At 72.8% G+C, this 113104-nt stretch carries 94 protein-coding genes, 1 other RNA gene and 5 pseudogenes (1 of these 100 only partly in view); 51 read left to right on the forward strand and 49 right to left on the reverse strand.

Annotation, left to right across the window (positions count from 1 at the left end; all coding sequences use genetic code 11):
- Nucleotides 1–112: 112 nt before the first annotated feature.
- Nucleotides 113–427, reverse strand: a complete 315-nt coding sequence (locus ACFV9M_RS00060) for a hypothetical protein (protein WP_385061947.1) — start codon at nucleotides 425–427, stop codon at nucleotides 113–115.
- A gap of 185 nt (nucleotides 428–612) precedes the next feature.
- On the opposite strand from ACFV9M_RS00060, the gene ACFV9M_RS00065 reads away from it, so the two are divergent.
- The 3 genes from ACFV9M_RS00065 to ACFV9M_RS00075 all read left to right on the forward strand — a co-directional run bounded on the left by ACFV9M_RS00065 (nucleotide 613) and on the right by ACFV9M_RS00075 (nucleotide 2790).
- Nucleotides 613–972, forward strand: a complete 360-nt coding sequence (locus tag ACFV9M_RS00065; RefSeq protein WP_385061949.1) for an arsenate reductase family protein — start codon at nucleotides 613–615, stop codon at nucleotides 970–972.
- A 66-nt stretch (nucleotides 973–1038) separates the two neighbouring features.
- A complete protein-coding gene (locus ACFV9M_RS00070; protein ID WP_385061951.1) occupies nucleotides 1039–1959 on the forward strand; it encodes a hypothetical protein in 921 nt (306 codons plus the stop codon).
- 129 nt (nucleotides 1960–2088) lie between these two features.
- On the forward strand, nucleotides 2089–2790 hold the full coding sequence (locus ACFV9M_RS00075; protein WP_385061952.1) for a hypothetical protein: 702 nt from the start codon (nucleotides 2089–2091) through the stop codon (nucleotides 2788–2790).
- A 36-nt stretch (nucleotides 2791–2826) separates the two neighbouring features.
- Here the strand turns inward: ACFV9M_RS00075 and ACFV9M_RS00080 are convergent.
- A pseudogene (locus ACFV9M_RS00080) lies at nucleotides 2827–2985 on the reverse strand (alpha/beta hydrolase); the annotation flags it as partial.
- A gap of 321 nt (nucleotides 2986–3306) precedes the next feature.
- Between ACFV9M_RS00080 and glnII the strand changes: the two are divergent.
- The 4 genes from glnII to ACFV9M_RS00100 all read left to right on the forward strand — a co-directional run bounded on the left by glnII (nucleotide 3307) and on the right by ACFV9M_RS00100 (nucleotide 8243).
- The gene (gene glnII / locus ACFV9M_RS00085) at nucleotides 3307–4338 is read left to right on the forward strand and encodes a glutamine synthetase (protein ID WP_385061954.1); all 1032 of its coding nucleotides are present in this window, start codon (nucleotides 3307–3309) and stop codon (nucleotides 4336–4338) included.
- A 431-nt stretch (nucleotides 4339–4769) separates the two neighbouring features.
- Complete coding sequence (locus ACFV9M_RS00090) at nucleotides 4770–5354, forward strand: winged helix-turn-helix domain-containing protein (RefSeq protein ID WP_385061956.1); 585 nt, start codon at nucleotides 4770–4772, stop codon at nucleotides 5352–5354.
- Between the two features lie 126 nt (nucleotides 5355–5480).
- A complete protein-coding gene (locus ACFV9M_RS00095; protein ID WP_385061958.1) occupies nucleotides 5481–6488 on the forward strand; it encodes an NAD-dependent epimerase/dehydratase family protein in 1008 nt (335 codons plus the stop codon).
- Nucleotides 6489–6683: 195 nt separating this feature from the next.
- Nucleotides 6684–8243, forward strand: a complete 1560-nt coding sequence (locus ACFV9M_RS00100; protein ID WP_385061959.1) for a DUF1996 domain-containing protein — start codon at nucleotides 6684–6686, stop codon at nucleotides 8241–8243.
- A gap of 113 nt (nucleotides 8244–8356) precedes the next feature.
- On the opposite strand, the gene ACFV9M_RS00105 is transcribed toward ACFV9M_RS00100, so the two are convergent.
- Nucleotides 8357–8794: a hypothetical protein gene (locus tag ACFV9M_RS00105; RefSeq protein WP_385061961.1), complete on the reverse strand. Its 438-nt coding sequence runs from the start codon at nucleotides 8792–8794 to the stop codon at nucleotides 8357–8359.
- Nucleotides 8795–8893: 99 nt separating this feature from the next.
- On the opposite strand from ACFV9M_RS00105, the gene ACFV9M_RS00110 reads away from it, so the two are divergent.
- Genes ACFV9M_RS00110 through ACFV9M_RS00120 form a run of 3 tightly spaced genes read left to right on the forward strand, consistent with a single transcriptional unit; the run spans nucleotide 8894 to nucleotide 12142 of the window.
- On the forward strand, nucleotides 8894–9394 hold the full coding sequence (locus tag ACFV9M_RS00110) for a tetratricopeptide repeat protein (RefSeq protein WP_385061962.1): 501 nt from the start codon (nucleotides 8894–8896) through the stop codon (nucleotides 9392–9394).
- A 49-nt stretch (nucleotides 9395–9443) separates the two neighbouring features.
- On the forward strand, nucleotides 9444–11366 hold the full coding sequence (locus tag ACFV9M_RS00115; RefSeq protein ID WP_385061964.1) for a hypothetical protein: 1923 nt from the start codon (nucleotides 9444–9446) through the stop codon (nucleotides 11364–11366).
- A 59-nt stretch (nucleotides 11367–11425) separates the two neighbouring features.
- The gene (locus ACFV9M_RS00120) at nucleotides 11426–12142 is read left to right on the forward strand and encodes a TetR/AcrR family transcriptional regulator (RefSeq protein ID WP_385061966.1); all 717 of its coding nucleotides are present in this window, start codon (nucleotides 11426–11428) and stop codon (nucleotides 12140–12142) included.
- 10 nt (nucleotides 12143–12152) lie between these two features.
- On the opposite strand, the gene ACFV9M_RS00125 is transcribed toward ACFV9M_RS00120, so the two are convergent.
- The 6 genes from ACFV9M_RS00125 to ACFV9M_RS00150 form a co-directional block, all read right to left on the reverse strand.
- Nucleotides 12153–12506, reverse strand: coding sequence for a 5-carboxymethyl-2-hydroxymuconate Delta-isomerase (locus ACFV9M_RS00125; RefSeq protein WP_385061968.1), 354 nt, complete (start codon nucleotides 12504–12506; stop codon nucleotides 12153–12155).
- A gap of 129 nt (nucleotides 12507–12635) precedes the next feature.
- Nucleotides 12636–18041, reverse strand: a complete 5406-nt coding sequence (gene pulA / locus ACFV9M_RS00130) for a pullulanase-type alpha-1,6-glucosidase (RefSeq protein ID WP_385061970.1) — start codon at nucleotides 18039–18041, stop codon at nucleotides 12636–12638.
- Nucleotides 18042–18266: 225 nt separating this feature from the next.
- Nucleotides 18267–19961 carry a glycoside hydrolase family 13 protein gene (locus ACFV9M_RS00135; RefSeq protein ID WP_385061972.1) on the reverse strand — a complete coding sequence of 565 codons (1695 nt, stop codon included), beginning with the start codon at nucleotides 19959–19961 and terminating at the stop codon, nucleotides 18267–18269.
- 148 nt (nucleotides 19962–20109) lie between these two features.
- Nucleotides 20110–21018, reverse strand: a complete 909-nt coding sequence (locus tag ACFV9M_RS00140; protein ID WP_385061973.1) for a sugar ABC transporter permease — start codon at nucleotides 21016–21018, stop codon at nucleotides 20110–20112.
- Between the two features lie 13 nt (nucleotides 21019–21031).
- The gene (locus ACFV9M_RS00145; RefSeq protein WP_385061975.1) at nucleotides 21032–22033 is read right to left on the reverse strand and encodes a carbohydrate ABC transporter permease; all 1002 of its coding nucleotides are present in this window, start codon (nucleotides 22031–22033) and stop codon (nucleotides 21032–21034) included.
- A gap of 114 nt (nucleotides 22034–22147) precedes the next feature.
- The gene (locus tag ACFV9M_RS00150; RefSeq protein ID WP_385061976.1) at nucleotides 22148–23419 is read right to left on the reverse strand and encodes an extracellular solute-binding protein; all 1272 of its coding nucleotides are present in this window, start codon (nucleotides 23417–23419) and stop codon (nucleotides 22148–22150) included.
- A gap of 395 nt (nucleotides 23420–23814) precedes the next feature.
- Here ACFV9M_RS00150 and ACFV9M_RS00155 point away from each other — a divergent pair, with 395 nt between their 5' ends.
- Complete coding sequence (locus tag ACFV9M_RS00155; RefSeq protein WP_385061978.1) at nucleotides 23815–24849, forward strand: LacI family DNA-binding transcriptional regulator; 1035 nt, start codon at nucleotides 23815–23817, stop codon at nucleotides 24847–24849.
- Between the two features lie 339 nt (nucleotides 24850–25188).
- A complete protein-coding gene (locus ACFV9M_RS00160) occupies nucleotides 25189–26127 on the forward strand; it encodes a phosphatase PAP2 family protein (RefSeq protein ID WP_385061979.1) in 939 nt (312 codons plus the stop codon).
- On the opposite strand, the gene ACFV9M_RS00165 is transcribed toward ACFV9M_RS00160, so the two are convergent.
- Nucleotides 26115–29111, reverse strand: a complete 2997-nt coding sequence (locus ACFV9M_RS00165) for a bifunctional [glutamine synthetase] adenylyltransferase/[glutamine synthetase]-adenylyl-L-tyrosine phosphorylase (RefSeq protein ID WP_385061981.1) — start codon at nucleotides 29109–29111, stop codon at nucleotides 26115–26117. The two genes, ACFV9M_RS00160 and ACFV9M_RS00165, sit on opposite strands and share 13 nt — an antisense overlap.
- A gap of 287 nt (nucleotides 29112–29398) precedes the next feature.
- Between ACFV9M_RS00165 and ACFV9M_RS00170 the strand changes: the two genes are divergently transcribed.
- Together ACFV9M_RS00170 and ACFV9M_RS00175 are read left to right on the forward strand one after the other, a co-directional pair.
- Entirely contained in the window at nucleotides 29399–29845 is a 447-nt protein-coding gene (locus ACFV9M_RS00170; protein ID WP_385061983.1) for a VOC family protein, read from the forward strand.
- 209 nt (nucleotides 29846–30054) lie between these two features.
- Nucleotides 30055–31272, forward strand: coding sequence for a hypothetical protein (locus ACFV9M_RS00175; RefSeq protein ID WP_385061985.1), 1218 nt, complete (start codon nucleotides 30055–30057; stop codon nucleotides 31270–31272).
- On the opposite strand, the gene ACFV9M_RS00180 is transcribed toward ACFV9M_RS00175, so the two are convergent.
- From ACFV9M_RS00180 to glnA, 3 genes are all read right to left on the reverse strand, one after another.
- The gene (locus ACFV9M_RS00180; RefSeq protein WP_385061987.1) at nucleotides 31256–33016 is read right to left on the reverse strand and encodes an asparagine synthase-related protein; all 1761 of its coding nucleotides are present in this window, start codon (nucleotides 33014–33016) and stop codon (nucleotides 31256–31258) included. The genes ACFV9M_RS00175 and ACFV9M_RS00180 overlap by 17 nt on opposite strands.
- 61 nt (nucleotides 33017–33077) lie before the next feature.
- Complete coding sequence (locus ACFV9M_RS00185) at nucleotides 33078–33701, reverse strand: lasso peptide biosynthesis B2 protein (RefSeq protein ID WP_385061989.1); 624 nt, start codon at nucleotides 33699–33701, stop codon at nucleotides 33078–33080.
- Between the two features lie 386 nt (nucleotides 33702–34087).
- Nucleotides 34088–35449 (reverse strand): type I glutamate--ammonia ligase, encoded by a 1362-nt coding sequence (gene glnA / locus ACFV9M_RS00190; RefSeq protein ID WP_385062255.1) that lies wholly within the window; start codon nucleotides 35447–35449, stop codon nucleotides 34088–34090.
- 320 nt (nucleotides 35450–35769) lie between these two features.
- Between glnA and ACFV9M_RS00195 the strand changes: the two genes are divergently transcribed.
- Together ACFV9M_RS00195 and ACFV9M_RS00200 are read left to right on the forward strand one after the other, a co-directional pair.
- Entirely contained in the window at nucleotides 35770–36957 is a 1188-nt protein-coding gene (locus ACFV9M_RS00195) for a globin domain-containing protein (RefSeq protein WP_385061991.1), read from the forward strand.
- A gap of 277 nt (nucleotides 36958–37234) precedes the next feature.
- A complete protein-coding gene (locus ACFV9M_RS00200) occupies nucleotides 37235–39805 on the forward strand; it encodes a DUF6185 family protein (RefSeq protein WP_385061993.1) in 2571 nt (856 codons plus the stop codon).
- Between the two features lie 114 nt (nucleotides 39806–39919).
- Here the strand turns inward: ACFV9M_RS00200 and ACFV9M_RS00205 are convergent, their stop codons facing one another.
- Complete coding sequence (locus tag ACFV9M_RS00205) at nucleotides 39920–40357, reverse strand: RrF2 family transcriptional regulator (RefSeq protein WP_385061994.1); 438 nt, start codon at nucleotides 40355–40357, stop codon at nucleotides 39920–39922.
- A gap of 158 nt (nucleotides 40358–40515) precedes the next feature.
- Between ACFV9M_RS00205 and ACFV9M_RS00210 the strand changes: the two genes are divergently transcribed.
- The 3 genes from ACFV9M_RS00210 to ACFV9M_RS00220 all read left to right on the forward strand — a co-directional run bounded on the left by ACFV9M_RS00210 (nucleotide 40516) and on the right by ACFV9M_RS00220 (nucleotide 43655).
- Nucleotides 40516–41190, forward strand: coding sequence for a DUF3105 domain-containing protein (locus tag ACFV9M_RS00210; RefSeq protein ID WP_385061996.1), 675 nt, complete (start codon nucleotides 40516–40518; stop codon nucleotides 41188–41190).
- The gene (locus ACFV9M_RS00215; protein ID WP_385061997.1) at nucleotides 41187–41807 is read left to right on the forward strand and encodes a DUF305 domain-containing protein; all 621 of its coding nucleotides are present in this window, start codon (nucleotides 41187–41189) and stop codon (nucleotides 41805–41807) included. Before ACFV9M_RS00210 ends, ACFV9M_RS00215 begins: the two co-directional genes overlap by 4 nt.
- 93 nt (nucleotides 41808–41900) lie before the next feature.
- Nucleotides 41901–43655 carry an NAD+ synthase gene (locus ACFV9M_RS00220; protein ID WP_385061999.1) on the forward strand — a complete coding sequence of 585 codons (1755 nt, stop codon included), beginning with the start codon at nucleotides 41901–41903 and terminating at the stop codon, nucleotides 43653–43655.
- 400 nt (nucleotides 43656–44055) lie between these two features.
- Here the strand turns inward: ACFV9M_RS00220 and ACFV9M_RS00225 are convergent, their stop codons facing one another.
- The 4 genes from ACFV9M_RS00225 to ACFV9M_RS00240 form a co-directional block, all read right to left on the reverse strand.
- Complete coding sequence (locus tag ACFV9M_RS00225) at nucleotides 44056–45276, reverse strand: MFS transporter (RefSeq protein ID WP_385062000.1); 1221 nt, start codon at nucleotides 45274–45276, stop codon at nucleotides 44056–44058.
- Between the two features lie 107 nt (nucleotides 45277–45383).
- Complete coding sequence (locus ACFV9M_RS00230; protein WP_385062001.1) at nucleotides 45384–46430, reverse strand: endonuclease/exonuclease/phosphatase family protein; 1047 nt, start codon at nucleotides 46428–46430, stop codon at nucleotides 45384–45386.
- A gap of 174 nt (nucleotides 46431–46604) precedes the next feature.
- Nucleotides 46605–47240 carry a TetR/AcrR family transcriptional regulator gene (locus ACFV9M_RS00235; protein ID WP_385062003.1) on the reverse strand — a complete coding sequence of 212 codons (636 nt, stop codon included), beginning with the start codon at nucleotides 47238–47240 and terminating at the stop codon, nucleotides 46605–46607.
- 62 nt (nucleotides 47241–47302) lie between these two features.
- On the reverse strand, nucleotides 47303–48895 hold the full coding sequence (locus ACFV9M_RS00240; protein ID WP_385062005.1) for an MFS transporter: 1593 nt from the start codon (nucleotides 48893–48895) through the stop codon (nucleotides 47303–47305).
- 169 nt (nucleotides 48896–49064) lie between these two features.
- On the opposite strand from ACFV9M_RS00240, the gene panB reads away from it, so the two are divergent.
- The 3 genes from panB (at nucleotide 49065) to ACFV9M_RS00255 (ending at nucleotide 51967) form a co-directional block, all read left to right on the forward strand.
- A complete protein-coding gene (gene panB / locus ACFV9M_RS00245; protein ID WP_385062006.1) occupies nucleotides 49065–49931 on the forward strand; it encodes a 3-methyl-2-oxobutanoate hydroxymethyltransferase in 867 nt (288 codons plus the stop codon).
- A gap of 183 nt (nucleotides 49932–50114) precedes the next feature.
- On the forward strand, nucleotides 50115–51140 hold the full coding sequence (locus ACFV9M_RS00250; protein WP_385062008.1) for an ATP-binding cassette domain-containing protein: 1026 nt from the start codon (nucleotides 50115–50117) through the stop codon (nucleotides 51138–51140).
- A complete protein-coding gene (locus ACFV9M_RS00255) occupies nucleotides 51137–51967 on the forward strand; it encodes an ABC transporter permease (RefSeq protein WP_385062010.1) in 831 nt (276 codons plus the stop codon). The genes ACFV9M_RS00250 and ACFV9M_RS00255 overlap by 4 nt, the downstream gene beginning before the upstream one ends.
- A 20-nt stretch (nucleotides 51968–51987) precedes the next feature.
- Here ACFV9M_RS00255 and ACFV9M_RS00260 read toward each other — a convergent pair whose 3' ends face one another.
- The gene (locus ACFV9M_RS00260; RefSeq protein WP_385062012.1) at nucleotides 51988–55743 is read right to left on the reverse strand and encodes a BTAD domain-containing putative transcriptional regulator; all 3756 of its coding nucleotides are present in this window, start codon (nucleotides 55741–55743) and stop codon (nucleotides 51988–51990) included.
- A gap of 175 nt (nucleotides 55744–55918) precedes the next feature.
- On the opposite strand from ACFV9M_RS00260, the gene ACFV9M_RS00265 reads away from it, so the two are divergent.
- The gene (locus tag ACFV9M_RS00265; RefSeq protein WP_385062013.1) at nucleotides 55919–56719 is read left to right on the forward strand and encodes a site-2 protease family protein; all 801 of its coding nucleotides are present in this window, start codon (nucleotides 55919–55921) and stop codon (nucleotides 56717–56719) included.
- Here the strand turns inward: ACFV9M_RS00265 and ACFV9M_RS00270 are convergent.
- Nucleotides 56709–56963, reverse strand: a complete 255-nt coding sequence (locus tag ACFV9M_RS00270) for a hypothetical protein (RefSeq protein WP_385062015.1) — start codon at nucleotides 56961–56963, stop codon at nucleotides 56709–56711. The two genes, ACFV9M_RS00265 and ACFV9M_RS00270, sit on opposite strands and share 11 nt — an antisense overlap.
- Before the next feature lie 13 nt (nucleotides 56964–56976).
- Nucleotides 56977–57693 carry an NADPH-dependent F420 reductase gene (gene npdG / locus ACFV9M_RS00275; RefSeq protein ID WP_385062017.1) on the reverse strand — a complete coding sequence of 239 codons (717 nt, stop codon included), beginning with the start codon at nucleotides 57691–57693 and terminating at the stop codon, nucleotides 56977–56979.
- Nucleotides 57694–57869: 176 nt separating this feature from the next.
- Here npdG and ACFV9M_RS00280 point away from each other — a divergent pair, with 176 nt between their 5' ends.
- Nucleotides 57870–58469: a hypothetical protein gene (locus tag ACFV9M_RS00280; protein ID WP_385062018.1), complete on the forward strand. Its 600-nt coding sequence runs from the start codon at nucleotides 57870–57872 to the stop codon at nucleotides 58467–58469.
- 74 nt (nucleotides 58470–58543) lie between these two features.
- Here the strand turns inward: ACFV9M_RS00280 and ACFV9M_RS00285 are convergent, their stop codons facing one another.
- Complete coding sequence (locus ACFV9M_RS00285) at nucleotides 58544–58777, reverse strand: hypothetical protein (protein WP_385062019.1); 234 nt, start codon at nucleotides 58775–58777, stop codon at nucleotides 58544–58546.
- A gap of 58 nt (nucleotides 58778–58835) precedes the next feature.
- On the opposite strand from ACFV9M_RS00285, the gene map reads away from it, so the two are divergent.
- The gene (map, locus tag ACFV9M_RS00290; RefSeq protein ID WP_385062020.1) at nucleotides 58836–59693 is read left to right on the forward strand and encodes a type I methionyl aminopeptidase; all 858 of its coding nucleotides are present in this window, start codon (nucleotides 58836–58838) and stop codon (nucleotides 59691–59693) included.
- A 163-nt stretch (nucleotides 59694–59856) separates the two neighbouring features.
- Nucleotides 59857–60504, forward strand: a complete 648-nt coding sequence (locus tag ACFV9M_RS00295) for a heme oxygenase (biliverdin-producing) (protein WP_385062021.1) — start codon at nucleotides 59857–59859, stop codon at nucleotides 60502–60504.
- A 62-nt stretch (nucleotides 60505–60566) separates the two neighbouring features.
- Here ACFV9M_RS00295 and ACFV9M_RS00300 read toward each other — a convergent pair whose 3' ends face one another.
- From ACFV9M_RS00300 to ACFV9M_RS00310, 3 genes are all read right to left on the reverse strand, one after another.
- Nucleotides 60567–60944, reverse strand: a complete 378-nt coding sequence (locus ACFV9M_RS00300; RefSeq protein WP_385062023.1) for a hypothetical protein — start codon at nucleotides 60942–60944, stop codon at nucleotides 60567–60569.
- Between the two features lie 302 nt (nucleotides 60945–61246).
- The gene (locus tag ACFV9M_RS00305) at nucleotides 61247–61942 is read right to left on the reverse strand and encodes a PhzF family phenazine biosynthesis protein (protein ID WP_385062024.1); all 696 of its coding nucleotides are present in this window, start codon (nucleotides 61940–61942) and stop codon (nucleotides 61247–61249) included.
- 52 nt (nucleotides 61943–61994) lie between these two features.
- Nucleotides 61995–62366 carry a hypothetical protein gene (locus ACFV9M_RS00310; protein WP_385062025.1) on the reverse strand — a complete coding sequence of 124 codons (372 nt, stop codon included), beginning with the start codon at nucleotides 62364–62366 and terminating at the stop codon, nucleotides 61995–61997.
- 177 nt (nucleotides 62367–62543) lie between these two features.
- Here ACFV9M_RS00310 and ACFV9M_RS00315 point away from each other — a divergent pair, with 177 nt between their 5' ends.
- The 3 genes from ACFV9M_RS00315 to ACFV9M_RS00325 all read left to right on the forward strand — a co-directional run bounded on the left by ACFV9M_RS00315 (nucleotide 62544) and on the right by ACFV9M_RS00325 (nucleotide 65850).
- Nucleotides 62544–63701, forward strand: coding sequence for a FecCD family ABC transporter permease (locus ACFV9M_RS00315; protein ID WP_385062027.1), 1158 nt, complete (start codon nucleotides 62544–62546; stop codon nucleotides 63699–63701).
- Nucleotides 63702–63846: 145 nt separating this feature from the next.
- Entirely contained in the window at nucleotides 63847–64665 is an 819-nt protein-coding gene (locus tag ACFV9M_RS00320; protein WP_385062029.1) for a heme ABC transporter ATP-binding protein, read from the forward strand.
- A gap of 159 nt (nucleotides 64666–64824) precedes the next feature.
- On the forward strand, nucleotides 64825–65850 hold the full coding sequence (locus ACFV9M_RS00325) for a hypothetical protein (protein ID WP_385062031.1): 1026 nt from the start codon (nucleotides 64825–64827) through the stop codon (nucleotides 65848–65850).
- Between the two features lie 98 nt (nucleotides 65851–65948).
- Here ACFV9M_RS00325 and ACFV9M_RS00330 read toward each other — a convergent pair whose 3' ends face one another.
- From ACFV9M_RS00330 to ACFV9M_RS00340, 3 genes are all read right to left on the reverse strand, one after another.
- Nucleotides 65949–66686, reverse strand: a complete 738-nt coding sequence (locus tag ACFV9M_RS00330) for a bifunctional DNA primase/polymerase (protein WP_385062033.1) — start codon at nucleotides 66684–66686, stop codon at nucleotides 65949–65951.
- Between the two features lie 143 nt (nucleotides 66687–66829).
- A complete protein-coding gene (locus tag ACFV9M_RS00335; RefSeq protein WP_385062034.1) occupies nucleotides 66830–67453 on the reverse strand; it encodes a TetR/AcrR family transcriptional regulator in 624 nt (207 codons plus the stop codon).
- 98 nt (nucleotides 67454–67551) lie between these two features.
- Complete coding sequence (locus tag ACFV9M_RS00340; protein ID WP_385062035.1) at nucleotides 67552–68553, reverse strand: Gfo/Idh/MocA family protein; 1002 nt, start codon at nucleotides 68551–68553, stop codon at nucleotides 67552–67554.
- Nucleotides 68554–68637: 84 nt separating this feature from the next.
- Between ACFV9M_RS00340 and ACFV9M_RS00345 the strand changes: the two genes are divergently transcribed.
- The 3 genes from ACFV9M_RS00345 (at nucleotide 68638) to ACFV9M_RS00355 (ending at nucleotide 72452) form a co-directional block, all read left to right on the forward strand.
- Entirely contained in the window at nucleotides 68638–70098 is a 1461-nt protein-coding gene (locus ACFV9M_RS00345) for a multidrug effflux MFS transporter (RefSeq protein WP_385062037.1), read from the forward strand.
- A 56-nt stretch (nucleotides 70099–70154) separates the two neighbouring features.
- A complete protein-coding gene (locus tag ACFV9M_RS00350) occupies nucleotides 70155–71219 on the forward strand; it encodes a serine hydrolase domain-containing protein (protein ID WP_385062039.1) in 1065 nt (354 codons plus the stop codon).
- 270 nt (nucleotides 71220–71489) lie between these two features.
- Nucleotides 71490–72452 (forward strand): small ribosomal subunit Rsm22 family protein, encoded by a 963-nt coding sequence (locus ACFV9M_RS00355; protein WP_385062257.1) that lies wholly within the window; start codon nucleotides 71490–71492, stop codon nucleotides 72450–72452.
- Nucleotides 72453–72467: 15 nt separating this feature from the next.
- Here the strand turns inward: ACFV9M_RS00355 and ACFV9M_RS00360 are convergent, their stop codons facing one another.
- Nucleotides 72468–74108 (reverse strand): alkaline phosphatase D family protein, encoded by a 1641-nt coding sequence (locus ACFV9M_RS00360; RefSeq protein ID WP_385062041.1) that lies wholly within the window; start codon nucleotides 74106–74108, stop codon nucleotides 72468–72470.
- 146 nt (nucleotides 74109–74254) lie between these two features.
- Here ACFV9M_RS00360 and ACFV9M_RS00365 point away from each other — a divergent pair, with 146 nt between their 5' ends.
- The 3 genes from ACFV9M_RS00365 to ACFV9M_RS00375 all read left to right on the forward strand — a co-directional run bounded on the left by ACFV9M_RS00365 (nucleotide 74255) and on the right by ACFV9M_RS00375 (nucleotide 77817).
- Entirely contained in the window at nucleotides 74255–75058 is an 804-nt protein-coding gene (locus tag ACFV9M_RS00365; protein WP_385062042.1) for an SDR family oxidoreductase, read from the forward strand.
- Nucleotides 75059–75604: 546 nt separating this feature from the next.
- On the forward strand, nucleotides 75605–77086 hold the full coding sequence (locus tag ACFV9M_RS00370) for an ABC transporter permease (protein WP_385062044.1): 1482 nt from the start codon (nucleotides 75605–75607) through the stop codon (nucleotides 77084–77086).
- Nucleotides 77087–77130: 44 nt separating this feature from the next.
- The gene (locus tag ACFV9M_RS00375) at nucleotides 77131–77817 is read left to right on the forward strand and encodes an ABC transporter ATP-binding protein (protein ID WP_385062046.1); all 687 of its coding nucleotides are present in this window, start codon (nucleotides 77131–77133) and stop codon (nucleotides 77815–77817) included.
- Nucleotides 77818–77986: 169 nt separating this feature from the next.
- On the opposite strand, the gene ACFV9M_RS00380 is transcribed toward ACFV9M_RS00375, so the two are convergent.
- A complete protein-coding gene (locus tag ACFV9M_RS00380; RefSeq protein ID WP_385062048.1) occupies nucleotides 77987–78313 on the reverse strand; it encodes a nuclear transport factor 2 family protein in 327 nt (108 codons plus the stop codon).
- A gap of 134 nt (nucleotides 78314–78447) precedes the next feature.
- Here ACFV9M_RS00380 and ACFV9M_RS00385 point away from each other — a divergent pair, with 134 nt between their 5' ends.
- Nucleotides 78448–78993 carry a DoxX family protein gene (locus tag ACFV9M_RS00385; protein ID WP_385062050.1) on the forward strand — a complete coding sequence of 182 codons (546 nt, stop codon included), beginning with the start codon at nucleotides 78448–78450 and terminating at the stop codon, nucleotides 78991–78993.
- A 22-nt stretch (nucleotides 78994–79015) separates the two neighbouring features.
- Complete coding sequence (locus ACFV9M_RS00390) at nucleotides 79016–79498, forward strand: MazG-like family protein (protein ID WP_385062052.1); 483 nt, start codon at nucleotides 79016–79018, stop codon at nucleotides 79496–79498.
- Here ACFV9M_RS00390 and ACFV9M_RS00395 read toward each other — a convergent pair.
- Nucleotides 79394–79606 (reverse strand): annotated as a pseudogene (locus ACFV9M_RS00395) (DUF397 domain-containing protein); the annotation flags it as partial. The gene ACFV9M_RS00390 and the pseudogene ACFV9M_RS00395 sit on opposite strands and share 105 nt — an antisense overlap.
- Nucleotides 79599–80393, reverse strand: a complete 795-nt coding sequence (locus tag ACFV9M_RS00400; RefSeq protein WP_385062053.1) for a helix-turn-helix domain-containing protein — start codon at nucleotides 80391–80393, stop codon at nucleotides 79599–79601. The pseudogene ACFV9M_RS00395 and the gene ACFV9M_RS00400, both read right to left, overlap by 8 nt.
- A gap of 126 nt (nucleotides 80394–80519) precedes the next feature.
- Between ACFV9M_RS00400 and ACFV9M_RS00405 the strand changes: the two genes are divergently transcribed.
- Complete coding sequence (locus ACFV9M_RS00405) at nucleotides 80520–80999, forward strand: ATP-binding protein (protein ID WP_385062055.1); 480 nt, start codon at nucleotides 80520–80522, stop codon at nucleotides 80997–80999.
- Nucleotides 81000–81460: 461 nt separating this feature from the next.
- Nucleotides 81461–82147: an SDR family oxidoreductase gene (locus ACFV9M_RS00410; RefSeq protein WP_385062057.1), complete on the forward strand. Its 687-nt coding sequence runs from the start codon at nucleotides 81461–81463 to the stop codon at nucleotides 82145–82147.
- A gap of 131 nt (nucleotides 82148–82278) precedes the next feature.
- Here the strand turns inward: ACFV9M_RS00410 and ACFV9M_RS00415 are convergent.
- Both ACFV9M_RS00415 and ACFV9M_RS00420 read right to left on the reverse strand, forming a co-directional pair.
- Nucleotides 82279–82513: pseudogene (locus ACFV9M_RS00415) on the reverse strand (BBE domain-containing protein); the annotation flags it as partial.
- A 129-nt stretch (nucleotides 82514–82642) separates the two neighbouring features.
- Nucleotides 82643–83476: a helix-turn-helix transcriptional regulator gene (locus tag ACFV9M_RS00420; protein ID WP_385062059.1), complete on the reverse strand. Its 834-nt coding sequence runs from the start codon at nucleotides 83474–83476 to the stop codon at nucleotides 82643–82645.
- Between the two features lie 522 nt (nucleotides 83477–83998).
- On the opposite strand from ACFV9M_RS00420, the gene ACFV9M_RS00425 reads away from it, so the two are divergent.
- Both ACFV9M_RS00425 and ACFV9M_RS00430 read left to right on the forward strand, forming a co-directional pair.
- Nucleotides 83999–85189: a S8 family serine peptidase gene (locus ACFV9M_RS00425; RefSeq protein WP_385062061.1), complete on the forward strand. Its 1191-nt coding sequence runs from the start codon at nucleotides 83999–84001 to the stop codon at nucleotides 85187–85189.
- Between the two features lie 231 nt (nucleotides 85190–85420).
- Nucleotides 85421–85867, forward strand: a pseudogene (locus tag ACFV9M_RS00430) (LLM class flavin-dependent oxidoreductase); the annotation flags it as partial.
- Between the two features lie 232 nt (nucleotides 85868–86099).
- Here the strand turns inward: ACFV9M_RS00430 and rnpB are convergent.
- Both rnpB and ACFV9M_RS00440 read right to left on the reverse strand, forming a co-directional pair.
- An RNA gene (rnpB, locus tag ACFV9M_RS00435) (RNase P RNA component class A) lies at nucleotides 86100–86501 on the reverse strand.
- Nucleotides 86502–86570: 69 nt separating this feature from the next.
- Nucleotides 86571–86708: pseudogene (locus ACFV9M_RS00440) on the reverse strand (Uma2 family endonuclease); the annotation flags it as partial.
- A gap of 181 nt (nucleotides 86709–86889) precedes the next feature.
- Here ACFV9M_RS00440 and yaaA point away from each other — a divergent pair.
- Together yaaA and eda are read left to right on the forward strand one after the other, a co-directional pair.
- The gene (gene yaaA / locus ACFV9M_RS00445; protein WP_385062062.1) at nucleotides 86890–87672 is read left to right on the forward strand and encodes a peroxide stress protein YaaA; all 783 of its coding nucleotides are present in this window, start codon (nucleotides 86890–86892) and stop codon (nucleotides 87670–87672) included.
- 81 nt (nucleotides 87673–87753) lie between these two features.
- Nucleotides 87754–88416, forward strand: coding sequence for a bifunctional 4-hydroxy-2-oxoglutarate aldolase/2-dehydro-3-deoxy-phosphogluconate aldolase (eda, locus tag ACFV9M_RS00450; RefSeq protein ID WP_385062064.1), 663 nt, complete (start codon nucleotides 87754–87756; stop codon nucleotides 88414–88416).
- On the opposite strand, the gene ACFV9M_RS00455 is transcribed toward eda, so the two are convergent.
- From ACFV9M_RS00455 to ACFV9M_RS00465, 3 genes are read right to left on the reverse strand one after another with little or no spacing between them, the layout of a single operon-like run.
- Nucleotides 88388–89836 carry a bifunctional RNase H/acid phosphatase gene (locus ACFV9M_RS00455; protein WP_385062065.1) on the reverse strand — a complete coding sequence of 483 codons (1449 nt, stop codon included), beginning with the start codon at nucleotides 89834–89836 and terminating at the stop codon, nucleotides 88388–88390. The two genes, eda and ACFV9M_RS00455, sit on opposite strands and share 29 nt — an antisense overlap.
- A gap of 12 nt (nucleotides 89837–89848) precedes the next feature.
- Complete coding sequence (locus tag ACFV9M_RS00460; RefSeq protein WP_385062258.1) at nucleotides 89849–90592, reverse strand: zinc ribbon domain-containing protein; 744 nt, start codon at nucleotides 90590–90592, stop codon at nucleotides 89849–89851.
- Complete coding sequence (locus tag ACFV9M_RS00465) at nucleotides 90589–91437, reverse strand: Nif3-like dinuclear metal center hexameric protein (protein ID WP_385062067.1); 849 nt, start codon at nucleotides 91435–91437, stop codon at nucleotides 90589–90591. Before ACFV9M_RS00465 ends, ACFV9M_RS00460 begins: the two co-directional genes overlap by 4 nt.
- 198 nt (nucleotides 91438–91635) lie before the next feature.
- On the opposite strand from ACFV9M_RS00465, the gene ACFV9M_RS00470 reads away from it, so the two are divergent.
- Both ACFV9M_RS00470 and ACFV9M_RS00475 read left to right on the forward strand, forming a co-directional pair.
- Nucleotides 91636–92931, forward strand: a complete 1296-nt coding sequence (locus ACFV9M_RS00470; RefSeq protein ID WP_385062070.1) for a hypothetical protein — start codon at nucleotides 91636–91638, stop codon at nucleotides 92929–92931.
- 96 nt (nucleotides 92932–93027) lie between these two features.
- Entirely contained in the window at nucleotides 93028–93183 is a 156-nt protein-coding gene (locus ACFV9M_RS00475; protein WP_385062071.1) for a hypothetical protein, read from the forward strand.
- A 93-nt stretch (nucleotides 93184–93276) separates the two neighbouring features.
- On the opposite strand, the gene ACFV9M_RS00480 is transcribed toward ACFV9M_RS00475, so the two are convergent.
- From ACFV9M_RS00480 to ACFV9M_RS00490, 3 genes are all read right to left on the reverse strand, one after another.
- On the reverse strand, nucleotides 93277–94134 hold the full coding sequence (locus tag ACFV9M_RS00480) for a MaoC/PaaZ C-terminal domain-containing protein (RefSeq protein ID WP_385062073.1): 858 nt from the start codon (nucleotides 94132–94134) through the stop codon (nucleotides 93277–93279).
- A gap of 194 nt (nucleotides 94135–94328) precedes the next feature.
- Nucleotides 94329–94982 (reverse strand): class I SAM-dependent methyltransferase, encoded by a 654-nt coding sequence (locus ACFV9M_RS00485; RefSeq protein ID WP_385062075.1) that lies wholly within the window; start codon nucleotides 94980–94982, stop codon nucleotides 94329–94331.
- A gap of 90 nt (nucleotides 94983–95072) precedes the next feature.
- The gene (locus ACFV9M_RS00490) at nucleotides 95073–96812 is read right to left on the reverse strand and encodes an MFS transporter (RefSeq protein ID WP_385062077.1); all 1740 of its coding nucleotides are present in this window, start codon (nucleotides 96810–96812) and stop codon (nucleotides 95073–95075) included.
- Between the two features lie 279 nt (nucleotides 96813–97091).
- Between ACFV9M_RS00490 and ACFV9M_RS00495 the strand changes: the two genes are divergently transcribed.
- From ACFV9M_RS00495 to ACFV9M_RS00505, 3 genes are all read left to right on the forward strand, one after another.
- Nucleotides 97092–98591, forward strand: a complete 1500-nt coding sequence (locus ACFV9M_RS00495) for an MFS transporter (protein ID WP_385062078.1) — start codon at nucleotides 97092–97094, stop codon at nucleotides 98589–98591.
- A 264-nt stretch (nucleotides 98592–98855) separates the two neighbouring features.
- On the forward strand, nucleotides 98856–99797 hold the full coding sequence (locus tag ACFV9M_RS00500; RefSeq protein ID WP_385062080.1) for an N-acetylmuramoyl-L-alanine amidase: 942 nt from the start codon (nucleotides 98856–98858) through the stop codon (nucleotides 99795–99797).
- Nucleotides 99798–99967: 170 nt separating this feature from the next.
- Nucleotides 99968–100768, forward strand: a complete 801-nt coding sequence (locus ACFV9M_RS00505) for a hypothetical protein (protein WP_385062082.1) — start codon at nucleotides 99968–99970, stop codon at nucleotides 100766–100768.
- A gap of 150 nt (nucleotides 100769–100918) precedes the next feature.
- On the opposite strand, the gene ACFV9M_RS00510 is transcribed toward ACFV9M_RS00505, so the two are convergent.
- The 3 genes from ACFV9M_RS00510 to ACFV9M_RS00520 are packed head-to-tail and all read right to left on the reverse strand — an operon-like array spanning nucleotide 100919 to nucleotide 104596.
- Nucleotides 100919–101701: a hypothetical protein gene (locus ACFV9M_RS00510; protein ID WP_385062084.1), complete on the reverse strand. Its 783-nt coding sequence runs from the start codon at nucleotides 101699–101701 to the stop codon at nucleotides 100919–100921.
- Complete coding sequence (locus ACFV9M_RS00515) at nucleotides 101688–103274, reverse strand: substrate-binding domain-containing protein (RefSeq protein ID WP_385062085.1); 1587 nt, start codon at nucleotides 103272–103274, stop codon at nucleotides 101688–101690. Before ACFV9M_RS00515 ends, ACFV9M_RS00510 begins: the two co-directional genes overlap by 14 nt.
- Nucleotides 103271–104596: a hypothetical protein gene (locus tag ACFV9M_RS00520; protein ID WP_385062086.1), complete on the reverse strand. Its 1326-nt coding sequence runs from the start codon at nucleotides 104594–104596 to the stop codon at nucleotides 103271–103273. The genes ACFV9M_RS00515 and ACFV9M_RS00520 overlap by 4 nt, the downstream gene beginning before the upstream one ends.
- A gap of 151 nt (nucleotides 104597–104747) precedes the next feature.
- Between ACFV9M_RS00520 and ACFV9M_RS00525 the strand changes: the two genes are divergently transcribed.
- Nucleotides 104748–105041, forward strand: a complete 294-nt coding sequence (locus tag ACFV9M_RS00525; protein ID WP_385062088.1) for a hypothetical protein — start codon at nucleotides 104748–104750, stop codon at nucleotides 105039–105041.
- Nucleotides 105042–105055: 14 nt separating this feature from the next.
- Here the strand turns inward: ACFV9M_RS00525 and ACFV9M_RS00530 are convergent, their stop codons facing one another.
- From ACFV9M_RS00530 to ACFV9M_RS00540, 3 genes are read right to left on the reverse strand one after another with little or no spacing between them, the layout of a single operon-like run.
- Entirely contained in the window at nucleotides 105056–106126 is a 1071-nt protein-coding gene (locus ACFV9M_RS00530; protein WP_385062089.1) for a prenyltransferase/squalene oxidase repeat-containing protein, read from the reverse strand.
- Nucleotides 106123–106905, reverse strand: a complete 783-nt coding sequence (locus ACFV9M_RS00535; RefSeq protein ID WP_385062091.1) for a methyltransferase domain-containing protein — start codon at nucleotides 106903–106905, stop codon at nucleotides 106123–106125. The genes ACFV9M_RS00530 and ACFV9M_RS00535 overlap by 4 nt, the downstream gene beginning before the upstream one ends.
- Nucleotides 106899–108467 carry a glycosyltransferase family 4 protein gene (locus ACFV9M_RS00540; protein WP_385062092.1) on the reverse strand — a complete coding sequence of 523 codons (1569 nt, stop codon included), beginning with the start codon at nucleotides 108465–108467 and terminating at the stop codon, nucleotides 106899–106901. The genes ACFV9M_RS00535 and ACFV9M_RS00540 overlap by 7 nt, the downstream gene beginning before the upstream one ends.
- Nucleotides 108468–108675: 208 nt before the next feature.
- Between ACFV9M_RS00540 and ACFV9M_RS00545 the strand changes: the two genes are divergently transcribed.
- Complete coding sequence (locus tag ACFV9M_RS00545; protein ID WP_385062094.1) at nucleotides 108676–109365, forward strand: TetR family transcriptional regulator; 690 nt, start codon at nucleotides 108676–108678, stop codon at nucleotides 109363–109365.
- Between the two features lie 167 nt (nucleotides 109366–109532).
- On the opposite strand, the gene ACFV9M_RS00550 is transcribed toward ACFV9M_RS00545, so the two are convergent.
- Entirely contained in the window at nucleotides 109533–109703 is a 171-nt protein-coding gene (locus ACFV9M_RS00550; RefSeq protein ID WP_385062095.1) for a hypothetical protein, read from the reverse strand.
- Nucleotides 109704–109867: 164 nt separating this feature from the next.
- Between ACFV9M_RS00550 and ACFV9M_RS00555 the strand changes: the two genes are divergently transcribed.
- Nucleotides 109868–113104, forward strand: the 5' portion of a protein-coding gene (locus ACFV9M_RS00555; protein ID WP_385062097.1) for a helix-turn-helix domain-containing protein. The gene runs 405 nt beyond the window's last position; 3237 of the gene's 3642 nt are visible here — the first part of the coding sequence; its start codon is at nucleotides 109868–109870; the stop codon falls past the right edge of the window.

Genomic DNA, 113104 nt, shown 5'->3' on the forward strand with positions numbered 1-113104 from the left:
GGGTGGGGGGGGTTTTGGGGGGTGTCGGCGGGGGGGGGGGGGGCCGGGGGGGGGCGGGGGGGGGGGGGCGGGGGGGGGGGGGGGGGGGGGCCCCGGCCCCCGGCCGCCCCGCTCACTTCGACTGCCGCATCAGCGCGCGCACCATGTGGCACGTCGTGTCCGACGGCGGGTGGACGCCGATCAGCCGGGCCGTGCTGCGGATCTTCTCGTTACGGGCCTGGCGGGGCAGGTAGACGCCCGAGTCGAGGAGGGCGATGGCCAGGCGCAGGGCCTTGAGGCGGCGGTTGTGCGTGACGTACCACTCACGCGGGCGGCCGGCCGGCAGCGGCCGCTTCTCCACGGGCACGTACGGCAGGTCGAGCTGGACGGGACGCTTCGCGGTGGACTGGGTCGGCAGCGGCTTCGGCCGGAGTGCGGCAGCGGGCACAGGCATCCTCCTGTCGCGGTCGGGGCCCCGGCCCGGAACCTCCGGCGGAACCCTCGAACACTGCTTCAATTCTACTGCCCACCACTGACAAAAGCCCCTGGCCACAAAGGATTTCGGGGGTGCGGTGACGCACGGGGAGAACGGGTTCACGGGCACCGCGGAGCCGGCCGGATACCGTGAGCCGCATGGAGATCTGGATCAACCCCGCCTGTTCCAAGTGCCGCAGCGCGATCGGTCTGCTCGACGCCGAGGGTGCCGACTACACCGTCCGCCGCTACCTGGAGGACGTACCGAGCGAGGACGAGATCAGGGACGTGCTCGACCGGCTGGGCCTGGAGCCGTGGGACATCACGCGCACCCAGGAGGCCGCGGCCAAGGAGCTGGGCCTGAAGGAGTGGCCGCGGGACGCCGGCGCCCGCGGACGCTGGATCACGGCCCTCGCCGAGCATCCGGGACTCATCCAGCGGCCGATCATCACGGCCGACGACGGTACGGCGGTCGTGGCCCGCACGGAGGAGGCCGTACGGGACGCTCTGTCCCGCTAGGCCCTGCCTTCCCGATCACCCCGGGCAGGGTCCCGGCAGCGCTTCCGCCTGTTACTCTCCGCCGCCATGACCTTCGGTGATCAAGGGGTTGCGGACGGACAGCCGGATCCGTGCGTCCGGTCGGCGGCCGAGCGGGAGCGGATACGCCGACGGCGGCGCGGACGGCGCGCGGCCCGCGCCGGGGCCTGCGTCGTGTTCGTGGCCACCGTGGCCGCCGGTGCCGTGGTCACGGCGGGCGGGGACGACGGCGGCGACCCCGCGTCCGCCGCGCCGGCCGCCCCGGCGACGTCCGGCCCGGCCGTGCCCTCCGTGGACGCCGGCCTCCCCTCCGCCGCGCCGAGCGCCCTGGCCTCGCTGCTCGCCCGGCCGGTGATCCGGCCCGAGCAGGCGTTCCCGCGGACGATCGTCCGGCTGGAGGACGGCTCGCGGTACACGCGGGTCGACCTCGCCACCACCACCGACTGCTCGCAGGGCACGTCCGTGGGGCCGGCGGAGCTCGTCGGACAGGGCGAGGAGTGCTCCCGGCTGACGGCGGCGCTGTTCACGGACACCGCCGAGCGGCGGACGCAGATCACGGTGACCGTGCTGAGCTTCGCGCGGGTCGAGGACGCCTCGCGGGTGTTCGCGAGGGCGTCGGCGGACCCGGCCACGTACCGGGTGGTCCCGCTGGACCCGCCGCCGGAGGCCGGTCTGCCGACCGCACCGCCCGGCTCCTCGGCCGGGGTCGTCCGGCGGCTGACGACCGTCCGCTCGGTGGTGTTCGCGAACGGCCGGTGGACCGCCGGCGCCGAGACCGGCGAGGCCGAAACCGGCGAGGCCGGGACCGATGAGGCCGAGACCGATGAGGCCGAGACCGATGAGGCCGAGACCGATGAGGACGGGACCGGCGAGGCCGACACCGGCGAGGCCGAACTCGTCGCCAGAACCGAGGCGTTGCTCCGGCACGTCCACGGCACGGTGGCGGCTTACGAGCGCGAGAAGGGCTGACCCGGAGCCGAGCGGGGCCGACCGCCGTGTGACGCGCGCCACTTCCATCGACTGCTGTGACGGTTGAGCGACCTCGTTCGGCATCTCGTACATAGCGGCGTACGCACCCCTACCTCCCAGGAGGCGCGCGTGTCGCGCAGGAGAACCCTCGGTCCGAAGAAGAAGCTCGCCCTGCTGGTGAGCGCCGCGACGGTGGCGGGCGGCGGCGCCTTCGTCATGGCGGCCACCTCGAACGCCGCCCAGTCCCCGCGGACGGCCGCCGAGTCGTCCGTCTGCCAGGGCCTGGCCACCGCCCTCGGCGACAACCAGCGGTTCATCGACGGCCAGCGGGCCGCCCCGGACGCGCAGTCCGCGGCACGGATCGCCAACCGTGAGGCGGTCATCGCGCAGATCGAGGTGCAGCAGGAGGCGTCCGGGTGCGTCGTAGGGGAGTCGGCTCAGGACTCCCGGACGACGGCCCCCCGGACGACGGCCCCACAGACGACGTCCCCCCAGCCGGAGCAGCCCTCGCAGCCGGCCGGGAGCACGCCCGCCGGAGAGGCCGGAGAGGCCGGAGAGGCCGGGGACGCCGGCGCGGTCTCCGGTCAGCAGGTCTGCACCGGCTCCACGGTCACCCTGTCCGGCGAGGCGGGCGCCCCGGCCGCGTCCAGCGACCGGTTCCCGGCCGGGACCCGGCTGAAGGTCACCAACCTGGACAACGGCAAGTCCACGACGGTCGAGGTGACGTCGGTCTCCGGCAGCTGCGTGCTGCTGAACGACGCCGCCTTCGAGCAGGTCCGTGAGCCCGGCAAGTTCCTGATCCGCCGGGCCGTGATCGAGAAGGTGGGGTGAGGCTCGGGACAGGAACTCCGTGAGGTGGCAGTACCTCGGGCGCGGACGCGGGCCGGTCACCGGCTTCGCGGCCGGGAAGCCCGCGGCGGCCTCCTGGAGGCGCAGCCGGTCGGGGCCGAGCGCCGCTCTCCCGGTCTCCCACTCCAAGAACGTCCGCACCCGGCGCGGGGTGGGCCGCAGCAGCATCGGCAGGGCGCGGCAGGGCCTGGCACAGGTACGCGGCCCTGACCGGCGACTTCTGCCCCGGCGCGTCCTCGCCATTCCCATCGCATACGAGCCGCCGTCCGCGCGCGTACCCCCGCGCGTGCGCGACCGCGAACGGCGACTCCGGACCGGGCGGACGCCCTCACAGCGTGAGACGCGCCACAGCACCACCAGGTAACACGGGGTTCACATTCGAGCAATGACCGGGAAATCGCTGGTTGACAGGCTGCCGAGCAGACAACAGCGGCGCCTCAGTGCCGCAGCGCCGCAGCACCCGCAGTGCGTCAGACACACCCCCGAAGGAAGTGGCCCGTGACCTTCAAGGCTGAGTACATCTGGATCGACGGCACCCAGCCGACGGCGAAGCTCCGTTCCAAGACGAAGATCATCGCAGGCGAGCCCGCCGGGCTCGACGCGCTGCCGATCTGGGGCTTCGACGGGTCCTCCACGAACCAGGCCGAGGGCCACTCCTCGGACCGTGTCCTCAAGCCGGTCTTCACCTGCCCCGACCCGATCCGCGGCGGCAACGACATCCTCGTCCTGTGCGAGGTGCTGAACATCGACATGACGCCGCACGAGTCCAACACCCGTGCCGCGCTGGCCGAGGTCGCCGAGAAGTTCGCCGCCCAGGAGCCGATCTTCGGCATCGAGCAGGAGTACACCTTCTTCCAGGACGGTTACCCGCTCGGCTTCCCCAAGGGCGGCTTCCCCGCCCCGCAGGGCGGCTACTACTGCGGTGTCGGCGCCGACGAGATCTTCGGCCGTGACGTCGTCGAGGCGCACCTGGAGAACTGCCTGGAGGCGGGTCTCGCCATCTCCGGCATCAACGCCGAGGTCATGCCGGGCCAGTGGGAGTTCCAGGTCGGCCCGGTCTCCCCGCTGGAGGTCTCCGACCACCTGTGGGTGGCCCGCTGGCTGCTCTACCGCACCGCCGAGGACTTCGGCATCTCCGCCACCCTGGACCCCAAGCCGGTCAAGGGCGACTGGAACGGCGCCGGCGCGCACACCAACTTCTCCACCAAGGCGATGCGCGAGAACTACGACGCGATCATCACCGCGGCCGAGTCGCTCGGTGAGGGCTCCAAGCCGCTCGACCACGTCAAGAACTACGGCGCCGGCATCGACGACCGCCTGACCGGTCTGCACGAGACCGCCCCGTGGAACGAGTACTCCTACGGCGTCTCCAACCGCGGCGCCTCGGTCCGTATCCCGTGGCAGGTCGAGAAGGACGGCAAGGGCTACATCGAGGACCGCCGTCCGAACGCCAACGTCGACCCGTACGTGGTGACCCGCCTGCTGGTGGACACCTGCTGCTCCGCGCTGGAGAAGGCCGGCCAGGTCTGATCCCCGAGGGTCCCGTGAAGGGGCGCCCGCCGACTCGGCGGGCGCCCCTTCCGTGTTTCAGGGGGGGGTGTCCCTGACGCCTCGTCGGAGCGGCTCCCACCCCTGCTCCGGGGCGTCCCCGACCCCTCGGAAACGTCCAAGCAGTGAGAGAACTCTCCTGTCCCGAGCGGCTGTCTGCTTCAATGGGACCATGGCCAGCTTCCGGAAGTACCTCGCGACGGGTCGCCATGACCTCGAGCCCTTCTGGCCTTCCCGTCAGCACCACGACTTCGACCGTGTGTGTTGCCGCGCGATGAACGCGCCGGCCCTCTAAAGCCCCACCCCGGCCTTCGGCCGGCGCGAACGACGTACGTCCCTCGACGAGCCCGCCCACCCCTCGCGGCCGTCGTGTCCCGTCCGACGAACTCCTCGCGCGAAAGAGCTGACCTTCCATGGCGACCACTCGTTCCCTCTCCACCGCCCCCCGCACCGCCCCTTCCACCCCGGCCCGCCACCGTCTGCGGGCCGTGGACCGCGACGAGGTGGTGGACGTCGCGGACTTCCTGCCGCCGGGCGCCACCTGGCTGCCCGCTCCCCCGCACACCCTGCCCACCCTTCCGGGACAGCCGCCCATGATCGGCTACCTGGTGCTGGTCCCGGCCGACCAGCAGCCGCCGTTCCCGCCGGTGGCGGTGGTCGACCGGCCCGACGACGAGGTCGCCGACGACCCGGACCACGCCGGCGAACCGCTCGTACGGATCGACACCGTGCAGCGCACCGCCTGGGTCGGCGAGCGTGAACTCGACCTGACGTACCTGGAGTTCGAGCTGCTCGCGCACCTGGTGGGACACCCGCACCGGGTGCACACCCGCGACCAGCTCGTCACCACCGTCTGGGGCTACGGCCACGTGGGCGACGGCCGCACGGTCGACGTCCACATCGCCCGGCTGCGCCGCAAGCTGGGCGCGGGCCACCGCCAGAGCATCCAGACGGTGCGCCGGGTCGGCTACAAGTACATCCCGCCGACCGCCCGCTGAACCCCGACCGCCCACTGAACTCCCGGCCGTTTGCTGAACCCCCGGCCGGCAGCCGGGGGGAAGCGTCCTCTGCCATCGGCAGAGGACGCTTCCCCCTCCCGACCCCGACCGGGCACAGTCACCGGCATGAGACTTCTGGTGCTGGGCGGTACGGAGTTCGTGGGGCGGGCCGTCGTCGAGGCGGCCCTCGGACGCGGCTGGGAGGTGACGGTCCTCAACCGGGGGCGGCACGCGGCCGTCCCCGGGGCGCGGGCGCTGGTCGGCGACCGCACCGCCCCGGACGGGCTCGCCGCCCTCGCCGGGGGCGAGTGGGACGCCGTCGTCGACACCTGGTCGTCGGCCCCGCGCGCGGTGCACGAGGCGGCGCGGCTGCTGCGGGGCCGCGCCGGCAGATACGTGTACGTGTCGAGCTGCTCGGTCTACTCCTGGGCGCCGCCCGCCGGGTACACCGAGGACGCGCCCGTGGTCGAGGGCGCCGAGGCCGACGGCGGGCCGACCGACTACGCGCGCGACAAGCGGGGCGGCGAGCTGGCCGCGGTCGGCGCCTTCGGCGCGGACGGCTCCCTCCTCGTCCGTGCCGGGCTGATCCTCGGCCCGTACGAGAACGTCGGCCGGCTGCCCTGGTGGCTCAACCGGATCGCCCGCGGCGGCCCCGTCCTGGCGCCCGGACCGCGTGACCTCCCCCTCCAGTACGTCGACGTGCGCGACCTCGCCGAGTGGATCCTCGGGGCGGTGGAGCGCGGGTCGAGCGGACCGTACAACCTGATGAGCCCTCAGGGGCACGCCACTATCGGCGGGTTGCTGGACGCGTGTGTACGGGCCACCGGCTCGGCGGCCGAGCTGCGCTGGGCCGCGCCGCGGGTGATCCTCGACGCGGGCATCGAGCCGTGGACGCAACTGCCCGTCTGGGTGCCGCCGGGCAGCGATCTGCACGACGCGCTGCACTCCGCGGACGTCTCCCGGGCGGTGGCGGCCGGGCTGTCCTGCCGGCCCGTCGAGGACACCGTCGCCGACACCTGGCGGTGGCTCCGGGACCTCGGGGGCACGGCGCCCCAACGGCCCGACCGGATCGGGAAGGGACTGGCCCCGGAGGTCGAGGCCGAGGTGCTCGCGCGACTGGACCCCGTCCGGTGATCCATTCAACTCCCTTTGCGCGTACGGCTGTTGCCGCTGTCACGTGTGCGGGCGTTGGGGCCGAATTGTGCCATGGAACCGTCATCGATTCCCGGGACGGCTGAACACCTCGGGGGCGGCGTGCGTATGGGAGGGAGCCGCTTCACTCCTGTCGGGCGCCTCGATGCTGCCCCGCAAGGAAGTCAGAGGAGTTCCATGGGACGCAACACACGTAAACGCCGTTCGTCGATGGCCACCAAGGCCATAGCCGCATCGGCGGCCCTAGCGCTCGGTGGGGGCGGGCTGATCTGGGCGAACTTCTACGCTTCGGCGCACGAGTCGAAGAACTCGGCGCAGAACCGGACCAAGGCCGCCGCCACACAGGTGGCGACCATCTCGTGCCCGGACGTCGGGCAGCAGCTGACCGACGTGCCCGACCGGGCGCGCTCGGGTGTCGACAAGGAGCTGGCGAACCTCGACAAGCAGATCACCGAGGCCTACGCCCGGCTTGCCTCGACGCGTCAGGCACAGGCGCAGGACACGAACTTCGTGCAGAACGCGATCCTCGGCCCGCTCACGGAGAAGCGGTCCGCCACGATCGACCGCATCCGCATCAGCATCCAGCGCGTCGGCGGCCAGGCGCGGAACCTGAGCCAACTCGCCACCTGCACACCCCAGACCGCCGACCCGCAGACCAACGCCGGCAACGGCAACGGCGGCCGGAACAACGGCGGTCAGAACAACGGTGGCCAGAACGGCGGCCAGAACGACGACGACCAGCAGAACGACGACGGCCAGACGGGCGACGACGGCCAGGAGCAGGGCAACGGCGGCCAGGGCGGCAACGGCCCGGTGGCCGCGGACTTCGTGGACATCACCACGGTCCAGTCCAACGCCCAGCTGGGCGTCGGCGCGAACGGTCTCGCCGCGAACGGCCGGTCGGGCTCGCGGGGCACCTTCACCACGAGCTGCGGCACCAACGGCAACGACAACCACAACACGGACAACGTGATCGTCGCCCCCGGTGTCACCAACGGCGCCCACCACCTGCACGACTACGTCGGCAACCAGAACAACGACGCCTTCGCCAGCGACGAGGAGCTGGCGGCCGCCGAGACCAGCTGCCGCAACCAGGGCGACAGGTCGTCGTACTTCTGGCCGGTGCTGCGTCTCCAGGACGGCACGCAGGACTTCGACCAGAACAACGCCGGCGGCGGCACCGAGGGCAACGTCGGCCGGATCCTCCAGCCCGCCCAGGCGCAGCTGACGTTCGTCGGCAACAAGGCGGGCCCGGTCGTCGCGATGCCGACCGCCCTGCGCATCATCACCGGTGACGCCAAGGCCTTCGTCAACGGCACCGCGAACGCCAACGTGAACTGGAGCTGCACCGGCTTCGAGAACAAGGTGCAGCTCAAGGAGCAGTACCCGATCTGCCCCGAGGGCAGCAAGGTGGTCCGCACGGCCAACTTCCAGAGCTGCTGGGACGGCCAGAACATCGACAGCGCCAACCACCGCACCCACGTGGCGTTCGTCCAGGCCGACGGCACCTGCGCCAACGGCTTCAAGGCGATCCCCCAGCTCCAGGTCCGTCTCGTCTACGACGTCCCCGCGCCGACGATCGAGAACGGCCAGGTGGTGAACCCGTACGCGGTGGACACCTTCCCCGAGCAGCTGCACAAGCCGATCACCGACCACAACGACTTCATCAACTTCTTCTCGACGAACCTGATGAACAAGATGGTCAACTGCATCAACACCGGCAAGCGCTGCAAGTGACGGTCTGACGGGGCGGACCCGGCCCGGCCCGCCCCGACGACCGAAGGCCGGCGGTGAGGACCCCTCGGGGATCCCTCACCGCCGGCCTTCGTGCCGCCCGGGTGCGGCGGGCCTCAGTGACCGGAGTGCGCGGTGCCGTCCGACGACTCGTGCGCGGTGTGCGCCGAGTGGTCCGTGCCCTCCTCGATGTCGCCGCCGAGCGTGCGCTGGAGCGCGGTCACCGTGCCGGTCTCGCCGACGGCCACCCACTTGCGGCCGACGAGGTAGTGGCCGCCGTAGTCCTTCGCCCCGTTGATCCACTCGCGCTGGCCGCGGTCGGTGGCGAACGTGGCGAGGATGAACTTGCCGTCGGTGTCCTTGCAGACGGCCTGGCGGATCTCGTCGGCGTCGATCTGCATGTTCGGGGTGCACTCCACCTCGGCGGCGAGGTGCTCCAGGCTGCCGGTGGCCGTCTCCGGGACGGCCCGCGCGCCCCCGTCGGAGCCGCAGCCGGTCAGCACGAGCACCGCGGCGGCGCCGGCCACCGCGAGCATGGGTCGGGTCACCTTCATCTGTCCTCCCTGCGAGAGCCTCGCCCTGGATACGGCTCCCGAGCCCGGTCCGCTCAAAAAGGCGGTGTCCTCCGGAAACAGACGTGCGAAGGTGGGTCGGTGGACCACGACTGGGAAGACCGCGTCACCGCCGCCTGGGCCCGCTTCGACGACCATCCCGAGCAGGACGCGGCCCGCTTCCGGGCCGTCATCGACGCGCTCGTCGCCGAACTGCCCGAGGGCAGCCCGCTCCGCCCGTTCGAGCAGGCCTGCGCCTGGGACTCCACGGGGCACTCCGACAAGGCGGTCCCGCTGTACCGGGAGGCGCTGGCTCGCGGTCTCGACGGCTACCGGGGCAGGCGCGCCCGGATCCAGCTCTCCAGCTCGCTGCGGAACATCGGGCGGCCGGAGGAGGGCATCGCGCTGCTGATGCCCGAACTCGACGCCCCTGCTGACGAGTTGGACGACGCCGTACGGGCTACGCTCGCTCTGTGCCTGTCCGGCCTGGGCCGCGACCGCGAGGGCCTCGCCCTGGTCCTGGAAGCACTCGCCGGGCACCTCCCACGGTACCGGCGGTCCATGACGAACTATGCGCGGACGCTGACCGCCGCGGAGGACTGACCCGCCCCTGCGGCGGTGACCATCGACCGGCCGGCTCGTTTGGCTGGACGTGCAGTCACAGGATGTCGCCCCGCGCCCCGCACCCGGTTCCCCCGCCGACCGGGCCGTCGACGTCGAGCAGGCCGAGGCCGCGCTCGTCGAGCACTATCCGCGTCTGGTCCGGCTCGCCTACCTGGTGCTGCCGTCCGGCCTCGGCCGGGACCGCCGTGTGCTGACCGCCCACGCCCTCGTCCAGCGCGCCCTGCCCCGCGGCCGGTCCTCGGCACCCGTCATCCCGGCCCAGTCCACCGCCCGCGACGGCGGCCCCGGCTACGCCTACGTCCGTCTCCAGGTGGTGCGGGGGGCGCTGGAGGCGGGCCTGCCGCTGCGGCGCCGCGCGTGGCCGAAGCGCGCCCAGCTGCCGCCGCTGCTGCCCCAGGTGTGGGGGCTGCGCCTGTTCCCCCGCTCCGGCGGCGCCGACGAGCTCGCCCTGGACCAGGAGCTCGCCGTCCTGTCCGGCCCGGCCCGGGCCGCCTGTGCCCTGCGCGGCCTGGAGAAGCTCCCCGACGGCGACGTGCGCGAGGTGCTCGGCGGCGCCGGGGTCGACGACGTGGAGGCGGCGCTGCGGGAGGCGGACCCCCTCGGCGCGCGGTACGCGCTGTTCGACTCCCCCGAGTTCGACCCCTGCGCGCTCCAGGCCCGCCCCACCGATCTGATGCGCCGCCGCAGGCACGGCAGGGCCGCGCTCGCCGCCGCGGCCGCGCTCGCCGTGTGCGGCGCCCTGGTCGCCCTGCCGGGCGACGGCTGGGGTCCCGACGGCGCGGCCGCCCCGGTGTACGCGCGGAACCCGGCGGCCGAGGCGGCCCTCGATCCGGGCCGGCTGGTCAGGGTCTCCCCCGCCGCCTGGAAGACCTCCGCCCGCACCGACTTCTCCGTCTGGCCGGCGCGCGGCGGCCTCACCCGCGACAGCGCGCTGCTGCGCCGCGCCCTCGCCGTCTGGGCCCGGCCCGGCGCGGCCGTGCGCGTCTCGGTCACTCCCGGCACGCCGTCCGGCGGGCCGTCCGGCCCGCCCCAGCTGCTGTTCGCGGGGGACGCAGGCACCGCGCGCGTGGTGATCCTCTACGACGGTCTGCGCATCGCCCGCTACGCCGAGCCGAAGGAGGGCACCGCCGGGGCCGCCCTGGACTTCGCGCGCACGGACGGCGCGACCGGCGCCGAGGCGGCCGCGGTGGTCCTGGACCGGGCCGACGGCAACGTCCGCTACCTGACCGCCCCCTGGGTGACGAAGGCGGCGGAGCGGGACCTGTCGAAGCCGGGTGCCGGGCTGATGGACCTGACGCTGACCGACGGCATCACCTCACCGCTGGCCAGCCCCGCCACCCGGCCCGGCGCCTGCACCACGTGGAACGTGCTGGAGCTGACCGACGCCTCCGGCTCGTACCTGGTGAGCGACCTCGGCGAGCTGGTCCCCGCCCGCCTCACCGCGGGCCGGCCGACCAGGCCGAAGGAGGCGACGGGCGCGGAGGCGCTGCGCACCTGGGCGCCGTTCGCCTGCTCGCTGGGCGACGTGCGCGGCCAGGGCGTCCGGACGGTCAACGCGTGGGCGTACGCGCGGCAGCCGCTGCCGGACGACAGCGGGTCGGCGTCGTGGGTGTGCACGCGGGCCGAGACCTGGCGGGGCGACGGGACGCGGGTGCTGGCGCAGTTCCGGGTGCCGGGCGGGCTGTTCGGGGCGGCGGTGGCGAAGGCCGGGGACGTCCCGGCGTGCGGTCCGCGCGATCCGCATGTGCTGGCCGGGGTGCTGTGGAGGTCGAAGGGGGGCTCCTGGTACCTGCTCGCCGCCGGGGACAAGGACACCGGGTCCGTGCGGGCGACGGGCGGGGTGAACGGCTCGGCCGAGGACAATCTGCTGGCCGTGCGCACCGAGCAGGGGGCCCGGGCGGAGCTGAGGGGCACCCTGGAGGACGGCCGGTCCGTCGAAGGGCTCCGCTGAGCGAACCCCTCGGCCGATCCGGTCCGTTCACGTCCGGATTCGATCGGTAAGGTGTTCGTATGACTACCGGGGTTCGCCGCAGGATGGGAGTCGAGGAGCGGCGGCAGCAGCTGATCGGCGTCGCCCTCGACCTGTTCGCCCGCCGCTCGCCCGACGAGGTCTCCATCGACGAGATAGCGGCCGCCGCCGGCATCTCGCGGCCGCTCGTCTACCACTACTTCCCCGGCAAGCTCAGCCTGTACGAAGCCGCCCTGAAGCGGGCGTCGGAGGATCTGGCGGGCCGGTTCACCGAGCCGCACGAGGGGCCGCTGGGGGCGCGGCTGCTGCGGGTCATGCACCGGTACTTCGACTTCGTCGACGAGCACGGCCCCGGCTTCTCGGCCCTCATGCGCGGCGGCCCGGCGGTGCCCGCGGACCAAGTCCGCTCGATGGGCCACGTGTCGACCACCAACGCGCTCGTCGACTCCGTGCGCCAGGCCGCCTACGAGCAGATCCTGGCGCACCTGGAGGTCGCCGACCCGCCGGCCCGGCTGGAGCTGGTGATCCGCTCCTGGATCTCCCTCGCCGAGTCGACGGCGCTGCTCTGGCTGGACGGGCGGCGCATTCCGCGCGCGGAGCTGGAGGTGCAGCTCGTCCACGACTTCGCCGCGCTGACGGCCGTGAGCGCGGCGCACGACGAGGAGTTGCGGGCGCTGCTGAGGCCCGTGCTCGCCGCCCAACCGGGCGACGGCCCGTTCGGCGACCTGGCGGCCCGGCTGCTCGCCCTCGTCTCCTGAGGAGCGGCTCTCAGCTCTCGAACTTGCGGTACGACGGGTCGAGGTCCCGCACCTCGGCGGAGGCGTGCAGGGCGAACCCGCCGTCCTCGACATGGGTGCGCAGCAGTTCCAGGACGGCCTCGGTCAGCTTCGCCTTCGTCTCCTCGGTGCGTCCGGCGAGCAGGCCGAGGGTGACGTGGACGATCGCGTGGCCCTCCTCCTCGTAGGCGAACGCGGTGAGGTCCGCCGGGCGGAACAGGGTCTTGCAGGCCTCCGGCTTGGCGGCGGCGATCTCCACCACGGCGGTGTGCAGGGCACGGGCGAAGCCGGCCCGGTCGAAGGCGGTCGCCATGGTGGCCGAGTAGTCGACCGTGATCTGCGGCATGGGTACTCCTGTTCTACGGCGGGGACGGGTTCACCTTAGTCGCCGCGGGGGGTGGCGTCGCCGGTGGCGCCGGACACGCCGGTGGAGCAGACCCGGGCGTGGGTCTGCTCCACCGGGGTGCCGTGCGGGTCAGGCGGTGCGGGTGAACACCGCGACGGTCCGTGCCGGAACGGCGAAGGTGCCGGACTCCGTGGCGTAGGTCGCCTTCCTGACGGTGGCGTCGGCGCCGGCTGCCTGGACCGGGTGCAGGCGGTAGCCCGTCCCGGCGAGCGCGGCGACCCGCTGCTCCTGCGCGTCGGGCGTCGCGTTGAACACGACGACCAGGTCACCGAGTTCCATGGTGATCACGCCGGGCGTCTCGTCCTTGCCGGACAGCGGGAAGGAGAGCGCCGACTGCACCTGCGCCGCCGTGTCGAGGGAGAACGCCTTCTCCGTCGTACGGATCTTCAGCAGGTCCTGGTAGGCGGCCGAGGCGCCCTGGATCTGCGGGCAGCCCACCGCCTTGATCCCGGTCAGCAGCGGTTGGGCGTACGGCCACTTGGCGGCGTTGTCGGCGGCCGGCGGCAGTCCGCGCCCGAAGCCGTTGCCGTCGGCGCAGTTCCAGTGGATCGCGTTGAACCAGTCGCCGCTCTCGAAGGAGTTGCGGTCCAGGGACTTGGAGCGCAGCAGGTCGGTGCCGGCCTGGGAGAGGGCCGGGCCCTGGGAGAGGGTGGCCGTGGCCATGGCGAGGACCTGCATGCGGGCCCGGTCGGCGGCGCTCGTCGACGACGGCAGCTTGTAGGCGAGGGCGTCGAAGAGCGACTCGTTGTCGTGCGCGTCGGCGTAGGCGACGGCGTCGCCGGGTGCGTCCGCGTAACCGGCGGGGCTGCCGTTGTAGTCGACCTCGGCGCCGGTGACCTGCACGCCGCCGGTGTCGGTGAAGGTGTACGCCTTGAGGTTGCCGGAGAGACCGACCTTGATCAGGTCCTGGTAGTGCAGCAGGCGGGCCTTCTGCTCGGCCTCGGTGCCGTTGCTCTGCGAGCCGTTGGGGTCGGTGTACAGCCCGGACGCGAAGCCCTGGACGCCGGGGTCCTCGTCGAAGGGGCCGCCGCCGCGCACCGCGTCGCGGGCCCGGTCGGAGAAGGTGGCGATGCCGGTGCCGGCCATGTTCTTCTGCGTGGCCTGCACGAACCGGGCGTCGTCGGCGACCTCGCCGAAGTTCCAGCCCTCGCCGTAGAGGATGATCTTCTTGCCGTCGACGCCGTCCTTCGCGAGGGTCAGGGCGTCGAGCGCCTTGCGCACGGCGAGGATGTTGGCCTTCGGGTGGTGGCCCATGAGGTCGAAGCGGAAGCCGTCGACCTTGTACTCCTTGGCCCAGGTGACGACCGAGTCGACGACGAGCTTGCCCATCATGGCGTTCTCGGTGGCGGTGTTGGCGCAGCAGGTGCTGTTGGCGACCGAGCCGTCGGCGAGGAGCCGGTGGTAGTAGCCGGGCACGACCTTGTCGAGGACGCTGGTGTCCGCCTGTCCGCTGGTGGTGGTGTGGTTGTAGACGACGTCCATGACGACCCTGAGGCCGTCCTCGTTCAGCGCCTTGACCATCTCGCGGAACTCGACCGTGCGGGCGGTGCCGTCCGGGTCGGTGGCGTAGGAGCCCTCGGGGACCGTGTAGTGGTACGGGTCGTAGCCCCAGTTGTAGGCGTCCTTCGCGGCCGTCTTCGCCACGCACGCCTGCTGCTGGTCGGAGTCGGCCGGGTAGGAGGCGAGGTCGCAGTCGACGGTCGCCTGGTCGGCCTTCTTCTCGGGGATGGTGGCGATGTCGAAGACGGGCAGCAGGTGCACGTAGGACGTGCCCGACGCGGCCAGCTCGCGCAGGTGCTTCGAGCCGTCGCTGTCCTGGTCGGTGAAGGCCAGGTAGGTGCCCGGGTGGTCCGCCGTGCCGTCCGCCACGGAGAAGTCCCGGACGTGCAGCTCCTGGATCTGGGCGTCCTTCAGCGGTACGGCCGCGGGCTTCTCCAGTGACGTCCAGCCGCTCGGGGCGAGGGAGGCGTCGGCCAGGTCGACGACCAGGCTGTGCTCGGAGTCGGCGGTGAGGGCGACCGAGTACGGGTCGGTGACCTCGTTGGTGACGATCTTCCGGACGCTGGGCGCCCACACCTTCACCACGTACCGGTAGGGCTTGCCCTTCCAGGACTTCGGGCCGGTGACGGACCAGACGCCGGTGGTGTCGTCGCGCTTCATCCGGACGGTGGTGCCGTCCAGGTCCAGGGAGACGCTCTGCGCGGTCGGTGCCCAGACCGCCAGGGTCGGGCGGCCGTCGCGGAAGGTCGGGCCGAGGTCGGCCTTCGTGGCGCCGGCGTACAGGTCGTCCAGGACGCCGGCGGTCTGCACGCCCGTCGCCGTGAGGACGGCGCCGTTCGCGGCCCGCTGGGAGGCGACGACCTGGCCGCGCAGTGCCTCGCGCACCCGGTCGCGGTCGCGCGGGTCGACGGACCAGGCGGTGTAGTCCACCAGGTGCGGGAACTTCGCCTTCTGGGCGTCGGTGAGGGTGGTCTTCGTCAGCCGCAGCCACCGCTCGTCGTCGCTCGTGAGCGTGCCGTCCCGCACCTCGATCGAGCCGTCGCGGGAGGACAGCAGCTGGGTGGAGACGGCCGCCTCGGAGCCGTTCCAGGCGACCGTGTCGCGGTCGATCCAGACGGCCTTGGAGGTGGTGAGGTCCAGGGCCGCCGCGGAGCCCGCGGGCTGCGGCAGCAGGTGCTGCGCCTCCCCGCTCACCAGCCACACCTCATGGCCGTCGGCCGTGAGGTCGAGCGACCGGTCGGTGGACAGGTCCTTCTCGTCGCCCCGGTGGACGATGTAGCTGAGACTGGTGGCACCCTCGGTGAGCGGTACCTCGAAGACCGCGCCATACGTGTCAGTCTTCACCGGCTTCAGGGGGTTCGACCAGTCGGTGGGGTTCGCGGCGCCGGTCCACACGTGCAGACCCCAGCCGTCGTAGTCCCCGTCGGCGCGGTGGAAGTGCACGACCGCCTTGGTGGTGTCCTGTGCCGGGTACTCGGGCCGTTCGGTGAGGACCTCCGCCTCGCCCTGCTCGATCCAGACCTCGCCGGTCCGGGTGACGTCGATCGTGCGGTCGGCGGAGACGTCCTTGTCGCCGTCCTTGTCGATCACCAGGAAGTTCACGCTCGACGCGCCGGGCTTCAGCTTGACGTAGGCGAAGGCGCCGTAGGCGTCGCGGCCGGTGAAGGGGTGGCTGTCGGGCCAGGTGGTCGACTCGCCGTCGGCGAGGTCGCCCCAGGCGTACAGGCCCCAGTCGTCGTAGTCGCCGTCGGCGCGCCGGTAGTGGACGATCGCGTAGTCGCGGGAGGTGGCGGTGGGCACCTCCTCGGCGGGCGGGGTGCCGGTGGTGCTCGCGGCCGTCGCGCTCGCGGTCCGCCCGGCCGAGTCGATCACGACGGCCTTGTAGCGCAGGGCGGTGCCGGCCGGTACGTCCTCGCCGAGGGTGTGGGTGACCTTGTAGGGGGCGTGGTCGGCGGAGCCGAGCGTCCGCCACGCGCCGTCGCCGGTCTGGGCGGCGAAGACGACCCGGTTGAGCTGTCCGCCGTCGACGTCGGCGGTCAGTTCGACGGTGCCGGTGGCGCCGGCGGCGGGGGCGGTCAGGGTGAGGGACGGCTTCGCGGTGGGCGCGGGGAGCCGGCCGGCCGCCTTGAGGACGATCGCCGAACCGGCCGGCACGGTGACGGTGATCTTCCGGTCGGCGTCGCTCCTCACCGAGGCGCCGGTCCCGTAGATGCCGCGGAAGGCCATGTTCGCCGAGCCGGTCGCGAAGGTCGCGGTCTTCGCCTCGCCGGCGTTGTTGAAGGCGACGACGTACTCGGTCTTCGCCGTCGCGTCCGTGCGGGAGAAGGCGTAGACGCCGGCGCCGTCGGCCGCGTACCGCTCGGTCAGGACGCCGTCGGTGAGGGCCGGGTTGGCCTTGCGGAGCTTGGCGAGGGCGCTGATCTGCCGGTAGAGCGGCGCGCTGGTGTCGTAGGCGTCGCTCGCGTGGGTCGCGTCGGTGCCGATCCGGTCGTCGTCGAGGTAGTCGGCGGCGCGGGAGGCGAACAGCGGCGCGCGGGCGTCCTTGTCGCCGCCGGAGCCGGTGAAGCCCTGCTCGTCGCCGGAGTAGACGACCGGGTTGCCGCGGCTGAGGAACATCAGCTCGTTGGCGAGCTCGTCCTTGGCGAGGAGCTCGGCGTCGGTGGCGTCCGGGTTGTCCTGGTTCAGGAAGTACCCGAAGCGGCCCATGTCGTGGTTGCCGAGGAAGGTGACCTGCTCGTAGGCGTTGGCCCGGTCGGTCGTGTACGCGTAGTCGTCGCCGAAGACCGACGCCAGCTTCTGGGCGCTGCCTCCTTGCGAGGCGTAGGCGCGGGCGGCGTCCTGGAAGGGGAAGTCGAGGGTGGCGTCCAGGCGGCCCTCGGTGACGTACGAGGAGGTGACGGCGGTGTCGGCGGAGTAGACCTCGCCGAACATGAAGAAGTCGTCGCGGCCCTGCCGGGCGGCGTAGGCGTCCAGGGCCGTCGCCCACTGGGTCCAGAACTCCATGTCGACGTGCTTCACGGTGTCGATCCGGAAGCCGTCGATGTCGAAGTCCCTCACCCACCGCTGGTAGATCTTCTCCATGCCCTCGACGACCTCGGGACGCTCGGTCCACAGGTCGTCGAGGCCGGTGAAGTCGCCGTACGTGGTCGACTCGCCGGCCCAGGTGGAGTCGCCGCGGTTGTGGTACATCGTCGGGTCGTTGAGCCAGGACGGGACCTTGGCGTTCTTCTTGTCCGCGGCGACGGTCGGGGTGCGCGGGAAGGAGTCGGCGTCGGTGGCGGGGAAGTCCTCGGCGGCGGCGTAGTCGGCGTCGTCGAAGGGCTCGCCGTCCTCGGTCAGGTACGGGAAGGCGCCCTTGGACAGGTAGTCGTAGGACTTCTCCTCGTAGTCGACGACGTCGGCGGTGTGGTTGGTGATGACGTCGAAGTAGACCTTCATGCCCTTGGCGTGCGCCTTGGAGATGAGGGTCTCCAGGTCCTCGTTGGTGCCGAAGTGCGGGTCGACCTGGGTGAAATCGGTGATCCAGTAGCCGTGGTAGCCGGCCGAGGCGTTGGTTCCGGTGCCCTGGACCGCCTGGTTCTTGAAGATCGGCGCCATCCACAGCGCGGTGGTGCCGAGCCCCTTGATGTAGTCCAGGCGCTCGGTCAGGCCCTTGAGGTCGCCGCCCTGGTAGAAGCCCTTGTCGGTGGGGTCGTAACCGGTCGTCAGGCGGGTGCCGGTCAGCCCTCCCCGGTCGTTGGAGGTGTCGCCGTTGGCGAAGCGGTCCGGGAGGACGAAGTAGAACTGCTCCCGGGTGGCGTCGTGCCGGGCGGGCTCGGCGGCGAGCTCGGCGTCCGACGGGGGCTCGGGCGGGCTGTCCGCCCGGGCGGCGAGCGGTTGTACGAGGGCGGCGGCGAGGGCGGCGACGGTGACGGCCGCGACCCTTCCGGCGTGGGCGGTACGGCGCGTGCGCGGCGCCGGCCATCTCGGTATCACAGGCGGGAACTCCTTGCGATTACGGCTCAGGTGGGTCCGACCCCTGCGCCGCGGCACTGCCTGGTCGGCTTCGTCGCCGGGCGCCCGCGCGACCGTATCGCCGACGAAACGCTTACAGCAAGAGTCCTGCAAGTAACGGAAAGGATTTTCAGCAGCCCTTCCGGACACGGCAGACGGCCCGCCCCCGAAGCGGGAGCGGGCCGTGCCGGGCCGGGTGAGGGGCCGTCAGGCGGCGGCGAACCACACGGTGGTGTCCGCCGGGACCTTCGCCTCGCCGTCCGCCTCCGCCGGCTCACCGCTGGCGAGCAGGACGCGGCCGTACGCCGGGACCGTCACCGACTCGCCGGTGGTGTTCGCCACGCACACGAACTCCCCGCGCCGGAAGGCCAGGACGCCCTCGGGGGCGCGCAGCCACTCCACCGCGTCGCCGGCGCCGAGGTCCGGCCGCTCCCGGCGGATCGCCAGCGCCGAGCGGTACAGCTCCAGCGTGGAGCCCGGCACGCCGTCCTGCGCCTCGACGCTGAGCCCGCCCCAGTTCTCCGGCTGCGGCAGCCAGCTGCCCCCGTCGCCGAAACCGTACGAGGAGCCCGTGCGCGTCCACGGGATCGGCACCCGGCAGCCGTCGCGGAAGCCGTCCTGGCCCTCGCCGCGGAAGTACGCCGGGTCCTGGCGCACCTCGTCCGGGAGGTCGACGACGTCCGGGAGCCCCAGTTCCTCGCCCTGGTAGACGTAGGCCGAACCGGGCAGCGCCAGCATCAGCAGGGTGGCCGCCCGGGCCCGGCGCAGGCCCAGCGCGCGGTCGCCGGCGGTGCGGATCTGCGTGCCGAGGCCGGGCGGGTTGGCGAAGCGGGTGGCGTGCCGGGTGACGTCGTGGTTGGACAGCACCCAGGTGGCGGGGGCGCCGACGGGGCGCATCGCCTCCAGCGTGCGGTCGATGACCTCACGCAGTTCCTCGGCGTTCCACGCGGAGCCCAGGTACTGGAAGTTGAAGGCCTGGTGCAGCTCGTCGGGGCGCACGTAGTGGGCGGTGCGCTCCACGGTCGGGGTCCACGCCTCGGCGACGAAGATGCGCTCACCGGCGTACTCGTCGAGGACCCGGCGCCACTGCCGGTAGACCTCGTGGACGCCGTCCTGGTCGAAGAACGGCATGACATCGTTGCCCAGCAGCTTCAGCTGCTCGTGGGAGCCGAGGTCCGGCAGGCCCTCCGCCTTCACCAGGCCGTGCGCCACGTCGATGCGGAAGCCGTCGACGCCCATGTCGAGCCAGAACCGCAGGATGGAGCGGAACTCGTCGCCGACGGCCGGGTGCTCCCAGTTGAAGTCGGGCTGCTCGGGGGCGAAGAGGTGCAGGTACCACTCGCCCGGGGTGCCGTCGGGCTCGGTGACCCGGGTCCAGGCGGGGCCGCCGAAGATGGACTCCCAGTCGTTGGGCGGCAGTTCGCCGTCCTCGCCCTTGCCGGGGCGGAAGTGGTACCGCTCCCGCAGGGGCGAGCCGGGGCCCTCCGCGAGGGCCCGCTTGAACCACTCGTGCTGGTCGGAGGAGTGGTTGGGCACCAGGTCGACGATGATCCGCAGACCCAGCCCGTGCGCGTCGCGGATGAGCGCGTCGGCGTCGAGGAGGTTACCGAACATGGGGTCGACGGCCCGGTAGTCGGCCACGTCGTAGCCGGCGTCGGCCTGCGGGGAGGCGTAGAAGGGGCTGAGCCACACGGCGTCCACGCCGAGGTCGCGCAGGTACGGGAGGCGGGAGCGTACGCCTTCCAGGTCGCCCATGCCGTCGCCGTTGCTGTCGGCGAAGCTGCGCGGGTACACCTGGTAGATCACCGCGTCCCGCCACCAGTCGCGGCGCTGGGCGACGGTGGCGAGGGCCGTGTCGGGCCGGGAGGCGGGGGCCGGGGCGGCGGAGTGCTGCTGACTCATGGCGTCCTTGTACGTATGGGAGGTGCGGTCATGGGGTCATGGGTACGGCGGCGCGGGTGACTCGGCGGCCGCGGTGCCGGCGGGGTCGGATGGACACCGCGGCCGCCACCCGCGCGTGCGCGCGGGGGTCGGGTGCGCCTCGGGGCGCTCAGCCCTTGGTGCCGCCCGCGGTCAGGCCGGTCACCAGGTTCTTCTGCACGAGGTAGAAGAACGCGGAGACGGGTATCGCGATCAGCACCGCGGTGGCGGCCATGAGGTTGCGCTGGGCGTCGTGCTCGCTGACGAAGCTCTGCAGGCCGACGGCGAGCGTGTACTTCTGGTCGTCCAGCAGGAACGTCGTGGCGAAGGCGACCTCACCGAAGGCGGTGATGAAGCTGTAGAACGCGGCGACCGCGAGGCCCGGCTTGGCGAGCGGCAGGATCAGCCGCGCGAAGGTGCCGAAGGGGGTCAGGCCGTCGACGCGTCCGGCCTCGTCGATCTCGAACGGGATGGTGTCGAAGTAGCCCTTGAGCAGCCAGGCGCAGTAGGGCACCGCGGTCGAGCAGTAGACGAGGATCAGGCCGAGGTAGGTGTCGATGAGCTGGAGCTCGGACAGGATCTGGTACATCGGCACGATCAGTACGGCGATCGGGAACATCTGGGTGACCAGCAGCACCCACATGAACTTCCGGTAGCCGGGAAAGCGCATGCGGGACACGGCGTATCCGGTCGTGGCGGCGATCAGCACGCCGATCACCGTGGTGCCCAGCGAGACGATCAGCGAACTCTTGAGCCAGTCGAAGAAGTTCGTGTGCTGGAGGACGAACGCGTAGTTGTCGAAGGTCATCTTCGACCAGATGCGTCCGGGGTGGAGGTAGTCGTCCTTGTCCGGGCCGAGGGAGAGGAAGACGAGCCAGGCGATCGGGAAGAGCGCGACGAGGCTCGCGACGGTCAGGACGCCGTGGGACGCGAGGGCGGCGAGGGGCCGGCGCCTTCCGCGTCCGGGGGCGGTGCGGGGGGCGTCCGCGGAACCGTGCTCGGTCACGTCGGCGGAGGTCTCGACGGTGGTGGTGCTCATGGGGACTCCTGCCTCAGATCGCGAGCTGCTGCTCGTTGCGGTTCAGCCAGCGGCGGTAGAACGAGGTGAAGACGATCAGGATGGCCAGCAGCAGGATGCCGTAGGCGGCCGACTGAGCGAAGTCACGCGGCTGCTGTCCGAAGCCGAGGTAGTACGCCCAGGTGACGAGGATCTGGGCCTCGGGGGCGGTGCCGCCGAACAGCAGGAAGATCACGGCGAACTGGTTGAAGGTCCAGATGATGCCGAGCAGGACGACGGTGGAGCTGACGGACCTCAGGCCCGGCAGGGTCACGTAGCGGAACCGCTGCCAGGCGTTCGCGCCGTCCATCTCCGCGGCCTCGTAGAGGGAGGCGTCGATGGACTGCAGGCCGCCGAGCAGGGAGACCATCATGAACGGCACACCGCACCAGGTGTTCACCATGATCGCGGCGAACCGCTGCCAGAAGGTGTCCTCCAGCCACAGCGGCGTCGGCAGGTGCAGCGCGTCCAGGGCGGCGTTGATGATGCCGCCGTCGGCGAGCATGAACCGCCAGCCGAAGACGGTGACGAAGGTGGGCACGGCCCAGGGCAGGACCAGGACCAGCCGGTAGAAGGTGCGGCCGCGCAGCTTCTGGTTGAGCAGCAGCGCGAGGCCCAGGCCGAGGCCGTAGTGCAGGCCGACACAGGCCGCCGTCCACACGATGGTCCAGATGAAGTGCGACCAGAAGCGGTCGTAGGCGGTCTCGCCCCACAGGATGTCGGCGTAGTTGTCGAGGCCGATGAACTTGTAGGTGGCCGCGATCTCGTTGACGCCGATGGTGCGGGCCGTGTTGAGGCTGTTGGCGTCGGTGAGGGTGAGGTAGAGGCCGTATCCCAGGGGGTACAGCACGAGGACGCCGAGGACGACGGCCACGGGGGTGATCATCGCGTAGGCGTACCAGTGCTTGCGGTAGGAGTGCTTCAGGCGCTGGCCCAGCCCGGGCCGCGGCGCGTCACCGCGGCGCTTGCCGGTCGCGCGGTCGATGGCGACTGTCATGGTTCGACACCTTCTGGAGGAACTGAGGATCGGAGGGCGGGGCCGGGCGGGCACAGGCCGGTGGCCGCCGGATCACTCCCCCGTGGACAGGGTGATCCGGCGGCCACGCGGGGCTCACTTGCTGAAGTCCGGAACCAGCTTGGCGATGGCGGTCTCGGCGTTGCTCAGGCCCTCGTCCAGGGACTCCTTGCCACCGGCGATCTCGGGCAGCTCGTCGTCCAGCGGGCTCCACAGGGAGCTGTACTCGGGCAGCGCCGGGCGCGGCTGGGCGGCGGACAGCACGGTCTGGTAGCCCGCGATGCCCGGGTCGGCCTTCACCGCGTCGGTGTAGGCGTCGTCACGCGTCGGCAGGGTGGAGTTCTTCTGCGCGATGGTCGCCTGGGTCGTCGCGGAGGTCATGAAGTTGACGAACTTCAGCGCGGCCTTCTGGTGCGCCGCGTCGGAGCCGGCGTAGACCGACAGGTTGTGGCCGCCGGTCGGGGCGCCCGCCTTGCCGGTGGAACCGGCCGGGACGGTGGCGATCCCGAGGTTGTTCTTGTCCGTGAAGGCCGAACCCTTGTAGAAGTTCGTGATCTCCCAGGGACCCTGGATGATCGCGGCGACCTTGCCGTTGACGAAGGCGTCCTGGATGTGGGCGTACGCGTCGGCGGTGGTGTCCGCCTTGTGCAGGCCCTTGCCGTCGAACAGGCTGAGCCAGGTGCCGTACGCCTTCTTCGCCGCCGCCGAGTTGACGGTGATCTTCTTGGCGTCCGCGTCGACGGTGTCGGTGCCCTCGCCGTGCAGGAAGGACTGGGCGTAGTAGGCCTGGGTGGAGCCCCAGTAGCCGTCGACGCCGGTCTTGGCCTTGATGGTGGCGGCGGCCGTCTTCAGGTCGTCCCAGGTCTTCGGCGCCTCGGTGATGCCGGCCTTGGCGAACAGCGCCTTGTTGTAGACGAGCGCGAGGGTGTCGGTGACGAACGGCACGCCGTACGTCTTGCCCTCGTACTGGGCCTGCTCGATCAGGTTGGACTTGAACTTGTCCTGGTCCGCGAGGGCCTCGGTGCCGTCCAGCGGCAGGAAGTAGCCCTTCTTGGCGAAGGCGGGGGTCCAGCCGACCTCGGAGCGCAGCACGTCCGGCGCGCCCTTGGACCCGGCGGCGGTGTCGAACTTGTTCTGCGCCTGGTCGAAGGTGACGTTGACGTACTTGACCTTGATGTCCTTGTTGGCGGCCTCGAACTCCTTGACCAGGGCCTGGTACGTCGGCGCCTCGTTGGTGGCGTTGGAGGTGTCCCACCAGGTGATGGTGACCGGGCCGTCGGCCGAGTCGCCGCTGTCGCTTCCGCCGCAGGCCGTCGCCGCGAGGGCGAGGGACGCCACCAGCGCGGTGGCCGCTATGCCACGCCGCATGAGTTCTCCTTGAGGGTGAAAGCCCGTGTAGCTACAGGGGGCGGTCCCGTCCGCTGTCCCTGTCGACTTGCCGACTGCGCCGTTGCGGCGGCTGCCGGGCGACGTGAACGTAACAGCCATGTAAGCGGCGCGAAAGACCTTGCAGAAAAAAAGTGCAAGGGATCTCCGAAGTTATCCGGGCGTGACCTGATGACAACCGCCATGAGACCGTTGTTGCCATGGTCAAGCGGCCGCGCGGCAAGGCGCGCGGCGCTTGTGCAAGACTCTGCAAGCTCTTGCCATCATTTTCACGAGGGAGTGCGATGACGCAGCAGCCCCGGGCGGGCCGCACAACAGGCCGCCCAAGGCGTCCGATTGGTGTGCAAGGTGACACCTGGCCGGTACAGTCCACACCTGTGACCACACGGCTTGCTGACATCGCTGCGCAGGCGGGGGTGAGCGAAGCGACCGTCAGCCGCGTCCTCAACGGGAAGCCAGGCGTCGCCGCCACCACCCGCCAGTCCGTACTCGCCGCCCTCGACGTACTGGGCTACGAGCGCCCGGTCCGCCTGCGGCAGCGCAGCGCGGGTCTGGTCGGCCTGATCACGCCCGAGCTGGAGAACCCGATATTCCCGGCCCTGGCACAGGTCATCGGACAGGCGCTGACCCGCCAGGGCTACACCCCGGTCCTCGCCACCCAGACGCCGGGCGGCTCCACGGAGGACGAGCTGACCGAGATGCTGGTGGACCGCGGGGTCGCCGGCATCATCTACGTCTCCGGCCTGCACGCCGACACCACGGCCGACATGCAGCGCTACGAGCAGCTGCGCGCCCAGGGCGTGCCCTTCGTCCTGGTGGACGGCTTCTCCCCGAAGGTCCAGGCGCCCTTCATCTCCCCCGACGACCGGGCGGCGATGACCCTCGCGGTCACCCACCTCGCCTCCCTGGGGCACACCCGGATCGGCCTGGCCCTCGGCCCGAAGCGCTTCGTGCCGGTCCAGCGCAAGATCGAGGGCTTCGTCCGCGCGATGCAGGAGCAGCTGCGCCTGAGCCCCGAGACGATCGAGTCGGATCTCGTCCAGCACTCCCTCTACACCCTGGAGGGCGGTCAGGCGGCCGCGACGGCCCTGATCGACCGCGACTGCACGGCGGTGGTCTGCGCGAGCGACATGATGGCCCTCGGCGCGATACGGGCGGCGCGGCAGCGCGGGCTGGCGGTCCCGCAGGACATCTCGGTCGTCGGCTTCGACGACTCCCCGCTGATCGCCTTCACCGACCCGCCGTTGACCACGATCCGCAAGCCGGTCCCGGCGATGGGCCAGGCGGCGGTCCGCACGCTCCTGGAGGAGATCGGCGGCACCCCGGCCCCGCACAGCGAGTTCGTCTTCATGCCGGAACTCGTCGTCCGCGGCTCCACGGCCTCGGCACCGGGCGAGCGCTTCCGCCCGTAGGGGCGCGAGTGGGCGGTCGTCGCGCGTGGGGGCGCGGGCGGGCAGTCGTCGCGTGGGGGTGCGGGCGGGCGTGGTGCGTGGGGGTGGAGGCGGCGGGCGTGGTGCGTGGGGGTGCGGGCGGTCGTCGGTAGGGGTGCGGGCGGTCGTCTTGCGTAGGGGTGCGGAGGCCACATCGTCCCGGTACGGGCACGAAGGGCCGTCGTCCGTACGGCGGAGACGGGCCGTCACGGGCCGTGCCCGCGCGGTGTCCCGTAGGGGTTCCCCCGGCGGAGAACATGCGGGCCGGAGAGGACCAGAGGATGATCGGGGAAGAAGGCTTTTCTGGCAGACTCTGTGTCCATGGGTGAATCGACCGTGACGTCACTGGAAGGCCGGGAAGAGGCCCTTCCACACACCGTCACGGCCGCGGCTCCTCCCGGTCCGCTCCGGCGTCTGCGGGCCCCCGGCCGCCCCCGCCTCTGGTTCGAGATCCTGCTGGTCGCGGTCAGTTACTGGACGTACTCGCTGATCCGCAACGCCGTCCCGGAACAGAGACACGAGGCACTGCGCAACGCCGACTGGATCTGGAAGGCCGAGCACACCCTGGGCATCGCGGTGGAGCGATCGGTCAACCACGCCGTGAACTCGGTGACTTGGCTCGTCGTCGGCATGAACTACTACTACGCCACCCTGCACTTCGTCGTCACGCTCGGCGTCCTGGTGTGGCTCTACCGCTTCCACCCCGGCCGGTACGCGGCCACCCGCCTGGTCCTCTTCGCCACCACGGGGGTGGCGCTCGTCGGGTACTACCTCTACCCCCTGGCGCCGCCCCGCCTGATGAACGGCGGCGACTTCGTCGACACGGTCGTGGTCCACCAGACCTGGGGGTCGATGGCCTCGGGCGACCTGAAGAACATGTCGAACCAGTACGCCGCGATGCCGTCCATGCACATCGGCTGGTCCCTGTGGTGCGGGCTGACGATCTTCGCGCTGGCCACCCTCCCCTGGGTGCGGATCCTGGGCCTGCTCTACCCGGCGGCCACCCTGGTGGTCATCGTCGCCACGGCCAACCACTTCTGGCTGGACGCGGTGGGCGGCGTCCTCTGCCTCGCCTTCGGCTACACGGTGGCGGGCCTCTGGTACGGGGCGCTGCCGCACGCCCTGCCGAGGAGGGCGCCGGCGCGGGCAGGGTCCCGGGGGCCGCGGCTCCACCCGCTGCTCCTCCGCTCCCGGGACGGCGTCCTCCGCTCCCGGGACGGCGTCCGGCGCCGGGCGTCCGGCGTCCGCTACCCCCCGTAGAACAGGGTGTCGACGACCGCCCGGGCCCGCCGTGCGCTACGCCGGTAGTCGTCCAGCATGTCCCCCACGTGCCCGGGCCCGTACCCGAGGTACCGCCCGACGGCGGCCGCCTCCCGCGCGTCGGACGGGAACGTGTCGCCCGCCCGTCCCCGGACCAGCATCACCGCGTTGCGCACCCGCGTGGCCAGCACCCAGGCCTCGTCGAGGACGACGGCGTTCTCCCGCGTCAGCAGCCCGGCCTCCCGGGCCGCGGCGAGGGCGCTGCGGGTCCGGGTGGTCCGCAGTCCCGCGACCTCCGCTCCGTGCCGCAGTTGCAGCAACTGCACCGTCCACTCCACGTCGGACAGGCCCCCCGGTCCCAGCTTGGTGTGCAGCTTCGGGTCGGCGCCCCGGGGCAGCCGCTCCGACTCCATCCGCGCCTTCAGCCGCCGGATCTCCCGCACGGCGTCCGCTCCCAGCCCCGCCTCCGGGTACCGCAGGGGGTCGATCAGCCGCACGAACCGCCGGCCCAGTTCCTCGTCCCCGGCGACGGGCTCGGCCCGCAGCAGCGCCTGCGACTCCCACACCAGCGACCACCGCCGGTAGTACGCCTCGTACGACTTCAGCGTCCGCACCAGCGGCCCCGACTTCCCCTCGGGCCGCAGATCCGCGTCGACGAGGAGCGGGGGATCGGCGCTGGGCACCTGGAGCAGCCGCCGTACCTCCGCCACCACCGCGTTCGCCGCGCGGGCGGCCTCCTGTTCGTCGACGCCGTCCCGCGGCTCGTGCACGAACAGCACGTCCGCGTCGGAGCCGTAGCCCAGCTCGTGGCCGCCGAACCGGCCCATGCCGATGATGGCGAACCGGGTGGGCAGCGTGTCCCCCCACCCCTCCCGCACCACCGCCCGCAGCGTGCCGGCGAGCGTCGCGGCCGTCAGGTCCGACACGGCCCCGCCCACGAGATCGACGAGCGCGCCCTGGTCGGCCTCGGCGGGCTGCGCCTCCGTGCCGTACGACCCCACGATGTCCGCGGCGGCCGTACGGAACAGCTCCCGCCGCCGCACTCCGCGCGCGGCGGTGACCGCCTGGACCGCGCCCTCCGCACGCCCGACCGCGGCGAGGATCTCCTGCTCCAGCGGGGTCCGCCCCCGCGGCTCCAGGCCGCCCCCGTCGCCGTCCCCGAGCAGGGCGACCGCCTCGGGCGCGCGCATCAGCAGGTCGGGAGCGAGCCGCCCGGCGGACAGGACCCGCGCGAGGTTCTCCGCCGCCGCCCCCTCGTCGCGGAGCAGCCGCAGGTACCAGGGCGTCTTCCCCAGCGCGTCGGAGACCTTGCGGAAGGTGAGCAGCCCGGCGTCCGGGTCGGCGGAGTCCGCGAACCAGCCCAGCAGCACCGGCAGCAGTGTCCGCTGGATGGCCGCCTTCCGGGTGACCCCGGAGGCGAGCGCCTCCAGGTGCCGCAGTGCCGACGCGGGATCGGCGTACCCGAGCGCCACCAGCCGCTCCCGGGCCGCCTCGCTGCTCAGCCGTGCCTCGCCCGACGGGAGCTGGGCGACCGCGTCGAGCAGCGGGCGGTAGAACAGCTTCTCGTGCAGCCGCCGCACCACGGCGGCGTGCCGCTTCCACTCCCGGTTCAGCTCACCCACGGGATCGGCCCGCAGTCCCAGCGACCGCCCGAGCCGCCGCTGGTCCGCCTCGCCCTCGGGGACGAGGTGGGTCCGCCGCAGCCGGTACAGCTGGATGCGGTGCTCCATCGACCGCAGGAACCGGTAGGCGGCGTCGAGCTGCACGGCGTCGGCCCGCCCCACGTACCCTCCGGCGGCCAGTGCCCGCAGCGCGTCCAGCGTGGTCCCGCTGCGCAGGGAGGCGTCGGCCCGCCCGTGCACCAGTTGCAGCAGCTGTACGGCGAACTCGACGTCCCGCAGCCCGCCGGGCCCGAGCTTCAGCTCGCGCTCCACCTCGGCTGCGGGGATGTTCTCGACGACCCGGCGGCGCATCTTCTGCACGTCGGTGACGAAGTTCTCCCGCTCGGCGGCCTGCCAGACGAGCGGTTCGACGGCGGCGACGTACTCCTCCCCCAGCGCGAGGTCGCCGGCGACCGGCCGGGCCTTCAGCAGGGCCTGGAACTCCCAGGTCTTGGCCCACCGCTGGTAGTAGGCCAGATGGCTGCTCAGGGTCCGCACCAGCGGCCCGTTGCGCCCCTCGGGCCGCAGGTTGGCGTCGACGGGCCAGATGGAACCCTCGACGGTGGTCTCCGAGCAGATCCGCATCATGTGCGAGGCCAGCTTGGTGGCGGCCCGCAGGGCCTTGCCCTCGTCGGCGCCCTCGACGGGCTCCGCGACGAAGATGACGTCGACGTCGGAGACGTAGTTGAGCTCGTGCCCCCCGCACTTGCCCATCGCGACGACGGCGAGCCGGCACAGCGCGGCGTCCGCGGGCGCCGCGGCGGCCGCGAGCCCCACCGCGGCCCGCAGCGTGGCGGTGGCGAGGTCCGCGAGTTCGGCCGCGGCCTCGGCGACGTCGGTGGTGCCGCAGACGTCGCGCGCCGCGATGGCCAGCAGGCACCGCCGGTAGGCCACCCGCAGCGACACCGGGTCGTCGGCCTCGGCGAGCCCCCGTTCGAAGTCCTCCACCCCGGGATGCAGATCGCTCGGCTCGTACATGACGAGCGCCTCCCAGTCCCGCGGGTGCCGGGCCAGGTGGTCGGCGAGCGCGGCGGACGCCCCGAGCACCCCGAGCAGCCGGTCCCGCAGCGGCTTCGCCGCTATGACCGTGTCGAGGAGTCCGCGGCGCGCGGTGGCGCCCGGCTGCGCCTCCAGCAGCCGCACCAGCCCCAGCAGGGCGAGATCGGGATCGGCGGTCCGGCCCAGGGCCTCCAGCAGCACGGGGTCGCTGCGGACCGGGGCGAGCTCGGCGCTGTCCAGGAGCCGCTCGGCGGCGGCGGCATCGGTGAATCCGTGCCGCAGCAGCCGTGTGAAGGTACTGCTCCTGCGCCCCGGCCCCGTCATCCCGGCCTCCTCGACTCCGATCAAGGTCGTACGGACCCGAGCGTAACCGGAGCGCGTGGGGGAAGCGCCGGGGCGGGGGCCGTGGGATGCCGCCGGGGGGCGACGGGTTCCCGCCGCCGTGCGGCCGGTCTGCCCCGGGGAAGGGCGACGTCAGGGGGCATGCGCTGACCCACCTCCCCACCCCGGAGCCGCCTCGACGCCCCGGCCGTTCGGCCGGACGCGGTGGCGGTTCGGCCGAGATGTGCCAGGGTCGGTAGGACCCCGCCACCGGCGACCGGGAGGACCCGATGCAGTACACGCTCGAAGTGATCCCGCTGCCCGTCAGCGACATCGACCGGGCCCGCGACTTCTACCGCGACAAGGCCGGCTTCCACGTGGACATCGACCAGGAGGTCATGCCCGGCCTGCGGATCGTCCAGCTGACGCCGCCGGGCTCGGGCTGCTCCATCGCCCTCGGCGACAGCATCTGGGAGTTGTCCCGGGGCCCCCGCCCGGCTCCCGGCTCCTACCAGGGCCTGCAACTGTGCGTGGCCGACATCGAGGCCGCCCGCGCGGAGCTCCTGGAGCGCGGTCTGGACGTCTCCGAGCCGGTCCGCCACACCCCTGACGACGGCGCCACCTTCATGTACTTCACCGACCCGGACGGCAACGGCTGGTCGGTCCAGGAGTACCGCCGGCGGGCGACGGAACCGCTCCACCGGGTGCTGGCGGGGCAGGCGGATCCGGCGCCTTGAGGGACGTCCCTTAGGCCGTCGGGAGGCATCCGGATGGTCATCCGCCGGGTCGCACCGGACGATGGTGCGCAGTGCCTCAGTGACGGTCGAAGGAGATCCCCGTGTGTCCTGACGGTGGTGATCAGGTGCGGTCTTCCGCAAAGTCCGACGGGGGCCGACGCCTGCGGCTTCCACGCGTCCCGAAGAGCCCCCGAGGGTCCTTCGCGGTGATGGTGGGGATTCTGCTGGTCCTCGTCCTGTCGGCGTTGCTGCTGGGCTGGTTCGGCATCGGGAACATAAGGTCCGCGCTGACCTACCCGGGGCGCGTCACCGGTGCCTTCCTCGTCGGGTCCGCGCTCATCGCGTTGTTCGGCGCATGGGCGGTGGTGGACCACTGGTACCGGAACAGCTTCGAGCGCTCGGGACTGGCCGCGCTGGCCGGCACGGTCGCGGCCCTCCTCGCCAACCTGATGCTTCTGTACGAGACGCTCAACGGTGATTCCCTCGGCTACCGGGTGCTGTGGTCCCTGCTCACGGCGGGTTCCCTGTGGGCCGTCATCGCGGTGTGGCGGACATCGGTCGTCATCCCCGCTCCCAAGCAGGTGGCCGCGGTGGCGCTCATCACGACGCTCATCGCCGTGGGCAATTGGAGCTATCAGCACCTCTATCAGCCCAACCAGCGCGGGGCCAAGCCTCTCATCAAGGTGACCATCGGGAAGCCTCTGCTGGGTCAGAACCGCAAGGCGTTCTCCGTGCCGGTCGACATCAAGCTCGAAAACCCCAGCGATGTGGGCTTCTACGTGCTCGGCGCCGAGTTCCACGCCATGGGGGAGAGTGTGCCGCTGAGCCCCAGGGACCGGCTCCGCAAGCAGTGGCGCGCTGATGCCGAGCAGTGGAGCAAAGCCCAGTACCAGGAGACACACCCGCTCTCCCGCAGGGAGATCCACCAGCCCGGCGAGCTGGTGGCGGCCCAGCCGTGGATACCGGCTGGAATCTATGTCGAGGCGCGTGACGAGTTCTCCACCCGAACGGTCGTGCAGCTCCCCACCGACACCCGGTACGACCAGTTGGCGTTCTACGCCAGCGTGAGCCTGGCGCGCAAGGACCGGCTCGGTCTGGAGCAGGTTGCCCCCCAGGGGAACTCCTGGTCCCCCGGCAGCAAGGTACCCAAGTGGATACAGAAGGACCTCGACTCCGTCATCTTCCGCGGAAGGGTGTACGAGAACAACGTGATCGACGCCCACACGATGGACCCGCGCTACGTCACCGTCTTCTGGCGGTTCGGCCAGCACGGGGCAGACGTCCTGGGCTTCATCAGACGGGACGGCGAGGAGGACCTCGTCTTCAGCAGGGAGAAGGACCGTCGGCTGGCGGAACGGTACGGTCTCGTCAAGGTCCAGACGGGCCCGTACGAACGGACGCTGTGGGACGTCAAGGACCAGCGATGACCGGCCCGGCCGTGCTCCGCGCGCACGGCCGCCGCCCCCATCTCTCCAGCCACACCACGAGGGCCAGGGAGCTGTTCACACGGTCCCAGGCGTAGGCGTCCCCGATGCCGAACTGCGCCTCCCGCACCGCCCGGCACAGCGTCTCGACGTCGAACATCTCCGCGACCAGCGGATGCCGGGCGGACCGGCAGAGGTCGATGAGTTCCTCGCCGTGGGTCCGTAAGCCGCGGGCGTAGACCTCGTTGAAGGGGATCTTGACCGACCGGTCGCGGATGCCGGGCGGGAGCAGATCCGCCATGGCCTCGCGCAGTACGGCCTTGGGGCGGCCCGGACGGAACGCGGCCTCGGCGGGGAGGCGGCGCATCGTGGCGACGACCTCCGGGTCGAGGAAGGGGTGCGAGAGGAAGAACCCGTACCGCGGTGCCTGGTGCCAGGACATCGGGTCGGGAGCGGCGAGGTAGTTGGCCGCGTCGTAGAGGGACTGCTCGGGATCGTGCCCGAACACGAAGCCGCTCTCCGCGACGCCGGCCTCGCGGTAGCCGTGTGCCCGCGCGAACCCGGGGCGCAGCCATGGGGGGCGGGCGAAGCTTCCCAGACCGCCGAGCACCGTTCCGCGACGGCGGACGAGCGCCGTGATCCGTTCGGCCGCCAGGGGAAGGGCCGGCTGCACGACGTAGGCGGAGACGACGTCCCGCACGCCGCGCTCGCCGCTCGCCGCCCACGCACGTGCCTGCCTGGTCATCTGCCGCAGCCGTCCGGTGCGGGCCAGCCCGTGCAGGTGGAAGGGGTTGGCGTCCACGACCGGATCGGCTCCGCATCCGGTCAGGAGCGTGTCACACCCCAGTTCCGCCGCGGCGGCGTGCAGCCTGCTCCAGAACGGGGCGCGGAAGGCGTGCGCACAGGGCTCGTCCGGGTCACCCGCGTGACGCTGGAAGTCGTCGAAGTCGGCCACGTCGTCGACGTCGACGACCACGGGGCGCGCCCCGGGCGCGTGCCGGCGGATCTCCTGCATCGCCTCGTCGAGGAACGGCTGCTCCCCGGACAGTTCTCCCCGGCGGAAGCGCCCGGCCAGCAGGACGAGGTCCCCGGAGTGGCCCGGTGCCGCGGCCGGGGGACGCGCCGCGAGCAACGCCACGCTGGTGGAGTCGGTGCCGCCGGAGACGTGACATGCCGTCACCTCGCCCACGCGGCGCCCGACGGCGTTCTCCAGAGCGCGGCGCAGATCCTTCGCGGCCCCGGCCGACCGGCATCCGTCGGTCGGCGGCGACGACGGGGCGTCGGTGGGCGGGACGCGTCGCTGCTCCCGGCCGCGGAGTTGCCCCGTGACCGAGAGTTCCACCACCTCGCCGCCGAGAACACGGTGCACCCCGGCGAAAGGGGTGAGGCGCGCGTGCGGTTGGGCCATGTTTCCGGTCAGGTACCGGCAGAAATAACGACGTTCGGGCTCCTCCAGGCCGCCCAGGTGGCCCGCCGAGGTACTCACCCCGCTCACGCGGCCACCGGACTCCCGGTAGAACAGGGGAATGCGTGCCTGCTCGTCGCGCATCAGCAGGACGCGGTCGCGGCAGACCAGAACCGCCGCGTAGTCGCCGGTCGGCAGTCGCGGTGCGGCTCCCGGCCGGCCGAAGTCCTCGAGGAGGCGGCGCGCGCCCGCCACGCGGTCCCGGAACGAGCCGACCCAGCCGACGACCGCCGCGGTACCGGCCCGTGAGGAGACGGTGGTCACCAGTCCCCGCCGCGCCATGTCCCCGGCCGTCCAGAGCCGCGGTGTTCCCCCGGCCCATGCGACGCCGAGTGCCTCCACGTCACTGCCCTCCGCCGTCGATCGAGAGCACCGGCGTGAACACGTGCCCGCGCGGATCGGCGTCGGGGACACACAGGCCGGCCGAGGACGTCCAGGCGTGCAGGGCGAACGGGTGCTCGCGCACACCGACGTGCAGCACGGCGCGCAGACCTCGCCGCCGCAGCAGGACGAACGCCGTCACGGCCTCGGTCTTGCAGTCGTCGTTGACGAACCAGCTTCTGCGGCCGTGCGATTGCACCGCCCGTTTCAGCCGGGCGACGTCCTGCGCGGAGGGAGGGTCCGCGCGGGCGTAGTCGGGGGCCGCCAGGGACAACAGCCGCAGGACGCGCCCGAATCCCAGGACTCCGATCAGCAGGTGCGTTCCGCGCAGCCAGAACCCGACCTCGCCGTCCGCGTACTCCTTGGGGCGGGCCGTGGCGCACCCGGCGCGGAGGAGACCCGTGAGGAGTTCCGCGCGTTCCTCGGGGCTTCCGTCGGTGAACGTCCGGATGTCCGCCGTCGCCATTCCGAGAAAACGCGTTCGCTTCCAGTCCGCGATCAGCGCTCCGCCCGACAGACGGGTGACACGGCAGTGCGGTGACAGAATCCGCGTCAGGGCCACCAGGGAATCGGTGTCGTCCGTCACCGCGCCTCCTCCGGGGCCGGGCTGCCACGACGCCGCCGCGGCAGCCCGGTTCTCCTTGTGAACGGTGTCAGGCCTGGTAGCCGTATCCGTCGTAGTAGCCGCCGCTGTAGCCCCGGATCAGACGGCCGTTGCCGAGCAGAACGAGCCCGAACGGCATACGACGGCGCAGCAGTCGGAGAAACATCGCCTACCTCCAGAATCAGGCAGCCGTCGGTCAATTCCAGGCTACTCCGCGCCGGATGCCCCGCAATCGGACCGCCGTTCCCCCTGCCCCCGATGTGACGTGTGGTCCGCCGGACCACACGTCACATCGGGAAATGCCGCGGGGCCGACGGTCGTCGACCGCCGGCCCCGCGCGCCGTCGCGCCGTCGCACCGGAAGACCCGCTACAGCACCGGCAGGTTCTTCCGCAGCTCGAACGCGGTGACCTCGGAGCGGTACTCCTCCCACTCCTGGCGCTTGTTGCGCAGGAAGAAGTCGAAGACGTGCTCGCCGAGGGTCTCGGCGACGAGGTCGCTGCGGTCCATCAGGGTCAGCGCCTCGCCGAGGTTCTGCGGCAGGGGCTCGATGCCCATCGCCCGGCGCTCGGCGTCGGACAGCGCCCAGACGTCGTCCTCGGCGCCCGGCGGGAGCTCGTAGCCCTCCTCGACGCCCTTGAGGCCGGCGGCCAGCAGCATGGCGTAGGCCAGGTACGGGTTGGCGCCGGAGTCGAGGGAGCGGACCTCGATGCGCGCGGAGCCGGTCTTGCCGGGCTTGTACATCGGCACCCGGACCAGCGCGGAGCGGTTGTTGTGGCCCCAGCAGATGTAGGAGGGGGCCTCGCCGCCGGCGCCGGCGGTGCGCTCGGTGCCGCCCCAGATCCGCTTGTAGGAGTTGACCCACTGGTTGGTGACGGCGGAGATCTCGGCGGCGTGCTTGAGCAGGCCGGCGATGAAGGACCGGCCGACCTTGGACAGCTGGTACTCGGAGCCGGACTCGTAGAACGCGTTGCGGTCGCCCTCGAAGAGGGAGAGGTGGGTGTGCATGCCGCTGCCGGGGTGCTCGGAGAACGGCTTCGGCATGAAGGTCGCCTGGACCCCCTGCTCCAGCGCCACCTGCTTCATGACCAGGCGGAACGTCATGATGTTGTCGGCGGTCGACAGCGCGTCGGCGTAGCGCAGGTCGATCTCCTGCTGGCCGGGGGCGCCCTCGTGGTGGGAGAACTCGACCGAGATGCCCATCGACTCCAGCATGGTGATCGCCTGGCGGCGGAAGTCCATGCCGATGTTCTGCGGGGTGTGGTCGAAGTAGCCGGAGTTGTCGGCGGGGGTGGGCCGCGAGCCGTCGAGGGGGCGGTCCTTCAGCAGGAAGAACTCGATCTCGGGGTGCGTGTAGAACGTGAAGCCCAGGTCGGAGGCGCGGGCGAGGGCGCGCTTGAGCACGTACCGCGGGTCCGCGAAGGACGGGGAGCCGTCCGGCATGAGGATGTCGCAGAACATGCGCGCGGTGCCGGGGGCCTCGGCACGCCAGGGCAGGACCTGGAACGTGGAGGGGTCCGGCTTGGCGATCATGTCGGACTCGTAGACGCGGGCGAATCCCTCGATCGCGGACCCGTCGAAACCGATGCCCTCGTCGAACGCCTGCTCCAGCTCGGCCGGGGCCACGGCGACGGACTTGAGGAAGCCCAGCACGTCCGTGAACCACAGGCGTACGAACCGGATGTCGCGCTCCTCCAACGTCCGGAGCACGAACTCCTGCTGCTTGTCCATCTTCAGCTTCCCCATCCTTGCTGGTCAGGCCGCCTGTCTCCGTCCCGCGGGAGGCGGTCGGGCACCTGAGCATCCCACCACAACAGCATTTCACGCGCGTTGCGGACCTTGATCGCCACGGCGACCCCGGCACGAACGCCTCGCGTACGGCAGGTGTACCGCTTCGCAGCCCATCTTGCCTGTTCGGACCGACATCCGTAATGCCCGTCCCCCTCCCTCCACCTCGATCTAAATTTGCATCTCAGATGCAAGTTTTATTACGGTGCCGAACACCGGCCGCCGCACCAGGCCGGCCCCGGCACCCGCCCAGAGGAGGGCTCATGCTGTCCGAACAGTCCGCAGCCACCGTCCGCGCCACGCTCCCCGTCGTGGGAGCGGCCATCGGCCGGATCACCGAACGCTTCTACGACGGTCTGTTCGCCGCCCGTCCCGAGCTGCTGCGCGACCTGTTCAACCGCGGCAACCAGGCCGCCGGCACCCAGCGCCAGGCCCTGGCCGGCTCCGTGGCCGCCTTCGCCACGCACCTCGTCGAGCACCCGGACACCCGCCCCGACGCGATGCTCACCCGCATCGCCCACAAACACGCGTCCCTCGGCATCGCCCCCGAGCAGTACGCCCTCGTCCACGAGCACCTCTTCGCCGCCATCGCCGAGGTCCTCGGCGAGGCGGTGACCGACGAGGTCGCGGCCGCCTGGGACGAGGTGTACTGGCTGATGGCCAACGCCCTCATCGCGATCGAGAAGCGGCTGTACGACGAGCAGGGCGGCCACTCCTGGCGGCCCTGGGAGGTCGTCGAACGCGTCCGGGAGACCGCCGACGTCGTCACCTTCCGGCTCCGCCCGCTCGACGGCGCCCCGGTCCGCGACTTCCGCCCCGGCCAGTACGTCTCCGTCCGCACCGCGCTCCCCGACGGCGCCCGCCAGATCCGGCAGTACAGCCTGTCCGGGGCACCGGGCACGTCCGAACGCCAGATCAGCGTCAAGCGCGTCCCCGGCGGCACCACCCCGGAGGGCGAGGTCTCGAACCACCTCCACGCGCGCGTGGAGGTGGGCAGCGCGCTGGAGCTGTCGGAACCGTACGGCGACCTGGTCCTGGACGAGGTCCCGGCCGGCACCCCGGTGCTCCTGGCCTCGGCCGGGATCGGCGTCACCCCGATGATCCCGATGCTGGCCCACCTCGCGGCCGCCGGACACCCCGCCCCGGTCACGGTCGTCCACGCCGACCGCTCCCCCGCCGACCACGCCCTGCGCGCCGACCACGAGACGTACGCCGCGAAGCTCCCCGCGGCGACCGTCCACCTCTGGTACGAGCAGGACGCCCCCGTCGGCGCCCACACCGGCCGCGCCGACCTCACCGGCGTCACCGTCCACCCCGGCACGCGCGCGTACCTGTGCGGACCGCTCCCCTTCATGCGCGCCGTACGCGCCCAGCTGATCGAGAAGGGCGTGTCGCCGGCGGACGTGCACTACGAGGTGTTCGGGCCGGATCTGTGGCTGGCGGGGGCCTGACGGCCGGACGCGACACCGGGCCGACGGCACGCCGCCGGGCGCGGCGGCAGGGGGGCGGCGGCAGGGCGCGGCGGCAGGGGCGCGGCGGGAGGCCGCCGGACGCGGTGCCGGGCCGGACGCGGTGCCGGGCCGGACGCGGCTCCCCGCGCCCGGCGGGCCACGGCGGTTTCCCCGGGGTTCCCCGGCACGTCGCGGATGTCCGTGGCGTACGCCATGATGGCGGCCACGGAAAGGCAGTCAGGGGGGACTGTTGGACAACCGGGGGATCGTTCGCGCGGTGTCGGTGCTGGCGGCTCTGCTGTGCCTGCTGGCCGCACCGGCGGCGGCGTGGGCGGACGAGCCGTTCGGACCGGAGCGGTGCGCACCCGAGCGGCTCTCGGACGCCCGGGTGCGCACGTCGGTGGTGCTGGAGCACGACCAGCGCTCCTACAGCAAGATCACCACAAGGCTGACCGTCGACGTGCCCGCCGCCTGGCCGCTCGCACCGGACCTGCTGCTCGGCGAGCGGAGCCGCCGCCACATCCGGGCGATGTCCTGTCTCACCAGGACGGACCAGGGAGAGCAGCGGCGCTGGACCGAGTGGCGCGTGACGAACCCCGTGGTGACATGGCGGGGCGACCACGTCCGGGTCGTCTACCGGGCGCACTCGTGGGCCAACGAGTACCGGTCGTTCATCGACGTGGGGCTGTGGCGGTTCCGGGCGGGCGCCGAGCGCTGGACCCTGCGGCTCAGGGTGCCTCCCGCGCTGAAGGGGGCCCGGTGGGAGAAGATCTCGGTCGACCCGGGCCGGCCCGGAGCCGAGTGGGCGAGACCGCGCCCCACGGCGGGCGAGGGGGCCACCGCGCTGGTGTGGCGCCCGGACGGGACGGACGGGCGCCGGGGCGGAGCACGGACCGACGCGGCGAACGACCGGACGGTGCCCGCCGTGCGGGTCGGACTCGATCCGTCGTGGCAGCGCTCCTGGAGCGCCCAGAGCAACCGTCTGAGCGCCCTCGGACTCGACAGCCTCGGACGCCTGTTCCGGGTGTGTCTGGTCTCCGCCCTGCTGCTCGCCGCGGCCCGTCTCTACCGGCTACGCCCCCAGGCCGCCTCCCCCCGGCAGCTGCGGACGCTGGACCACCTGACCCGGTGGGCCCGGTACGCCGTCCCGCTGTTCCTCGTGGTCGACGCCGAACTGCTGGTCGAGCGGGGCATCGCCCATGCCGACGCGTGGCCGGCCTTCCCCGCACAGCTCTTCATCGAGTACGGCCTCGCCCTGCCGGTGATCCTCACGCTGCTGGTGGTCGCCGGCCTGCCGCTGCGCTGGTCCTTCGCGGTCGTCACCGTGCTGAATCCCATGGCCGCGTCCGTGCTCGTCGGCGCGTCACGTGAGCTCGTGGGGGTCGGCTTCGCGCTCGGCGTCCAGACCGCACTGGCCTTCTGCTGCGTGGCCGCCACCCTGCTCGCCCTCACGGCCGTCCTGTGGCGGATCGCCGTCGACGGGCACCTGCTCCCGAAGAGCAGGCGCTTTCCCGGTCGGGACCGCATCCTGCGGCCCGCCCCGGCCGTGACGGCGGTCGTCGCGACCACCGCGGTCGTCGCCGTCTGCTACGCGCTGGCGGAGGAACGGGACTGGCTGCGGGCCTCCTGGCTCAGCGACCCGGCGAGCCCCGGATTCGGGACGGAGCGGCTGGAGGACTACCTCTGGACGGTCATGTGGTCGGTCTCCTTCCTCCAGGACCTGCTCGTCGCCGACCACGCCTGGCTGCTCACCGCGGTCGCCGTCCTGGCCGTGCTGCGCGCGTGGCGTCGTCCCGGTGCGCTGACACCCCTGGACGATCCGGCGGACCGCATCCTGTTCCTGACGTTCTTCGCGGTCACGGTCGGCCTGGGCAGCGGCAAGCACCTGGAGAACGCGCTGCCCACCGCGCTCTGGATCCCCCTGTACATGGCCGCCCTGTACGGTACGGCGGCGCTCCTGGCCCCCAGATCGGTGCTGGCCCAGCGCTTCGAGCTGTCCGGACGTCCGCTCGCCACCGCCGCCACTCCGGCGGCCCGCGCGCCCCTGCTGCGCAGGGCACGCTCCTACCGTGAGATCCACGCCGAGCTGCGCCGCCTGGACCAGGGGCTCTTCGGCGACGAGCCGCCGAAGCGGGACGACCTGGAGAAGCGGCTGGAGAAGCTGCACGACTGGCCGGCGCGGGCGCCGTCGGCCGTGTCGGACCGGCTGCCGGGCAAGGTGTCGGTGGTGGACGCGGCCCTGGCCCTGGGGCCACGGGACGACTGGTGGGCCAACGGTCGGCGCGGGGCCCTGTACGCGCTGCTCCCGGGGCTTCCGGCAGCCGTGCTCGGCGCGTGGGCGTGGCACGTTCGGGGGGAGGCGTGGCAGGACACCCTGTCGGACCTGGTCGGGTTGCCCTCTCTGCTGCTCAACGCGCTCTACTGGGCGGTCGCCTGGTCCGCGGCCGGATTCACCCTGGGCGCCCTGTGGAGGGTGCTGCCGGGGCGCCGCGGGGCCGTCAAGGCGCTCCCCGTCACCGCGGCCTTCGGCCTGCCGCTGGGACTCGACGCCCTGGTGGGCTGGTTCGCGCGGGAGAGCACCACCAACTCGGCCCTGCACCTGTCGATGATGCTGTTCGTGCTGACCGTCACGGCCATCGCGCTCGACTTCGACACCTTCGGCGGTGAACGGCGTTACTGGCAGAGCCGCATGGGGCTGCTGCTGTCCGTCTACCAGATGCGGTACTACTCCCTCCAGGTCGCCTATCTCGTCGCCCAGGTCATCGCCATGATCAGCATCTGGCAGTTCTTCGCGGAGCCGGACGTGGCACCGTCACAGGACGCGACCCCGCCGGCCCCGGGCGGCTGAGAGCGCCGCGGCCGGGTGATCGGCCGCGCCGGGGGTACTGGGGACGCTGTCAGCCGCGCCGGGGGTACCGAGGACGCTGTCAGCCGCGCCGGGGGACTGCGGATGCGGACGCTGTCAGCCGAGCCGGGGGATGCCCAGCAGCAGCGGCCCCGTCGGTTCCGCGATCATGTCGGCGATCGTCAGCGGGTCGAGGGAGGCGAAGAAGGCCTCCTGGGCCCGTCGCAGGGCTCCGCGCAGGCGGCAGCCGGAGCTGAGGGGGCAGGGGGCCGTACCGCCCTCGCAGTCCACGACGTCGCCGTCGCCCTCGAAGGCCCGGACGACCGCGCCCACCGACGCCGTACGGCCCTTACCGGTCAGGGCGAGGCCGCCGCCACGGCCGCGCCGGGCCTCCAGCAGGCCCATGTGCTGGAGTTCGGCCACCACCTTGGCCGCGTGGGTGTAGGGGACCTCCATCGCGGCGGCCACGTCACGGGTCGTCGGGGTGGTCTCACCGGCCACCGCGAGCCGCATGAGCACGCGCAGTGCCAGGTCGGTGGAGCGCAAGAGCCGCATGAGGGAAGCCTAGATAATGCGCATCCGCGCTTCAAATTATCCTCCGGCGTCTTGGCCGTGACCCGCCTACGCGATTCCCCCCTGCCCCCTTACGATCAGCTGACTCGCGTGTCACCGTCCCACCACACCCTCCGCCCCCTTCCGTGAAGGACAGACCCATGGGTTCCGCCGAGAACGGCACCAGCGCGGCGCGCAAGGCGCGCATAGAGGAGATGCGGCGAGCCGACCGGACGCGTGAGCGGCGCAACCGTGTCCTCACCGTCACGGCCGCCGCGGTCGTGGTCGCCGGGCTCGTCGCGGGCACCGTGTTCTTCGTGCAGTCGCGGGCGGACGACACCTCCTCCGCCGACGACGCGAACGCGAAGGCTTCGGGGAACGGGACATTCGTCACCAGCTCGGACGGCGTGCGGACGTGGAAGGGGACGCTCGGGCGCACCCACGTCACCAAGAACGTGACGTACCCGACCGAGCCGCCCGTCGGCGGCGACCACGCCCAGGCGTGGATGAACTGCGACGGCGACGTCTACGCCAAGGCGTTGAACAACATGAACGCCGTGCACTCCCTGGAGCACGGCGCGGTCTGGGTGACGTACAGCGGCAAGGCCCCGAAGGCGGACGTCGAGGCACTGGCGGAGCGGGTCGGGAAGACGCCCTACACGTTCATGAGCCCGTACGAGGGGCAGGCCGACCCGATCATGCTCACCGCCTGGGGGCACCAGCGGACGGTGACCGGCGTGAGCGACCCGGACGTGGACACGTTCCTCGAGACGTTCGTGCAGGGCGAGCAGACGCCGGAGCCGGGCGCCGCGTGCACGGGTGGCCTGTCGCGGTGAGGGTCGCCCGGGTCGCCGTGTCCGTGGCCGTGGCCGGAGCACTGGTCGCGGCCGGGGCCGTCGGCCGCTCCGTCGCCGGTGGCGACGGCACCGAGGTCCCCTCCGCCGGCTCGGCGGACGCCGGCTTCGCCCGGGACATGGCCGTGCACCACCAGCAGGCCGTCGAGATGTCGTACATCGTGCGCGACCGCACGACGGACGAGGACGTGCGGCGGCTCGCCTACGACATCGCGCAGACGCAGGCCAACCAGCGCGGCATGCTGCTGGGCTGGCTGGATCTGTGGGGGCTGCCGAAGGTGTCGTCGGCGGAGCCGATGGCCTGGATGGGCATGAGCGGCATGGCCTCCGGCGAGGACGGCGCGCTGATGCCGGGCATGGCCACCGACACCGAGTTGGAGAAGCTCGGCACCCTGGAGGGCGAGCAGGCCGAGGTGTTCTACCTCCAGCTCATGACGGACCACCACCGGGGCGGCATCCACATGGCGGAGGGCTGCGCCGCCCGGTGCGCCGTGGGGGCGGAGAAGCGGCTCGCGCAGGGCATGGTGGACGGGCAGCGGTCGGACATCCAGCTGATGGCGGATCTGCTGGCGGAGCGCGGGGTGCGGGCCCGGCCGTAGGGGCGGCGCGGAGGCCTGGCCCCTCGTGTGGCGTGGGGTGACCCACACCTCACGCCACCCCATCGCGTCGCTCTGACGATTACACTGGTGCCCGTGCCTCAACTTCGCCTCGCCCTGAACCAGATCGACTCGCGCGTCGGCGACCTCGCCGGCAACACCGAAACGATCCTCCGCTGGACCCGGCACTCCGCCGAGCAGGGAGCGCATCTCGTGGCGTTCCCCGAGATGGTGCTGACCGGGTATCCCGTCGAGGACCTCGCCCTGCGCTCGTCCTTCGTCGAGGCCTCCCGCGCGGCCCTGCGCACGCTCGCCGCGCGCCTCGCCGACGAGGGCTTCGGCGGGCTGCCGGTGGTCGTCGGCTACCTCGACCGCTGCGAGACCGCCCAGCCGAAGTACGGCCAGCCCGCCGGCGCCCCGCAGAACGCGGCGGCGGTCCTGTACGGCGGTGAGGTGGTCCTCGCCTTCGCCAAGCACCACCTGCCGAACTACGGCGTCTTCGACGAGTTCCGCTACTTCGTGCCCGGCGACACCATGCCGGTGCTGCGCGTGCACGGCGTCGACGTGGCCCTCGCCATCTGCGAGGACCTCTGGCAGGACGGCGGCCGGGTGCCCGCGGCGCGCTCCGCCGGGGCCGGACTGCTGCTCTCCGTCAACGCCTCCCCCTACGAGCGCGACAAGGACGACACCCGTCTGGAGCTGGTGCGCAAGCGCGCCCAGGAGGCGGGCTGCACCACCGCCTACCTCGCCATGATGGGCGGCCAGGACGAGCTGGTCTTCGACGGCGACTCGATCGTCGTGGACCGCGACGGCGAGGTGATCGCGCGGGCGCCGCAGTTCGCCGAGGGGTGCGTGGTCCTGGACCTCGACCTGCCCGCGGCGTCCGCGGACGCGCCGACGGGGGTCGTCGACGACGGCCTGCGCATCGACCGGGTGGTCCTGTCCGAGGACCCGCTGCCCGCGTACGAGCCGGAGTCGGCGGGCGGGTACGCGGAGCGGCTGGACGACGACGAGGAGGTGTACTCGGCGCTGGTGGTGGGGCTGCGGGCGTACGTCGCCAAGAACGGCTTCCGGTCCGTGCTGATCGGCCTGTCGGGCGGCATCGACTCCGCCCTGGTCGCCGCGATCGCCTGCGACGCGGTCGGCGCGGAGAACGTGTACGGCGTGTCGATGCCGTCGAAGTACTCCTCCGAGCACTCCAAGGGGGACGCGGCGGAACTGGCGCGGCGGACGGGGCTGAACTTCCGCACGGTGCCGATCGCGCCGATGTTCGACGCCTACATGGGGGCGACGGAGCTGACCGGGCTGGCGGAGGAGAACCTCCAGTCGCGTCTGCGGGGCACCCTGCTGATGGCCATCTCCAACCAGGAGGGCCACATCGTCCTGGCGCCGGGCAACAAGTCGGAGCTCGCGGTGGGCTACTCGACGCTGTACGGCGACTCGGTGGGCGCGTACGGGCCCATCAAGGACGTGTACAAGACGTCGATCTTCCGGCTCGCCGAGTGGCGCAACCGGGCGGCGGCCGAGCGGGGCCAGACCCCGCCGATCCCGGAGAACTCGATCAGCAAGCCCCCGAGCGCGGAGCTGCGGCCCGGCCAGGTCGACACGGACTCGCTGCCCGACTATCCCGTCCTCGACGCGATCCTCGAGATGTACGTCGACCGGGACCAGGGCGCCGACGCGATCGTCGCGGCGGGCTACGACCGTGAGCTGGTCGTCAGGACCCTGCGGATGGTGGACACCGCGGAGTACAAGCGGCGGCAGTACCCGCCGGGTACGAAGATCTCGCCGAAGGGCTTCGGCAAGGACCGGCGACTGCCGATCACCAACGGCTGGCGGGAGTCGGTGTAACCGCCGGCCCCCTCGCCCCCGCCCGCCCGGCGGCCCGGCTCGGCCCCGCCAGAGGCAGCCGCCGCTGGGCTCCGCCCCGGACCCCGGTGGTCGCCTCCGGCGGGGTGGGCGCGGCCTGAGGCGGCCGCCCGCGCCCCGCGCCGTACGGCGCACCGCCGGCACGCGGGCGCGGGCGCGCGGTGGCCGATCGCGCAGTTCCCCGCGCCCCCAGAAGGCCGACGGCCGCAGCCTCGGCGGCACCGCGCCCACGCCCACCCGCCATACAGCCCACCGCCGGCACGCGGGCGCGGGCGCGCGGTGGCCGATCGCGCAGTTCCCCGCGCCCCCAGAAGGCCGACGGCCGCAGCCTCGGCGGCACCGCCACCGCATCACCGCGCGCCCCGGCGGAGTTCCTGGAGCCTCAGTGGGGCAGGGGTTCCGGGCGGCGGGGGTCGTGCGTGGCGACGATCAGGGCGTGGGCCGTCCGGTCGGGGGTCCTGCGGCGGTCCACGGCGAACGCCACGCCCGCCACCGCCAGCCCGAGGGCGGCCAGTGCGGCGCCCGCCACCGCCGGTGACGTGACGCCGAGGCCGGCGGCGAGGGTGAGGCCGCCGATCCAGGCGCCGCCGGCGTTGGCCAGGTTGAAGGCGGCCTGGTTGGCGGAGGAGGCCAGGGACGGGGCGGTCGACGCCTTCTCCATCACCATCAGCTGGAGCGGGGAGCCGGTGACGAACGAGGCGACGCCGAGCAGGGTCACCGCCAGGGCCGCGCTCCACGGGGCGCTCATGAGCAGCGGGAACAGCGCGAGGACGACGGCGAGCGAGGTCAGGCCGGCGAACAGGGTGCCGCGCATCGCGTGGTCGGCGAGGCGGCCGCCCAGCAGGTTGCCGATCGTCGCGCCGACGCCGAACAGGGCCAGCAGCAGGGTGACGCTGGAGTCTGCGTAGCCGGCGGCGTCCGTCAGCATCGGGGTGATGTAGCTGTACGCGGAGAACAGCGCCCCGAAGCCGGCGACCGTCGTGCCGAGCGCCAGCCACACGGGCAGGGAGCGCAGGGCGGCCAGCTCGCCGCGCAGGCCGGTCGTGGGCGTGTGGGTGTGGTCGTGCGGGATCAGCGCGGCCAGCGCCGCTATCGCCGCGAGGCCGATCGCGGAGACGCCCAGGAAGGTGGCCCGCCAGCCGAGGTGCTGGCCCATCAGCGTGGCCGCCGGGACGCCGGCGATGTTGGCCACCGTCAGGCCGAGGAACATCAGCGACACCGAGCGGGCCTTGCGCTCGGGCGCGACCAGGGTGGTGGCCACGACGGCGCCGACGCCGAAGAAGGCGCCGTGCGGCAGGCCGCTGAGGAAGCGGGCGGCGAGCAGCCAGTGGTGGTCGGGGGCGAACGCCGACAGCGCGTTGCCCGCCACGAACAGCACCATCAGGGCGATGAGGACCGTGCGGCGGGACATGCGTGCCGTCACCGCCGCCAGCAGGGGGGCGCCGAGGACGACGCCGAGGGCGTAGGCGGAGACGAGGTGTCCGGCGGAGGGGATCGAGATGTGCAGGTCGTCGGCGACGTCGGGCAGCAGGCCCATCATCACGAACTCGGTGGTGCCGATGCCGAAGGCACCCACGGCCAGGGCGAGCAGGGCCAGGGGCATGGGGAAGCCTGTGCCTTTCCGGGAAGTAGGGAAGGGGAATCCGTCCCTCATGGGCTGGGTATGTTCAGGTACGGAACAAACCGTTCCCGGCCCGGTATTCCGGCAGGTTACGGTGTGGTGACCTTCACACGGGCGGCGACCGGCAGGTGGTCGCTGCCGGTCTCCGGCAGGGTCCACGAGGTGACCGGCTCGACGCCCGTCACCATGATCTGGTCGATGCGCGCCATCGGGAACGACGCCGGCCAGCTGAAGCCGAACCCGCTGCCCGCCGCGCCCTGCGTCGAGCGCATCTGCGAGGTGACGGCGTTGAGGGAGCGGTCGTTCATCGTGCCGTTGAGGTCACCGAGCAGGATCTTGCGGCTCAGCGGGTCGGCGGCGATCGCCTCGCCCAGCGCGTCGGCGCTCTTGTCGCGCTGCCGGGCGGTGAACCCGGCCTGGAGCTTGACGCGCACGGACGGCAGGTGGGCGACGTAGAACCCGACCGGCCCCTCGGGCGTCGTGACCGTCGCCCGCATCGCGCGGACCCAGCCCAGCTTGATGTCGACGTCCGCCACGTCGCTGATCGGGTACTTGCTCCACAGCCCGACCGTGCCCTGCACCGAGTGGTACGCGTACGTCGCCGCCAGCGCCTTCTCGTACACCGGCACCGCCGAGGAGGTCAGCTCCTCCAGGGCCAGCACGTCCGCGCCGGACGCGGCGACGGCACGGGCGGTGCCGGACGGATCGGCGTTGTCGGCGTTGACGTTGTGCGTGGCGACCGTGAGGTCGCCGCCGCTGCCGGTCTTGTCGGTGAGCAGGCCGCCGAAGAGGTTCAGCCAGACGACGGCCGGCAGCACCACCGCGATCAGCGCCGTCGCCGACCTGCGCACCAGCGCGAGCAGGAACAGCAGCGGGACGAACAGTCCCAGCCAGGGCAGGAACGTCTCCGTCAGGCTGCCGAGGTTGCCGTAGCGGTTGGGGATGTACGAGTGCGCCACCATCACGAGGGAGAGGAGCAGCGCGAGCACGGCCACGACGACGCCGCGGCGCCAGACGCGCGGGTCGCCGCGCCAGCCCGCGGTCAGGCGTTCCGCCAGGCGCCGAAGCCGGGTTTCCCGGCGCTCGGGTCCCGAGCCGCCGTTGTCCGTCTCCGTCATGTACGCCTGCTGCGCCATACCGTCGCCTCACTGCCTGCCGTGCAACCGTTCGTCCCCCGGGTACGACCCTAGGGGATGATCGGCTTCGATCCTGCCGTCCCATGACGACCGTACGGGCTCCAGGACGTACGGGCCGGTGTCACGGGTTCCGGTCGGCGGTGACGGGGACCGCTCTGTGACGAAACGTGCACATTACTGCGGGCCGGTGGGGGAACTGACGGGCCGTAGGCCGGTGAGCAGCGCGTCGACCATCTGCTCGGCGAGGCCCTCGCCGAGGTCGGCGTCGGGTTGCAGGACGGACCGGACGAGCATGGGGCCGACGAGGATGTCGTAGATCAGCTCGCGGTCGAGGTCGGTGCGCAGTTCGCCGTTCTCCTGGCCGCGGCGCAGGACGTCGAGGCCGATCCGGCGGCGGGGGGCGACGACCGCGTTGTGGTAGGCCGTCCAGATCCGGGGGCTGGTCTTCATCTGTGCGCGGACGTTGTGCAGGATCGCCGAGGACCGGTTGGCCAGTCCGCGCAGGCGCAGCGACTCCAGCAGCACGACCAGGTCGTCGCGCAGGGAGGTGCCGGGCAGTTCGAGGTCCTCCGGTTCGACGGCCCGCAGGACGTCGACGAGGAGTTCCTCCTTGCCGCTCCAGCGGCGGTAGATGGTCGCCTTGCCGACGCCGGCGGTGCGGGCGATCCGCTCGATGGACACCTCACCGAGCGGAATGCCCTCCTCCAGCAGCGTCAGCGTCCCCTCGACGATGGCCCGCTCCACCGCCTCGCTGCGCGGCCGGCCGCGCCCGGGCTGCTCCACACCGGTGCCGCTGTCCACGAGACTCACGTCCGTCCGTCCCTTCGTCGCCCTGGGGTGATTCTCCCGCAGCGGCGGGCCGCGGGCCGCTCCTACGAGGCGGTGCCCGCCAGGTCGCCGTCCTTCGCCGCCTCCTCGGCCGCCTTCGGCCTGCCGGGCAGGAAGAGCCCCACGACCACCGCGCCGACCAGCGCCACTCCGGCGCCCCACAGCGCGGTGACGTGCATGGCGTGCAGGAACGCCTCGTTGGCCGGGTCGACCAGCGCCCTGCCCCGCTCGCCGAGCCCGGCCGCCACGCCCAGGGTCGCCTCGATGGACTCCCCGGCCGTCTCGCGCAGCCCGGCGGGCAGCACACCGAGCCGGTCCTCGATGCCGTGCCGGTACGACGTCGACAGCACGGAGCCGAGGACGGCGATGCCGAGGGCGCCGCCGACCTGGCGGAAGGTGTTGCTGAGGGCGGAGGCGGAGCCGGCCTTCTCGCGGGGCAGGGCCTGCATGATGACGACGCTCGTCGGGGTCATGATGTGGGCCATTCCGGTGCCCATGAGGAAGAAGACGACCTCCAGGGCCCAGATCGGCGTGTCCTCGTCGAGCGTGGCGAACGCCACCAGCGTCGCGGTGATGACGAGCATGGCGGTCGTCGTCGTGGCCTTGATGCCGAAGCGGTCGACGACGAGCCGGGCCCGCGGCGCGAAGACCATCTGGGCGGCGGCCAGCGGCAGCATCAGCAGACCGGTCTGCAGGGGCGAGTAGCCGCGCACGCTCTGGGTGTAGAAGACGGAGAAGAAGGTGACGCCCATCAGCGCGAAGAAGACCAGGGCGATGACCGCGATCGCGGCCGAGAAGACCTTGTTGCGGAAGTGGGTGACGTCGATGGACGGGTGGTCGCTGCGCTTCTCCAGGACGACGAACGCGACGAGGACGGCGAGGCCGGCCGCGGTCGTCGCCAGCACGGTGGGGTCGGTGAAGTCGGCGAGCTCGCCGCCCTTGATGATGCCGTAGACGAGGAGCACCAGCCCGACGACGGACAGGACGACGCCGAGGGGGTCGATCCGGCCGGGGTCCGGGTCGCGGGAGTCGGGCACCAGCCACAGCATCAGCGCGACGGCGACGATCACGATCGGCACGTTGATCAGGAAGACCGAGCCCCACCAGAAGTGGTCCAGCAGGAGGCCGCCGGTGATGGGGCCGATGGCGATGGCGAGCCCGACGCCGCCGGCCCAGATGCCGATCGCCTTGGGCTGCTCCTCGCGCTCGAAGACGTTCATGAGGACGGCGAGGGTGGCGGGCATCACGAACGCGGCGCCGAGGGCCATCACCGCGCGGAAGGCGATGAGCTGGGCCGGCGATCCGGACTCGGCGGCCAGCGCGGAGCCGATGCCGAAGACGACGAGGCCGCCGAGCAGGACCTTCTTGCGGCCGACGCGGTCGCCGAGGAGGCCGGCGGAGAACAGCAGGCCCGCGAAGACGAGCGTGTACGAGTTGATCGCCCACTCCAGCTCGCTCTGGGTGGCGCCCAGGCCGGTGGGGGCGGGGGTGGAGATGGTCTTGACGGCGACGTTCAGGATCGAGTTGTCGAGGACGACGATCAGCAGGCTCAGCATCAGCACGCCGAGGATCGCCCAGCGGCGTCGGTGCACCGCTTCGGGTATGCGCGGGGCGGTGGTGACGGACGGAGTGGTCATGCCGTCGAGCCTAGAATGATTTCGATACGAGACCGTCTCGTATCGGAACTCTCTTACCGATGTTTTACCCACGGGGGGCGCTCTGGTCCTGCCTGGCACGAGGTGCCACCATGGAGGTGGTCCGGGGACGCCGTGAGGGCGCCTCGAGATGACGTGAGGAGCCGTTCCCATGACGCAGCTTTCGGCTGCCCAGAAGAGGCCCACCGACGGCAGCAACGCGCTGTACGGGGGCAAGGGCACCCGCCGCATCACCGTCCGCGACATCGCCGCCGCCAAGGAGCGCGGCGAGAAGTGGCCGATGCTCACCGCCTACGACGCGATGACCGCGTCCGTGTTCGACGAGGCCGGCATCCCGGTGATGCTCGTCGGCGACTCGGCGGGCAACTGCCACCTGGGGTACGAGACGACCGTGCCCGTCACCCTCGACGAGATGACCATGCTGTCGGCCGCGGTCGTACGCGGCACGCAGCGCGCCCTGATCGTCGGCGACCTGCCGTTCGGCTCGTATCAGGAGGGCCCGGTACAGGCGCTGCGCAGCGCGACCCGGCTGGTCAAGGAGGCCGGCGTCGGGGCCGTGAAGCTGGAGGGCGGCGAGCGCTCGCACCGGCAGATCGAGCTGCTGGTGGAGTCCGGCATCCCGGTCATGGCACACATCGGTCTGACCCCGCAGTCCGTCAACGCCATGGGCTACCGCGTCCAGGGGCGCGGCGACGAGGCGGCGGCGCAGCTGCTGCGGGACGCCAAGGCGGTGCAGGACGCGGGGGCGTTCGCGGTCGTGCTGGAGCTGGTCCCGGCGGAGCTGGCGGCCGAGGTCACCCGCACGCTGCACATCCCCACCGTGGGGATCGGGGCCGGTCCGGAGACGGACGCGCAGGTACTGGTGTGGACGGACATGCTGGGGCTGACCGGCGGCCGGGTCCCGAAGTTCGTGAAGCAGTACGCCGATCTGCGTGCGGTCATGACCGGCGCGGCGAAGGCGTTCGCGGAGGACGTCGTCGGCGGAACGTTCCCGCTGGAGGAGCACAGCGTCCACTGAGCCAACTCCGCACACGGCAGCCCGTCGATCTTCCCCCGTCGGCGGGCTGCCGTCTTTTCTCGCGGCCCGCTCCCCGGGGTTTTCGCGGCCCGTTCCCCGGGGCGGCACCCCTGTCGGCGGGCTGTGGGCGGCTGTCGGTGACTTGTCGGCCGTTTGTCGGTGGCCGTTGACACCGTCGGGGACATGACGCGAATCGACGACAACCCCAGCGGCGCGGGCAGCGCCGTCACCGTACGGGGGCTGGTCAAGCACTACGGCGAGACCAGGGCGCTGGACGGAGTCGACCTGGACGTGCGGGAGGGCACCGTGATGGGGGTCCTCGGGCCGAACGGCGCCGGGAAGACGACCCTCGTGCGGATCCTGTCCACCCTGCTGGCCCCCGACGCCGGCCGGGCGACCGTGGTGGGCTACGACGTGGTCCGCCAGCCCCGGCAGCTGCGCCGGGTGATCGGCCTCACGGGCCAGTACGCCTCCGTGGACGAGAAGCTCCCGGGCTGGGAGAACCTGTACCTCATCGGGCGGCTCCTCGACCTGTCCCGCAAGGACGCGCGGGCCCGCGCCGACGAGTTGCTGGAGCGGTTCTCCCTGACGGAGGCGGCCCGGCGGCCCGCGAGCACGTACTCCGGGGGCATGCGGCGCCGGCTCGACCTGGCCGCGTCGATGATCGGCCGGCCGGCCGTGCTGTACCTGGACGAGCCGACGACCGGCCTCGACCCGCGCACCCGCAACGAGGTGTGGGACGAGGTCAAGGCGATGGTCGGGGACGGGGTGACGGTCCTGCTGACCACGCAGTACATGGAGGAGGCCGAGCAGCTCGCCTCCGAGCTCACCGTCGTCGACCGGGGCAAGGTCATCGCCACCGGGGGCATCGACGAGCTGAAGGCGCGGGTGGGCGGCCGGACGCTGCGGGTGCGGCCCGCCGATCCGGCGCAGCTGCGGCCCCTGGCCCGTGCCCTGGACGACCTGGGCATCACCGGCCTGGCCGGCACCGTCGTGGACGCCGAGCGCGGCTCGGTGCTGGTGCCGGTGCTCAGCGACGAGCAGCTCACCGCGGTGGTCGGCGCGGTCACCGCGCGCGGTGTCACGCTCGCCTCCCTCACCACCGAACTGCCCAGCCTGGACGAGGTGTTCCTGTCCCTCACCGGCCACCGTGCCAGTGCCCCGCAGGACGCCGTGCCCGCCGACACCCGCGAGGAGGTCGCCGTATGAGCGCCGCCACCGCCACCCCGAGCCCGGCCGCCGTGAAGGCCGTCGACTCGCCCATCCCGCTCCGGGCCCATCTGCGGCACACCGGCGCGCTCGTGCGGCGCAACCTGCTGTGGATCCGGCAGGACCCGGAGTCGATGTTCGACGCCGTCCTCTTCCCGGTCGTCTTCACGCTGCTGTTCGTGTACGTCTTCGGCGGCTCCATCGGCCAGTCGCTGGGCGGCGGGCAGCAGGCGTACGTCCAGTACGTCGTGCCCGGGCTGATGGCCATGATGGGGATGAACATGGCGCAGGGCGTGGGCACCGGGTTCAACCAGGACTTCAACTCCGGTGTGATGGACCGCTTCCGGTCCCTGCCGATCGGGCGCGGCTCCGTGCTCTTCGCGAAGATCGCGGTGGAGCTGATGCGGATGCTGTTCGCGACGGTGGTGCTGCTGGTCGTCGCGCTGCTGGTGGGCTTCGACATCACGAACTGGGCCGGCCTGCTGGCCTCGATAGGGCTGTCCGCCGTGTTCGGGTCGGCCCTGATGTGGGTGTTCCTCACGCTCGGCGTGGTGATGAAGTCCGCGCAGTCGGTGCAGGCGATGGGCTTCCTGGTGCTGATGCCGTTGCAGTTCGGCTCGTCGATCTTCGCGCCGACGTCCTCGATGCCGGGCTGGCTGCGCGCCTTCACCGACTACAACCCGCTGTCCGCGCTGGCGGACGCCGCGCGCGGGCTGATGATCGGCGGCCCCGTCGCCCACGACCTGTGGGTGACGCTGGCCTGGTCGGCGGCGCTCACCGCGGTGATGGCGCCGGTCGCGGTCCACAAGTTCCGTACCAAGCACTGAGCGCTCGCGGAACGGTTCGCTCACACCAGGGCGGCGGCCTCCTCGTAGGAGAGGCCGCCGCCCTCGGCGTACGCGGCCTCGTACGCCTCCTCGCCGAGCGCGGCGCGGACCGCGGTCCCGGCCAGGTCGCGGGTGTGGCGCTCTATGCGCGGGGCGATGTGGCCGGGCGGGAGAAGACTGTCGGCGGCGCCGAGGCAGCTGGCGGCGGCCGAGACGCGGCTGCCGCCGTCGGCACCGGTGAGGACGATCGCGGCGACGGCCAGGAAGAAGGAGCGCATGTGCGGGGCGATGGCCGTGGACATCGGGTCGCCGCCCCGCTCCAACGCCTTGCGGACGGTGACCAGCGCCTCCTCGTACCGTTCGTCGGCCGCGTCCAGCCAGGCCTCGGCGCTGAGGATGAAGGCGTCGAAGACGGCGAAGTGCGCGATGGTGAACTCCTCGCGCAGCAGCCGGAGCTGTTCGCGGGCCTCGGCGAGGCGGCCGTCCAGGCCGAGCCGGCCGGCCAGGAAGAGGCGGGCGGCGGGCATGGCCTCGTTGGCCGAGCCGTCCCTGCCGTCGAGGACCTCGCGCAGCACGCGTTCGCCGCGCTCCTCCTCGCCCGCCTCCACCAGCGTGCTGCCCAGCCGGGCGCCGAGGACCGCCAGCTGGGCGCGGGCGCCGAGCCGTTCGGCGTGCGCCATGGCCTCCTCGTAGTCGGCGGCGGCCTCCCGGTAGGCGCCCAGCCGCTCGCGGGCCTCGGCGCGGGCGGAGAGGGCCTCGGCGGTGCCCCAGGCGTCGTCCAGCCGACGGTAGATCTCCAGGGACTCGTCGGCGTCCCGGCCCGCGTCGCCCGCCCAGTCGGAGCGGTTGGCGAGCAGGTTGGCCCGCATCTGGAGGCAGTTGGCGAGCTCCCACTCGAATCCGGGGGTCTCCCGGCAGGTGCGGACGTTGGCGTCGATGATGGCGCGGATGCGGTCCATGTCGCCGGTGAGCATCACGGCGTAGAACCAGAGCAGTCCGGGGGACCGGCAGGTCTGCGGGAGGCCGGGCTCGTAGGTCTGGGTGATGACGCGCAGCTTGGCCTGGGCCGCCGGGTTCTGCCAGGCGTCCAGTTCGGTGTCCATGCAGGCGAGATGGGCCAGGTGGACACCGCGCCGGGCCTCGGCGAGGACCTCGCCCGTCATCGGCGGCGGGGCGGCGGTGCAGGGCTGCCACACCGGGGCCGCGGGGCGGACGGGCTCGGTGAAGGGGTCGGGGCCCAGGGCCATGACCTCGCTGCACCAGGTGCGGGCCTCGATGCGCAGGTCGCGCATGTGCCAGTAGACGACCAGGGACAGGATGAGGCAGAGCGCCTCCTGCTCGTCGCGCGCGGCGACGGCCCGGCGCAGCGCGGTGCGCAGGTTCTCGTACTCCAGCTGGAACAGGTCGACGGCGGCGCGCTGCGTGGGGCCGCGCAGCAGCACGTCGGTGGCGCGGGCGAGTTCGCGGTAGTACGTCAGATGGGCCCGCTCGGCCGTGGGGCGGCCGCCGGACTCGTCGAGGCGTTCGCCCGCGTACTCGGCGACGGTCTCCAGGAGCCGGTAGCGCATCGCGCCGTCGGCGGCGGGGGCGGCCACCACGAGCGACTTGTCGACGAGGGAGCCGAGCGCGTCGAGGGCGGCCGGGCCGCACACGGCCTCGGCGGCGGCGAGGTCGCAGCCCCGGGCGAACACCGACAGCCGGCCGAGCACCTCGCGTTCGTCGGCGTCGAGCAGGTCCCAGGACCAGTCGACGACGGCGCGCAGGGTCTGCTGGCGGGGCAGGACGGTGCGGCTGCCGGAGGTGAGGAGGCGGAAGCGGTCGTCGAGCCGGTCCGCGATCTGGCGGGGGGTCATCATGCGCAGCCGGGCGGCGGCCAGCTCGATGGCGAGGGGCAGGCCGTCCAGCCGGTGGCAGATCTCGGCGCAGGCCTCGGGATCGTCGTCGACGCGGAAGCCGGGCCGGGCGGCCGCTCCCCGGTCGGCGAGCAGCCGCAGCGCGACCGGCTCCGGCAGCGGCTCCACCGGGCGCAGCACCTCGCCGGGAACGCCGAGCGGTTCCCGGCTGGTGGCGAGGACCGTCAGGCCGGGACAGCGGCCGAGCAGTTCCTCGGCGAGCCGGGCGGCGGCCTCGACGACGTGCTCGCAGTTGTCGAGGACGATCAGCATGCGGCGCCGGGCGCAGTGCTCGACGAGGCGTTCCACGGGGTCGTCGTGGCGTTCGCCGGCGGCCCGCATCTCCTCGGCGCCGGCGCCGTACAGCACGGTCTCGCGGGCTCCCACGGCGGTGAGGACGGCCTGCGGTACGGCGTCCGGGTCGGCGACGGGCGCCAGCTCGGCCAGCCAGACGCCGTCGCGGGTGGTGTCCCGTACGGCCTCGGCGGCCTCCTGCGACAGCCGGGTCTTGCCCGCGCCGCCGGGTCCGAGCAGCGTGACGAGACGGGCGCCGGCGAGGTCGCCCCGCAGGGCCTCGATGTCGGCCTCCCGGCCGACGAAGGAGGTCAGCCGGGCGCGGAGGTTGCCGGGGGGCGGGGCGGAGCCGTCCAGCGGTGAGACGGACGCTTCCGGCGGCGGGGCGGAGCCGTCCAGCGGTGAAACGGAAGCTCCCACCGGCGGGGCGTAGCCGTTGACCGGCGGGGCGAAGCCGTCCAACGGTGAGACGGAACCGTCCACCGGCGGGGCAAAGCCGTCCACCGGCGGGGCAGAGCCGTTGACCGGCGGGGTGCGGACCTCCGCCCCCGGGACCGGACCGCCGCCAGCCGCCCGGGCGGCGCTCGGCGGGGCGGTCGCCGGGTCGTGCGCCGGGGCAGTCGCCGGGCCATGCGCCGGGACGGTCGCCAAGCCGTGAGCCGGGACAACCGCCGGGCCGTGTGCCGGGGCGGTCGCCGGGCCGGTCGCCTGGCCGTGTGCCGGGGCGCCCGGGAGGGGCGAGGAGCCGGCCGCGGGCGCGCCGCGGACCGGGGACGCGCCGCGGACCGGGGACGCGGTGTCCCCGGGGCGGCCGGTGGAGGTGCGCGGGCCGCCCGGGCGCGCGGCAGGGCGCGGCAGCTCGGCCGGGGTCAGCAGTTCGCCGTGCAGGGTGCGCAGTTCGGGGCCCGGGTCCGAGCCCAGCCGGTCGGCCAGGAGCCGGCGGACGTCCTCGTAGGCGGCGAGCGCCTCGGCGGTGCGGCCGGTGTCGCGCAGGGCGCGAAGGCGCAGCGCCTGGAGGGGCTCGTCGAAGGGGTGCGCGTCGCACAGGGCGGTCAGCTCGGGCAGCGACTGTCCGGCGTGGCCGAGGGCGAGGGCGGCGGTGTGGCGGGCGCGCACGGCGTCGAGGCGGCGGGCCTCCCGGCGGGCCGCCTCGGCGGTGCGGTCGGGCAGGTCGGCGAGGGCCGGGCCCTGCCACAGGGCGAGGGCGTCGTCGAGGAGGACGGCCGCCTTGGCGGGGTCGTCGTCGGCGAGGGCGCGCAGTCCGTCGCCGGTCAGACGCTCGAAGCGGTGCAGGTCGACCGCGTCGGGCGGGGCGGCGAGCCGGTAGCCGCCGTCCACGGAGGCGACCGCCTCGGCGCCCAGGGCGCGGCGCAGCCGCCCGACGAGCGCCTGGAGCGCGCCCGGCGCGTCGGCGGGCGGGTCCCCGGCCCACACCTCGTCGACCAGCAGAGCGGCGGACACGGCCCGTCCGGCCCGCAGGGCCAGCACGGTCAGCAGCGCGCGCAGCCGTGCCCCGCCGACCGCGACGGGGGTGCCGTCGGGGCGGATTGCCTGGGTGGTGCCGAGAATGCGGTAGAGCACGGGGTCCATTGTCTCCGGTCGGCTCGGGGCCGGTCACGGGGATCCGGCGGCGCGGCGGACCGGGACGTCCGGCGGTTCCCCTCCGCCCACCCTCGCAGGAACCGACGACCGCCCGCGAGACGTTTTCCCCCTGCGCCCGGTACGGTCGGGCGGTTCCACCCCCGCACCGACCCCAGGGAGCACCATGACGACCGCCCTCACCCGCCGCAGCGACCGGAGGGTCAGCCCCGTCTTCGTCGGGATCGTGGCCGTCATGGCGGTCACGGGATGGGCGACCTGGACGGGGTTCGCCGAGCAGCCCGGTGTGGCCGTGTTCCTGTTCGTGACGGCGGCGTGGGTGGTGTCGCTGTGCCTGCACGAGTACGCGCACGCGCGCACCGCCCTGCACGGCGGGGACATCTCGGTGGGCGCGAAGGGGTATCTCACGCTGAACCCGCTCGCGTACACGCACGCGCTGCTCAGTGTGGTGCTGCCGGTGCTGTTCGTCATCATGGGCGGGATCGGTCTGCCGGGCGGCGCCGTGTTCATCGAGCGCGGGCGGATCCGGGGCCGCTGGCGGCACAGCCTGGTCTCGGCGGCCGGCCCGCTGACCAACGTGCTGTTCGCCGCCGTGTGCACGGCCCCCTTCTGGCTGGACGCGCTGGACGGCGTGCCCGCCGACTTCAGGTACGCGCTGGCGTTCCTGGCCCTGCTCCAGGTCACGGCCGCGATCCTGAACTTCCTGCCGGTGCCCGGCCTCGACGGCTACGGGGTGATCGAGCCCTGGCTGCCGTACGGCGTGAAGCGGCAGGTGGAGCCGTTCGCTCCGTTCGGCCTGCTGTTCGTGTTCGCGCTGCTGTGGGTGCCGGCGGTCAACGGCGCGTTCTTCGACGTGGTCGACGCGGCGCTGGGCGCTCTCGGCGTGGGCGACTTCGAGTCGTACTGCGGGCAGGCGCTCTACCGCTTCTGGGAGGGAACGCCGGACTTCTGCGCGGTCAGCGCGTGACGGACCGGCGGATCTTCTCGCGCTTGACGTAGTACCAGGTCATGTTGGACGACAGCCCCGCCAGCAGCACCCAGACGACGCCCAGCCAGCTGCCGTTCGCGAAGGAGACGACCGCGGCGGCGACGGCGAGGAGACAGACGACGAGGGTGAAGAGGGCGAGGCGGGGCATGGGGGTCGTTCTCCTGTCGGGGTCCTGTCGGAGGTCCCGTGGGGGACACTGCTGGTCCGGTCCAGTGTCCCCCATGCGCGAGCGCGGCTCACACGTCGGTGACGCGCAGTCCCGCGTGCGCCTTGTAGCGGCGGTTGACGGAGATCAGGTTGGCGACCAGCGACTCGACCTGGTGGGCGTTGCGCAGGCGGCCCGCGAAGACGCCGCGCATGCCGGGGATGCGGCCGGCGAGCGCCTGCACGATCTCGACGTCGGCGCGGACCTCGCCGAGGACCATGACGTCCGTGTCGATCTCGTCGATCTCCGGGTCCTGGAGCAGCACGGCCGACAGGTGGTGGAAGGCGGCGGTGACCCGCGAGCCGGGCAGCAGGGCGGCGGCCTGCTCGGCGGCGCTGCCCTCCTGCGGCTTCAGCGCGTAGGCGCCCTTCTTGTCGAAGCCGAGCGGGTTGACGCAGTCGACGACGAGCTTGCCCGCGAGCTCCTCGCGCAGGGCCTCCAGGGTCGCGCCGTGACCGTCCCACGGCACGGCGACGATCACGATGTCGCTGCGGCGCGCGGTCTCGGCGTTGTCGGCGCCCTCGACGCCGTGGCCGAGTTCGTCGGCGGCGGTCCGGGCGCGGTCGGCGGCCCGGGAGCCGATGATCACCTTCTGTCCGGCCTTGGCGAGGCGGTACGCGAGTCCCTTGCCCTGCGGCCCGGTCCCGCCGAGCACGCCGACGACGAGCCCGGAGACGTCGGGGAGGTCCCACGGATCCTTGGCGGGGGCCGTCGCGGGGGCGGTCTGTGCGCTGTCGGTAGAGGTCATGGGCCGACTGTACGTGCGCGGCGGCGCCCGGACGGGGCGCGGGGGCGCCGTGGGGGCGCGCCCCGGGGGTGATCCCCGCGACACGCCGGGGGTGGCGGCCGTCACGTTCCCCGGGTCGGGGGAATCGGCGGCGAACGCCGGGCCGGGACAGGCGGGTTGCGGCACCATGCGGTCGTATGGACGCCGTACGGGTCGCGCTGCTGCGCGAGGTGCTGGCCGGGACGCAGTGGCTGGGGGCCACGCGGAGGTTCGCCGCGGTGCTGCGCGGCTCCGTGGTGTCGCACGGGGGCGGGCTGCTGCTGGTGGGCAGCGCGGCGTACGAACCGTGGCACCTGGCGGCCCATCTGGTCGACGAGGCCGCCTGGTCGGGCACGCCGGAGCTGGCCCCCACCCTGGTGCGGCTCGACGCGCGGCCCACGGATCCGGCGCACCTCGCGGTCGGCCCGGGCCGGATCGACGCCGCCCGGCGCGGCGAGACCCTGCTGGTGGTGTCGCCGGAGGGGGACGCGCCGCTGCTTCAACGGGTGGCGGACGCGCGGCGGGCCGGGGTGACCGTGCTGGCCCTCGGTCCCCGCGGGGCGGAGCTGACGGCGCTGGCGCACGAGGCGCTGGCCGTGCCGGACGGCGCGGAGCTCGACCTGGACACCGTGCAGCACCTGGTGAGCGCGGCGGCGGGCGAGCACACGGTGCCCTCCCCGCGGGGGCGCCGGCGGTTCCGGGACCGCCTCTCCCGGCTGGCGGAGTCCCTGACCGCACCACCGCCCGCCTCCTGGTGATCCCGGGGCGGAGGTCCCGGGGCGAAGGTCCCGGGGCGAAGGTCCCGGGGCGGAGGTCCGGGCGGGCGGGCGCGTCAGTCGTCGTCCGTGGTGCCGCCGGCCGGGGCGTCGTGCCAGCGGGGGTCGTTCTCCCACTGGAGGTTGCGGTCGCGGGCGGTCGCCATCGCGTGCTCGGCCTCGCCGCGGGTCGCGTACGGGCCGAAGCGGTCCTTGGCCGGGCAGTCCGGCCCCTCCTCGACCTTCTTGTGTTCCAGGCAGTAGTACCACTCGCCCGGCTTGCCGACGGTCCGCTTCTTGAACAGGGGCATGACCAGCTCCTCTCGCCACCGTCATGTTCCCCCATGCCCGCTGGTTAGACTCGCTGGCATGTCTGGCCAGTCGCTGCTCGTCCCCGGGGAGCTCTCCCCCACCCGTTCCGTGCCCGGAAACATCCGCCGCCCCGAGTACGTCGGCAGGCCCGCGCCGACCCCGTACACCGGGCCGGAGGTGCAGACACCCGAGACGATCGAGGCCATGCGCGTCGCCGGGCGGATCGCCGCCCGGGCCATGGCGGAGGCGGCGAAGCTGATCGCGCCGGGCGTCACCACCGACGAACTGGACAAGGTGGCGCACGAGTACATGTGCGACCACGGCGCCTACCCCTCGACGCTCGGTTACCGCGGCTTCCCCAAGTCGCTGTGCACGAGCGTCAACGAGGTCATCTGCCACGGCATCCCCGACTCGACGGTGCTGCGCGACGGCGACATCGTCAACCTCGACGTGACCGCGTACATCGGCGGGGTGCACGGCGACAACAACGCCACGTACCTCGTCGGGGACGTCGACGAGGAGAGCCGGCTGCTGGTGGAGCGGACCCGGGAGTCCCTGGACCGCGCGATCAAGGCGGTCAAGCCGGGCCGGCAGATCAACATCATCGGCCGTGTCATCGAGTCGTACGCCAAGCGGTTCGGGTACGGGGTCGTCCGGGACTTCACCGGCCACGGCATCAACTCGTCGTTCCACTCCGGGCTGATCATCCCGCACTACGACAGCCCGCACGCCACGACGGTGATCCAGCCCGGGATGACCTTCACCATCGAACCGATGCTGACGCTGGGCACGCACGAGTACGACATGTGGGACGACGGCTGGACGGTCGTGACGAAGGACCGCAGGCGGACGGCCCAGTTCGAGCACACGCTGGTGGTGACGGAGACGGGCACGGAGATCCTCACACTGCCCTGACCGCCCCGGCACCGAAGACGAACCCGCTCTCCCCGGAGGGCGGGTTCCGCGTTTCCGGGATAGGTTCGGAGCGGAGATTTTACCGACCCGTCGTCGGTAAAGTTACCGACAGAAGGTCGGCAAGACGTTGACTTAGGTAAACCTAACCATAGAAGATTCGGGTATGGACTCCTTCTCGACAGTCATCCGCACCGCGTCCCACGAGCAGCACGTGGAGGCCGAGACCTCGACGTTCATGAGCGACCTGCTCGGCGGCCGGCTCGGCGTCGACGCCTACGCGCGCTACACCGAGCAGCTGTGGTTCGTCTACGAGGCGCTGGAGACCGGGACCGAGCGGCTGGCGTCGGACCCGGTGGCCGGGCCGTTCGTCCAGCCGGAGCTGTTCCGGCTCACGGCGCTGGAGCGGGACCTGGCGCATCTGCGGGGCCCCGGCTGGCGGGCGGGCCTGTCGGCGCTCCCGGCGACGCGGGCGTACGCGGAGCGGGTGCGCGAGTGCGCCGAGCGGTGGCCGGCCGGGTACATCGCCCACCACTACACCCGTTACCTCGGGGACCTCTCCGGTGGGCAGATCATCCGCGACAAGGCGGAGCGGACCTGGGGCTTCGAGAAGCGGGGCGACGGGGTCCGGTTCTACGTCTTCGAGGACGTCACCAACCCTGCCGCGTTCAAGCGGGGTTACCGGGAGCTGCTGGACGCGGTGCCCGCGGACGACCTGGAGAAGCAGCGGATCGTGGCCGAGTGCAAGCGGGCGTTCGCCCTGAACACGGCCGTGTTCCGGGCACTGGGCGAGGAGTTCCCGCTGTCGGCGTGAGGGCCGGCCAGGACACGACCGGGCCCGCACCTCCGCGAGGGAGGGGCGGGCCCGATGTCGTCTCAGCCGCGGTGGTGGTCGAAGCCGGAGGAACGCTCGTGAGCCGAGGGACGCTCGTGGTCCGAGGAGCTCTCATGGCCCGAAGGACGCTTGTCGTCCGCGAGGCGCTCGTCGTCGGCGGGGTGCTCGTGGTCCGAGGAGCGCTCGTGGTCGGCGGAGCGGTTGCTCCCGGAGAGGAAGCCGAGGCCGTCGTGGCAGTTGGTGCCGGCCCAGAAGAGGTCGCTGGAGACCGTGTCGATCCCGCCGATGTACGAGCTGCAGGAGGGGTGGTCGCCCTTGTCCAGGTTGCGGTGCCCGTCATGGGCGGTGGCGCTCGTGGCACCGGCGGCGGTCAGGGCGACGCCCAGGGCGGCAGCGGCCAGGGCAGATCGGATGCGCATGATGTTCCTCTCACGGAGGCTGAGTGGTCACGCCCATCGGTCCCCGCTCGCCACAGCGCGCACACGCGGGACCACCCGTACGGAGGCGCGAATGACCACGGACGCCGCGCGGCGGCCCTCCGGCCGGCACCGGCACCGCGACCCGCACCACGACCTGCACCCGGACCGACATCTCAACCGGCACCGCGACCGGCACCGCGACCGGCATCACAACCGGCGTCGGAACCGGTACCGCGACCGGCACCGCGACCGGTCCGGCGCTCCGGGCAGCGCTCGGGACAGCGCTCCGGGCAGCGCTGCGGTCAGCGCTCCGGGCAGCGTTCCAGGTAGACCCGTCCGCCGATCTCGACCCAGCCGTGCGGCTGAGGGGCCGTCAGGATCTGTGAACCGGCGCCCTGGGTGATGTTGAGGGCCCGGCCCAGCCGTTCCGTGAGGAGGAGGGCCGCCGCGCCGGTCGCCTCGTCCTCCTCGATGCCGTCGTCGCGGCCGGGGAACGCCCGCGCGCGGATCCGGCCGGCCGGCTCGTCCTCCCACGCCCAGGCGTAAATTCCCCCCCAGACTTCGTCCGGGGGCACCCCCATCTCGCTTCGCTCGCCGGGCGGCGGCACGGGCAGGTCGTCCACCTCGGCGGCGGTGGCGTACTGGCGGAGGGTGCGCGGCGGAGCCCACTCCGCGCGCGCCTCGATCCAGCTGAACTCGCCGTCCAGGCGGACGCCCACGACCCCGGCGGGGGTGACGAGTTCGGGTACGTCGAGCAGCCAGGCCGTGCCCACGCAGGGGTGGCCGGCGAACGGCAGGCGCAGGGTGGGGGTGTAGATGTCGATGATCCCGCGCTCGGGGTCGTCGACGAACACGGTCTCGCTGAAGCCGAGTTTCGCCGCGATCTCCTGCCGGTCACTCCGCTCGGGCACGCGGGAGCCGTCGCGGACGACACCCAGTTCGTTTCCGTATCCGCCGTTGGGCGCGCAGAAGACGCGGAGCACGTCGTAGTCAGTCACGGGGGAATTGAAGCATCGCGCGGGCCGCGAGGGCGTCCCGGGCAGGAGCACCTCACATGCCCGAGGGGCGCCTGCGCACCGCGAACACCACCCCGGCGCCCGCGAGGACCGTCGCCGCGGACGCCGCGCCGAGGGCGCCGACCGGAACGTCGGAGCCGGCCGGGCCCGTGCCGCCGCCGATCGCGCCGCCCGTCGCACCGGTGCCGCTTCCGCTTCCGCTTCCGCTTCCGCGCTTCACGGTGATGCGGACGTCGGCGAGCGTCCGGCGCGGGCCGTCGGTGACGGCGTAGGACGCGACCCCTTGCGGGGCGCGGGTCGCGGCGTGGGAGGCGCCGGCCGGGAGCAGGACCGCCAGCAGGGCCGCGCAGGTCACGGCGAGGGCCGTGGTCACCGCGGTGACCAGGGCACGGGGGCGCGCGGGCATGAGGGGTCCTCCGGAGGCGACAACCGGTAGCGAATGAAGGTAAGGCTAACCTAAGCTTCTCTCCTGCCTGGCTCTTTACTGCCGGGGAATCACCGGCGGAATGGAAGGAACGGACAGGACAGTGCGACGCTCACCGAGACCCGACGCCGGACAGCGGTACGCCCCGGAGGGTGCCGTATGACCGTCCTGGACCAACCCGTGGAGCCCGTGGAGCCCGTGGAGCCCGTGGAGCCCGTGGAGCCCGGCGAGCCTGTCGAGCCCGCCGCCGCGGCCCCGGCCCCGCCCTCGTCCCCGTCCCCGCGCGGCCGGCGCGGGACCGCCGGAGCGCTGACCGCCGGGCTGGTCGTGGGCCTGCTCGTCCTCGTGCCGGTCGCCGCCGGGCTCGGGGCGTATCCGGTGCCCGTCGGGGACGTGCTGTCCTCCGTGCAGCACCGGATCGGGCTCGGGGGCGCGGAGTTGGACCGGGTCGCGGAGTCGGTGCTGTGGAACGTCCGGTTCCCGCGGATCGTCCTCGCGCTGCTCGTCGGGGCCTCGCTGGGGTGCGCGGGAGCGTTGATGCAGGGCGTGTTCGGCAACCCCCTGGCCGAGCCGGGCGTCATCGGCATCTCCTCCGGCGCGGCGGTCGGCGCGGTCGCCGCGATCGCGTTCGGCGTGGACTTCCTCGGCACCTGGACGGTGTCCGCCTTCGCCTTCGCCGCCGGTCTCGGCACGGTCCTGCTGGTGTACGTGATGTCGCGGTCCGGCGGACGCACGGAGGTGGTGACGCTGATCCTCACCGGGATCGCGGTGAACGCCTTCGCGGGGGCGCTGATCGGGCTGTGCCTCTTCCTCGCGGACACCGCGGCGATCCAGCAGATCACCTTCTGGCAGCTCGGCTCGCTCTCCCAGGCGACCTGGCCGAAGGTGCTCGCGGTGCTGCCGTGCGCGGTGACCGGCCTGGCGCTCGCGCCCCTGTACTCCCGGCGCCTGGACCTGCTGGCGCTCGGCGAACGGCCGGCCAGGCACCTGGGCGTGGACGTGGAGCGGCTGCGGATCGTACTGATCCTCGTCATCGCGCTGCTGACCGCAGCCGCGGTGAGCGTGTCCGGGATCATCGGCTTCGTCGGCCTGGTCGTGCCGCACCTGCTGCGGATGGCGGCGGGGCCGGGACACCGGTTCCTGGTCCCGGGCAGCGCCCTGCTCGGCGCTCTGGTGCTGCTCGCCGCCGACCTGGTGTCCCGCACGGTCGCCGTCCCCGCGGAACTCCCCCTCGGGGTCCTCACCGCCCTCCTCGGCAGCCCCTTCTTCTTCTGGCTGCTGCGCAGGACCCGCCGCAAGCAGGGCGGGTGGGCGTGAGAGCCACCCGCCCCGCGCCGATCCCGAGCCCGGTCCCGGTCCCGAACCCGATCCCGATCCCGGTCCCGAACCTGAACCCGATGCCGATGCCGATGCCCATGCCTATACCTATGCCGATGCCGACGCCGATCTCGGGAGCCCCCGTATGAGACTCCTCCGCCCCCGGCCGACCCCGCCGTCCCCCGCCGCCCCGGGTGACGTCCTCGCCGAGACCGACGCCCTCCACGTCCGGCTGGGCGGGCGCGAGGTGCTGCGGGGTGTCGACGTACGGGTCCGTGCCGGTGAGGTCCTCGCGCTCGTCGGCCCCAACGGCGCGGGCAAGTCGACCCTGTTGGCCGCGCTCGCCGCCGACCTGCCGGCCGCGCGGGGCGCCGTACGGATCCACGGGCGCCCGGCGACGGAGTGGACGGCGCCCGAACTGGCGCTGCGGCGGGCGGTGTTGCCGCAGGCGGCGACGGTCTCCTTCCCGTTCTGCGTGGCGGACGTGGTCCGGATGGGACGGGCGCCGCACGCCTCCTCCCCCGCGGAGAACGATCTGGCGGTGGCCGGGGCGATGGCCGCCACCGAGGTGACCGCCTTCGCCGCGCGCCCCTTCTCCGCGCTCAGCGGCGGCGAGCGGGCCCGTGTCGCGCTCGCCCGCATCCTCGCCCAGCGCGCCCCGCTGCTGCTGCTCGACGAGCCGACCGCCGCCCTGGACCTGCGGCACCAGGAACTGGTGCTGCGGCTGTGCCGGGACCGGGCGGCGGCGGGCGACGCGGTGGTCGTCGTCCTGCACGACCTGGGGCTCGCCGCGGCCTACGCGCACCGGGTCGCGGTGCTGCGCGCGGGGCGGGTCGCGGCGGACGGCCCGCCCGCCGAGGTGTTCTCCGAGCCGCTGCTGACGGAGGTGTACGACCAGCCGGTCGAGGTGCTGCCGCATCCGGCGACCGGCGCCCTCCTCGTCAACCCCCGGCGGAGCCCCTGAGCCGGCCGTCCCGCCCGCCGCCCCGGGGCGGGTTCGGCGGCCGGCCGGGCCCGGTGGCCGGCCAGGTCACGGTGTGGCCGCTGTACCCGGTCCCGGCGTCCGCGCCGTTCGCCGCCCCGGTAGGGTTCGCCTCCGGGAAGGGGAAGGTGAAGACACCTGATGACCAGGGAACGCACCAGGGAACGCGGCCTGACGACCGGCCGTCGACGGCCCGTCAGACGTGACCGGAACGCACTCATAGCGGTCTCGCTCTCCGCCGTCTCGCTGACGGCGAGCGGATGCGTGGTGGTCCACGGGGAGCGTGTGGTGCTCCCCGCGGCGACCCGGGCCGAGGCGGCGAAGGCGGTCGAGCAGTTCACGACCGCGTACAACAAGGCGGACGCGGCGTACGACGCTTCCCTCGACGCCGAGCACACCACGGGGGCGCTGGGCGCCATCGACGCGGCGCGGCTGAAGGCGGGGCGGGTCAACCACCCGGACGGCAACCCGCAGCACAAGGCGCTGGTGCTGACGGACGTGCGGTACACCATCCCCAAGAAGGCGGGCTGGCCGCGCTGGTTCGTCGCCGACGCGCAGGCCAACAAGGGCGGTGACGTGCGCTGGCTGCTGGTGTTCACCCGCAACCGCCTGGCGGACCCCTGGCAGGCTGCCTACCTGACGCTGGTGGCGCCGGGGTCGCTGCCGGAGTTCAGCAAGGACAAGGACGGCTGGGCCGAGGCGGTGCCCGCCGACTCCGGGGAACTGACGCGCCCGCCGGAGGACCTGAGCAAGGACTACGCGACCTACCTGCACGACGGCGGGGAGGCCTTCGCCGACGGCGCGTACACCAGCGAGCTGCGCGCCACGCGGGAGAAGAACTCCAGCAAGCCGGGACTGGCCACGCAGTACGTCGACCAGCCCCTGACCAGCGGCGACTTCGCGCCCCTTGCGCTGCGCACCGCGGACGGCGGGGCGCTGGTGTTCTTCAGCACGCACCACTACGTGAAGCAGACGGCCGCGGCGGGGGCGGCCGTACCGACGCAGAACGACAACGTGCAGGCGCTGACCACCGGGGAGGTCAAGCAGTCCCTGACGATGGAGTTCGTCGCCAACGAGGTGGCCCTGGACCCGGCGAAGGGCTCCGGGAGCGGCAAGGTGTCGCTGCTCAGCCGGCTCGAGGGACTGACGGCGGCGAAGGGCGAGTAGCGCACCGCACTGCGGCCTTGAGTAGCCCTCGGTGAGGGCTTCTCGGTGGGCGCTTCTCGGTGGGCGCTTCTCGGTGGGCGCTTCTCGGTGGGCGCTTCTCAGTGGCGGAGAGGCCAGGCCGCGGACGGGTGCCCGGTCTCCTGCCCGACGTGGCGGGCGCAGGCGTCGGTGAGGGTTTCGAGGAGGGTGAGCGGGTCGGGCAGCGCGTGCTCCGGGCCGCGGACCCAGTGCACCGCGCGGTCGTCGTCGCCGGGGAGGCGGGCGGGCGGGACGAGGACGTAGGAGCCTCGGCAGTGCCAGCGCAGGCCGGGGTGCTCGTCCATGGTCTCGGGGTGGCAGTCCAGCTCGCAGGGCCACCACTCGTCCTCGTCCTCGGGGGTGCCGCGGGTGAGGGTGAAGAAGAGCATGCGGCCGTCGTCGCTCGCGGCGACCGGGCCGACCTCGACGCCCTCGTCGAGCAGCCGGTCCAGGGCTTCCCGGCCGGCCTCCAGCGGCACGTCGAGGACGTCGTGCACCATGCCGGTCGCGGTGATGAAGTTGGCCTGCGGCTGGTGGCGGGCCCAGCGCTCGATCTGGTCGCGGTCGGTGGTGGACTGCGTCTGCCAGGCGAAGGACACGGGGTGCCGGGCGGGGGTGGGACAGCCGACCCGGTCGCAGGAACATCGGTAGCCGGGGGCCGGGTACGCGGCGGGCGCGAGCGGCAGTCCCGCTCCGGCGGCGGCGAGCAGCAGGGCCTCACGGCCGCCGTCGTCGGCGGCCTCCTTCGGGCGGCGTCCGCGCAGCCACTGGGAGAGTTTGCCCTGCCGGCCGGTGCGGCCGCCGTACTCCGCGCTCATCTATCCCCTTGCCTCGCCGTGGTGCGGACAGCATGCCCTATGGTCCCACCATCTTGCGCCTCGGGGGTCCGGAGCACCCGATCGGGGCAGGTGGGGCGAGGGGGACGGATAGGGCCCAGCGGCCCGAGGGAGCCGCAAGGGAGTCACCGTGGCGCCAGTCCGTGGAGGGCGTAGTCGACGAGGGTGTCGGTGTACTCGTACGACAGGGGTCCGGTGCGCTGGAGCCAGCGCTGGGCGAGCGGGGAGACGAAGAGTTCCAGGGCGATGCGCGGGTCGACGTCCGCGCGGACGTCCCCGGCGGCCTGGGCGGAGCGCAGGCGGTCGACGTACAGCCGGAGGTTGGGTTCGAGGAGCTTGGCGACGAACTCGCGGCCGAGCTGCTCGTTGACGAGGCCCTCGGCGGTCAGCGCGCGGGACGGGGCCTCGTAGCGGGGGTCGAGGAGCTCGTCGACGGTGGCCCGCAGGACGGCCCTGAGGTCGGCGGCGAGGTCCCCGGTGTCCGGGATGGCGTACGGCACCTGCCCCGCCGCCTCGGCGGCCTGCTCCCCCAGGTCGAGGAACGCCTCCAGCAGCACGTCGGCCTTGGAGCCCCACCACCGGTAGATGGTCTGCTTGCCGACGCCGGCCCGGGCGGCGATCCCCTCGATCGTGGTCCTCGGGTACCCGGCCTCCCCGACGAGCGCGAGGGCGGCCTCGTAGATGGCACGCCGGGACTTCTCGCTGCGGCGGGTGGTGTCGGGGGCCGGCTTGCCGGACTGGGTGACCATGCGACGACGGTACCAAGCACATGAGACGCCCCGTCTCGCCCGGAACGGGCGCGCCCGGCCGGCGCGCCCCAGGCGGTCCTGGCCCGGGACCACGCGGGCTACGCCGGCTCTCCGGGATAGCGGACGCCGATGTCGCGGCGGATCGTGTCCAGGGTGCGCAGGACGGCGAGGGTGCCGTCGAGGGGGACGAGGGGCGACTCGGTCTCCTGGGCGCGCAGCGCGCGCATCACCTCGCGGGCCTCGTGGCGCATGGTGGTACGGGGACCGTCGGCGGGGTCGGCGGTGAACTCCTCGGGGTCCCGGCCGGCGCGGTGCAGGACGAGGCGGTCGGGGTGGAAGAAGCCGGACGGGATGTCGATGCGGCCGCGCGAGCCGGTGACGGAGGCGGAGGTGCCGGTGCCGCCGACGAGGGAGCAGTGCAGGGCGGCGAGCGCGCCGGAGTCCCAGGACAGGGCGGCGGCGGTCTGGAGGTCGACGCCCTCGGTGGAGAGGACGGCCCGCGCGGAGACGCCCGAGGGTTCGCCGAGCAGGAGCTGGGCGAAGGAGACGGGGTAGACGCCGAGGTCGAGGAGGGCGCCGCCGCCCTGGGCGGGGTCGCGCAGCCGGTGCGAGGGCGGGAAGGGGCCTTCGAGGCCGAAGTCGGCCTGCACGGTCCGCACCTCACCGATCGCGCCGTCGTCGACCAGCGTCTTCAGGCGCCGGATCAACGGGTTGCAGTACATCCACATGGCTTCCATGAGGAAGCGCCCGTTGTCGCGGGCCAGCGCGACGAGTTCCTCGGCCTCCCGCACGTTCAGCGTGAACGGTTTCTCGCACAGCACGTTCCGCCCGGCCTTGAGGCACAGGCCGGCGGCGGCCCGGTGCGCGGAGTGCGGGGTGGCGACGTAGACGACATCGATGTCCTCGTCCCAGGCCAGCGACTCCCAGTCGCCGTACGCCCGGGGTATCCCGAAGCGCTCGGCGAAGGCCCGCGCCGAGGTCTCGGTGCGCGAGGCGACCGCCACGACCTCCGCGTCGGGCAGATCGATCAGGTCCGCCGTGAAGGCGGCGGCGATCCCGCCGGTCGCCAGGATCCCCCACCGCACGCTGTCCGTCGTCATCCCGCCCACCCTCGTGCCGTCCCATCGGTCCGTTCGAGCTGAGAGCATAGGTCCCGAAGACGTCGGAGAGGGAGGGGCGGCCAGATGCCCGAGGGTGGGGCGCCGATACCGGGCGGCTCGGACACGGTCGACACGGTCGACACGGTTGACACGGTCGACACGGTTGACACGGTCGACACGAAGACAGAACAGACGGAACAGACGGCACGAACGGAGCAGGCGGACCGTGCCGGGCGGGCGGGCCGAACGGGGTCCTCGGGAGGCCGGGCGGAGCCGTCGTCCGCCGAGCGGCGGACCGGGCTGCTCGTCGTCCTCCTCCTGGGTGGTCTGACGGCCACTCCCCCGCTGGCGATGGACATGTACCTCCCGGCGCTCCCGGAGGTCACCCGCTCCCTGCACGCGCCGGCCGCGACCGTGCAGCTCACGCTGACCGCCTGCCTGGCCGGCATGGCCCTCGGGCAACTGGTGGTCGGGCCGATGAGCGACCGCTGGGGGCGCCGGCGTCCCCTGCTCGGCGGACTGGCCGTGTACGTCCTGGCCACCGCCCTGTGCGCGCTGGCGCCCACCGTCGGCCTGCTGATCGCGTTCCGGCTGGTGCAGGGTCTCGCGGGCGCGGCCGGCATCGTGATCGCGCGTGCGGTGGTGCGGGACCTGTACGACGGCGTGGCGATGGCCCGCTTCTTCTCCACCCTGATGCTGGTCTCGGGGGTGGCCCCGGTGGTGGCGCCGCTGATCGGCGGGCAGATCCTGCGGGTGACGGACTGGCGGGGCGTGTTCGTGGTCCTGACGGTGGTCGGGACGCTGCTGGCCTGCCTGGTGGCGGCGCGGCTCCCGGAGACCCTGCCGCCCGCCGAACGCCACTCGGGCGGGGTGGGCGAGGCCCTGCGCTCGATGCGCGCTCTCCTCGCCGACCTGCCCTTCACCGGCTACCTCCTCACCGGCGGCTTCGCCTTCGCCGCCCTGTTCGCCTACATCTCGGCCTCGCCGTTCGTCGTCCAGGAGATCTACGGCGCCTCGCCGCAGACGTACAGCCTGCTGTTCGGCCTGAACTCGATCGGGCTGGTGGTGGTCGGCCAGGTCAACGGCAAGGTGCTGGTGGGCCGGGTCCGGCTGGACCGGGTGCTGGTCGTCGGTCTGGTGGTCGTCGCGCTGGCGGCGACGGCGCTGCTGCTGATGGCGGCCGGCGTGTTCGGCGAGGTGGGGCTGGCCCCGGTGGCCGCCGCGCTGTTCGTCCTGATGTCCGCGATGGGCGTCGCCCTGCCCAACGCCCAGACGCTCGCCCTGATGCGGGTCCGCCACTCCGCGGGCTCGGCGTCCGCCCTGCTGGGGACGTCCTCCTTCCTCATCGGGGCGATCGCCTCGCCGCTGGTCGGGATCGCCGGCGAGGACACCGCCGTGCCGATGGCCGTCGTGCAGCTGGCGGCCACGCTGGTGGCGCTGGTCTGCTTCGCCGGCCTGTGCCGTCCCCGGAGCGGCCCGGCTGCGGCGGAGAACGGACGCGCCGCCCGCGCGGGCGGGGCCGAGCACCGGGGAGCGGACAGCTGAGCGCACCGCGGCTGCGCGTCGACACCCCGGAGCGGGCCGGGCTCGACCCCGAGGAGATGCGGCACCTCGCGTGGGACGTCGAGGGCCTCACCCGGGGCGCCCGCCCCTGGGCGGCCGGCGCGGTCGTGGTCGCCGGACGCGGCCCGGTGATCGCCGTCCAGCGGGCGGCCGGCTGGGCGGTGCGCTACGCGGCGTACGACCCCGAGGCCGGCGCGGGCGTGGAGCTGCCGCCCGCCAAGCGCGTCGCGACGACCGTGGACACGCCGTTCGACCTGGCCTCCCTCACCAAGCTGTTCACGTCGGTCGCGGCGGTCCAGCAGATCGAGCGGGGCACGCTCGGCATCGACACGCGGATCGGCGCCTACCTGCCGGACTTCCGCGCGGCCGCCGCCCACGGCGTCACCGTCCGCCAGTTGCTCACCCACACCTCCGGGCTCCGTCCCGAGCTGCCGCTGTACGACTGCGCGGACGGCACGGAGCGCCTGGAGCTGCTGCGCGCCGAGGCGCCGGTGGGCGAGCCGGGCACGTACCGGTACTCCGACCTGAACATGCTGCTGCTCCAGCAGCTCCTGGAGCGGCTGACCGGGCGCGGCCTGGACGTCCTCGTGCGCGACGGGATCACCCGGCCGCTGGGCATGACGTCGACCGGTTTCGGGCCCTGCCCCGGCGCGGCGGCCACCGAGGACCAGCGGCGCCCGTGGGCCAAGGCCGACCGGGGTCCGCTGCGGGGCGTGGTGCACGACGAGAACGCCTGGGCGCTGGGCGGGGTGGCCGGTCACGCGGGCCTGTTCTCCACGGGCCGCGACCTGGCCGTGTTCTGCCGGGCCCTGCTCGCGGGCGGCGCGTACGGGCCCGCCCGCGTCCTCGGGCCGGACTTCGCGGAACTGCTGCTGACGCCGCCGGGGCTGGGGTTCGCGGTGGACCAGCCGTGGTTCATGGGGGAGCTCGCCGGCCGGGGTGCCGCGGGCCACACGGGGTTCACGGGGACGTCGCTGGTGCTGGACCCGGCGACGGACGGTTTCCTCATCCTGCTGGCGAACACGGTGCATCCGGTGCGCCGGACGCCGGACAGCGCGCCGCGGGCCCGGGCGGGGACGCGGCTGGCGAGAGCGGTGCGGTGAGCGCGCCGGCCCGGTGACGGGCGGCCCAGCGGTGCGGTGAGCCCGCCCGCCCCGTGGCGGAGGGGCCCAGCAGTGCGGTGAGCCCGCCCGCCCCGTGGCGGAGGGGCCCAGCAGTGCGGTGAGCCCGCCCCGTGGCGGAGGGGCCCAGCAGTGCGGTGAGCCCGCCCCGTGGCGGAGGGGCGTCGGCCGCCCCGCGGGGGACGGCGGGTCGGGGCCGGGCGCGGGACCTGAGAAAATCGTGGGGTGAACGTCTCCGTATCCGCCTCCGAGATGCTCCGTGGCGCCCTCACGGATCTCCTCGACGGGCTCCCGCCCAAGCAGGCCGCGCAGGCCGTGGACCGGCTGATCGCCAACTACCGGGGCGCCACGCCCACCGACGCGCCCATCCTGCGCGACCGCGCCGATGTCGCCGCCTACGCCGCGTACCGCATGCCGGCGACCTTCGAGGCGGTCCGGTCGGCGCTGGAGGCGTTCGCGGACGCCGTGCCCGGGTGGGTGCCCGGCGGCCATGTGGACGTCGGCGGCGGCACCGGCGCGGCGACCTGGGCGGTCGAGGCGACCTGGGGCGGACAGCGCCCGGTGACCGTCCTGGACTGGGCGGAGCCGGCGCTGGCCCTGGGCCGGGAGATCGCGGGCGCGAACCCGGCACTGCGGGACGTGAGCTGGCAGCGCGCCCGCATCGGCGCGGCGCTCGCCCTCGACGCCACCGACCTGGTCACCGTCTCCTACGTCCTCAACGAGCTGTCCGCCGCCGACCGCGCCGCCCTGGTGGACGCCGCCGCGGCCGCCGCGCGGGCCGTGGTGATCGTCGAGCCGGGCACCCCGGACGGCTACGCACGCGTCATCGAGGCCCGCGGCCGGCTCGTCGCCGCCGGTTTCCGGGTCGCCGCGCCCTGTCCGCACAGCGCCGCCTGTCCGATCGCGCCGGGCACCGACTGGTGCCACTTCTCGGCACGGGTCAGCCGTTCCTCGCTGCACCGGCAGGTCAAGGGCGGCTCCCTGCCCTACGAGGACGAGAAGTTCTCCTACGTCGCCGCCGCCCGCTTCCCCGTGGCCCCGGCGCCCGCCCGGGTGGTCCGGCGACCGCAGATCCGCAAGGGCCAGGTGCTCCTCGACCTGTGCGGGGCCGAGGAGCGGCTGGAGCGGACGACGGTGACGAAACGCCACGGCGAGCTGTACCGGGCGGCACGGGACGCCGACTGGGGCGACGCCTGGCCGCCGCAGGCGCCGTAGGGCGGTCCCGGCGGGTCAGGCCGGCTTGAGTCCCTGCTCGCCCACCTCGGTGACGAAGGACGCGGCGGTGGTGACCGGCGCGCCCGTGCGGGTGATGTAGGGGACGGTCTTGAAGTCGGCGCGGGCGAGGTCGCGGCCGAGGGCGACGGTGACGTAGCCGCGCCGCCCGTTGTAGAACTTCAGGTGCGGGTTGGCGGCCGTGTAGGTGGCCCAGTTGGCGGGCTTCTCGGCGCCGTCGCGGCCGCTGGCGATCGAGGTGGCCACGATCTCCGTGCCCAGCGTCCGGGACGCCGGGTCGTCGAAGTCGTCCTTGATGTCGAAGGCGTACCCGACGTGCACGTCACCGGTGAGGACCATGAGGTTGTCGACGCCGGCGGCGAGCGCGCCGTCCAGGACGCGGCGGCGGGAGGCGCGGTAGCCGTCCCAGGCGTCCATCGAGAGCTTGGCGACCGGGTTCAGGTCCAGCTTCCGCTGCGAGAACGTGACCTGCTGCGGTACGACGTTCCACAGCGCCCGTGACGTGCGCCAGCCGTCGAGCAGCCAGCGCTCCTGCGTGGCGCCGGTCATGGTGCGGGACGGGTCGTCGATGTCGGGGCCGGGGAGCTGGGCGCCGTCGCCGTAGGCCTGGTCGGAGCGGTACTGGCGGGTGTCGAGGACGTCGAACTGGGCGAGGTCGCCCCAGTGCAGGCGGCGGTAGAGCCGCATGTCGGAGCCGTCGGGGAGCTGGGGGCGGCGCAGCGGCTGGTTCTCCCAGTAGGCGCGGTAGGCGGAGGCGCGGCGCAGCAGGAACTCCTCCGGCGGGACGGTGTTCTCGGGGGTGTCGCCGGCGTAGTTGTTCTCGGTCTCGTGGTCGTCCCAGGTGACGACGAAGGGGTGCGCGGCGTGCGCGGCCATCAGGTCGGGGTCGGACTTGTAGAGGGCGTACCGCAGGCGGTAGTCCTCCAGGGTCACCGTCTCGTGGTTGAACAGGTCGGGGAGCGTGCGGTCGGTGTAGTTGCGGTAGTTGCCGACCGAGTTGACGGCGTACTCGTAGAGGTAGTCGCCGAGGTGGAAGACGACGTCGACGTCGTCCTGGGCGAGGTGGCCGTACGCGGTGTAGTAGCCGTCGGCGTAGGCCTGGCAGGAGACGGCGGCGAGTGTGAGGTCCGCGACGCGGGAGCGGGTGGCGGGCGCGGTGCGGGTGCGGCCGGTCGGGCTGATCCAGTCGCCCACGCGGAAGCGGTAGTAGAAGACGCGGTCGGGGTCCAGGTGGCCGGCCTCGACGTGGACGGTGTGGTGGAACTCGGGGTGGGCGGTGACCGTGCCGCGTCTGACGGCGCGTCGGAAGTTCTCGTCGTGGGCCAGTTCCCAGCGGACGGTGACGCGTTCCGCGGGCAGGCCGCCGTCGGGCTGGTAGGGGACCGGGGCGAGGCGGGTCCACAGGAGCACGGAGCCGGGCAGCGGGTCACCGGAGGCCACCCCGAGGGTGAAGGGGTCGTCGGTGATCCGGGCGGGGTCGAGTTCGGCGGCGGCCGCGGCGCCGGCGGCGGGCAGGTTGACCGCGAAGGCGAGGGCGGCGGCCGCTCCGGTGACGGTGAGGAAGCGGCGGCGGCCGATGTGGCGGGCGGCGGCGCGGAGTTCGGGGGCGTGCTGGGACGGGCGTGCTGCGGGTGTCATTCCGGTCCTCCCCAGAAAATGGATGCAGGAGGCATTGGAATGGCCGGGGACGACCCCGGGACGACACCGGAGGGGCGCGCACCCGACAGTCGGGTGGCGGACGAACGCGTTCCGCATCACGTGGCCCTGCCGTACGCTGCGGGCCCATGAACGCCGAGCGAAGTGCCGGGAGTGCCGGACAGTCGAAGATCGCCGTGGTCACGGGCGCCGGTTCCGGCGTCGGCCGCGCCGTGGCCGTGGAACTGCTGCGCACGGGCTGGTCGGTGGCCCTGGCGGGCCGCCGCGCCGAGGCCCTGGAGGAGACGGCGGCACTGGCCGCCGAGACGGCGGCACTGGCCGCCCCGGAGGCCGGGTGTCTCGCCGTACGGACGGACGTCTCGCGCCCCGACGACGTGGCGGCCCTGTTCGCCGCGGTGCGCGACCGGTTCGGCCGGCTCGATCTGCTGTTCAACAACGCGGGCACGTTCGGCCCCGGCGGCGTGCCCGTCGAGGACCTCCCCTACGACGCCTGGCGGCACGTGGTGGACACCAATCTCAACGGGGCGTTCCTGTGCGCGCAGGCGGCGTACCGGCAGATGAAGGAGCAGAGCCCGCAGGGCGGCCGGATCATCAACAACGGCTCGATCTCCGCGCACACGCCCCGCCCGCACTCCGTCGCCTACACGGCGACCAAGCACGCCCTCACCGGCCTCACCAAGTCGCTGTCGCTGGACGGGCGGCCGTACCGCATCGCGGTCGGGCAGATCGACATCGGCAACGCGGCCACCGACATGACGGCCCGGATGGCGACGGGCGCGCTCCAGGCCAACGGGGAGACCGTGCCGGAACCGGTGATGGACGTCGCCGACGTGGCCCGCACCGTACGGCACATGGCGGAGCTGCCGCTGGAGGCGAACGTGCAGTTCGCGACGGTCCTGGCGACGGCGATGCCGTACGTGGGCCGGGGCTGACCGCCCGCCCCACAGGTCGCCAACCGGCCTATCTGCACAAGCGGATCTGCCCCTTCCGACCCATTGCGCCCGGTAGCGGCCTTATGCTCGGCTCACCTCCACCGAACGTTCACACTTGAGGCAAGAGCGTTCCGCCGAGCCACACCGAGGGGGAGGGGCAGCCGTTCCACGGCACCGGGTGGGGGTGGACCCCGCGCGCAGCCGCGGGGTACGCACCGGACCGTGGAACGGCTGCCGCACCACCGGAGCGGCACGCTCCCGCACACACCGCAGACGGCCGCCGCACCTGCCGCAGACGGCCGCGGCACACACCGTCAGCGGCTTCCGCACACACCGTCGGCGGCCTCCGCGTGCCCTCGCCGCGCTCCGCGCGCCGCAGGAGCACTTCGGGCATCCTCGGGGCACTTCGGACACCCTCAGGGAATTCTCATTCCACACCGCGGTATTCCCAGGCCTTGCACATCCTTTACCCATGCCGACTCAAAGGTTTCTCCCTAATTTGATGCCGCGCCCACAGCGGGCGCCAAGAACCTTACGAGGAACGGGATGTTTGGCATCTATCTCAAGCGCGAGCTGGGCCGGCGCAAGAAGGCGGCCCTGGTCATCGCACTGGGTCTGGCGCTCGGTATCGCGCTGGTCATCACCGTCAACTCGGTGTCGGCCGGCATGACACAGGCACAGGACAAGGTCCTGCAGTCGCTCTACGGCCTCGGCACCGACATGACCGTCACCAAGGCCCGTACGGCGCCCACCGGAAACAGCTCCCAGGGCCCCAGATTCGAGTTCGACGCCTCCTCCGACGAGGACGAGGAACAGAGCTCGGACCGTGTGATGACGCAGGGAGGTCAGGCCCTGGAGTCGTCGCTCGTGGCGAAGGTCGCGAAGCAGAAGGGCGTGGCGTCCGCGGTCGGCGCGCTCACCCTGAACGTCACCAAGGTCGACGGCTCCTTCACCCGGGGCGAGGCGCAGAGCTCCTCCGGCGGCCAGTCGCAGGGCCAGGGCGGCCCGGGCGGCGGCAGCAGCGGCAACAGCACCGCGGCCCCGCAGGTGCAGGGCGGCGGCGCCTCCTTCGACGTCAACTCGTACTCCGTGGCGGGCGTCGACGTCACCGACCAGGACCTCGGTCCGCTGGCCGGCACGAGCATCACCTCCGGCAAGACCTTCACGTCCGCGCAGGCCGACGCCGAGGTGGCGCTGGTCAGCGCCTCGTACGCCAAGGAGAACTCCTACAAGGTCGGCTCCACGCTGACCATCTCCGGCACCAAGTACAAGGTCATCGGCGTCGCGACGCCCGAGAGCAGCGAGTCCACCACGGACGTCTACCTGCCGCTGAAGCAGGCGCAGACCCTCGCCGACGCGGCGGACCAGGTCACCACCATCTACGTCAAGGCGACCGACTCGAAGCAGATCGACACCGTCAAGGCGGCGATCCAGAAGAACATCTCCGGTACGACGGTGACGACCTCCGCCGACCTCGCGGACACGGTCTCCGGCTCCCTCTCCACCGCCTCGGACCTGGCGGCCGGCGTCGGCAAGTGGCTGTCCATCGCCGTGCTCGTGGCCGCGTTCCTGGTCGCCGCGCTGCTGACCTCCTCCGCGGTGTCCCGCCGGGTGCGCGAGTTCGGCACGCTGAAGGCGCTGGGCTGGCCGAGCCGCCGGGTGACCCGGCAGGTGGTCGGCGAGTCCATCGTCAACGGCCTCCTCGGCGGCGTCCTCGGTATCGCGCTCGGCCTGGCCGCGGCGTACACGGTGACGGCGATCAGCCCGACGCTGACCGCGGAGCTCGGCACCACCGGTGGCGGCGGCATGGGCGGCGGCGGCATGGGCGGCGGCCCGGGCGGCGGCGGTGGCGCGGGCGGCCAGTCGGCCGGCAACACCCTGGAGATCGCGCTCTCCGCGCCCGTCTCCCTCACCACCATCGCGCTCGCGGTCGGCCTGGCGGTCGCCGGCGGTCTCATCGCCGGTGCCATGGGCGGCTGGCGCGCCTCCCGGATGCGCCCGGCGGACGCCCTGCGCAGCGTTTCCTGACCGGCCGCCATCTCCCTCACGGATTACGGATCACGGAGAAGTCCATGTACAAGCTCACCGGCGTGACCAAGCGCTACACGCGGGGCAAGGAGACGGTCGAGGCGCTGCGCGGCATCGACCTCACGATCGAGGACGGCGACCAGCTCGTCATCCAGGGACCGACCGGCGGCGGCAAGTCCACGCTGCTGCAGATGATCGGCGCTCTGGACCGCCCGTCCGAGGGCAGCGTCGAGCTCGACGGCGTCGACCTGGCCCGCCTCGGCGAGGCGAAGCTGACCCGGGTGCGCGCCGAGAACATCGGCATCATCTTCCAGGCGTTCAACCTCATCCCCACCCTGACCGCCCAGGAGAACGTCGAGACGGCCCTGGTGCCGCTCGGCGTGAAGCCGGCCGAGCGGCGCGAGCGCGCGGCGGAGGCCCTGCGGTCGGTCGGCCTGGGCGAGCGGCTGTCGCACGTCCCGTCCGAGATGTCGGGCGGCCAGCAGCAGCGTGTCGCCATCGCCCGCGCGCTGGTGAAGAAGCCGAAGGTCCTCCTCGCCGACGAGCCCACCGGCAACCTCGACGAGGGCACCCGCGACGACATCATGGCCCTGCTGGAGGGGCTGTGGCAGGAGTACGGCCTGACCTTCATCATGGTCACCCACGACTCGTCCATCGCCCGCCGCGCCCCGCGCCTGGCCACCATCAAGGCCGGGCAGCTGACGCTGAAGGAGCAGGCGGTCAGCCGCTGACCCGCCCCGGTCGGCTCCTGACGCGCCCTGCTGGGACGCGCACCCGAAGGGCCGCTCACCGCCCGAGCATCAGGTCGGCCTCGGCCGTCCGCTCGCCGGTGAGCGGCCCGCGCGCGTTCACGTGCGTTCACACGTGTCCCCGACTCCGCAGGCCGCACGGGCCCGGCGGCTATGCCTGCCCGGTCTCGAAGCGGGAGATCCGCCCGTCGTCCTCCACCTCGAACCGCCACTTGGTGCGCATCTCGCCCCAGGTGTCGTTGCTGTAGCGGGCGAGGAGGACCCGGCCGCCGTTGGACTCGTTGTCGACCTCCAGGTGGCCGTGGGAGGAGAAGATCTCCCGCTCGGTCCACTCGGCGAGGTCGCGGTCGGAACCGTCGTCCGCCATGGTCGCGTCGGCCGTGAGCAGGCTCATGAAGGCCTCCCGGTCGTGCGCGTTCACCGCGGAGACGAAGGCCCGCACGGCCGGGTCGGTGAGTCTTCCGGTCTGGATCGTCATACGGCTCACCTTCACACCGCCCTCCGCACCCCGCCACCCGAACGGCGCCCGGACGGGGCGGGACGGCCCGAGCAATGCCACGGTGGTAACCGCCCCCGTCCGTTCCCTCCATCCCCTCCTCTCCGGGAGTCACCGTGACCTGTTTCGACCGACGTGATCTGGGACTGCTGCTGCTCCGGCTGGGCACCGGCGGAGTGCTGGTGGCCCACGGCACGCAGAAGCTGTTCGGCTGGTTCGGCGGACACGGCCTGGAGGGCACCGGCCAGTACATGGAGTCCGTCGGCTACGCCCCGGGCCGGGCGAGCGCGACGGCCTCGGGCCTGGCGGAGGCCGGCGGCGGTGCGCTGCTGGCGCTGGGCCTGGCCACCCCGGCGGCGGGCGCGGCGGCGGCCGGCGCGATGGCGGGCGCGGCCGCGGTGCACGTACCGAACGGCTTCTTCGCTCAGGAGGGCGGCTACGAGCACGCGGCCACCCTCGGCCTCACCGGCGCGTCCCTGGCCGTCACCGGCCCCGGCCGCCTCTCCCTCGACCACGTCCTCGGCCACGCCGTCAACCGGGGCTGGATGGTCCCGACGGCCCTCGGCGTGACGGCGGCGGCCACAGCGGTGGTCGTGGGCCTGCGCACCCGGCGGCTGCGTCGCCGTCAGGAGGGCGAGCAGGAGGCGCTGTTCGAGGAGTGACCGCCGGGGGCAGGCTGCGCGCATGACCGACAGCACCCCGCCCCCACCGCCCCCCGCGCCCGCCCCCTCCCCCACCTCACCCACCGACCTCTGGGCGACCGTCGACGCCCTGTGGGCCTGGCTGGACGCCGATCAGCCGATCGCCGGCCGGGAGGGCCTGCTGCTGCGCATGCTGAAACTCTCCGAGGAGGTCGGCGAGGCCGCCCAGGCGGTGATCGGCGCGACCGGCCAGAACCCCCGCAAGGGCACCAGCCACACCTGGGAGGACGTCGAGGCCGAACTCTGCGACGTCGTGATCACGGCACTGGTGGCACTGCGGACGCTGACACCGGACGCCCGGGAGGTGTTCGGGCGGCATCTGCGCCGGGTGGCGGAGCGGTCACTGGCGCGCTCAGGACCGGAGGTCGCCGGCCTTGACCGCCGTGACGAACGCCGACCAGCCGGCTGTCGAGAAGACCAGGGCGGGCCCGTCGGGCGCCTTGGAGTCACGGACAGGGGTGCCTGAGGGGTGGCCGTCGAGCACCTCGACGCAACTGCCGCCTTCGCTGTTGCTGTAGGAGGACTTCCGCCAGCCTTGCAACTCGGCAGCATGCACGATGATTCGGTCAGTCATGGCGTCCGTAATCCTTCGCTGTCGCCCTCAGCAGGGTCAGAGACTCCTTCAGCGGCAGTGCGTCGCTCAGTGCGAGATCGTACCGACCATGCAACTCCTGCACCATGGACGGGGTATCGTGCAGCTTCCCCATGCGTAGGCCCTCACCGTACGCAACGGGTGGCTGGTCCTCGAAAGACATCAGCGTGAGCATGCCGTCCATCAGCGGGTGGAAGCCAAGCGCGAACGGCATCACATGCACTCGGACACGGTCGCTCTCCACCAGACCGACGATGTGCATGATCTGCTCTGCCATGACGTCGGGGCCACCGACTGCACGCCGCAGCACGGCTTCGTCGAGCAGCACCCAGACCACGGGCGTCACCGGATCGCACAGAACCTTCGCGCGCTCGAGTCGGGTGACGACAAGACTGTCACGTTCCGCTTCGCTCACAGGGGGGAACGACGTGGCCAAAACCGCACGTGCGTACCTCTCTGTCTGGAGGATCCCGGGGACGTACGACAGGGCGAACTCACGGATCACCACCGCCTGCTGTTCGAGCAACCGAGCCGCCTCGAAGTACTCCGCGACCGCCGCGCCCCTGTCCGGCAGGAAGCTGCTCAGCACATCCCCGGTGTTCAGTGCCCTGTCCAGCCGCCGCGCGTCCTCCTTGGACGGGACGCGGCGGCCGGCCTCGATGTGCGAGATGTGCGAACGGGTCATGATCGCCTGGTCCGCCAGCTCCTGCTGCGTCAGCCCGGCCGCCTCCCGCTGAGCCTTCAACCAGTCCCCATAGATATTGCTCAACGTCATCTCCCGCGCGACAGAAGCGTTGTCACCTGCTGACCTCTGGTGAGCGTAGCCGCTCCGTCTCACTCTGTAAGCGGATCGCTACACAGCGATGCCCACCACACCGACCGGAGTCCGACGAACGTGCTGCCCTCCCCCGCGACCACCCCCACCCCCACCCCCACCCCCACTCCCACTCCCACTCCCGGCCACCGCTTCAGGATCCAGCTCAGCTCCACCCGTCGAGGTGCCCGTCTCGCCCGCCTCCTCGTGGAGCGGCAGCTCGAAGAATGGGGCCTGCCCCGCACCGCTCCCGTCACACGCGCCGTCGTCGCCATCACCGCCGAACTCGCCGCGAACGCCGTCACCCACGGCCGCACCCCCGGACGGGACTTCGAGGTGCGCCTCTCCCTCTCCGCGGCCCGAGCCCGCGTCGAGGTGAGCGACACCCGCCCGGACCGCCTGCCGCCGCTGCCCGGCGGTACGCCCTCTGCCACATCGCCGCCGCCCGACACGTCGACCAGCGGTCGCGGCCTCCTCCTGGTCGACTCCTTCGCCACCCGCTGGGGTTGCGATCCACGCGGCGAGTTGGTCAAGACCGTCTGGGCCGACGTGTCCCGGTGACGAACCCGGCCCGCAGGAGAAGAAGCCCACGGCGCCCGTACGCGAGGCGGAGTCCGGACAGGAAGACGGACGGGGATCCGCTCTCTCCGCGACCCGAACGGCTCACCGGGCCGAAGCCGCTGACCGCCTCGCCCGTGAAGGCGACGACGTGGGCACCCACTGACCATGGGAACCGGGCGGGAACCCCCCGCCGCGCCGTCGGACAGTCAGGCCACGTACCTGGCGGACCGTCACATGGTCGCCCTGTGGACTCGGTCCGGCGGCAGCGTGGGGACGGCCCCGCCGGTCGGGGACATCGAGACCCTTCCTCCCGGTATTCAACCTCCTGGTATCGGAACCAACGGCATCGGCGCGGTCCCGGTCTGCCTGGTAGCCCTGCCACCAGCACAACGCGCATCTGGAAGGTCCTCCGGCAGAGCCCCAGGATCAGTGACGCAAGCAGGGAACAACTGGAGGCAATGATGCGTGTTGTGATCTTGGGCGGTACGTCGGGTATCGGCCTGGCGACGGCGGAGAAGCTGACGGCGACCGGCGCCGAAGTGATCGTCACCGGACGCGACGCCGAGAAGCTGGCCGCGGTCAAGGACCGGGTGGCCGGCGCCGAGCGGGTGGACGGCACCGACGAGCAGGCCGTCGCCGAGTTCTTCGAGCGGGTGGGCTCCTTCGACCATCTGGTGCTCGCCTTCAGCCCGGGCGCGCTGGGTCTCGGCCCGCTGGCCGGCCTGAAGGTCGCGGACATCAGGTCCGCCTTCGACGGCAAGCTGTTCGCCTACCTGTCCGCCGTCCAGAAGGCGCGGGTCACGGGCTCCATCACGTTCGTGTCCGCAGCCACCGCGCGCTCCGCCGTCCCCGGCACCGTGACGTTCGCCGCGGTCAACGGCGCGATCGAGCGGATCGTCTCGCCGCTGGCGGCCGAGCTGTCGCCGGTCCGCGTCAACGCCGTGGCACCGGGGGCCGTGGACACGCCCTGGTGGTCGTTCGTGCCCGAGGAAGCGCGTGCGGGCCAGTTCACCGCGATGGCGCAGGACCTGCCGATCAAGCGGGTCGGCAAGCCCGGCGAGGTGGCTGACGCGATCGCCTATCTCGTCGGCGCGGAGTACGTGACCGGCACGATCCTCCCGGTCGACGGCGGCTTCACGGTCGCCTGACCACGGACCGCCACGGGAACCGGGAACCGAGCCTCTCCGGGGCCCGGTTCCGAGGAAGCCGGGCCATCCCCCGGACAGCACCCGGCCCACCGGATCTGATCCGGTGGGGCGGGTGCTGTCCGGGCGAGGCCTCAGTCGTCCGGCAGCCGGACCGACAGTGGGTGCCGGAAGGCGTTCCCGGGGTCGTACGCGGCCTTGACCCGCTGGAGCCGCGGGCAGTTGCCCTTGCGGTACAGGGTGGTACGGCATGCCCGAGGTGTGCCAGGCGGGGTCGGCCAGGTCGGTGTCCGGGTAGTTGGTGTACGAGCCGTCGGTGGCCCCGTCAGGCACCGGCACCCCTCCGGTCGCCGCGTGCATGTCCCGGTACGGCCCGGGACGACAGGACGAGCGAGGTGTACAGGCCGGCGTAGGGGGAGCCGTCGTCGCTGTGCTCGGCTCCACAAGCGCGGCGCACCCCCGCCAGAGCCGCGCCGGTGGCGACCTCAGGGGAGCGGCTCAGTCCTCGCGCTTCCGCAGCAGTTCGCCCAGGCGCCGTTCCAGGTCCGATCCTGGCTTCACGAGATACGACACGAGGGTCTTGTCGTCGTCCGCGACATGCATCTTGATGTACTCCAGCTCGATCACGCCGAGCCGCGGATGGTTGACGGTGCGCGCCTTGGGGATGAACGGGGCCAGCTCCTTGAGCTGCCACAGCCGGGTGAAGTCCGGGCTGGACTCCTCCAGGGCGTCGAGGAGTTCGACGATGCCGGGGTCGAGGATGCGCTCGCCGACCTGGGTGCGGAACAGGGCGAGGGTGTACGAGGCCTCCTCCTCCCAGTTCTCCGACATCGCCCGCACCTCCGGGGAGGTGAAAGTGAGCCACAGGACGTTGCGGCGCTCGTCGGGGAGCGCGCCCAGGTCTCCGTAGAGCAGCTCGCAGCCCTGGTTCCAGGCCAGGATGTCGAAGCGCCGGTTCACGATGAACGCCGGATTCGGGTTCAGGTGGGTGAGCAACAGCTCGTACTGCTTGGGGAGTTCGGGGCGCGGCGGGGCGTTGCCCGGCGGTACCTCACCGGCCAACCGGAACAAGTGGTCGCGCTCGACCGGGTCCAGGCCCAGTGCGTTCGCGAGGCTGCCGAGCACCTGCCGGGAGACCCGGATCTCCCGCGCCTGCTCCAACCACGTGTACCAGGTGATGCTGAGGCCGGCGAGCGTGGCGACCTCCTCGCGCCGCAGCCCCGGTGTGCGCCGGTGGCCGACGACGGGCAGTCCCACGTCCTGGGGCTTGCGACGCTCGCGCCGACTGCGGATGAACTGAGCCAGCTCACGCCGCTGTCTCTGCGTGCTCACCTGATCCCCCTCTTCTTCCCTACCCGCCGACCAGCCTAAAGGGTGGCCGTGCCGGGACCGGCATGACGGGGCGATGACGGTGGAGACCAGGGCGCGCTGGTGCGGAGGAAACCCGCAGCGGCGGCCACCCTCACCGGTGACGACGGCGATGAGCACCGTGCGCCACTCCACCAGGACCTACGGCAGGCCGATTGCGGCAGTGGAGATGCCAACGGGGCTTTTGCGTCGATCGGTTGCGACGTCAGACATCTCGGCCGACCACCTGGGGCCCCTTGTCCGTCACGTCACCCGATCAGTGGCCTCGCTGAAGAAGCTCACTGTGCGGCAGGCGAGCCCCCTGCCTCGCGACTTCGCAGAAGCCCTGCTACCTGAGCACAGTCTGAGCGCCCCCTTAACGCCAGCATAAAGATCACCCTCACCAGCTTTGACCAGGCGGCTTCACCGTTTCTTGGCGCTAGCTTCTGGTCGGTCCCACACGGGAACCACCCCATGCGTCACACCATTTCGAGGAGACATCCCCGCATGCTGCGTAGGAGATTGGCCCTGCTCACCTGCGCCGGTACGGTGCTCACCCTGACCGGTCTCGCACCGTTGGCAGACGCCTCCGAGCCCGTACCGCTCGGCGTCGTACGAGGCGCCGACAACCCCCGGGGCATCGACGGCTCGTACATCGTCGTGCTCAAGAAGGACGCCCCCAGCGCCAGAAAGGGCAAGGCCGGTCAGCTCACCGGCAAGTTCGGTGGCAAGGTGCACCGCACCTTCAGCGCCACCCTCAACGGCTTCACTCTCGAAGCCACCGCCACCCAGGCCCGCCAGTTGGCGGCCGATCCATCCGTCGCCTTCGTCGAACAGAACAGCGTCGAGTACGCCGACACCACCCAGTCCTCCCCCACGTGGGGACTCGATCGCGTCGACCAGGCGAACCTCCCGCTCAGCGGCAGTTACACCTACTCGACCAAAGCGAGCAACGTCACCGCCTACGTCATCGACTCCGGCATCCGCATCACGCACGGCAACTTCGGCGGACGGGCCGGCTACGGCTACGACTTCGTCGATGACGATTCCGTCGCCGACGACTGCAACGGCCACGGCACGCACACCGCCGGTACCGTCGGCAGCAGCACCTACGGCGTGGCCAAAGGCGTGAAGCTGGTCGCCGTGCGCGTCCTCGACTGCAGCGGCAGCGGCACCACCGCGAACGTCATCGCCGGCTACGAATGGGTCGCCACCCACGCCCAGTTGCCCGCCGTCGCCAACGTCTCCATAGGCGGCAGCACGAGCACCGCCAAGGACGCTGCCGTGGCGGGCATGGTCGACGCCGGAGTCACCGTCGCCGTCTCCGCCGGCAACAACGCCGTCGACGCCTGCGACCAGTCCCCCGCCCGCGAGCCCTCAGTGATCACCGTCGCCTCCACCACCAACGCCGACGCCCGCTCCAGCTTCTCCAACTACGGCACGTGCGTCGACATCTTCGCCCCCGGCTCCTCCATCACGTCCCTCGGCTACACCTCCGACACCGCCACCGCCGTCAAGAGCGGCACCTCGATGGCCACCCCGCATGTGACCGGCGCCGCCGCCCTCTACCTGGCCACCCATCCCTCGGCGAGCCCGGCGACCGTCACCGCCGCGATCAAGTCGGCGGCCACGAGCGGGGTGGTTACGAATGCCCAAACCGGAAGCCCCAACCTGCTGCTGAACGTCAACGGGCTCTGAGGCCGCCTTCAGCCGTTCCTGCCGATCACCAGTCGGGTAGCGGGGACGCATCACCGGTAGTTCGTCAACCGATCGTCTCAGATTGAGTTGTGCGGTGGGTCCTATGGTCGGCAGGGTGTCGGGGGCGCGTACTGCTCCTGTTCCTGAGGACCTGTGGGAGCGGGTGGCTGCGCTGCTGCCACCCGCTCCCGAGCGGCGGCGCCGCCATCCGGGACCGCGCTTCCTGCGCCGATGCCGCTTCGAGTGCGAGCGCACGTCGGCCACCCCAGCACCCGGTGCCCACCACGGCGGCACAGACGACGCACGCGAGCCAGGCCGACCGCTGCCACTGCGGGATTCGCTCACCACCGCGCCGAAGCGACTGCCCGTCAGTTCCGCCTGGGGCGGATCACGGGTCCGTTCGGCAAGGTGCTCACGCCGGTGGGCCTCGGCTGTGTGGACCCGTGGGTGCTCACCTCCGCCGTCGCGGCGGTCACCGAGCGGACTGGGTTCCTGGTCGCCTTCCGGGCCGGGCTGACGCAGCCCACGCTCATCGCCCAGCAGGCGGACACCTTCCGCAGACCGTTCGGCGACCGCATCGCGCTCAACGTGGTCACCGGCGGCGACCCGGTGGAGCAACTCGCCTACGGGGACCCGCTGGAGAAGACGCAACGGTATGCGCGTACCGGGGAACTCATACAACACCTGCGGCTCCAGCGCCATGTTCCGACGGTTCTCGCGAACGCCGAGCCCAGAGGCCTCGCGCGCCCCTCCGCTCCAGGACCTTCCAGGGACTTTCCGCGCTGTCCGAGGGACTTCCGAGGGACTTCCGAGGGACTTCCGCCACCTGACGCGGCAAGCCCCCGAAAGACCGGAAAGGGCCTCCGACGCAGGCCAGAGGCGCTTTCCGAGGCAAAGCCGCAGGTGGCGGCAGACGAGTCGGGCTGTACGCCGGGTTCTGTCACCCGGTCGCCTCGCGGCGGCCGGGGAGACGGCCATCCATCTAGGACCGGCGTTGCCGCCGGCCTCGTGCGGTCTACCCGCGGACTCGGGCGGGCAGCCCTCGAACGTCCGCGCAGAGCGCTTTTGACGGCGCTCCTTTTGACCTTGCTCCGGGTGGGGTTTACCTAGCTGCCCAGGTCACCCTGGGCACTGGTGGTCTCTTACACCACCGTTTCACCCTTACCGAGGACCGAGGTCCCCGGCGGTCTGTTTTCTGTGGCACTGTCCCGCGGGTCACCCCGGGTGGCCGTTAGCCACCACCTTGCCCTGTGGAGCCCGGACGTTCCTCGGGAAGCCCCTGGGGGCTCCACGCGGCCGTCCGCCCGGCTCGTCTGCCGTATGGACCATGGTACCGGGCGTGCGCCGCGGCCGGGTGCGGCGGCCGGTCCGCGGCTCAGCGTTCCCCGTCCGACGGCGGCGTCACGACGATCTCCCCCTCGACGAGCTCCGCCCGGAACCTTTCAGGGTGTCCAGGGCGAGAAAGCCCTCCAGCAGGGACCTCTTCCTGCGTGAGCGGCTCATGGGCCATGGCGGTCATGTCACGCCCCTCCTTCGGTCGCTCGCCGGACTCGGACATCGCCGGATCACCTGTCCGTGAGATCGGGAGCCCTTCCCTCGATCGTGGAACGTGATCACCGCCGTCGCAGGGACACGGCTCGCCCGGCACCGCGGCCCCACCCCGTACGCTGGCGCGGAGCCCTATCGAAGGAGAAACGCGCGTGCTCGTCCTGCTGCCCCCGTCCGAAGGAAAGGCCGCGTCCGGTGGTGGCGCCCCGCTGGAGCCGGCGTCGCTGTCGCTGCCGGGGCTCGCCGCCGCCCGGGAGGCCGTGCTGGCCGAGCTGGTCGAGCTGTGCGCGGGGGACGAGGACAAGGCGCGCGAGGTGCTGGGGCTGAGCGAGGGGCTGCGCGGTGAGGTCGCCAAGAACGCGGCGCTGCGCACGGCGGGCGCCCGGCCGGCCGGTGAGATCTATACGGGCGTGCTGTACGACTCCCTGGACCTGGCCTCGCTGGACGCGGCGGCGCAGGAGCGGGCGGCCGGGTCGCTGCTGGTGTTCTCGGGGTTGTGGGGGGCGGTCCGGGTGACGGACCGGATCCCGTCGTACCGCTGCTCGATGGGGGTGAAGCTGCCCGCACTGGGGGCGCTGGGCGCGTACTGGCGGGCGCCGATGGCGGAGGTGCTGCCCGAGGCGGCCGGGGACGGGCTGGTGCTGGACCTGCGGTCGGCGGCGTACGCGGCGGCGTGGAAGCCGAAGGGCGAGGTGGCCGGGCGGACGGCGAGCGTGCGGGTGCTGCACGCGCCGACCCGGAAGGTGGTCAGCCACTTCAACAAGGCGACCAAGGGGCGGATCGTACGGAGTCTGCTGACGGCGGGGATCGCCCCGCAGGGCCCCGCCGAGCTGGTGGTCGCGCTGCGGGACCTCGGCTACGTGGTGGAGGAGAAGGCCCCGGCGCGGGCAGGGGCTGTCTGGACGCTGGATGTACTGGTGGAGCACGTCCACTAGCCGATGGCACCGACCGACCCACCGTTGCATCATGCGCAACGACCTTTGCGCGTGCTGCACACCGGGGGCAGGATGAGGCGCATGACCTCACTCCTGCCCTCCCCTTCGGCTGCCTCGGTGCTGGACATCGCCCCCGTCGTGCCCGTGGTGGTCCTGCGGGACGCCGCCGACGCCGTGCCGCTGGCGCGGGCGCTGGTCGCGGGTGGACTGCCGGCCGTCGAGGTGACGCTGCGCACGCCCGCCGCGCTCGACGTCATCCGGGAGATCGCCGGCGCCGTGCCCGAGGCGGTCGTCGGGGCCGGGACGGTCATCACGCCGGAGCAGGTGACGCGGTGCCGGGCGGCGGGCGCGCGGTTCCTGGTGAGCCCCGGCTGGACGGAGGTGCTGCTGGCGGCGATGCGCGCGTCCGGGCTCCCCTTCCTGCCCGGGGTGTCGACCACGTCGGAGGTCGTGGCGCTGCTGGAGCGCGGGGTGCGGGAGATGAAGTTCTTCCCGGCGCAGGCGGCCGGGGGGACGGCGTATCTCGGGTCCCTGGCCGGGCCGCTCCCGCAGGCCCGGTTCTGTCCGACGGGCGGGATCGGCCCGGACAACGCGGCGGAGTACCTGGCGCTGCCCAACGTCGGTTGCGTCGGCGGGAGCTGGATGGTCCCGGCGGACGCGGTGGCCGACCGGGACTGGGGGCGGATCGAGGAGCTGGCGCGGGCCGCCGCCCGCCTCAGGGACGCAGGTGGGACGTGTCGTTGAGGAGGCGGAGGCTGGCGTTGCCGTCCGCGTAGTACGCCACGACCGACAGCGAGGCCGCCGACAGCTCCATCCGGAACAGGGACTCCGGCGGCGCGCCCAGCGCGAGCCGTACGAGGGTCTTGATCGGGGTGACATGGGTGACCAGCAGCACGGTGCGGCCCGCGTACGCCGCGACCAGCTTGTCGCGGGTGGCGGCGATCCGGGTGGCGGTCGCCGCGAAGCTCTCGCCGCCGCCGGTGGGTTCGGCCTCCGGGTCGGCCAGCCAGGCGTTCAGGTCGTCGGGGTGGCGCTCGCGGACCTCGCCGAACGTCAGCCCTTCCCAGGCGCCGAAGTCCGTCTCGCGCAGCCCGTCGTCGACGGTGGCCTCCAGCCCCAGCCGGGCGGCGACGGCCGCCGCGGTCTCCCGGGTGCGGGCGAGCGGGGAGGCGACGATGTGCTGGACGGTGCCGCGCCGGGCGAGGGCGGCGGCGACCCGCTCGGCCTGCTCCCGGCCGACGCCGGAGAGGGAGGGATCGCTGCCGCCGCTCCCGGAGAAACGCTTCTCTGGGGTGAGGGGCGTCTCCCCGTGCCGCAGCAGGACGAAGGTGGCCGGCGCTCCGAGGTCGGGCGCGGAGCCCCAGCCGACGGACGGCTGCGCGGCGGCCGAGGCGGAGGCGGCCGGTGTCACGGCAGCGGAGACGGAGGCGGCCGGTGTCACGGCAGCGGGGGCGGAGGCGGAGGCGGCCGGTGTCGCGGCAGCGGGGGGTGCGGTGGGCGTGGGGGCGGGCGCGGTGGGGGTGGCCACGGTGCGGGCGGCGCGGCGGTCGTCGGCCTTCGTGCCGGGCGTGGGAGCGGGGGCGGTGGCCGCCGCGGCCGTCGTCGGGCGTGTCCGCGCCAGTGCCGCACGGGCCCTGGCCGCCCCCGCGGCCGCGTCCCCGGGCGGACCGGACGGCTCGGGCGCCGCCGCGGTGACGGCCGGCCGCGCCGGGGCGTCCAGGGCCGCCCGGGACGCCCCGGCGTCCCACTGCTCGCCCCGCTTGCCCGCGTCCATCGCCTCGTTGGCCAGCCGGTCGGCGTGCTTGTTGCGTTCGCGCGGGATCCACTCGTAGGTGACCTGGCCGGGCGGGAAGACCCGGGACGCCTCCGCGGCCAGCGGCTTCATGTCGGGGTGCTTGATCTTCCAGCGCCCCGACATCTGCTCGACGACCAGCTTGGAGTCCATCCGGACGCGCACCGGGGCCGACGGGTCGAGTTCGCGGGCGGCGCGCAGTCCGGCCACCAGCCCGCGGTACTCGGCCACGTTGTTGGTGGCGACGCCGATGTACTCGGCACGCTCGGCGAGCGTCTCCCCCGTCGCCGCGTCGATCACCACGCTGCCGTAGCCCGCGGGCCCCGGGTTGCCGCGCGACCCGCCGTCGGCCTCGACGATGAACTCCCGCACGCCGTCCGCCCCTTACAGCCCGGACTCGGACGTGCGCACCAGGATCCGGCCGCAGTTCTCGCACCGTACGACGGTGTCGGGCGCGGCCTTGCGGATCTCGCTCAGCTCGGTGATGGCGAGTTCCTGGCGGCAGCCCTGGCAGGATCGCGCGTACAGCTTGGCCGCGCCGATGCCGCCCTGCTGCCCGCGCAGCTTGTCGTAGAGCTTGAGCAGATCGGCCGGGACGGCGCCGGCGACGACCTCGCGCTCCTTCGTCACCGTGGCGGCCTCGCCGTCGATCTCCTCGAACGCGGCGTTCCGGCGGCCGGTCGCGTCGTCGATCTTCGTCTCCACGGAGGAGACGCGCTCGGTCAGTTCGGCGACCCGCTCCTGGGTGGCCTCGCGGCGCTCCATGACCTCCAGGACGACGTCCTCCAGGTCGCCCTGGCGCTTGGCGAGGGAGACGATCTCCCGCTGGAGGTTCTCCAGGTCCTTCGGGGAGGTGACGGCACCGGAGTCGAGCCGCTGCTGGTCGCGGGCGGCGCGCTGGCGCACCTGGTCCACGTCCTGCTCGGCCTTGGTCTGCTCGCGGGCGGTGTCGCTCTCCTCGGTCTGCGCGGCCACGAGCAGGTCGCGCAGCTGCGTCAGATCCTTGGTCAGCGACTCGATCTCGGCGTGCTCGGGCAGCGACCTCCGCTTGTGCGCGAGCTGCTGCAGACGCACGTCGAGGGCCTGGACGTCGAGGAGTCGGATCTGGTCGGCGGGCGCGGCGTTCAGTTGGGGGCTCCAGGTGAGGGGGAGTGAAGGGTCCAGGGGTCGGTGACCGTCGCGGAGACGTGGACCCGCAGGCCCCATCCGTTCCGGTCGGAGATCTCGTCGAGCTGGGCGGCGGCCAGCTCGCACCAGGGCCACTCGGTGGCCCAGTGCGCCGCGTCGAGCAGCGCGAGAGGACTGCGGGCGCCGGCGGCCATGAACTCGGACGCCGGGTGGTGGCGCAGATCCGCGGTGAGGAAGGCGTCGACTCCGGCCGCACGCACGTGGTCGAAGAGGCTGTCGCCGGATCCGCCGCTCACGGCGACGGTGCGTACGACCGCCTCCGGGTCCCCCGCCACCCTGATGCCCTGCGTGGTCGCCGGCAGCCGCTCGGCGGCCCGTGCGGCGAGCTCGCGCACGGTCAGCGGATGGTCCAGCTCGCAGACCCGGCCGAGCCCGCGCCGCCCGTCCGGGTCCGAGGCGTCGGGGACGAGGGGCCGGACGACCCGCAGGTCGAGCGCCCCGGCGAGCGCGTCGCTCACCCCCGGGTCGGCGGTGTCGGCGTTGGTGTGGGCGACGTGCAGCGCGATGTCGTTCTTGATCAGATCGTGCACGACCCGGCCCTTGAACGTCGACGCCGCGACGGTCGTCGTCCCGCGCAGGTACAGCGGATGGTGGGTGACGAGCAGATCGACGTCCAGCTTCACCGCCTCGTCGACGATCTCCTGGACGGGGTCGACCGCGAACAGGACCCGCGCGACCTTCTGGTCGGGGTCGCCCACGACCGTACCGACCGCGTCCCAGGCCTCGGCCCGCTCGGCGGGCCACAGCTTCTCCAGCGCGGCGATGACTTCAGACAGACGGGGCACGGGGAAAAGGCTACCTGGCCGGTCCTCGGGGGTGCACCGGCGCGGGGTGCGGGGAGCCGGGCGGGTGGGCGGACAGCACAACCCCCCGAACCCCCGGAGGCGAATCGCTTCTGCACCACTCGTACGAGCGAAGCGCCCGTGCCCCGATCCCCCTCCCGTGCGCACGACCTTAGCTTCGTCACCGGAGGTGACCGAGCCATGACGGCCTGTGCAATCGAATCCACCACGGAGGACGAGGACGACGACGACCGTACGCCGCACGCGCCCTGCGTGATCACGGCGGACGGCGCCTACGCCGCCCGTCTCGCGCGAGACGGCGAGTCCTGGTTCCCGGAGCGCTGGACGTTGGACGGCCCCGAGCCGTACGCCGTACCGCTCCCCGTCCACCAGCCGGAGGAGCCCGGCACGGAAGTGCACCCGATGGGCGACGGCCGTGTTCTGATCCGCCGGGTGGTGCGGGGACGGCACGCCTTCTCGCTGCTCTACCCGACCGGCCCGGGCACCGGCGAACTGCCGTTGGGCGCGGTGGAGTGCCCGGACGCGGGCACCCGGCTGCGCCTGCTGCCGCCGGCGCCGTGCGGTGAACGGGCGTACGCCCTGGCGGTGGGTCCGCGGTCGACGACGCTGTGGCTGGTCGCGGGCGGCGCGTTCGGCCCGGAGCACGTCGCCGACCTTCCCGGCCGCTGCTCGGGCGGGGTGTGGCTGGACCGGACGGGCCGCATGCTGGCGCTGGACCGGGAGACCGGCGGCCGCACGAAGGCCGTGGTGGTGGACCTGGAGCGGGGCGGCGAGGTGTCCCCGCTGCTCCAGATCACCGCCGACAGCGACGACCGGCTGCTGCTGGCGGACCCGGACAGCGGTCTGCTGCTGATCAGCTCGGACGCGCCCTCGCCCGGTGAGGCACGGCTCGGCTGGGGCGTGCTCGGCAGCACGTTCCCGGTCCGCTTCCCGGAGTCGTTGCGGATCCCGGGCTGCGTCCTGACACCGTTCGCGATCCAGCCGGGTCAGGTGCTGCTGCCGGAGACGTGCGCGGTGGCGCTCCGCGTCGACGGCCCGTTCGGCAGCCGGCTCGGCGTGTGGCGCCCGGCGGAACGGCATCTGCACCAGCTGGCGGCTCCCGAGGGCTGGCTGACGGGCAGCGGCCTGTGGACCCGGGACGGCGTGCTGCGCCTGCCGTACGCGACGGCGGCGGAGCCGTGCGGCGTGGCGCGCGTGAGCGTGGCCCCGCGCGGCACGGGCGCGGAACCAGCGGCCGCGCAACCAACGGCCTCCGCACCGAGTCCCCTCCCGCTCTCCTTCTCCCTCCCCACCGAGCCCTCCATCCCCGGCTCGCCCGCCCCCGCCTGCACTCCTGCCTCCGTTCCTGACTCCACTCCTGCCTCCGCCGCCGGACCCGGACCCGGTCCCGGACCCGGTCCCGGTGCCTCCGCACCCGGTGCCGCCCGCCCTGTTCCGCTCCAGCAGGCCCCTCTCGACCGGCTTGTAACGAAGTAGCAGCGGTCGGCATGGCCGCCTGGATACGCCCCGAGGTGCGCCGGATAAACTCTCCCGGCTGTAAGAAAGATCATGTTGACGGGGTGAACACTTCCGATGAGTGACGCAAGCACCACGCGGCCGCTGTCCGCCGACACCCAGGAGAGCGGTCACGGCCGCCACCGGGGCCCGGTCTCGGCCCAGGACGGCGAGTCCGCTCCTCGCGGCCGGCACCGCAAGCCGGCCGCGGAGAAGGTCGAGGCGGCTGCCTGACGGTACGCGCCGGAAGGCCCCGCCCGTCTCACGACGGGCGGGGCCTCCCGCGTTCCACCTTCCGCGTTCCACCTCCCGCGTTCCGGCGGGGACTCAGTCGTGGGTGACGAGTGTGTCGGTGAGGACCGGCGCGTCGCCCCGCTCGACCGCGCTCACCGTCGCCCGCACCGCGCCCGCCCGCCGCCACAGGCGGACGCGCAGAGTTTCGCCCGGGTACACGACTCCGGCGAAGCGGGTGGTGTACGAGCGCACCCGGGTCACGTCCCCGTCGAGCAGCGTGTCGACGACGGCCTTGAGGGTGATCCCGTAGGTGCACAGGCCGTGCAGGACGGGCCGCTCGAAGCCGGCGAGCCGCGCGAACTCGGGGTCGGCGTGCAGCGGGTTCCGGTCGCCGGAGAGGCGGTAGAGCAGGGCCTGGTCCTCGCGGACGCGCCGTTCGAGCACCGTGTGGGGTGCGCCGTCCGGTGGGCCGGGCCGGGCGGAGGGACCGCGGTCTCCGCCCCAGCCGCCCTCGCCCCGTACGAAGACGTGGGCGTCGCCGGTCCACAACGGGCCGTCGGCGTCGGTGACGTCGGTGCGCAGGACCAGGACGGCGGCCGTGCCCTTGTCGTACACCGCGGTGATCCGGCCGGTGGCGGTGGCGGCGCCCTCGGCGGGGATCGGGCGGTGCACGGTCAGCGACTGGCCGCCGTGCAGGACACGGGCGAGGTCGACGTCGACGCCGGGCATGGACAGGGCGCCGATCACCCCGGGCGGGCCGGAGCCCGCGACGGTGGCGAAGCTGGGCAGGACGTGCAGCCGCGACTCCAGGGTGTAGCGCAGTTCGCGGGGGTCGGTGGCGGGGACGCCCGCGCCGATGCCCAGGTGGTACAGGAGGACGTCCTCGGCGGTCCAGGCGATCTCGCGGGAGCGGGGTGCGGCGGCGAGCGCCTCGGCCACGTCGATGGGCATGGGCCTCCTCGCTGTGGCGGAGCACCGCGCGCGGCCCCGGTCACGTGTGAACGGTCAGGACGATACGTCGGATGCCGGCACCGTTGGTCGCCGGACGGGCCCCCGACCGCCCGAAGACCGCACGGAGGCCGCCCGGAGACCGCACGAAGATCGCAGGAGACCGCACGGCCCGACACCGGTTCCCGGGCGCCCTTTCAGATCCCGGTGCCCGTGCGCCGCAGCACCCGCAGCGAACCGGTGTCCGAGACCTCCGTGAAGGCCCCGGACGCCAGGGCGCGCAGGTAGACGCGGTAGGGGGCCTGGCCGGTGAACTCGTCGGCGGGGTGCGGGAAGACGTCGTGGATGACGAGGAGGCCGCCGTCGGCGAGGTGGGGGGCCCAGCCCTCGTAGTCGGCGTTCGCGTGCTCGTCGGTGTGGCCGCCGTCGACGAAGACCAGGCCGAGGGGGGCGCCCCACACCTTCGCCACCTGCGGCGAGCGGCCGACCAGGGCGACGACGTGCTCCTCCAGTCCCGCCCGGTGGAGGGTGCGGCGGAAGGTGGGCAGGGTGTCCATCAGGCCGGTCTCCGGGTCGACCGTCTCCGGGTCGTGGTAGTCCCAGCCGGGCTGCTGCTCCTCGCTGCCGCGGTGGTGGTCCACGGTGAGGGCGGTGACCCCGGCGGCGCGGGCCGCGTCGGCGAGCAGGAGCGTGGAGCGCCCGCAGTAGGTGCCGACCTCCAGCAGCGGCAGGCCCAGCCGTCCCGCCGTCACGGCCGCCGCGTACAGGGCGAGCCCCTCGTCGACGGGCATGAAGCCCTTCGCGGCCTCGAACGCGGCCAGGATCTCGGGCTCGGGTGCCGCGGCGGTCATGGGGTGCCTCCCGGTCGTACGGATGCGCAGGCGCCCATGCTGTCGCACCCCCCGCCGGCGGTTGCGGCGGGGGGTGCGGTGAGCCGGTCGTCAGGCCGTGACCGTCTCGCCCGGCAGCGCCAGGTCCACGTCGACCGGGTGGTCGTCGCCCGCGTGGGTCGCGGCGGAGGCGTGGGGGCCGTGGCCGGTGGCCCGGGCGGCGAGGACGTAGGAGCCCTGGGCGGGGACGGTGAGGGTGTAGCTGCCGTCCTGGGCGGACAGGGTGGCGCCGGCCTGCCGGCCGCGGGGGTCGATGAGGGTGACCCTGGCGCGGGCGACCGGGGTGCCGCCGGCGTCCAGGACGCGGCCGCGGAAGCCCCGCAGGACGGCCTCGGCGCGTTCCAGGTTGGCGTCCTCCTCGCTGCTGGCGCGCAGCAGCGGCGCGGCCGACGGGGTGCGGCCGGGCAGGCAGAGGGCCAGGACGAGGCCCACGGCGACGGCGGCGGTGGCGATCAGGAAGGAGACGCGGAAGCCGTGCAGGGTGGGGACGGCGACGCCGTTCACGGTGTGCGCGGTGTTGGCGAGCACCATGCCGATGACGGCGCTGGAGACGGACGTTCCGATGGACCGCATCAGGGTGTTCAGGCCGTTGGCCGCGCCGGTCTCGGAGGCGGGGACGGCGCCGACGATCAGCGCGGGCAGGGACGAGTAGGCGAGGCCGATGCCGGCGCCGAGGACCACCGCGATGACGAGGCTCTGCCAGGCGGCGCTCATCAGGCCGAGGCCGGCGCCGTAGCCGATGGCGATGATCAGCATGCCGAGGATCAGCGTGACCTTGGGGCCGTACCGGGCGGAGAGCCGGGCGTAGACGGGCGCGGTGAACATCATCGTCAGGCCGAGCGGGGCGACGAGCAGGCCCGCGGCGACCATCGACTGGCCGAGGCCGTAGCCGGTGCTCGTCGGCAGCTGGAGGAGTTGCGGCAGGACGAGGGAGACGACGTAGAAGCTGACGCCGACCATGATCGAGGCGAGGTTGGTGAGGAGGACCTCGCGGCGGGCGGTGGTCCGCAGGTCGACCAGCGGGGCCTTCAGGCGCAGCTCCATCACGCCCCACAGGACGAGGACGGCCGCCGCCGCGGCGAACAGGCCGAGCGTGGTGGCGGAGGTCCAGCCCCAGTCGCTGCCCTTGGTGATGGGCAGCAGAAAGAGGACGAGTCCGGCGGACAGGCCGAGCGCGCCGGGCAGGTCGAAGGAGCCCTCGGCGCGCGCCGGGGACTCGGGGACGACGAGGAGGGTGAGGGCGATGGCGAGGACGCCGAGGCCGGCGGCGCCGTAGAAGAGGGCGTGCCAGTCGCTGTGCTGGGCGATCAGGGCGGCGGCGGGCAGGGCGAGGCCGCCGCCGACGCCGATGGAGGAGCTCATCAGGGCCATGGCCGAGCCGAGCCGTTCGCGGGGCAGCATGTCGCGCATCAGGCCGATGCCGAGCGGTATCGCGCCCATCGCGAAGCCCTGGAGGGTGCGGCCGGCGATCATCGTGATCAGGTCGCTGGTGACGGCGCTGACGAGCGCGCCGACGACCATCACGGCGAGGCTGAGGATCAGCATGCGCCGCTTGCCGTACAGGTCGCCGAGGCGGCCCATGATGGGCGTGGCCACCGCGCCGGAGAGCAGGGTGGAGGTCAGGACCCAGGTGGCGTCGCTGGGGGCGGTGTCCAGCAGTTGCGGCAGGTCCTTGATGACCGGGACGAGCAGGGTCTGCATCACCGCGACCACGATGCCCGCGAAGGCGAGCACCGGGACTACGGCACCGTTCGCTCCGCGTCGGGGCCGGTCGGTCGGCGTGTGCGTCATGAAGAGGGGCCTCCAGGCCTGAGGTGAGGGCGAGGGTGTGGGCGAGGGTGCGGGCGAGGGTGTGGGCGGGATGTGAGGGCAGGGGTGAGGGAGGGGACGAGGGAGCGCGGCGTGCGGGATACGTGCATGATGAACCACGTATGCATGAGCAACTATTCCTATGCTTCGGCACACTAACGAAATCTTGACCTTCTCTTGGGGAGACGGCCTGCCGGGCCAGGGCTACGGCCCGAGACCTACGCCGGATTTCCGATGCAAGGGGCACGGAGCCTTGAGACCATGACGCCCATGCCCGAAGCGACCGACACCGTGCCACCGCCCCGCCGCCCCGTCTCCCCCGCCTCCCCCTCCTCCCCCGCCTGGCTCGTCGTCGCGCTCGCCTGCGCCGGGCAGTTCCTCGTCGTCCTCGACGTCTCCGTCGTGAACGTGGCGCTGCCGTCGATGCGGGCGGAGCTGGGGATGGGCGCCTCGGGCCTTCAGTGGGTGGTGAACGCGTACGCCATCTCCTTCGCCGGGTTCATGCTGCTCGGCGGACGGGCCGGTGACCTGTACGGGCGCAAGCGGATGTTCCTGGTCGGGCTCGCCCTGTTCACGGTGGCCTCGCTGGCCGGCGGGCTGGCCCGGGACGACTGGCAACTGCTGCTCGCGCGGGCGGTGCAGGGGCTGGGCGCGGCCGTGCTGGCGCCCGCCACGCTGACGATCGTCACCGCCGCCGTCCCGGAGGGCGCGGCCCGGGCCCGGGCGATCGCGACGTGGACCGCCGTCGGGGCGGGCGGCGGCGCCGCGGGCGGGCTCGTCGGCGGTGTGCTGGTCGACCTGCTGTCGTGGCGCTGGGTGCTGCTGATCAACGTGCCGGTCGGCGCGGTCGTCCTGGCCGGCGCCCTCGCCCGCCTGACCGAGAGCCGGGCCGGTGACGGCCGCCGCCTCGACCTGCCGGGCGCCCTGCTGGTGACGGCCGGGCTGGCCACCCTGGCGTACGGCATCTCCCGGACGGAGGCCGAGGGGTGGGCCGCGACGGCGGTGCTGGTGCCGCTGGCCGCCGGGCTCGCGCTGATCGCCCTGTTCCTGGCCGTCGAGGCCCGCACGGCGGCCCCGCTGATGCCGCTCGGACTGCTGCGGCTGCGGCCGGTGGCCTCGGCGAACACGGCGATGTTCCTGACCGGCTCGGCCATGTTCTGCATGTGGTACTTCATGACGCTGTACGCGCAGAACGCGCTCGGCTACACACCGCTGGAGGCGGGCCTGGCGCTGATGCCCAGCTCCCTGGCCATCGTCCTCGGCTCCAAGCTCGCGCCCCGCCTCATGCGGGCGGCCGGGGCGCGCACCGTGGCCACGCTGGGCGCGCTGGTCGCGGCGGCCGGGTTCGGCTGGCAGTCGACGATGAGCGCCGACGGCGCCTACCTCACCGCGATCATGCTGCCGGGCGTCCTGATGATGCTGGGCGCGGGCCTGTCGGCGACCCCGCTCGCCGCGCTCGCCACCTCCGGGGCGGCGCCGGGCGAGGCGGGTCTGGTCTCCGGGCTGGTCAACACCTCCCGCACGATGGGCGGTTCGCTGGGCCTGGCGGTGCTGTCGACGGTGGCGGCCGCCCGCACCGACGGCGGCACCACGCCGGAGGCGCTGACCGAGGGCTACGCGCTGGCGTTCCGCACGGGCACGGGGGTGCTGCTCGCCGGGGCGGCGCTGATGCTGGTGTGGCTGCCGCGCAGGCCGGCGACGGGCGCCCCGGTCGCCGCGGCCTCCTCCGCCACGGAGGGTTCCCGGACACCCGTGAAGTGAGCCGCCGGCCCCAGCCCTCCCGGACACCCGTGAAGTGAGCCGCCGGCCCCAGCCCTCCCGGCCACCACCGTCCGGCCACCACCCTCCGGGCACCCCACCCCCTCCGGGCACCCCACCCCCTCCGGGCACCCCACCCCCCTCCGGCCACCACCCCTCCGGCCACCACCCCTCCGGCCACCACCCTCCGGCCGTCGCCCTCCAGCCACCACCCCTCCGGCCGTCGTCCGCGGGTCGCGCCATGCGGTCCCCGCTAGGGTGGCACGCGTGTCGTACACAGGCCCGGAATTCGATCATCCGCTCCCCCGGCGCTCGCGGCTGCGCCGCCCCCTCGCCGTGGCGCTCGCCGTGCTCGTGCCCGGCGCGCTGCTCGGGTGGCTGGGGTACGAGGCGCTGGCCGGGGCGGGGGACGGCGGGCCCGGCCGGGTGACGGGAGCGGCGACAAGCGGGCGAGGGCCGACGACGGCCGGCGCCGACGGCGACGGCGACGGGAAACCCGCCGCCTCCGCCTCACCGTCCGCCACGGCCACGGCCGCCTCCCTCACGGGCAAGGTCGTCGTCATCGACCCGGGCCACAACCCGACCAACTTCCGGCACCCCGACGAGATCAACAGCAAGGTGGACGTCGGCACCCACCGCAAGGAGTGCGACACCACCGGCACGTCCACCGACTCCGGTTACAGCGAGGCCGCGTTCACCCTGGACGTGGCACACCGGCTGAGCACCCTGCTGCGACGGCAGGGCGCCACGGTGACACTGACCCAGGACGCGGACCGGCCCTACGGCCCCTGCGTCGACGAGCGCGCCCGGATCGGGAACGCCGCGCACGCCGACGCGGTCGTCTCGATCCACGCCGACGGCTCGGGGACCGGCAACCGCGGCTACCACGTGATCCTGCCGGGCGAGGTGCGCGCGGGCGCCGCCGACACCCGTGCCATCGTGGGTCCTTCGCGGGAGCTCGGGAAGCTGATCGCCGCCGGCTTCGGGCGCGTCACGGACAGCGCACCCTCCAACTACGTGGGAGACGGCAGCGGTCTCGTCACGCGCGAGGACCTGGGCGGTCTCAATCTGTCAACGGTTCCCAAGGTGTTCATCGAGTGCGGCAACATGCGCGATAGCAAGGACGCGGCGCTGCTGACCAGCGGTGCCTGGCGGCAGAAGGCGGCGCAAGGGATCTCTGAGGGAATCGTGAGTTTCCTGCGCGGGTAGCGATCGGCGCACTGATCCCGGCGGACAGTCCGATCGTACGGACGATAGTGTCGTCCCTACGATCAGGGGCCGCCCCCGCGCTTCCCACCCGGGCCTGACGGCGACATGGTGACAGCGACGCCTCTACCGATGCGTGGACCGATGACGAGACGACTGACGAAGGACCTGAAGTGAATATCCGCTCCCTCACTCGAGGCGACGGCGTGGTGATCGGAGCAGCGGTATTGCTGTTCATCGCGTCGTTCCTGGACACGTTCGACGGCTCCGGTGACGACGTCCCCAACGCCTGGGACAACCTCGGCCTCCTGATGAGCATGTACATCGGTGGGATCATCGGGGCGGCGCTGATCGTCGTCGCCCGCGCGCTCCCGCAGCCGCGCAAGGTCGCCGGCCTCGACCTCGGCCAGTTGGGCGTCGCGCTGGCCGTCTTCGCCGCGTGGACGTCGTTCTGGTCGATCATCGACCCGCTGGGCGCGTTCACCGACGCCTTCGACGGGGCGGACATCGACACCGGCGCCGGCCTCATCCTCGGTCTGATCGGCGCCCTCCTGCTGGCCGCGGCCGCCATCGCCACCCCGCTGGTGCCGGCCCTCCAGGCCGCGCTGATCCCGGCCCCGAAGCCGCCGACGCCGCAGCCCTACGGCGCCCAGCCGCCCGGTGGTTACGGCTACCCGGGCGCGCAGCAGCCGCCGTTCGGCGGGCATCCGCAGCAGGGTCAGCCGGGGCAGCCGCCGTTCGGCGCGCAGCCGGGTCCGGCGCAGCCGCCGGCCCCGGACTTCTCGCCGTTCTGGTTCGCCGTGCCGGTGCCGCGTCCGCTGTTCGCGGAGGACGGCGCGCCCACGCCGATCGCCGAACTGGCGCCCGGCACCTGGTACCTGGCCGTCGAGCAGGGCGCCCAGGGTCTGGTCGCGCAGACCCAGGACGGCCGGCGCGGTGTCCTGCGGGACACCTCCGGCATCCAGCGCGGCTGAGCCCCGGCCCGGACCGAACGGACCGGACCGACGTACGGCCCCGGACCAAACCGACGTACGGCCCCTCGCCCTTCCGGGCGGGGGGCCGTCGTCGTACCACCACCCCCGCACAGCTGACGCGCGGTCAGTACAGTTCGCCCGGCCGGAATTTCAGAGGAATATCGCGATCGGATTCAGCGTCAGCTCGCCCCGTTCGCGGTTCCAGGTCGGCACCTTGCCGAGGCAGCGGGCCTGGAACTCGCCGGTGAAGTAGTCGGGGTTGTGGAAGCCCTCGCGCACCCCGGCCGCCTCGCAGACGATCCGCACCCGCGCGGGTGGCAGTCCGGTGCCGTACCGGGCGCTCAGCACGATGTCGTCGTTCTCCGCGCGCACCGCGGTGAACCGGCCGGTGACCGAGACGAACGCCGAGGCGACGCCGACGGCGGTCAGCGGCACCCGGCCGTCGCCGCCCTGGTCGCCCAGCGAGTCCTCGAGCGCCCGGTTCGGGGTGACCACGCCGGTGGTGAGGTCGGCGTGCACGACGGCGTCCTCCTTGCGCATGGTGTCCATCAGCAGCCGGATCACCGTGATCGGCGTGCTCTGCAGGATGTAGGCGGTGACACGCTCCTTGGTGACCTGGCGGTGCGCCCCGCCCGAGCCGCCGAGCCCCAGCCGGGCGCGCAGCCCGATGCCGGTGTCGACGTTTATCCGGTCGGCGACCTCGGCCTCCAGCGCGTGGGCGAACCCGCCGTACTGGTAGAGGTCCATGACCCGTTTGTCGTGCAGGAAGAAGCACATGCCGTGGACGGTGCGCCCGTCGTCGCGGCGGCGGCGCGACCGGCCCAGGCGCAGCAGGGCGTGCCGGGCCACGACGGCCAGGGACGCCGCCGTCACCGCCCAGACGACCAGCCACGGCCACCACAGGCCCCACCACTGACTGTCAATGACACCCACGGATCTCCTTGAACGCGTCGGAGAGCGAGGAGAGGCCCGCGTCGACCACGCGGCCGCCGGTCGCCGCGGCGACCCGCTTCAGGGCGCCGGCGTCGGCCTCTCCGAACGGGACGGGGAAGGTGGGCACCGCGTCGGCCGCGGACCCGAGCCGGTCGTGCCGGCTCAGGAACTCGGCGTACGACAGGCCCGCGTTGTTCTCGCCGTCCGTCATCAGCACGACGGCGACGGGCCGTTCGGGCGCGGCCCGTACGGCGTCGGTGGCGATGCGGTAGCCGCGGTCGAGGGCCGACCAGACGGCGGTGGCGTCGTCGAAGCCGCCGTCCGCGACGATCCGGTCGAGGGTGCGCAGGTCGGCGTCGGAGCGGACGGTGACCGTGCGCTCCTGGAGCACCCGGCCGCCGAAGCGGACGACGGTGAGGCGCTCGCCCCGGTAGAAACGGGCGAACTTGCCGGTGGCGGAACGGTCGGCGCCGCTCAGGCCCGCGAAGGCGGCCCGCAGGGCGGCGATGCGCTCGCCGCGCATCGACGTGGAGAAGTCCAGCACGAACACGACCTGGTCGCCGGTGGCGTGCACCGGGTCGCCGTAGTCGTCGACGAGCCGCTCCACGATGGACAGCCGGTCGGGGAAGGACAGGGCGTTGCCGACGGGCGCGCGCAGTTCGCGGGAGGGCTCGACGTCCTGGTTGACGGGCCGGCGGTGGGTGCGCCGCATCAGCTCGCGCTGGACGTCGGCGCCGAGCAGCCAGTCGACGACCTTGCCGTACGCCGCGCGCTCGCCGGGGTCGAGGAGGAGCAGCGGGAAGTCGGAGAGGACCATGCCGTCGTCCGGGTGGACGATCTCCAGGGGCCGGTCGAGCCGGTCCCCGGCGTTGAGGGTGAGCAGTTCGGACTCGTGGGCGATCAGGGCGTCGGCGGCGTCCTGGTGGTCGACGTAGGTGTCGATCAGGTCGCGCGAGCTGGCGCCGGTGAGGCTCTGTCCGGAGCGGAAGCCGCGCAGCCGGTCGCAGGAGACGTCCTCCTCCCGCAGGGCGCCGCCGGTGTCGGCGGCCGCGGTGGCGACGCCGACGAGCGCGGCCCGCCCGGTGTCGCTGCGCCGGGGGTCGGCCATGCCGAAGCGCAGGGTGCCGTCGGCGGCGGCGTCCGCGACGTCCGCCCAGGAGATCCGGCCGCCGGGGGCGCGCTCGCGCAGCGCGTCGGCGGTGTCCGGGGTGAGTCCGACGACGACGGGTGAGCGCATGATCGCGGTGGACTCGGGCCGGGTGAGGCGGTCGCCGGAGTCCTGGAGGCGCAGTTGGAAGGAGCGGTCGGAGGCGAGCCAGGCCAGGTCGTAGGAGCCTTTCTCGCCGGGGGCGGGCGGCTGGCCGGCGAGGTCGGCGGTCGCCGTGTAGTCCATCTCCAGCTCGACGCCGGTCTCCTCCTCCAGCCGGTCCAGCAGCGGTGCCACGTCGGCCAGTTCGGGGCTGGCCAGCACCCGCAGGGTGACCGGGTCGTCGTCCGTGGTGCAGGCCGGGGTGAGGGTGGTCAGCAGGGCGAGGGCGAGGGCGGCCACGAGGGGGCCGGGGCGCCGGGTCACGGGGTGTCCTGTACGGGCGGCGGGCAGTTGCCGACGTGGTCGATGATCCGTTCCAGGACGTCCAGTTCGGGTTCGTAGGACTTGGTCTGGTCGCGGTTGGGGACGGGCTCCTGTATGCCGTGGTCGCGCAGGTGGTCGCCGAGGCGCTCGCCGGTGCCGTCCTCGCCTGAGACGCGGACGCGGAAGCCCAGTTCGATGGCCCGGTCGCGCAGTTCCTCGTCCTCCTGGAGCAGTTGGACCAGCCGGTCGCCGTCGTCGGTGAGGGAGATGAGCTGGGGCTCGGTGAGGGCGTAGGGCGTGGGGTAGAGCAGGACGCGGTTGGTGTCCTGCTTGCCGTACTGGTCGTGGTAGGCGAGCTGGTGGGCCAGGTACTGGTGCTCGTAGAGGAGGGAGAGGGGCGCGATGCTCTCGCCGAGGTCGGAGAAGTAGCTGTCGGCCTGTTCGTCGGCCCACATGCCCTGGAGGTTGATCAGGGGTTTGATCTTCGCGGCGAGTGCGGTGACCGCGTCCGCCGCGAGCCGGGGGTCGTCGGTGTTCTGCGTGCCGGGGGTGCTGTTCCGGTTGGCGACGAAGGCGAGGAGGCTGAGGTAGGTGCCGGCGGAGTTGGACTCGCAGACGTCGGAGGTGCGCACCAGGACCCGGCCGCCGTTGCTGCGGCCGCCGTCGCCGCTTCCGTCGTCGCGGTCGTAGCCGATGCCGTTCCAGGTGTCGGCGCCCTCGACGCGGCCGTCGCCGTCCTGGTCGGCGGTGGTCCGGCCGTCCTCCTGGCCGTCGAGCAGGGTCATGAACGCGGCCATGTCGAGGTCGTAGTAGAGGGTGGGGCCGCCGTCGGGGTTCTCCTGCGGGGTGGCCACGCCGGTCTTCACCAGGGTCTCGGCGTAGGCGCGGAAGGTGCCGAGGACCAGGGGCGTGACGAAGGGGCGGACCGAGCGGACGGAGCGGTCCTGCCGGTCGAGGACGAGCTTCGCGGCGGGCTGCCCGGAGGGGAAGACGACGTCCATGTCCTCCAGGGACTGGGTGGCGATGCCCCGCGAGCCCAGGCGGTGGATGTCGACGCGTAAGCCGTGCTCGAGCAACAGCCGCTGCACCGCCGGGTCTCTGAAGAAGTCCGACTTGGAGGCCATCCGCGCCTCCAGGGTGGTGATCCGCTCGAAGGGGCGGAACGCGTTGCCCGAGATGCTCAGGGAGAGCAGGCCCGCCAGCGCCAGCACCAGCGCGACGACGACATGTCGGGGGACAGGGCGGCGTCTGGCCTGGCGCGTGGTGAGCCGGGGCTCCTCCGACGCGGGTCTTCCGGTGTCGGCTCGTACGGTGTCGGGCAACGGCCCTCCTGCCACTCAAGGGGCCAGGATCATCAGCCATGCGTTCGAACACCCTCCCCCGGAAGGGGGAACTCCATGCCAACGGCGAGCAAAGCCGGGCCGACCGGAGCCGGCCGGGTTTCATCCCGTCTCGAACGGCAAACCGAACAGCATGTCACCTCGATATCGGAGCGGTGCGAATCAGGCCGGTACGGTCATCGCCGTCGTGGCCGACGTCATGGCCCTCATCCTGGGCCTGTGGATCCTCATGTACCTGCTGGACGCCAACCGGGGCAATGACTTCGTGCAGTTCGTGCACGACGTGGCCCGCTGGCTGGCGGGCTGGTCGCACGACCTGTTCACGTTCGACGAGGCGTGGGCGCGGGTCGTCGCGGGCTACGGTCTGGCGGCGGTGGTCTACCTGTTCGTGGGCCACGCGATCGCCCATCGGGTCCACCGCCACTGACCGTCCGGAGGCGTTCAGTCGCAGCAGTCCGGGTCCAGTCCCATCGGCAGGCGGTCGCCGCCGAACACCGCACAGGTGGCCTCGTGGCCGCCGAGCGCGGCGACCGCCAGCAGCAGGGATCCGGCCGTCCACGTGGTCAGTTCCCGTGGCCAGATCGCCTCGTCCTCGAAGACGTAGCCGGTCCAGTACAGGCCCGACCCGGCGTCCCGCAGGTGCTGGATGGACTGGAGGATGTCCAGCGCGCGGTCGGACTCGCCCATCACCCAGAGGGTCAGGGCGAGTTCGGCCGACTCACCGCCCGTCACCCAGGGGTTGGGCACCACGCACCGCACGCCCATCCCCGGCACGACGAACCGCTCCCACGCCTCCTCGATGCGCGCCTTGGCCTCCGCGCCGGTGAGCGCCCCGCCCAGGACCGGGTAGTACCAGTCCATCGAGTAGCGCCCCTTGTCCAGGAACCGCTCCGGGTGCCGGCGCAGGGCGTGCCGCAGCGCGCCCGCCGCCAGTTCCCAGTCCGGCTGCGGCTCCTCCCGCTGCTCGGCGATCGCCAGCGCGCACCGCAGCGCCTGGTGGATCGAGGAGGAGCCGGTCAGCAGCGCGTCCGTGGTGGCGGTGCCGTCGTCGTCGCGCCGCCAGCCGATCTGGCCGCCGGGCTGCTGGAGCCGCAGCACGTACTCGACGGCCGCGTGGACGACCGGCCACATGCGGTCCAGGAACGTGTCGTCGCCGGTGGACAGGTAGTGGTGCCACACGCCCACGGCGACGTAGGCGACGAAGTTCGTCTCCCGGCCCCGGTCGGTGACGTCGTCGAAGGCGCCGTCGGCGTAGGCCGCGTACCAGGAGCCGTCCTCGTTCTGGTGCCGGGCGAGCCACGTGTACGCCCGCTCGGCGGCCTCGTGCTCGCCGGCCGCGTCGAGGGCCATCGCGGCCTCGGTGTGGTCCCACGGGTCCAGGTGGTGTCCCCGGAACCACGGGATCGCGCCGTCCTCCCGCTGTGCGGCGAGGATGCCGCGGACGGTCGCGGCGGCCTGCTCGGCGGTGAGCACCCCGGGCAGGACCAGGTGTTCCGTCCGGGAAGTGGTCACCGGGCGTCCACGGCGGGGCTCACGGCGGGGTCCACGGCGGGGTCCACGGTTGGGCTCACTGCGGGCAGGTGCGGCTTGGTCGCGTAGGCCACGAAGCTCTTGCCGATGAGCGGGTTCAGCGCCTGCTCGGCGACCCGGGTGGCCAGCGGCTTCTTCATGATGTCCCAGACCAGCAGCTTGTGGTACGCCCGCACCGGCAGCGCCTTGTCGTTGTCGACGCCGAACGCGCACTTCAGCCACCAGTACGGCGAGTGCAGCGCGTGCGCGTGGTGGGTGCCGTACGGCTTCAGGCCGGCCTCGCGGATCTTCGCGAGCAGCTCGTCCGCCCGGTAGATGCGGATGTGGCCGCCCTCGACCTCGTGGTAGGCGTCGGACAGGGCCCAGCAGACCTTCTCGGGGCCGTAGCGCGGGACGGTGATCGCGATCCGGCCGCCCGGCTTGAGGACGCGCACCATCTCGGCGAGGACGCCCTTGTCGTCGGGGATGTGCTCCATCACCTCGGAGATGATGACGACGTCGAAGGACTCGTCGGGGAAGGGCAGCGCGAGGGCGTCGCCCTCCATGGCGGTGGCGGTGGCGCCCTCGGGGGCCTCGCCGGCCTCCTTCATCGCCGCGAACCACTTGGCGACCTCGCGGATCTCCTCGCCGTTCTGGTCCAGCGCCACGACCTGCGCGCCGCGCCGGTAGCACTCGAAGGCGTGCCGGCCGGCTCCGCAGCCGAGGTCCAGGACACGGTCGCCGGGGGCGAGCGGGAACCGGGAGAAGTCGACGGTCAGCACGTGGCCCTGCTTTCGCGATCGGATACGACGTCAACGGCGCCGGAGGCGGTCGTGGTCGTGGGTGTCGTCGTGGTCGTGGGTGTCGTCGTGGTCGTGGATGTCGTCGTGGTCGTGGATGTCGTCGTCTTGGTGGATGTCGTCGTGGTCGCCGTACGGCTCGGGTGTGCCGTGGGTCCGGCGTCCGGCCCGGCCGGGCGCGGGGAACGTCCGCCGCCCGCCCGTTCGACGGCCTCGCGGTAGCGGGCCACGGTGCCCTCGGCGGCCCGCGCCCAGGTGAACCGCTCCAGCACCCGTTCCCGCCCGGCCGCGCCGAGGCGGGCCCGCAGCGCGGGGTCGGCCAGCAGCCGGCCGAGGGCGGCGGCCAGGGCGCCGGAGTCGCCCGGCGCGACCGCGAGGCAGGTCTCCCCGTCGCGCCCGGCGACCTCGGGAATGGCTCCGCCGGTGGTGGCGACGAGCGGGGTCCCGGTCGCCATGGCCTCGGCGGCCGGCAGGGAGAAGCCCTCGTACAGGGACGGCACGCAGGCGACCTCCGCCGAGCGCACCAGGTCGACGAGTTCGGCGTCGGAGATGCCCTTGACGAACTCGACGGCGCCTTCGAGGCCGTAGCGTTCGACGGCCTGGGCGACGGGTCCCTCCTGGGGCTGCTTGCCGACGACGACGAGGTGGGCGTCCGGGTGCTCGGTGCGGACCTTGGCGAGCGCCTCGACGAGGAAAACCAGGCCCTTGAGCGGCACGTCCGCGCTGGACGTCGTCACGATCCGGCCGGGTATGACGGGCACCGACGGGTCGGGCGAGAACAGGTCGGTGTCGGCGCCGATGTGCACGACGTGGATGCGGTCCTCGCGGACGCCGAGGTGGTCGACGATCTCCTGGCGCGAGGTGCCGGAGACGGTGAGCACGGACGGCAGCCGGCGCGCGACGCGCTTCTGCATGCGGGTGAAGGCGTACCAGCGGCGCACGGAGTAGCGGCGCTGCCAGTTCTCGGCGGCGTCGAGCTCCAACTGCCGGTCGACGGTGATGGGGTGGTGGATGGTGGTGACGAGGGGGGCGCCGACGTCTCCCAACAGCCCGTATCCGAGTGTCTGGTTGTCGTGGACGACGTCGAACGCGCCGCGCCGGGCGCGCAGATGGCGGCGGGCGCGCAGCGAGAAGGTCAGCGGCTCGGGGAAGCCGCCGGTCCACATCGTGGCGACCTCCAGCGCGTCGATCCAGTCGCGGTACTCGTCCCGTCCCGGCGTGCGGAAGGGGTCGGGCTGGCGGTACAGGTCGAGGCTGGGCAGCTCGGTGAGGGAGAGTCGCTCCCCGAGGCCGCTGCCGGGGCCGTCGCCGAGGTCGTCACCGGGGTCGTCACCGGGGTCGTCGAGGACGGGGTACGGCTGGGAGCCGATGACCTCGACACGGTGGCCGAGGCGGACGAGTTCGCGGGAGAGGTGCCGTACGTAGACGCCCTGGCCGCCGCAGAACGGGTTTCCCTTGTAGGTGAGGAGCGCTATGTCGAGCGGTCGCCCGCCGTCGGCGGCGGGGGCCTGCCCAGGCCCCGCCTGACTGGCCTCAGCGGTCACTCCGGCCCCCTTCTGCCTGCACTGTCCCGCGAGACTACGACGGGACGTTAATCTAGAACAAGTTTCAGACTTGATCGTTCGGGAGGCTCCGAATCTACCGGCAGGTAGGGATGCGCGGAGCAGTGGATCAGGTGATTCACGCCACGGCCGTGCGCCCTGGGCCGCGGTGCGATCGCACACCCTCACCGACTGTCACGGAGCGGGACCCATGTCTGCGGAAGCCCAGGGGGACAAGGTGGAAGCCAGTACCGCGCGCCCGGCCTCGCCGCCCCTCACCGAGCGGCAGGAGGCCCGCCGCCGGCGCATCCTGCACGCGAGCGCGCGACTGGCCGGCCGCGGCGGTTTCGACGCGGTGCAGATGCGGGAGGTCGCCGAGTCCTCCCAGGTCGCCCTGGGCACGCTCTACCGCTACTTCCCGTCCAAGGTGCACCTGCTGGTCGCCACCATGCAGGACCAGTTGACGCATCTGCACGGCACGCTGCGCAGACGGCCCCCGACGGGCGACACCCCGGCCGAGCGCGTGGCGGTGACCCTGATGCGCGCCTTCCGCTCCCTCCAGCGCGAGCCCCGTCTCGCCGAGGCGATGGTCCGCGCCCTCACCTTCGCCGACCGCAGCGTCAGCCCCGAGGTCGACCAGGTCTCCCGTCAGACGACGGCGATCATCCTCGACGCGATGGGCCTCACCGACGACCCGACGCCCGCGCAGCTCTCCGCGGTCCGCGTCATCGAGCACACCTGGCACTCGGCGCTCATCACCTGGCTCTCCGGGCGGGCCTCCATCGCCCAGGTGCGGATCGACATCGAGACGGCGTGCCGGCTGATCGACGTGACGGATCCACGGGCGGTCAAGGTGACGGATCCACGGGCGACCGAGGTGACGGATCCACGGGCAACCTAGGTGACGGATCCACGGACGATCGACGTGACGGATCCACGGACGATCGACGTCACGGATCCACGGACAACCGACGTCACGGATCCACGGACAACCGACGTGACGGAACCGCGGACAACCGACGTGACGGAACCGCGGACGATCGACGTGACGGATCCGCGGGCGCACGGCTAGCGCCTCCAGCGGCGCAGGGCGCCCAGGAGCTGGGTGAGCACCTTGAGCGCCGCCTGCCGCCGGGCCGGCTTGCGGGACCAGACGGCGGGCAGGACCACACCGGCGTAGACGGCCAGGAAGGCGACCGCGAGGAACAGGACGGGCAGGTGGGGCGCGGGGAAGGGCATGGGATCTCCTCCGGGGAGAACGGCCGACGACGTGCACGACGACGATCCACCGCCGTGACCGCGCCGCGGCCGGACTCCGACGTCCACCGAATCCCGGGCGGAACCCGCAGGTCAGGCCGTACGCTTCGGAGGCGTCCACCGAACCGCGCCGAAGGGAAGGGCAGTTGGCCGCACCACCGGCAGGCCCCGTCGCGGACTTCAGCGCCGCGCTGCGCCGTACCGTCCGCGCGTGCGGCGTACGGCAGACGGAGATCGCCGAGGCCCTCGGCCTGAAGAGCGCCACCGTCTCCGAGCTGCTCAACGGGCGGCGGAAGAGGCCACCGGACTGGGACACGGTGCGGCGCATCGTCGAGCTGTGCGCGCGGCGGAAGGGGACCGCTCCGCCGGGGGTGACCCTCGACGTCCGGTGGTGGAGGAGCCGGCACACGGAGCTGGAGCAGACGGCGCAGACGGCGCAGACGGCACGGACGCCACGCGGACGGGATGACGCGCCGCCGTCGGCGGTCCCGGCCCCCGGGACGTGGCTGCGTGCCGCCGAGTACGTCGACATGGGCGTCGAGGACGCGGTGCACCTGCTGAGCGAGGGACGTACGGAGCCGACGGCGGCCGTGGACGCGCTGACCGCGCGGCCCGGGGAAGGCCGGGGGGCGCCGCCCGTCCTGGAGGAGCTGCTGCGCCGCTTCCCCGAGCGGGTGCGGGCCGCGCACGGCGTCGCGCGCGCCGCTCTGGTCCAGGCCGCGCGCGTGCTGCTGGTGGCGGCGGCGGTGGGGCCGTACGGTTCGAGCCGTCGGGAGACCGCCCACCTGGTCCGGGACCTCGCGGACGGCGCGCATCCGACGTGGGGGTCGCCGCTGGCGGAGTTCCGGGACTCCGTCCACGTCGAGACCGCCACCCGCATCGTCGACGACTACCTGCGGCTGGCCCGGCCGCTGGCCGCGGCCTGCCCGGAGTTCGCCCTGCTGGCGGGCCTGCCCGGGCCCGACGACCGGGCCACGGAAGCGCCCGGGACCGGACTGGCCGGCCTCGGGGACCTCCTGTCGCGGTACGCCGGCCGGGACGGTCTCCCGGCCGGCGACGGAACGCCGCTGCGCGGCCCGATCGCGTCGCTCGACTCCCCCGGCCCACGGCTGCCGAGCCTCGAGTCCGGCTACGTCAACCCTGGCTTCCGGCTGGCGGCCCGCTCGCGCGGTGCCCGGGACGGCATCGCCTCGGACAAGTGGTGGGAGCAGCAACCGTGGTACGACGATCTCGAGGAGTTCCTCGCCGCGCAGCTGCTCGGCCTTCCGGCACTGCTCACGCCCCTGGTGGTGCTCGGCGCCCCGGGGGCCGGCAAGTCGCTGCTCACCCGGCTGCTGCCGGCCAGGCTCCCGGCGAGCGAGTTCCGTCCCCTGCGGGTGGAGTTGCGGCACACGCCCGCCGAGGCGGATGTGCAGACACAGGTGGAGCACGCGCTGAAGCGGGCCACGGGACGTGCGGTGAGCTGGCCGGACTGGTCGGAGGAGGAGCCCGGTCCGGTCCCCGTGGTGCTGCTCGACGGATTCGACGAGCTGCTTCAGGCGGGCGCCCAGAGGCTCGGTTCCGCGCGTCAGTGGGGATATCTGCGGGAGGTCGCGGAGTTCCAGAAGCGCGAGGCCCGGCTCGGCCGTCCGCTGATCGTGATCGTGACGAGCCGCACGGTGGTCGCCGACCGCGCGGAGATCCCCTCCGCCAGTGAGGTGGTGCGGCTGGAACCCTTCGACGAGCCGGAGATCGAACACTGGCTCACCGTCTGGAACACCGTGAACGCCGGCTACTTCGATCGGCACGGCCTCCAGCGGCTCACCCCGGAGGTCGTCCTGCCCCACCAGGAGTTGGCGGCCCACCCTCTGCTGCTGCTCATGCTGGCGCTGTACGACGCGGTCGACAACGCGCTGCACCGGTTGCCGGACGAGGAGATCAGCCGGACGCAGCTGTACGACCGGCTGTTGCGGGAGTTCGTCCACCGGCAGGTCGTCAAGGACGGCCCGCTGCCCCCGGCCGAAGCGGCCACCGCCGTCGAACGCGAGCTGTACCAGCTGTCCGTGATCGCGCTCTCCATGTTCCACCGCGGCGCCCAGGCCGTCAGCGGCGAGGAGGCCGACCGGGACCTGGCCGCGCTCGGCGCCTCGGTGCCCGGCGCGGCGGGCCGTGGCCCGGGGCTGCTGTTCGGCCGGTTCTTCTTCGTGCACGAGGCGCAGGCCGTCGTGACGGAGGAGAGGCTGCGCAGCTACGAGTTCATGCACGCGACCTTCGGCGAACATCTGGCCGCCCGACTGATCGACGGGGCCCTGGGCAGGCTCGTCGGCAGCCACGCCCCCTCGGACGACGGCGAACTGTACGCACTGCTATCCTTCGCCCCGCTCACCGACCGGGCGCAGCTCGTGCAGAACCTGCGGGACATGCTCGCGGCCTGGCCCACGGGCCGCTCGCGCACGGGTCTGGTGTCCGCGCTGAGCGACTTGTTCGGCGCGGCGGCGTGGGACCCCGCGCGCCGCACCGCCGTGGGATACGCGCCGGTCCGGCTGAGCCGGACGTACCGGGACGCGGTGTACGAGGTGAACCTGGCGTTGATCGCGGTGCTGGCGGCGGGGGAGGTGTACGTCTCGGAGTTCGTGGCGGGCGAGAGCGACGCGGTCGCCCGCTGGCGGCGGCACGCCATGGGATGGCAGGCGCAGTTGACCACGGAATCGTGGGGCGCGCTGACCGCCGCCCTCACCCTCGAGCGGGTACGGCGGCCCGACGGGCACGGCACGGGCGCGGAGCGGTCGGATCTGCGCCTCAGCATGGACCGCACGCGGCTCACCCAGCATGATCTGGCCTGGGGGTACGGGTGGCATCCGTCCCCGCCCGCCGAGCCGCTGTCGGCGGAGTTGGACGAGCGGCTCTCCTCGGAGGGCACCGCGACCCTGATCAAGCGGGTCCTGTTCACAGGTGACCTCGACACCGAGTTGCTGCTCCACGTCGGCTATCCGCTCCTGCTGAGGATGCCCAGCGCCTTCACCAGGGCGTTCGACATGGACACCCGCTTTCAGGTGCCCGCGCGGGCACTCGTGGCCCTGCTCGCGCGCGACCTCCACGAACCGGCGGAACGGGCCCGCCTGTACACCGAGTGCCTGAGCAACGTCCACTCCCTGGCACCGGTGGACCAGCACCCCTTCGTGGAGGCCCTGCTGCGCCAGCTCGTCCATGACGTCCCCAGGCTGTCCGACGAGGAGTTCGCCGCCGTCACGACCGCGCTGGCCCCGGTGTTCACGAACGCCGGCGGACTGCGCCTCAGCCCGACGGCGGAGCGGTTGCTGCTGGACGTCGTCCGACAGGGCGTGGACCGGGGTCACCATGCCCTGATCGGGCCTCTCAGCTCGCTCCGCAGGCTTTTCGTCGAG

The organism is Streptomyces sp. NPDC059895 (assembly GCF_042731035.1).
Lineage (GTDB): Bacteria > Actinomycetota > Actinomycetes > Streptomycetales > Streptomycetaceae > Streptomyces.

Excerpts from the sequence above, each read along its gene's own strand:
- panB (WP_385062006.1), top strand. The coding sequence starts at position 49,065 with ATGACGCAGCTTTCGGCTGCCCAGAAGAGGCCCACCGACGGCAGCAAC.
- eda (WP_385062064.1), top strand. The coding sequence starts at position 87,754 with ATGACCTCACTCCTGCCCTCCCCTTCGGCTGCCTCGGTGCTGGACATC.
- ACFV9M_RS00285 (WP_385062019.1), bottom strand. The coding sequence starts at position 58,777 with ATGCCCCTGTTCAAGAAGCGGACCGTCGGCAAGCCGGGCGAGTGGTAC.
- glnA (WP_385062255.1), bottom strand. The coding sequence starts at position 35,449 with ATGGACAAGCAGCAGGAGTTCGTGCTCCGGACGTTGGAGGAGCGCGAC.
- ACFV9M_RS00170 (WP_385061983.1), top strand. The coding sequence starts at position 29,399 with ATGCAGTACACGCTCGAAGTGATCCCGCTGCCCGTCAGCGACATCGAC.
- ACFV9M_RS00070 (WP_385061951.1), top strand. The coding sequence starts at position 1,039 with ATGACCTTCGGTGATCAAGGGGTTGCGGACGGACAGCCGGATCCGTGC.
- ACFV9M_RS00260 (WP_385062012.1), bottom strand. The coding sequence starts at position 55,743 with ATGGACCCCGTGCTCTACCGCATTCTCGGCACCACCCAGGCAATCCGC.
- ACFV9M_RS00100 (WP_385061959.1), top strand. The coding sequence starts at position 6,684 with ATGGGACGCAACACACGTAAACGCCGTTCGTCGATGGCCACCAAGGCC.
- ACFV9M_RS00365 (WP_385062042.1), top strand. The coding sequence starts at position 74,255 with ATGAACGCCGAGCGAAGTGCCGGGAGTGCCGGACAGTCGAAGATCGCC.
- ACFV9M_RS00470 (WP_385062070.1), top strand. The coding sequence starts at position 91,636 with ATGACGGCCTGTGCAATCGAATCCACCACGGAGGACGAGGACGACGAC.
- ACFV9M_RS00140 (WP_385061973.1), bottom strand. The coding sequence starts at position 21,018 with ATGAGCACCACCACCGTCGAGACCTCCGCCGACGTGACCGAGCACGGT.
- ACFV9M_RS00280 (WP_385062018.1), top strand. The coding sequence starts at position 57,870 with ATGGACGCCGTACGGGTCGCGCTGCTGCGCGAGGTGCTGGCCGGGACG.
- ACFV9M_RS00480 (WP_385062073.1), bottom strand. The coding sequence starts at position 94,134 with ATGCCCATCGACGTGGCCGAGGCGCTCGCCGCCGCACCCCGCTCCCGC.
- ACFV9M_RS00165 (WP_385061981.1), bottom strand. The coding sequence starts at position 29,111 with ATGACGGGGCCGGGGCGCAGGAGCAGTACCTTCACACGGCTGCTGCGG.
- ACFV9M_RS00250 (WP_385062008.1), top strand. The coding sequence starts at position 50,115 with ATGACGCGAATCGACGACAACCCCAGCGGCGCGGGCAGCGCCGTCACC.
- ACFV9M_RS00315 (WP_385062027.1), top strand. The coding sequence starts at position 62,544 with ATGACCGTCCTGGACCAACCCGTGGAGCCCGTGGAGCCCGTGGAGCCC.
- ACFV9M_RS00120 (WP_385061966.1), top strand. The coding sequence starts at position 11,426 with ATGACTACCGGGGTTCGCCGCAGGATGGGAGTCGAGGAGCGGCGGCAG.
- ACFV9M_RS00310 (WP_385062025.1), bottom strand. The coding sequence starts at position 62,366 with ATGCCCGCGCGCCCCCGTGCCCTGGTCACCGCGGTGACCACGGCCCTC.
- ACFV9M_RS00355 (WP_385062257.1), top strand. The coding sequence starts at position 71,490 with ATGCTCCGTGGCGCCCTCACGGATCTCCTCGACGGGCTCCCGCCCAAG.
- ACFV9M_RS00145 (WP_385061975.1), bottom strand. The coding sequence starts at position 22,033 with ATGACAGTCGCCATCGACCGCGCGACCGGCAAGCGCCGCGGTGACGCG.
- ACFV9M_RS00330 (WP_385062033.1), bottom strand. The coding sequence starts at position 66,686 with ATGAGCGCGGAGTACGGCGGCCGCACCGGCCGGCAGGGCAAACTCTCC.
- ACFV9M_RS00545 (WP_385062094.1), top strand. The coding sequence starts at position 108,676 with ATGTCTGCGGAAGCCCAGGGGGACAAGGTGGAAGCCAGTACCGCGCGC.
- ACFV9M_RS00550 (WP_385062095.1), bottom strand. The coding sequence starts at position 109,703 with ATGCCCTTCCCCGCGCCCCACCTGCCCGTCCTGTTCCTCGCGGTCGCC.
- ACFV9M_RS00525 (WP_385062088.1), top strand. The coding sequence starts at position 104,748 with ATGTCACCTCGATATCGGAGCGGTGCGAATCAGGCCGGTACGGTCATC.
- ACFV9M_RS00160 (WP_385061979.1), top strand. The coding sequence starts at position 25,189 with ATGGGTGAATCGACCGTGACGTCACTGGAAGGCCGGGAAGAGGCCCTT.
- ACFV9M_RS00325 (WP_385062031.1), top strand. The coding sequence starts at position 64,825 with ATGACCAGGGAACGCACCAGGGAACGCGGCCTGACGACCGGCCGTCGA.
- ACFV9M_RS00270 (WP_385062015.1), bottom strand. The coding sequence starts at position 56,963 with ATGGGGGACACTGGACCGGACCAGCAGTGTCCCCCACGGGACCTCCGA.
- ACFV9M_RS00135 (WP_385061972.1), bottom strand. The coding sequence starts at position 19,961 with ATGAGTCAGCAGCACTCCGCCGCCCCGGCCCCCGCCTCCCGGCCCGAC.
- ACFV9M_RS00370 (WP_385062044.1), top strand. The coding sequence starts at position 75,605 with ATGTTTGGCATCTATCTCAAGCGCGAGCTGGGCCGGCGCAAGAAGGCG.
- ACFV9M_RS00390 (WP_385062052.1), top strand. The coding sequence starts at position 79,016 with ATGACCGACAGCACCCCGCCCCCACCGCCCCCCGCGCCCGCCCCCTCC.
- ACFV9M_RS00475 (WP_385062071.1), top strand. The coding sequence starts at position 93,028 with ATGAGTGACGCAAGCACCACGCGGCCGCTGTCCGCCGACACCCAGGAG.
- ACFV9M_RS00175 (WP_385061985.1), top strand. The coding sequence starts at position 30,055 with ATGGTGGGGATTCTGCTGGTCCTCGTCCTGTCGGCGTTGCTGCTGGGC.
- ACFV9M_RS00425 (WP_385062061.1), top strand. The coding sequence starts at position 83,999 with ATGCTGCGTAGGAGATTGGCCCTGCTCACCTGCGCCGGTACGGTGCTC.
- ACFV9M_RS00095 (WP_385061958.1), top strand. The coding sequence starts at position 5,481 with ATGAGACTTCTGGTGCTGGGCGGTACGGAGTTCGTGGGGCGGGCCGTC.
- ACFV9M_RS00380 (WP_385062048.1), bottom strand. The coding sequence starts at position 78,313 with ATGACGATCCAGACCGGAAGACTCACCGACCCGGCCGTGCGGGCCTTC.
- ACFV9M_RS00230 (WP_385062001.1), bottom strand. The coding sequence starts at position 46,430 with ATGGCGCAGCAGGCGTACATGACGGAGACGGACAACGGCGGCTCGGGA.
- ACFV9M_RS00255 (WP_385062010.1), top strand. The coding sequence starts at position 51,137 with ATGAGCGCCGCCACCGCCACCCCGAGCCCGGCCGCCGTGAAGGCCGTC.
- ACFV9M_RS00375 (WP_385062046.1), top strand. The coding sequence starts at position 77,131 with ATGTACAAGCTCACCGGCGTGACCAAGCGCTACACGCGGGGCAAGGAG.
- ACFV9M_RS00320 (WP_385062029.1), top strand. The coding sequence starts at position 63,847 with ATGAGACTCCTCCGCCCCCGGCCGACCCCGCCGTCCCCCGCCGCCCCG.
- ACFV9M_RS00490 (WP_385062077.1), bottom strand. The coding sequence starts at position 96,812 with ATGACGCACACGCCGACCGACCGGCCCCGACGCGGAGCGAACGGTGCC.
- npdG (WP_385062017.1), bottom strand. The coding sequence starts at position 57,693 with ATGACCTCTACCGACAGCGCACAGACCGCCCCCGCGACGGCCCCCGCC.
- ACFV9M_RS00125 (WP_385061968.1), bottom strand. The coding sequence starts at position 12,506 with ATGCCGCAGATCACGGTCGACTACTCGGCCACCATGGCGACCGCCTTC.
- ACFV9M_RS00065 (WP_385061949.1), top strand. The coding sequence starts at position 613 with ATGGAGATCTGGATCAACCCCGCCTGTTCCAAGTGCCGCAGCGCGATC.
- ACFV9M_RS00225 (WP_385062000.1), bottom strand. The coding sequence starts at position 45,276 with ATGCCCCTGGCCCTGCTCGCCCTGGCCGTGGGTGCCTTCGGCATCGGC.
- ACFV9M_RS00295 (WP_385062021.1), top strand. The coding sequence starts at position 59,857 with ATGGACTCCTTCTCGACAGTCATCCGCACCGCGTCCCACGAGCAGCAC.
- ACFV9M_RS00195 (WP_385061991.1), top strand. The coding sequence starts at position 35,770 with ATGCTGTCCGAACAGTCCGCAGCCACCGTCCGCGCCACGCTCCCCGTC.
- ACFV9M_RS00180 (WP_385061987.1), bottom strand. The coding sequence starts at position 33,016 with ATGGCGCGGCGGGGACTGGTGACCACCGTCTCCTCACGGGCCGGTACC.
- ACFV9M_RS00105 (WP_385061961.1), bottom strand. The coding sequence starts at position 8,794 with ATGAAGGTGACCCGACCCATGCTCGCGGTGGCCGGCGCCGCCGCGGTG.
- ACFV9M_RS00340 (WP_385062035.1), bottom strand. The coding sequence starts at position 68,553 with ATGACGACGGACAGCGTGCGGTGGGGGATCCTGGCGACCGGCGGGATC.
- ACFV9M_RS00300 (WP_385062023.1), bottom strand. The coding sequence starts at position 60,944 with ATGCGCATCCGATCTGCCCTGGCCGCTGCCGCCCTGGGCGTCGCCCTG.
- ACFV9M_RS00485 (WP_385062075.1), bottom strand. The coding sequence starts at position 94,982 with ATGACCGCCGCGGCACCCGAGCCCGAGATCCTGGCCGCGTTCGAGGCC.
- ACFV9M_RS00205 (WP_385061994.1), bottom strand. The coding sequence starts at position 40,357 with ATGCGGCTCTTGCGCTCCACCGACCTGGCACTGCGCGTGCTCATGCGG.
- ACFV9M_RS00410 (WP_385062057.1), top strand. The coding sequence starts at position 81,461 with ATGCGTGTTGTGATCTTGGGCGGTACGTCGGGTATCGGCCTGGCGACG.
- ACFV9M_RS00150 (WP_385061976.1), bottom strand. The coding sequence starts at position 23,419 with ATGCGGCGTGGCATAGCGGCCACCGCGCTGGTGGCGTCCCTCGCCCTC.
- ACFV9M_RS00335 (WP_385062034.1), bottom strand. The coding sequence starts at position 67,453 with ATGGTCACCCAGTCCGGCAAGCCGGCCCCCGACACCACCCGCCGCAGC.
- ACFV9M_RS00495 (WP_385062078.1), top strand. The coding sequence starts at position 97,092 with ATGACGCCCATGCCCGAAGCGACCGACACCGTGCCACCGCCCCGCCGC.
- ACFV9M_RS00240 (WP_385062005.1), bottom strand. The coding sequence starts at position 48,895 with ATGACCACTCCGTCCGTCACCACCGCCCCGCGCATACCCGAAGCGGTG.
- ACFV9M_RS00090 (WP_385061956.1), top strand. The coding sequence starts at position 4,770 with ATGGCGACCACTCGTTCCCTCTCCACCGCCCCCCGCACCGCCCCTTCC.
- ACFV9M_RS00210 (WP_385061996.1), top strand. The coding sequence starts at position 40,516 with ATGGGTTCCGCCGAGAACGGCACCAGCGCGGCGCGCAAGGCGCGCATA.
- ACFV9M_RS00350 (WP_385062039.1), top strand. The coding sequence starts at position 70,155 with ATGCGGCACCTCGCGTGGGACGTCGAGGGCCTCACCCGGGGCGCCCGC.
- map (WP_385062020.1), top strand. The coding sequence starts at position 58,836 with ATGTCTGGCCAGTCGCTGCTCGTCCCCGGGGAGCTCTCCCCCACCCGT.
- ACFV9M_RS00265 (WP_385062013.1), top strand. The coding sequence starts at position 55,919 with ATGACGACCGCCCTCACCCGCCGCAGCGACCGGAGGGTCAGCCCCGTC.
- ACFV9M_RS00360 (WP_385062041.1), bottom strand. The coding sequence starts at position 74,108 with ATGACACCCGCAGCACGCCCGTCCCAGCACGCCCCCGAACTCCGCGCC.
- ACFV9M_RS00345 (WP_385062037.1), top strand. The coding sequence starts at position 68,638 with ATGCCCGAGGGTGGGGCGCCGATACCGGGCGGCTCGGACACGGTCGAC.